Raw genomic sequence first — 115,343 nt, 5'->3', positions numbered from 1 at the left:
CCATGCCGGCCGCGTTCACCGCGAGCACCGTCGCGCTGCTCGCGGCGCCGTCGCTCGCCTGGGGCGCGATCCTCAAGCTGAGCGACAACGCGCTGCAGCTCACGATCTACGACGCGACGATGCAGCTCTTGTTCTTCCCGTTCCAGCCGGCGCTGCGGGAGCGGGTGCGGACGCTCGTCTCCACGATCGCCAAGCCCCTCGGCTACGGGCTCGGCGCGCTGATCCTGCTCGCCGTGGCGCCCACCGCCGCGACGGGCCCCGCGCTCGTCGAGGAGGCCGCGTGGATCGGCGTCTACTCCCTCCCGCTCTGCGTCGCGTCCATCGCCCTCCTCCCGCTCGTGCGGCGCGGCTACTTCGACGCCATGCGCCGGACCTTGATGCGCCGCCAGATCGAGCCGGACAGCGTCGCGTACGGCCCCCAGACGCGCGCGATCCTCAAGGAGGCGCTCTACAGCCGCGCCATGGTGCAGGTGCTCTTCGCGGTCGAACAGCTCCAGCAGCTCGACCCGACCCTCGTGCGCGAGGCCGTGCCCGCGCTCGCGCGCCACGGCTCGGCCAGGGTGCGCGCGCTCGCGGTGCGCCTCGCGGCCGAGCTCGAGCACGAGGAGGGGGCGAGCATCGCGCGCGCGGCGATCGACGACCGGAACACCGACGTCCGCGTCGCCGCCGTCGCCGCGCTCGCGGCGCTGCTGCGGGAGGACGCCCACGACGAGCTGCTCGCGCTCGCGCGGGAGGGCGCCGCGCCCCGCGCCGCCGCGGACGCGACCGGCGGCGAGGCGCTCCGGGCCGCCGCGATCGCCGCGCTCCTGCGCTACTGCGGCCTCGACGGCATGCTCGAGGGCGCGCCGCGGCTGCGCGCGCTGCTCGACAGCCCGTCGCCCCGCGATCGCGTCGCCGCCGCCAGGATCCTCGGCCTCGTCGGCCACGCGTCGCTCCAGCGCGCCCTCGCGCGGCTCATCGGCGATCCCGACCCCGCCGTGCGGCGCGCGGCCGTGCGCTCCTCGTCGAGCGTCGCCGACCCGCGCCTGCTCCCCCTGCTCGCGGACGCGCTCGCCGAGCGCGCCCTCGCGCCGGCCGCGGCCCGGGCCATCGAGGCGCTCGGCGACGACGCCATCCCGGAGCTCGCGGCGCGCCTCGGCGACGACAGCACCCCGCGGGCCGTGCGACTCGCGATCCCGCGGGTGCTCGCGCGGCTCTGCAGCCACGACGCGCTCGACGTGCTGCTCGCCCGGATCGACCACCCGAACGAGGCCCTCCGCCAGAAGGTGCTCGCGTCGGCGTCGCGCCTGCGCCTCGCGCTGCGCGCGCCGCCGGCGCCTCTCCGCGTGATCCGCGCCTGCATCGACGACGAGACGGTGGAGCACGTCCGCACGCGCGAGGCGTACATCGCCGTGCGCCCCCGCGTCGCCGGCGCGCTGCTCGATCAGCACCTGCTCCGCCGGCTGCGGAAGGGGCTCATCCGCGTGCTCCGGCTGTGCGAGCTCGCCTACCCGCGCGAGGTCGTCGCCCTCGTGCGCACCCACGTCTTCGGCCCGGATCCCGCGCTGCGGGCCAACGCGTTCGAGGTGCTGGAGTCGCTCCTCGACCGCCCGCTGCGCGAGCGCCTCGTCTCCCTCGTCGAGCGGCTGCTCGAGCTGTCCGCGGCGTTCCCCCGGAGGCCCCTGCCGCCGGAGACCGGGGTCATCTCCTGGATCCGCCACGAGATCGTGCGCGGCGACCCCTACAGCGCCGCGCTCGCGCTCGATGCCGTCGCCCGGAACTCCATCTCCGGCGCCGCCGGGGACGCGCTCGCCGCGACCTACGATCCGGACCCGCTGGTCCGCGAGGCGGCCGCCATCGCGGTCGCCGTCACGTCGCCGCCGGGCGCCCGCGAGCGGCTGGACGCGCTGCGGGCCGATGAGGATCCCGCGGTGGCCCGTTACGCACGATACTGGGCGGTCACCGGCGGCACCGGCATCGACCCCGAGGACGAGATGTACACGACGATCGAGAAGGTCCTGTTCCTCCAGCGTGTTCCGCTCTTCTCCCGCGTGGCCGGCGACGATCTGGTGGCGCTGGCGCGCGGCTCGCTCGTGGTGTCGCTGGCCCGGGGCGACGTGATCTTCCGCCAGGGCGAGCCTGGCGGCGCGCTCTACTCGATCATCTCGGGCGAGGTGAGCCTCACGCTGGACGGCCGCGAGATCGCGCGCCTCGGCGCGAACGACGTGTTCGGCGAGATGTCGCTCTTCGACAGCGAGCCGAGGGCCTCGACCGCGGTGGTGACCGAGGACGCGGAGCTGCTCCGGGTCTCCGCCGAGGATTTCCACGAGGCGGTGCGGGAGACGGCCGAGATCGCGGACGCCGTGATCCGGGTGCTGAACCGGCGCCTGCGCGAGGCCGACCGCAAGCTGGCCGACGCGCACGCGCGGCTGTCGCTCCTTCCGAGGCCGCCGGCGCTGCCCGGGAGAGCGCCGCCTCCGGGGGACGAGACGCCGGCGCTCGACGACAGCGACCTGGACTGAGGAGCGCCGCGCGCCACCTCGATCGAGCGAGCGCTGCCGGTGCACGCCGCGTGGAGCGCCGGCGCGGGCGATGCGGAGCGTAACTTGCAGTGCAGCTGCAATATTCGAGCACCCAGGGACGTCCAAGGGCGGCCGAAGAGGTCTCGGGACCCCGAGCCGAGGCCAGCCTGACCTCTCCCTGGCACCTCTCTCCAGAAGGACCCGCATGGCATTGCTGCATTTCCCGCTGTTCGCTTCCCTTTCGCGCCCTTCGGCCGCGGCGCCGCGCCTCCTCGGGGCGCGGCTCCGCCGGCTCGGGGGCGCGCTGCCGCTGGCCGCCGCGCTCATGGCCGCGCCCGCATGCGCCGCCGCCGAGGGGTATCCGCAGGGCGCGAGCTACGCCCCGTACGGCGCTGACGAGACCTTTCCTTCACAGCCCGCCGCGACCCAGCCGGTCCAGGTCGAGGTCCGCGTGAGCGCGCAGACGCAGCTGGAGGCGGACGAGTACGACGACACCGATCCGAGCGCCCTGATCGAGTTCTACCGGCCGCTCGCCCCCTACGGCACCTGGGTCGATGACCCGAGCTACGGCAGGGTCTGGGTGCCTTCCTGGTCCGAGGTTGGCCTCAATTTCGCGCCCTACCAGACCGACGGGCACTGGGCGCTGACCGACGACGGCGAGTGGCTCTGGGTCAGCGACTACGCGTGGGGTCACATCCCCTTCCACTATGGCCGCTGGATCCGGACGACCGGCCACGGCTGGGCGTGGATCCCGGGGCGCGCGTACGCCCCGGCGTGGGTCGTCTGGCGCGTCGGCGGTGACGGCTACGTCGGCTGGAGCGCGATGCCGCCCACCTACTCCTGGCGCAACGGCGTCGCGGTCTCGCTGAGGACCGTTCCCCCTGAGGCGTATGTCTTCTGCCCGACGACGCACGTATTCCACGATCACGTCGACATGCATGTCGTCCGCGATCGCGATGAGATCCGGCGCATCACCAGGCGCTCGCGCACCTACAGGCCGGCGCTGCCGACCGCGGGCAGGCCCGAGCGCAGCTGGGCCCGCCCGGATGGGGCGGAGCGATCGAGCTCGTCCGACGGGATCCGTGCTGGCGGCTATCGCCCGGCGTCGCCCTCGCTCGTCGAGATCGGCATTCCGTCTTCGGACGCGCCGAGGTTCCGCGGCAGGCCGGACCCGCGCGCTCTTGCCTATTCGCGCAAAGCGGCGACGCCGAGCGCGCACGTCGCGCCGGCGCCGGTGCCGCGTCTCTCGGCGCCCCCTGCTCCCTCGGGCGGCGACCGGCCCCAGGCGCGCACGCTGCACGCCCCGAGGACACCCGCGTTTCCGGCCCCGACCCCGGAGCCGCGCGTGGGCGCCACGCCGCACGTCATCGCCCCGCCGCGCGCCGCCGCGCCGCGGGTCGGTGCCACGCCGCCCGCCGCCGCGCCGCGGGTCGGCGCCCCGCCGCCCGCTGCCGCCGCGCCGCGGGTCGGTGCCACGCCGCGCGTCGGCGCCCCGCCGCCCGCTGCCGCCGCGCCGCGGGTCGGTGCCACGCCGCGCGTCGGCGCCCCGCCGCACGTCGGCGCCACGCCGACCACGTCACACGCGGTCCCGCACCATGCGCCGTCGGTCTCGGCGCCGCGACCGATGCGACCGGCGACACCGGCGCCGCACGCGAGCGCGACGGTCGCGAAGCCGCCTGCGATCCCGAGCGCGCCGTCGTCCCCGGCGCGCCCCAGGATTCGCATCCCGTCAAGCCCGGCTGCGGAGGAGGCGGCGCCGGCGCCTGCATCCGGTCGCCCGCAGTCGAGGTGACGCGTGGTCCACGTATTGCGACGTCCGCGCGCAGGAGAAGAACCGATGACTGCTCCCGCCGACTTCATGAAGCGTCGTTCCGTGGGGATATGGTCGTTCCTGCTCGTCGCTGCGCCCCTCGGCTTGGGCGGCTGCGTTCTCGCCGACGACGAGGATGCCCGCCGCGATGAACCCCAGGTGCACAACGGCGACGAGGACGAGGGGGACAGCCGCGTCCCTCCGCCACGTGCACGTGCGGGCGACCCCCGGCTCGTCGCCATCGATACGGGCGCGGTCCTGAGCAGCCCGCCGGGCGAGGGCATCGGCATCTTCCTCGAGTACGCGCCCGGCGGGACGTGGAAGCTCTGGACGACCTGCGACACCAACACCTCCAAGGTCATCTGCAGCTTCGATCTCTATGTCTCGGTGGACACGTCGTCCCAGCTGTTCGACATCGTGGGGATCGAGCTCGAGACGAAGGACTCGACGCGCCTCGTGAGCGATGGCGTCGCGCATCTCCACGCCGAGACCGGCTCGGACATCGACGCGATGGAGTTCACCACGACCCAGGGCGCCATCATCCGGCTGGAGGCCTACGTCGACGGGGTCCTGCAGCCTCGCTTCGTCTACTGGTTCGGCAATGGCGTCCTGCACCAGGGCGCGCCCACCAACCCGCTCGACTTCAAGCCGACCGCGCCCTGAGGGCGCGATCCCGCCGCTCCTCCCGCTGCCCGCGCTGCGGGAGGAGCCCCCGGCGAGGGCGCGCGCCGCTGCCTCAACCTCGGTCGGGCGCCGATACCTCAACCTCGGTCGGACGCCGCTGCCTCAACCTCGGTCGGGGGCCGATACCTCAACCTCGGTCGGACGCCGCTGCCTCAACCTCGGTCGGGGGCCGATACCTCAACCTCGGTCGGCGCCCATGCCTCAACCTCGGTCGGGGGCCGGTCGGGGGCCGACACCTCAACCTCGGTCGGGGGCCGACGCCTCAACCTCGGTCGGACGCCGCGGCGCATGGCACGCAAGCGCGGCGCTCCGGATGGTGGCCTGCAATGTGCAATGTCGGGCGCGCAGGGACGTCTGAAGAGATCTGAGGGCGCCCGAGGCCAGCCCGACCTCTCCCTGGCACCCCCCTCCAGAAGGACCCATCATGCTGCCGATGCCTTTCCCGCTGTCCGCTTCCCCCTTGCGCCCTGCACCCGCGGCGCCGGGCATCCCCGGGGCCCGGCTCCGCCGGCTCGGCGGCGCCCTGCCGCTGCTCGCCGCGCTCATCGCCGCGCCCACGAGCGCCGCCGCCCAGCCCGCCGAGCCCCCGTCGGTCCAGGTCGACGTCCGCGTGAACGCCGAGTTCGAGGCGGACGAGTACGAAGACACCGACCCGAGCGCCCTGGTCGAGTTCCAGCAGCCGCTCGCCGCGTACGGCACCTGGATCGACACCCCGGGCTACGGCACGGTCTGGGTGCCCTCCGCGGTCGTGGTCGGCCCGGATTTCGCGCCCTACCAGACCGCGGGCCACTGGGCGCTGACCGACGACGGCGAGTGGCTCTGGGTCAGCGACTACGCGTGGGGCCACATCCCCTTCCACTATGGCCGCTGGGTCTGGATCTCCTCCCACGGCTGGGCCTGGATCCCGGGGCGCACGTACGCCCCGGCGTGGGTCGTCTGGCGCGTCGGTGACGCCGGCTACGTCGGCTGGGCCCCGATGCCGCCCACCTACTATTGGAGCAGCGGCGTCGCGGTCTCGCTGTGGACCGTTCCCCCTGCGGCGTACGTCTTCTGCCCGACGACGCACGTGTTCCACCGCCACGTCCACACGCACGTCGTCCGCGATCGCGCGGTCGTCCGGCGCATCGCCGCGCACTCGCACACCTACAGGCCGGCGCGGCCGACCGCGGGCAGGCCCGGGCGCGCCGACGTCCGCCCGGGCGGCGATGGGGGCGCGGGCCGCTCGAGCTCGCCCCACGGCATCCGTCCTGGCGGCTACCGCCCGGCGTCGCCGTCGCTCGCGGAGGCCGGCGTTCCCTCCTCGGCCGCCCCGAGGCACCGCGACAGGCCGGATCCTCGCGCCCTCGCTTACGCGCGCAGGAGCACGACGCCGAACGCACGCCTCGCGCCCCAGCCGGCGCGCCGTCCGGCGTCGCCAGCAGGCGACGACCGTCGCGCGGCGCCTGCGCTGCGCACGCCGCTGCACCCGCGGGGGACGCCCGTCGGCGACGCTCCGGCCCCGATCGCCAGGCCCGGCCTCCCCGCGCGGGGCGTCTCCGACGCGGGTGCGCTGCCCCGCACCGGCGCGAGCCCATCGCACCGGCCCTCGCGGCCGACGGTCACGCCGCCGTCGCCCGTACCCGCCCCGGAGCCGCCGGCCGCCTCGGCGCCGCGCGCCGTCGGCACGCCGGCCGCCACGCGTGCCCTCCCGCACCGATCGCCGTCGGCCACGGCGCCGCGGCCGCTGCCGCAGGCGACGCCGGCGCCGCAGCCGATCGCGAAGCCGCGCGCGCTCCCGAGCGCTCCGTCGTCCCCGCCGCGCCCCAGGATCCACCTTCCGTCAGGCCCGGCTCCGGGGAAGACGGCGCCGACGTCCGGTCGCCCGCGGTCGAGGTAGCGCTTGGTCCACGTCTTGCGACGTCCACGAGCAGGAGCAGATCCGATGACTCTTTTCGCTGACTTTGTGAAGCGTCGTTCACTGGGGCTGTGGTCGTTCCTTCTCGTCGCTGCGCCCCTCGCCTCGGCCGGCTGCATCATCGTCGACGAGGACGGCGACCACGATGGCCATCACGTCCACGACGACTGGGACGACGGCGACGACGACACCGTTCCCCCGCCGCCCGCGGACGACGTGCGGCTCGTCGCCATCGACACGGACGCCACCCTGAGCACCGAGCCGGGCGAGGGCGTCGGCATCTTCGTCGAGTACACGGAGGGCGGGACGTGGACGCTCTGGACGACCTGCGACACCAACACCTCCAAGGTCGTCTGCAGCTTCGATCTCTATGCCTCGGTCGACACGGCGTCCGAGCTCATCGACCTCGCGGGGATCGAGATCGAAAAGACGGACGCGACGCGCCTCGTCGACATCGGCGTCGCGTATTTCCACGCCGAGACCGGCTCGGACATCGACGCGATGACGTTTGCCACCACCCCGGGCGCCATCGTCCGGCTGGAGGCCTACCTCGACGGGGCGGAGGAGCCCCGCTTCGTCTACTGGTTCGGCGACGGCGTCCTGCACGAGGGCGCGCCCAGCAGCCCGATCGACTTCGAGCCGACCGCGCCCTGAGGGCGCGATCGTGCCGCCCGCTCCCCCCGCTGCCCGCGCGGCGGGAGGAGCGCCCGGCCAGGGCGCGCGCCGCTCAGGGCTCTTTCTTCGGCTGGATCGGCTGCCCCTCGACGTCCCACGCCTCCGGCTCGCCGAGGCCGATCCCCTGGAGCTGCGGCAGGATCTCCTGCCGCGGTCCCACGACCACGACGGTCGCCGTCTTCGGATCCACGGCCATCGCGAGCTCCGCGAGGCTCGCCAGCGTCGCGCTCTGCCGCGCCTTGCTCGCGTCGCCGTCGAACGTCTCCGGCAGCTTCAGCCGCGCCAGCGTCCCGAGGCGCTGGGCGGTGCGGTTCACGGTCTCGTAGGCGGAGACGAGCTCCGCGCGGTCCTGCGCCTGCACCTTCGCCAGCTCGTCCCGGGTCAGCCCGGAGTCGGCCATCTTGGCGAGCTCGGCGAGCATCTCCTTCAGGGCGGGTCCTGTCGCCTCGGTGACGACGGAGGCCCGCGCCACGAACGCGCCCGGCAGCCTCGTCTCGGTGAACGCCGAGCCGGCGCCGTAGGACCAGCCGTGATCCTCGCGCAGGTTCTGGTTCAGGCGCGACGTGAACGAGCCGCCGAGCGCGGAGTTGATCAGCTGGAGCAGCGGCCGCCGAGGATCGCTCGCCGCGACCCCCTCCCGCACGGCCGCGATCACCGACTGCGGCGCCCCCGGGCGGTCGACGAGCACCAGCCGCGGCGGCTTCCACGCCGGCGCGGCGGCCGCGCCCTGCGCTGCGGGCGCGCCCTTCGTGCCCGGCGCGGCGCTCGCCGTGGCGCCCTTCGCCGACCACGTCCCGAGATCGCGCGAGAGCGCCTGCTGCAGCTCGTCCCGGGTGATGTCGCCGACCACGGTGATCACCGCGCGGTCCGGGCGCCACGCCGCCTTGTAGAACGCCTTCACGGCCGGGAGCCCGATCGACTTGGCGTCCGCGACCAGGCCGTCGACGGGGTGCCCGTACGGCGTGCCCGGCCCGTGGAGCGCGGCCATCGAGACCAGCCCCGAGACCCGCGTCGCGTCGTCTCCGCGCTTCCTGAGGTCGTTCTGCCAGAGCTCGCTGACGCGCTTCCACTCCTTCGCCTCGAACCGCGGGCGCGCGACCACGTCGGCGAGCAGCGAGAACGCCTTGTCGAAGTTCTTCTTCAGCACGGAGAGCGTCGCGACGCTGCCGTCGGCGCGCGCCCCGACCGAGAGCGTCGCGCCGAGGTCGTTGATCGCGCTGGACAGCTCCACCGCGCTCCGCGTCCCCGCGCCCTCGTCGAGCATGTCCGCGGTGATGTGCGCGAGCCCCGCCGCGCCCTTCGGATCGTCCGCCGCTCCCGACGCGACGCCGATGGATACGGACACGATCGGCAGCGTGTGGCGCTCGAGCAGCCACACCTTCGCGCCGTTCGGCCCGTCGAGCACCACCGGCGCCGGCGGCGTGAACGGCTGCGGCTTCGGCAGCTCCGGCTTGGGCCCGAGCGGGTCCGCGGGCTTCGCGGCCGCCGGCGGGGCGCTCGGTCGCGGCGCCTCCGCCCGGGCAGCGGACTGCGCCGGCGTCCTCGGCTCGCAGCCGAGGGCCGCGGCGACCAGCGCGATCATCGCGCCTGCGTGTGTCGCTCTCATTTCGTCACCGCCTTCTTCGCCTCTTCGCTGCCCTTCGGCACGACCCGCAGGATCACCCGGGCGTTGGGATCCAGGGTGCTCTTCGCGTACGCCTGCAGCGACTCCGCGGTCGCGTCGCGGTAGCGCTTCAGATCCTGCTCCACGAACCCGGGTTGGCCCTTCGACGTCTCGTACCGGTTGAGCATCGAGGCCCGGCCGGCGACCGACTCGAGCGCCATCACGAAGGCGGTCTCGTACTGGTTCTTGGCCCGATCGAGCTCCTCGCGGCTCAGCTTCGCGTCCCGCACCTTGGCGAGCTCGGCGTCGATGGCGGCCTCGACCTTCTCGAGCGGCACGCCTGGCCGCGCGATCGCCTCGACGGTGAACGTCGAGCCGAGATCGCCGGAGCGCTGCACGGCGCTCACCTCCTGGGCGAGCTGCTTGTCGTAGACGAGGGCCTTGTAGAGGCGGCTCGCCTTCCCCTGCTCGAGCGCCGTGGCGAGGAGGTCGAGCTCGGCGTCGCCCGGCGCGAAGTGCGCGGGGCTGTGCCAGGCCATGATCACCTTGGGGAGGTTCACGTTGTCCTCGATCGTCTTGCGCACGACGCCGCTCAGCTTCACGGGCGAGGGCGTGGTCGCCGCGGGGACGGGCCGCTCCGGGATGCCGCCGAAGAGCCGCTCGATGAGATCGCGCGTCTTCTGCGGATCGAAGTCGCCAGCCACGACGAGGGAGACGTTGTTCGGCACGTACCACCGCCGGAAGAACGTCGTGACGTCGTCGACGGTCGCGGCCTGGAGGTCCTCGTGCGAGCCGATCACGGGGTGGTGGTAGGGGTGTCCCTCCGGGTACATCAGCGAGGGCATGAGGAGGTCGACCTTGCCGTAGGGCTCGTTCTCGCTCGTCTGGCGGCGCTCGTTCCGCACGACGTCGCGCTGCGCGTTGAGCTTCGGGAGGTCCATGCTGTCCGCGAGCGACGAGAACCGATCGGCCTCGAGCCAGAGCAGGAGCGGCAGCGCGTGGGCCGGCGCCACCTCGTGGTAGGCGGTGCGGTCCTCGCTGGTCCACGCGTTGTTCCAGCCGCCCTCGGCCTCCATCCAGGCGTCGAACTGCTTCGTTGGGACGCGGCGCGTGCCCATGAACATGAGGTGCTCGAACAGGTGCGCGAAGCCGGTGCGCCCCGGCTCCTCGAACCGCGAGCCGACCTTGACCATGAGGTTCAGGGCGACCATCGGCAGCGCGCGGTCCTCGTGGAGGATCACGGTGAGGCCGTTCTTGAGGGAGTACTTGGTGAACGGGATGTCGAGCTTCGGCGGCTGGGAGGCCGCGGACTGAGCGGCGGCGGCCGCGAGCGCCGGGGCTGCGGCCGGCGCGGGCGCCGGGGCCGCAGCCGGCGCAGGCGCCGGGGCCGCGGCTGGCGCAGGCGCCGGGGCCGCGGCCGGCGCGGACTTCGGCGGCGAGGACGTGGCCTCGGGCGGCGCTGCTGGTGCGGGCTTCGGCCCGGACAGAGAGAGGGCCGCGGCCACGGCGACCAGGATCGGCCCGGTGGAGCGCGGGAGCGGCGGGTGACGCGCGCGGGTCTGCATGAGCCCGAGGGTTGCGCCGGTCGCGGGCGGGGCGCAAGCGGGCGGGAGCATGGATACGGAGACGCGCCCGGCCAACGGGTGCGGTTGTCAAGTTGTCACGGAGGAGGGACGCACCGCAGATGCGGAAAGAAAGCGCGGCGCGGACGGGGGATGGCGAAGCTTACGAGGGCTGAGCGCCAGCCGATGTCGCGGACGCCGCGGGTGGAGGCGGAGGCGCTGCCCCAGGCCGGTTGCCGACAACCTTGCCCTCTGCGGCCTTGCGGGCCTTTTCCCGCCGCGCTGCAGCGCGGCGGCGCCGCTCGTAGGCGCTCGTGGCCTCCCGGACGATCTCCGGATGGCGGCGGAAGACGTGCGCCGCCGTCTTCCGGATCGCGCCGACGCGCTCGACCATGAGGCGCAGGAGCTGATTGCGGATCGCGGCCGCGGCGGCCGAGGTGTCGCCGTCGGGGATCGTCTCCAGCGCTCGCCGTTGCAGGTCTTCCGCGAGCTTCCTGGCCTCGGCGATGAGGCGGACATCGAACTCCTCATCGGCCTCGACCAGGCGTTCCTCGAGCGACGCCGCGAGCCCCGCGTAGTCGCGGAGCGCCTGGGAGAGGGCGCTGGAGCGCTGGCCGTCCTGCGCGTGAAACTCCTTGATGCGCGCGAGCTGCGCGTCAGCGGGCTCGTCGACGTCGTCGTCGAGCAGGAACTCGAGGGCCGACTCGAGCTCATCGACAACGAACCTGGCGCGCTCGCCGACGTCGGCGACGGCGGGGTCGACGATGAGGAGCAGCCGAGTCTGCGCCTCCTGCACGGCGTGGACGATGGAGAGCAGATCGTCGCTGCTCGAAGCGGGCAGGCGATTCCTGACGCGCTTGAGGCCCGGGCGATCGCCGTCGGGCTCCCAGTACTTCTTCACGAACGCCGCGGCGGCGACCGCCTCGCGCACGGCGACGTCGTACGGCAGGCTCAGCGGGTTGTCGGTCCGCCCCTGCTCGGCGGCGGCCTTGACCCAGCGATCGTAGTCCTTCCCCAGTGCCGACGCGGCAACGCCTGCGCCAGCGTACAAGGCCGTAACGCTGCCGGACACGGCCACCTCACTCCTGCCGCATCGAACCACCGCCTCTACCGTTGTCCAGCCGTTCGGGTCGCCGGGCCACCGGTGTGCTTGACAGCTCGGAGGAGCTCGGGCCTGCTCCGAGCTCCTTACCAGAGGTTCTCCCTTGGCGCGAACCGCTCCCGTACCCAACATCCCCGCGATTCCCGGCATGAACCCCGGCATTTTCGTGATGGGCGGAGGGGGCAACGGAGACGGGAGCGGGTCGGGCGGCGGCAAGGGGTCAAAGAACGGCCAAGGCTCCGACGGCAGCGGCGGAGGCAGCGACGCTGGCGGTGGCGGCAAGAGCGCCTGCGGGTCGCCAGGGAAGGATGGTGGCGGATGCCCGCAGCACCACGGCGGCAAGAACAGCGGCGCGGCGTCGCACGGCGACCCATCGACGTGATCACCGGCCGCGTGTTCACTGCGCCCGTCGTGGACCTCGAACTGCGCGGGCCGCTGCCGCTCGAGATCGCGCGCTCCTACTCCACGACGAGCCGCGAACGGGACATCGGCCCAGGGCACGGCTGGACGCGCACGTTCGCGTGGGAGCTGGAGCTGAGCCGCGGCGGGAGCGCCGGCAGAGATAAACCGTCGATTCAAAGCCAAGTTCGACGACCCGAACATTTCCATCGAGACATTTCGCGAGAAGGAAGGCAAGCGCGCCGATCCTTGCCCAAGTTGCATCGAGATGTTCTCGAAGCTCGGGACAAGTCACGCGGTCGTTGGAAAGAAGGGCAAACGTGGCAAGTTTGGCGTCTTCGATCCAAAAGGATAACGCCTTTCGTCCCCTGGGAGCATCCCATGACTGAGCGCTTGTTCGGGAGGACCCATTCTTCCGCTCTCGATGCGATCCGGCAGTGGCACAAGGAGAACCGAAGCAAAGTATGCATTGTGCATGGGCCGGACGGCGCTGGCAAGAGCACGACCGTTCGTTGCTTCTTCGACTCACTCACCGAGCCCGGCGTACTGAAAGCGCTCATCCACATAGGCCGGACATTTGGAGTGGCCTTCGAGCACGAGATCCTCGCACGACTATCAGCCTCGCTGTGGCCTGATGAGACACCGAGTACGCAGGATGGTGCCGAGCTTCATGTTCAACTGCGCAATTGGATCGCCGACTGGAATACCGAGGACGATCAGCCGCCGCTTCTCGTCGGCTTGGTCGGACTCGACGCATGCGTCGACCGGCCCTACGGTCCTCGCGGCTCTGCGCTTCGCGAGCCCGGCCCCTCGGTGCGGGTGGTGGTCACGATCTCGGGCTCATCGCAGCTGGCCGAACAGTGGGCTGAACGGCTCGCGTTTCGCTCGGAGGATGTCACCTTCATCCCGGTAGGCGGCTTGAGACTCGACGAGATCGCCGCGCCGCTGCGCGATCGGCTCGCCTGGGCAGCGCTCGACGGCCCGGGACCGCGCGCGTATGTCGAGGAACTCCTCGCATCGCTGCGCGCGCGCGGCGCCTCCCACCTCGAAGCGCTGCTCTCGATCTTGGCTCACGCCTTCGCGCCGCTCGGCACCTCCGACGCAGCGCAGCTCCTCGATGTCGACGAGACCGAGGTCACGGCCTGGCTCGACGCCCACGGTGAGATCATCGATCCCCTGATTGAGCGCTGCGAAGGCGACACGCTTCGCTTTCGTCACGAGGCACTGCGCGCCGCATGGGAAGCCGCCGACGAGCAACGAACTGCCTCCTGCGAGCGACGGTTCGCAGCGGCGGCGCGACAGATCGTGCTCGCACGCGCCAGCGGCAGCGCTCAGGAGCTCCGCGCCGGCGCCTATCTCCGCCGTTACGCTGGAGCGCATCTGCTCGCGTCCAAAGCGTCTGATGCCGAGCTCCTCGCGCTCTGCGACCCGCGCTGGGCATGGCCATGCTCACGCGAGGACCTCGCCGCGCGCCGAGAGGACTTGCGATGGGTCCGGGAGAAGCTCGCCGCGCACGTCGAAGACCCGGGCGCGGGCAGCGCGTCGCCGGACGCGATATCTCGACTCGTCCGCGTGGCGAACTCTCAAGGTGCGTTGGCGACCCTGCACGACGCATGGAGAAAGAGAGACGACTGCTGGGACGGCCACCGGATCGAAGCCCCAGGGGAGGGCACGGCGCGGGCGCTCGCCGTCGCGTACTTCGGGCTCGCGGCGCATGCATCTCCTCTGCTGCATGAGCGCCTCGTGGCGTGCGCGCTCGACGTCGTACGGCGGACCGGGGCGACGTGGCGCGGCGATACATGGGAAGATACACAGGCGCTTCTCACAGCGGCGCACGCCGCGTCGGGCGACGATGCGGCGACCTTCGCGCGATGGGCGGTCGGGGCGACATGGCGCGCGGAGAAAGGGCCGGACCGGTACTTCGACGTGTGGCTCACCGCCGCCGCCTTCCTGCCCGCTTCCGAGGCCGATGTGCTCCTCCAGCAGGTCATCGAGCGCGCGAGGTCGAACCCGAACCCTGGATCCACGCTCGGCTGCGCGGGGAGGGCACGAGGGCTCCGCCGTGAGCACGCGCTCACCCTCTTTCATGCGGCCATGTCGCTGCCGCCGCGGTCGCGGGCGAATGCGCTGGCGCCCCTCCTGCCGCTCTTGCCCCCTGAAGAACGCACCCTCGCCGTCTCGGTATCGTTCGAGGCGGTCGTCGATCTTCTCGACGTGGAAGGCGAGAGGCTCGACTATGAAGGATACGCCGAGACGCTGGCGCCGTACCTCGACTTACCAGAGCTCGTGAGGTTGCTCGACGAGGCGTCGCTCCGCATGGGTCCGGCGCTCTCGGCGCGGTTCGCGGCGCTCGGTGAGCCTGCTCGTGCGCTCGAGACGATCGAGCGGCTCTGCTTCGAGGGCATCGACAGCGCTCGGGCGCTCCTGCGGGCCGCCGCGATCGCGGGGGGCGGTCTGCTCGTCGATGCCGCTCGCCGCATGGTGTCGACCGTCCACCCGGCGTGGGTTCCGGTGGTGCTCGTCCGCGAGCAGCCGTCGGCGGCGCTCGATGTGCTCGGCTTCGATGCGTCGCTCTCGATTGCGGAGAGCGGAGGAGGCGAGACGTCGCAGTACGCCCGCATCGCGGCGCTCTCGTCACTCTGCCGCGTCGCGCCAGAGGCGTCGCGGCCGTCCCTCGCCGCGCGCGCTGTTGCGGCGTATCGTGAGGACTCCGATCCGGACGCCCTGGGAGGCCTGGTCGACTGCGCTCCCTGGCTGTCGCTCGAAGACGCGGCCTGGCTGTTCGCCGTCAGCCTGGGAGAATCGGAAAGCGGGTCCACGCTCAAATGGACCCTGGGCCGCTGGGGCGGCGTGGAGCACCTCGCGCCCCTCATCGCGCGCATCGGCGGGGACGACGCGCTCGCCGCCGTCGCCGACGTCCTGCCCGAGGCGCTCCGGTGGATCTCGCGGGCCGAGGCCCGCTAGAACGTCGACTAGCACCCGCAACCCTCGCTTCGGGTCCGAGGTGGGCGATCCGCCGACGGAAGTGGAGTAACAACCTCGTCCACAACCGGGCGTTCCACTGCGGATACACCCCGGAGAATCAGAGGTTCCACTGGAACCTGCGCGACAACTACCACGTCGCCGGTCCCTCGACGCCGGTGGCTCGACCCGAACGACGCGAGCCGCGACCGCCGATGGCGAAGCGCCCGCAGCCTGCCGTGAAGAACCCTGCGCGCCTGGGTAATGGATTGCTCCCCATGCAGCGGTCGCCGCGCTGACCGCTTCGCACCTCGCCCCCGCCAAGAAGTCGGCGCATTCTGAATTCTCGGAATTCTCGGATGCGCGGCGCGCGCTCCGACACCGTGTCGCAGGGCACGACGCGTGCTTTATCGCCTCCGGCGCCCGCGAAGCGCCTGATGAATCGCTCGCGTACAGCGCGGGCGGCTTTGCCGCCGTGGAGCTCCTTTGCCTCGTGAGGGTGCTTTGAGACGACGTCTGCCTCGGATTCACGCGTTGCTCGCCCCCCTGTCGGCAGCGATGCTCTGGTCCGCGCCTGCTCGCCCCGCTGAGCCGCCGCAGCTCTCCTGGGACAAGCCGGTTCGCTGCATCCGGTCGCCGAACGGCGGCGCGGTGCGCGTTCAATGCGAGCCACGGCCGGAGGGCGAGCGCTGCCTCGTGGCGCCCGATCACCTGGCCCACGACGGCGGCGCGCTCGACAAGGTGCAGCCGTGCAACGTGGTTGAAGACACCGAGGCTTACCAGGCCCTGACCGCGCGCGGCGCCCGCCTCGTCGCCGCGATCCCCGAGGCGCCGCCGGGCTACGCGCGCTCGGCCGAGGGCAAGGCATTTCAGGTCAAGTTCGATCTCCTGAACCGGCTTTACCTGGGCGCGTCCTGGCTGCCCACGTTCCACGGCGAGAACGGGCTCCCCGTGCCCACGAGCTTCCCCCTGGGCCGCGGGAGGGCCGAGGCCGGTATCCATCTCAGCGTGCTCTCGACGCGCTCCCGCGCCCGCCATGACATGCGCGTCCTCGAGGGGGCGGCCACGTTCGACGATCTCGAGCTCTCCGGGGTGCTCTTCAGCTACGATTACCAGCACCTGCACCGGCGGCCGGCCCACTGGCTCAGCACCTTCGTGGGCAAGCCGCGGCTTCACGCGATCTCGCCGCGGATGGGCTGGGGCTTCCGGGTGGTGTCGGTGAACGACCGCCCTCCCGCGCGCCGCGATACGCTCGACGTGGAGTTCGGCGAGGTCCATCTCGCGTGGAATCCGTGGCAGTCGAGCGACATGTACAGCCACATCCGGCTCGAGGCGGGCGCCGATCTGGGGGAGTACTGGGAGCGCCGATCGGAGATCGACGACGGCCTGGACACCGGCGCTCTGTACATCGGCCCGACGAGCGCCATCAAATCGCGCTTCAGCCTCGGCGAGGGCGGCCTCCACGCGCTCTCGACCGCGTTCACCTACCGGCGCCCGAGCATCGCGGCCGGGAGCGGGACGGGAGAGGCGATGAACCGACTCGAGGCCACCATCGCCTACGAGGGGATCCTCCTCGCGATCAACGATCAGCCCATCTCGCTGCGGCTCGCCGCGATGGGGGTGAGCCGCAACGACCTCGACAGCGACGTTCGCGACGTGGAGGTCAAGGCCGCCGCGGGCCTGCGGGTGTCGTTCTGGGCTCCCCCACGGGTGTTCGAGCCGATGCCCGTCTTCGAGGACCCGTGACGGCTCGGCGCCTCGCCGCGCTGCTCGTCATGGCGGCGGCCGCGGCGCTCTCCCCGCGCGCCGGCCGCGCCGAGCCGGCGCGCGAGGAGAGCGAGCGCGCGGGCGGCGGCGATACCGCTGTTTCCGAGGAGGGCCGGCGCTTCCGCGTGCGCTTCGACCCGGCGAGCCGGGTGTGGCTCGGTGTCGCGTCCGCGCTGCACCGGGGCGCCGGCGGGACGATCGAGATCGAGCCCGAGATCGACGCGGGCCTGTCCTACCGCGCGCGCAGCGTGACGGGCTCCGGGCCTGGCCGCGTGATCTGGCAGGCGGATCACCGCGTCCTCGCCGGCCGGGTGTCTCCGGCGGGGCAGGCGCTCGACGGCGTGCCCGCGCTCGACGCGGCGCTGTACGGCGCGTCGTTCTTGCGGCACGACGAATCGCCGCGGGTGGTCTTGCCGATGTCGCCGCCGATCGCGGTCCCCTTCCCCTTCGACATCGGCGTGGAAGCCGAGGTGGGCCGGGTGAGCATCCCCTCGATTCCGCGGCGCCAGGGCGACGGATCGTCGGCGCCGCTGATCCGAGTCGGCGTGGCGCGCGCCACGGCGATCCTCGATCCGTGGCGCACGGGCGAGCCGGGCCGCAGCTTCGAGATCGGGCTCGGGGTCCGTTACGACATCGACGCTTACGCCGAGTCCCCCTCTCCCGAGGCCGCGCCCGCGCGCCGCACGCTCGGCGAGCCCAGGGTGGTCCACCGGATCGCGCCCATGACCGCGGGCTCGCTGCGGCTGCGGCTCCAGAGCGGCGACGGGCTGACTGTCTTCGATGGTCGAGGCGACGTCGTGCCGCACTGGACGAGCGAAGAGCGCTGGCGTGTCCTGGTGCGCTCGGCCGCGCACGTCGAGAGGATCCTGGCCGCGATCGACGATCAACCCATCGCTGCGGTGATCGAGGGCGAGTACCGGCTGCTGCCGCCCGCCCTGGATGTGCAGGCGGTCCATGATCTGCGCGTGAGCCTCGGGCTCGCGTTCACGCTGGCGCTGCGCTAGAGCGACGACGGGGTCTGGCGTCTACCCCCGGCGCCGATTCTGCTGCGCGCCGGCCCAGGCGCCGAACAGGGTGCCGCCGATCGTGAGGACAGTCGTGACGAGCGCCTGCGTCACGGAGGTCCCGTCTCCCACGAGCACCCATCCCAGCACGAGCGAGAGCGCGATGAGCACCCACGCCAGCCGGTACTCCATGTGCCGCGCGGTGCGGGCGCAGGTGTAGCCACCGATCGCGGAACCGAAGGTGCCGATCGCCGTGAGGGCGCTCGTGAAGCCCGCCGAGGGCGACGTGATTGCCTTCGCGAGACCGTCGTCGGTCGCGCCCATGGAGGCAAGGAACACCGCGTAGGCGATCAAGAACGCAATCCCGAGCACCATCGTGAGCCCGAGGTCTGCCAGCACGCCGAAGAGCAGCGCCTTGCCGGCAGATCCGTGCGCCCGCGCCGGCTCAAGGCTGAGGTTCGCCTGCGGGGGCTGGAAAGGATTGGGGGCCGGCCTCTCGCTCATGGCGGGGGCAGTCTCGCCGCTTGCGCCCCCCGCGGTCCACGGGCCGGGCCGCCCGCCTTCGCCTCCTCGCAGGCCGCCGCCATCCCCGGGCCCGCGACGTAGCGATCGAAGATGATCACCGACATTCAACTGGTCTCCTTGTCGTGTGAATGAACCTCGACCCAGCGCCGCCGGCCATACCCCTCCTGGCTGCGCCACTGGAGGCCAAATCGTCTCAGGGGCATGGATTCGCGCTCGGGTGAAAGCACGAAGTGCACGCTGATGAAGTGCACGCTGATAATGATGAACCATGGCGCTCGCGCTCGTCGTCGGGTTCCTGCTCGGTTATTTCGGCTCGATCCCGGCGGCGGGGCCGCTGGCCGTGCTGCTCGTGGCCGCCGCGCTCGCGGGGCAGCCCCGGCGCGTCTTGCTGCTCGCCATCGGAGGAGCCCTCGCGGAGGGGCTCTGGGCGCTCGCCGCGGCGCGCGGGCTCGGGTGGGTCCTCGAGGCGCACCCCGCCGTCGATCGCGCCCTGCGAACGGGCGGCGCCGCGCTCGTCGTGGCGATGGGCCTCGCCCTGGCGCTCGCGCCTCGACGCGCCTCGGAGGCGCCCTCGTCCGGGCGCGCGACGTCGGCGCTCCTGACCGGGTTCCTCCTCGTCGCCTTCAACCCGTCGTTCCTGGCGTCGTGGATCGCCTCGTGCGCCGTGCTCCGCGCGTACCCTGCCCTCGCGCCCGCCGTCGCGCCGGCCCACGCGGCCGCGCTCGCGGTGGGCGCAGCCGTGGGCGTGGTGAGCTGGTTCGCGACGCTCGGGCGCTTGCTGGCGCGCTACCGCGAGCGGCTCGGCGCATGGCACGGGCACCTGGTGCGCGGCCTCGGCTGCGCGCTGGTGGCGCTGGGGCTCGCGGGGCTCCTGCAGCGGCTCGCGTGAGATCCGTGCCCTGTGTGGACGCCGGTCGCGCGCCCGCATAACGTCGTTCGGATGCGGGTAGACGCCGGCAGCCTGCGTCGTCCGGTCGTATGAACGCCCTTCATACCGTCGCATCAGACCGCGCGGCGAGCCCTGGGTCGCGCGCCTCGGGCGCGTCGCCGCGCGCGATCTACCGCGGGCTGCGGGCCGGGGAGCCGGCCCCCGAGGATCTCGCGGACGAGCCCGCGCCGGAAGCCGCGGCCCCCTGCAGCCTCGACGCGTTCTTTACGGCCCTGACCGCGCTCCGCGACGAGGACGAGCGATGCAGCGCGCCCAGCTCCGAAGACGCCGATCCGGCGCGCATCCTGCTCGGCTACGCGCCGACCGCGCTGCTCGACGGGTGCTGGCTCGCCGCGGCGGTACGTGTGCGCCCCGCGGACGGCGCGCTCGGCGCGGCCTGCCTCGACGCGTTCTATCTCGAGTGCGGCGAAGGCGACCCCGCGCGGCACCACGGCGCCCTGTACGGCGCCGCGCTGGCCGCCGCGGGGCTCGCGCTGCCCGATCTCGGGAGCCCCGCATTCGAGCGCTCCATCTGCCTCGCCGACGCGGACTTCGCGCTCGCGATCCCGGGGCTCCGCGTCGCGCAGCGCGGGGCCGCGAGGCTGCCCGAGGCGCTGGGCCACCACGCGGCGGCCACGGTGCTGGGCCCGCCCGCGGCGGTGCGCCGGGCCGCTTCGCGCGCGCGCTGCGACGGCCTGTATTTCGCCGAGCACGCGGAGGGTGCGGAGACGGCCCGCCGGGCCCTTGATCTCGCGCGACGGTGCCTCGAGGCGTATGCCGCGGGCGGGGCGCCGGACTGGTCGCGCGTGTGGCGCGGCGCCTGGTCGCTCTGGGCCGCGCGGCGGGCGTGGCTCGCGTCGCTCCGGCCCGCTGCCCCGCCGTCCGCGTGGGAGGCGATGCTGGCGCTCGTCGAGGCGAAGGCCCGCCACGCGTTCGGATTTCACGGCCGCGTCCGGATCGACGGACAGGCGCTCGACGACGCGCTCGATCCGGCGCAGCTCGACGCGAGGCGCATCCTTCAGCGCCTCGCGCGCTCGCCATGGATCGTTCCGGGGAGGCCCGACGAGAGCCCGCTCGTCACCCGCTCCGTGCAGTTCGGAGGGCCGATGTTCGGCGTGTTCACCGACGCCGAGATCGACGTGATGCGCGCCTGGATCCGCGCGCTGATCGAGGCGCCGGAGCCTCCGGCCTCCGCCCGCGCAACGCACAGCTCGGAGGAGCGTGAGGGCTCGCCGCGCGTCGATCACGACGGGGCCTCGATCGATGGGAATCGTCGAGGAGGATCCACCCCTCGCGCGCAGGCGCGCGCAGAGCTCCCCTTGCCGGAGCTGTACCACCGGCTGCTCTGCGCCCGCGGGCCCGGAGGCGTGGACCGCGAAGCGGGCGAGCTCGCGCTGACGCACGTCGAAGGGGTGCTCCGTGAGGTGCACAGCGATGTGTCCCCCGCCCGGCTCGCCGCGGATGGGCGCTGGCCGTGGTCCGCCGCGGGACTCTCGCGCTGGGTCGACGCGCGGCTGCGCGAGCAGATCTTCGAGGAAGGGCACGCCCATGCGCACTCCACGGTGGGACCGCATGCGGCCCCACACCCCGCGCGCGACCCCACGCAGCCCACCGACGACGCGGGCATCGCGCGCGAGATCACGCGCGACGAGGCCGTCTGGCTGCTCACCCAGCTCGCGCCGGCGGCTGTGATCGACGGCGCCTGGCTCCAGGGCATGACGGCCCCCGGCGCGTTCCACACGCCGGTCGCGGCGCTCCTGCTCCGGATCTACCGCGACGAGCTCGGCGCGGGCGTGCCCGCCCAGCACCACGGCAACGTGCTGCGCAGGGCGCTCGCGGAGCAGGGCGTGACGCTGCCGCCGTGCGACGCGCGCGCGTTCGTGGAGCGGCGCGATCTCCTCCCGCAGGCGTTCTCGATGCCCGTGCTCTGGCTCGCGTTCGCGCAAGGGTCCACGGAGCTCTTGCCCGAGCTGCTCGGCCTCAACCTGGCGATCGAGATGGCCGGTATCGGCCGCGGGTACGCGATGGCCGCCGCGCTCCTGCGGCGCCACCGGATCGACCCGTACTTCTTCGACCTGCACAACACGATCGACAACGCCGCGTCGGGCCACACCGCGTGGTCGATCGAGGCCATCACCCGGTTCATGGACGCCTGCGCGGCGCCCGGCGACGCGCTCGCGATCGAGCGCGCAACGCTGCGGATCTGGCGCGGATACGCCGCGTACGCGCGCGCGAGCCGGCCGCTCGTGCGCGCCGTCGCGGTGCGCCTCGGCCCCCGCCTCGGCTGGCGCTGGCTCCGGCGGCATCTGCTCGGGGACACGGGGAGGTAGCGCTCGATCATGTGCGGCATCGTCGGAGCGCTGGATCTCGCCGGGCGACGCACGTTCGATCCGGCGCGCCTCGACCGCATGGCGGCGAGCGTGCGGCACCGCGGCCCGGACGACGGGGCCTCCTTTTCAGCGCCAGGGATCGCCATGGCCACGCGGCGCCTCGCCATCGTCGACGTCGCGGGCGGCCGCCAGCCGATGGCCGACGCGGGCGGCCGCGTGTGGGCCTCGTACAACGGCGAGCTGTTCAACCACGCCGAGCTGCGCCGCGAGCTCGCTGCGCGCGGGCACACGCTGCGCACGCGGTGCGACACCGAGCTATGGCCCGGGCTCTACCTCGACGCGGGCGAGGGCGCCTTCTCCCGCGCGCGCGGGCAGTTCGCCGTGGCGCTCTGGGATCGCGAGGCGCGCACGCTGCTGCTCGGCCGCGACCGGATCGGGATCTGCCCGCTCCACTACGCGGAGGCGGACGGCTGGCTCCTCTGGGCCTCGGAGATCAAGGCGATCCTGGCGAGCGGGCTCGTGCGCCCCGAGGTCGATCCGGCGGGCATCGACCACGTCTTCTCGCTGTTCGCCGCGGGCACGCGGCGGACGTGCTTCCGCGGCGTGCGCTCGATCTGGCCGGGGCACTACCTCCGCGCGCAGGGCGGCGCGGTGGAGGAACGGCGCTACTGGGACCTGGATTTCCCGGCCCAGGGCGAGGAGCGGCGCGTCGCCTCGCTCGACGCGCTGATCGAGGAGACGCGCGCCTGCCTGCGCGACGCCGTGCAGCGCCGCCTCGTCTCCGACGGCCCGGTGGCGACGTACCTGAGCGGCGGGCTCGACTCGACGCTGGTGCTCGGCCTCGCCCGGGAGGCCCGCGGCGACGCGCCCATCGCGTCGTTCACCGTCGGCTTCGACGGCGCCGGGCCCGACGAGCGCCGCCGCGCGACCCGCAGCGCGGCGCGCCTGGGCGCGCGGCTCGAGACCCTGGTGCCCTCGCCGACGGAGATCCTCGAGGCCCTCCCGCGCGTGGTGGAGGCCGCCGAGGGCCCCGTGATGGACACGGCCGACGGGTGCGTGCTCCTCCTGGCCGAGCGCGCCGCGCGCCGGGGATTCAAGGTCGTGCTCACGGGCGAGGGCGCGGACGAGGCGATGGGCGGCTACGTCTGGCACAAGACCCACCGCGCCATGGAGCGCCTCGCCCGCGTCCACCCCGCCCTGCCGCGCGCGATCCGCAACACGCTGGCCGAGCTCGCGGCGCCCGGCACACCCGCGCCCACGTTCCAGGACCACTTCGGCGACGTTCGCCCGAGCCTGCTCGACCTGTACGAGCCGCTCTCCCGCGCGCGCTGGCTGTTCTATTCGGATACGATGGCCGAGCGCGTCGCGGGCCACGACCCGTTCTCCGAGCTCGACATCGCGCCAGCGCGGATGCGCCGCTGGGATCCGCTGAATCGGTCGCTCTACGTGGAGTACAAGCTGATGCTGGCCGGACACCTCCTGGTGGGCAAGGGCGACCGCGCGGCGATGGGCTCGGGCGTGGAGCACCGCTACCCCTTCCTCGACGAGGCCTTCATCGACCTCTCCAGCGGCCTCTCGCCCCTGTACAAGCTCCGCGGGCTGCGGGAGAAGTGGCTCCTCCGCGAGGTGGCGCGGCGGGTGCTCCCGCGCGACGTCGCCGACCCGCCCAAGGGCATGTTCAAGGCCCACGCGCTCTGCGCGCTCGGGCCCCAGCCCCGCTGGATCGCGCAGCTCGTGAGCCCCGAGTCGCTGCGAAAGACGGGCTATTTCTCGCCCGCGAAGGTCGCGCGCGAGCAGCGCTTCCAGCGGATCCTGCCCGCGCTCGCCCCGCGGCGGATCGTCGCCGACGGGAGCTACACCGCCGTGGTCACCACGCAGCTGTGGCACCACCTCTTCCTCGGCGGCGGGCTGTGCGAGCTGCCCACGTGGTCGCCGCCAGCGCCCGCGGCCGCAGACGAGCGCGCGGCCGCAGACGAGCGCGCGGTCGCGTCGACCGAGAGGACGGCCCCATCGTGAGCCTCCAGATCTCCGCCGATCCCGCGCTCTCCGGCCACGAAGGCAGCCCTCGGACGCCGTCCCACGACGGAGAGGCCGCCGCGAGGGAGGACCGGCTCCACACCGCGGTGCGCCGGCGCTGGGACCGCATCGACTGGACGCGCCCGATCCCGCCCGAGGCGCTGGTGATCCCCGAGGCGCACTACATGGACGTCGCGGGCCTCGGGCTCACCGAGCGCCAGCGCGTCGCGATCAACCGGCTGTTCGCGTGCTTCACGTGCGAGCTGTTCATCCACTTCGAGGGCTACGTGATCCGGTACCTCGAGCGGTCGGCCCACCGCGCGCCGTACCTGTCCGCGCCCGTCGTCGCCCGCTTCGTCGCCGAGGAGCGCACGCACGCGGAGATGTTCCGCCGGCTCCTGCACAGGCTCCGGCCGGATCTCTACCCGACCGACGCGGCCCCGCCGCGCTTCCTGCGCTGGGGCCGGGGCGACGACGCGGCGCTGCGCCTCGCCCCGGCGGGCACGTTCTTCCTGCTCGCGTGGTATTTCGAGGAGATCACGCTCTTCGTGCCGCGGGCGATCGAGGCCCGGCCCGATCAGAGCGCGGCGCTCGTCGCCGAGATCATGGCCCTGCACGCGCGCGAGGAGGCGCCGCACGTCGCCATCGACGAGCGCGTGCTCCTGCACCTGAACGAGCGCTGTCCGCGCTGGCTCGCCGCCATCCAGACGGCCCTCGCGCTGCCCTTCCTGGTGTACGTCGACGGCGTGGTCGGCGACGCCTGGGGCCGCCTGGTGGCCTCGGCCGGCAGCGAGCTGGGCCTCGACGCCGCGCAGCGGCGGCGGCTCGGCGCGCGCGCCCCGACGCAGTCCGATCGCTGGGGCACCGAGAGCTTCACGCGCAAGCTGGAGGGCCGCGGGCTCGCCGGCGCGCCGGCCCTCTGCTGGGCGCTGCGGCGCGCGCTGCGCACGGATCCCGCGTGAGCTCCGGGCTCGCGTACATCGGCGACAGCCACGGCATCCTCTCCGCGTGCCGCGACCTCATCGAGGCCGCCGAGCGGAGCGTCGTCCTGCAGATGTACCTCTTCGCGGCGAACGGCGACCAGACCACGCTGCTGCCGCGCCCGGGCGCGTTCCCCTACGCCGACACCGTCGCCGACTGGCTCATCGCCAAGAAACGCGCGCGGCCCGATGTGACCGTCGTCGTGATCCTGGACAGCAACACGCCCGCGAACCCCGCCCTGACGCGCCGCCGCGGCGCGCTGGTGCGGAGGCGCCTCGCGGACGCGGGCGTCCTCGTGCTGAACGCCTGCCTGTTCGGCGCGCGTTTTGACCGGCGCCGCCGGCTCCTGCCCCGGATGAACTTCCACCTAGACCACGCGCGCGGGCGCGTGCCGATCGAGGACTGGGTCGAGCACCAGAACCGCTGGCAGGTGCTGCACAACGTCGAGGACCACCGGAAGAACCTGGTGATCGACGGCGGGCGCGCCGGCGCGATCACGTCGCACAACTTCATCGACGCGGCGTTCGACTGGCACGAGAACCTGTTCTGGCTCACCGGCGCCGTGGCCCGCCGGCTCTGGCGCGTCGCGATCGCGGCGATCGACGAGGCGCTTACCATTCCGCAGGCGATCGGCGACGAGGGCCGCGCCGCGCTTCACGCGCTCATGTCCGACGCCGCGCGCGCCGCGCGCGCGTCCGACGATCCCGGGACGGAGTGTGCCTCCCCGACGCCCACGCTCGCGCCTGTGCCGGGGTACGCCGGCGGCCTGCGCATCCCCCTCCCCCCGCCCGGCGCGCTCACCGCCGCGGGCGACGAGACGTGCGCGCTCGTCGAGCACGAGGCGATCCGCGCGCGCCTCGCGGACCTGTTCGACGGCGCGGAGGCGGGCGACGAGCTCCTCGTCGCGACCACGTACCTCTCGGACCTGCCGATGCTCGAGGCGCTCGAGCGCGCGGCGGCGCGCGGCGCCCGGGTGCGCGTGCTGATCGACTCCATCGACGCGCTCCCGCTGCCGCCCGCGGCGGCGTGGCTCATCCGCAGCCTGGTCAACCACCACGGGATCACCCGCGCGATCGAGGCCGAGGCGCGGTGGCCGGACCGCTTCGCGCTGCGCGTGCACGACTCGCGCGGCGGGGCGATGATGCACCTCAAGACCGCGGCGCGGCTGGGCGCTCGGCCGATGCTCGTGGGCGGCCAGGCCAACTTCACGCCCAACTCGTTCTCGCGCGCGTGGCTCGAGACGGACCTCGAGACCCGCGATCCGGCCTTCGTGGCCGCGTTCGCGGCGCACTTCGAGCGGCTCTGGGATCTGCCCGCCTCGCGGCGCACGTCGAGCGGCCGGGGGTCGTGGGCGCGCTCGGCGCTGCTGGGCGCGTTCGAGCTGCTCGGCCTCCGGCCCTGACGCGATCAGCGGAGCATGCCGATCACCAGGGCGGCGATCGTCGCGTCCGCGACGATGTGCGCGAGCACGGGCGCAAGGAGCCCGCGGGAGCGCTGCCGCAAGAGGCCCAGCATGACGGCCCAGCTGCCCGCCAGGAAGACGCCCAGGAGCCCCCGCGGGAACCCGTGCGCGTGCTGGGCCCCGAACGAGGCGGCCTGCAGCACCACCGCGAGGCGCGCGCCCCACGCCGCCGCGAGGCTGGGCTGGAGCACGCCGCGCCAGATCACCTCCTCCAGCGTGGCGTTCAGCACGGCGAAGACCGCGCCTCCCGCGATGAGCACCGGCGTCGACACCTGGAGCAGCTCCGAGCCGGTGATGTCGCGGAGGTCGGGCCGGGCGAGCGCGAGCCACCCGACGAGCGCGACCGGCGTGACGCCGCCGACGAGCGCCGTCCAGCGCTTCGGGAGCCCGCCGGCCGCGCGCCAGCCCTCGGGCGGACGCAGCGCGGGCGCGAGCCGCGCGAGACCGCCGTAGGCCGCGAGCGCCAGGATCATGGCGAGCTGCCAGACGACGCCGAGGCGCATCGCCACCACGATGCACGCCACGAGCGCCGCGACGGCGCGCGCCGGCCCCTGCGCCACGCGGGCCGCGAGCAGCGCCACCAGGGCCGCGGCCACGGCGACGGCGAGCGTCGCGCGCGGGAACGCGGGCGCGTCGAGCGCGGCCTGGAGCGCCAGGAGGCCGAGGGAGACCAGGCTCAGCGCGCGGTCGGCGCGCGCCTTCGGCTCGGAGAGGGCGGACGTGGGCTCTTGCATCGGGATCGCGCGGACGAGTCCAATCTACCTGGTTCCACCCGCCGGAGGTCCGGACAGAGAGTTCAACGCAAAGGCGCAAAGGCGCAAAGAAACCAGGGCACAGGGAAAAGAAGAGGGGGAAGCCGGGATGGCCCTCCCCCTCATCTCTTGGCGGCCTTGGCGCGCTTGGTGGTTCTTCTGCTGATTCGGGGCAACTTCCCGCAGTGATGCTACTCGCGCGGCACCAGGCGCGACAGGACGACCCCCGGGATCGACGCCGCGAACGCGATCGCGAAGAACGCCGTGAACCCCGCGCTGGCGGCCAGGTAGCCGCTCGCGCTGCCGGCGAATGTCGCAGAGACCGACATGAGCGCCGACCCGATCGCGAAGTGCGACGACTTGTACCCGTCCACGCAGCGCCGCATCAGGAACACCGCGAGCACCGCCGTCCCGACGCCGGCGGCGAGCTGCTCGAGCGTGACGAGCGCGACGACCCACGGGAGCGCCGGCCGCGCCCACGCGAGCGCCACGTACAGCAGGATCGCAAGGCTCTGCACGAGCGCGATCGGGAAGATGGTCCGCGCGAGGCCCCACCGCTTGATGATCACCCCGCCGAGGATCGAGCCGGCGATCGAGGCGACCGTCCCGACCCCGCCCACGTTGCCTCGCGCCGCCGTGTCGAGGCCGAGGCTCTTCAGCAGCGGCGACGACATCGCGAACATGAGCGCGTCCCCTGCCCGGTAGCAGAGGATGAACGCCAGGCTCGACGCGATCTGCGGCTGCCGCAGGTACACACGGAACGGCTCGATGTAACGCCGCAGCCCGGTCGCTCCGGGCGCGGCGCCGGCTCCGGGCGTCGCGGCCGGGCGCGGCAGCCCCGCGGCGTGCCCGATCGCGAGCAGCGCGAGCCCGCCTGCCGCGACGGCGAACGCCGCGCCAAAGGACGCCCAGCCCGCGAACGCGACAAGCAGCGCGCCCGCGAGCAGCGCGAGCCGATACGCGCCGACCCGCAGCCCGGAGAACGCCGCCTGCGCGTCCTTGTCGAGCGCCTGCAGGTAGAAGCCGTCGACCGCGATGTCGTGCGTCGCCGCGGCGACCGCGACCGCCCCGAACAGCGCCGCCACGAGCCAGATCGCGCCGCTGTCCGCCGCCGCAGCGAGCCCGAGGACGATCGCGGCGAGCGCGATCTCGACCGCCACGAGCCAGCGCCGCGGGCTGCCGTGGAGGTCGACCAGCGGGCTCCAGAGGAACTTGAGGTTCCACGGGAGCCCGTAGAGCGACGTCAGCCCGATGATCTCCAGGCTCGCCCCCGCCGCCGTGAAGAACTCCCCCGCCACCTTGTGCGCGATCGCGTAGGGCAGGCCCTCGGCAAAGTAGGTCGACGAGATCCACAGGCCCCGGCTCGCCCCTCCCGCCACCGCGTCGGGCGCCGCCGCCACGCCGGACGACGCCGCCTCACCGGGCGCCTCCTCGGAGGCGCCACGCCTCGGCGCCTCCGCTCCCGGCTCGGGCAGCGCGGCGCGCATCGGGGCCGCGGGCTCGACGGGCTTGTGGGATGTCACGGCAGCCTCCACGCCTTCTCCGCACCCTTACACGATGCGCCCCGGGACAGAGCAAGTTCCAGGACGCCCGACCGCCGCGCCCGACCGTGGAAGCAAACACGACGCCGTGAGGCCGCGACGCCGTGAGGCCGCGAGGACGCAGCGGACTCCATCGCGAGCGACGCTGTGGTATCGGTCCGGCATCTGGTTTAAACGGTGAACTGCATGCGACGGGCTCACGCTCCTTCGGTGTCCCCCTGCCGTCACGGCGGCGACGCCGATCGTGGCGCTTCGTGCCGCTCCGGCCGTGCGGCCGCGCTCGCGCGCGCCGACCTCGCGCCGACCCGGCCGGCGCCTTGCCCATCTCCGGTCTTTCCGAGGGAGCCAGCGTGAACGAGTACACCCGGCGCGAGGAGGTCCGCGCCACCTTCATCGCCTCGGCCATCCTCGTCCTGTGCATCGCCGTGGCGGTCCTCCGGCTCGTCACCGTGGAGGGCAGGCTCGTCTCCGACCCGGGCGCGCGGCGCCAGGCCGAGGAGTCCGAGGCCCGCGTCGCGCCCGCGCGGGCGTGCGCCCTCGCCGGCGAGAAGCTGATCGTCGAGATCGACCTGTTCAAGGCGGCCGCGAAATCGGCGCGCATGCCCGACCCGGGCGAGGCGCCCCCCGCGCCGCCGCCGCCGGCGACGACCACGAAGGGGCGCCCGCCGCGCAACGCGCCGCCGCCGCCGAAGCCCAAGGAGCCGGACAAGCAGGGCGCGTGGGCCTCCGCCCAGCCGCTCTACAAGCAGGTCAAGACCCTGTCGGGCTGCCGCGAGGCGACCGAGGCGCTCCTGGGGGCTCGGGTGAACGCCATCCCCGCCTGGGAGGCCATCGCCAAGGCGGCCGCGATCACGCCGCCAGGCGCCGCGGAGGCCGAGCAGTTCGAGGCGGCGAAGCAGCTGCTCTCGCTCGTCGCCGACATCCCGGCCGATAAGGTCGCGCAGGCCACGAAGGACGCCGAGGCGGCGTTCAAGGCGAACGCGGAGCGCGACCGGGAGCGCGCGCTCACCGCGATGGTCCGCGAGCCGCTGCCTCAGGGCGTCTTCTCGCGGCGCGTGGCCGTGAGCGTCGGCGTCGGGCTGACGGTCTGCGCCCTCTTCATCAGCTACCTGGGCGTGCGGGCCGCCTCGATGCGCCGCCTCGCGACGCTGCTCCCGCTGCGCGACGCGGTCCGCAGCGGGCGCCCGGGCATGCAAGCCGCGGAGATCTTGAAGACCGCCGCGGCCCACAACAGCGGCGAGCCCGGCCTCGTGATCGGCGCCGCCATCGGCGGGTTCTCCGCGGCCCTCCTCGCCCCGAGGGACGCCGACCTGTTCGTCGCGGGCGTCATGGCGGGCCTCCTCATCGGCCTCGGCGCGCAGTGGGCCTTCCGCCTCGCCCTCGGCGCGGGCCGCTGGCGCGCCCGCACCACGGAGCTCGCCGAGGTCGAGAAGCCGGCCATCCCCATCGTGCTCGTCCTGAGCGGCGTGAAGCCCGGCCTCGAGCTCGAGTTCATCCAGTTCCTCCGCTCGCTGCCCCCCGCCGACGCCGCCGCGGCGGTCGAGAAGCTCGCCTCCCAGGCCGAGGAGCGCATCCTCGCCGCCGCCGACGCGGGCGCCGCCCTCACCCACGGGAAGCCGCCGCCAGGGTGACGCCGCCAGGGTGACGCCGGCCGGCGCAGGGGGCGCGCCTGCCCCCTGCACGACCACAGAACTCCCGCGGGGTGTCCCCGCGAACACAGCGCGGCGACGGCCCTGCACCGAGCGCTCGATCCGCACGCCGTTCCATGGAATGGAGGCGCTCCCGACATGAGACACCCCCTGCAGGCCCGCCGGCCGTCCGGGCGATGGGCGCTCCTCTCGCTGCTCGCCGCCACCTGGTGGCTCGCCGCGCCCCCTGCAGCGGCGCAGGACACGACCGCTCCGAACGCCGCCGCACCGCAGGCCGACAACGTTCCGCCCGCGACGCACGTCGCCTCGCTGCAGGCCGACGGCCCTCCGGCCGCCGCCCAGGCCGCCGCGCCGCAGGCCGACAGCCCTCCGGCGGAGGGCGGCCCGCCCCCGACGGACGGAGCCGCCGGGGCCGGCGCCCCGTCGGGCGGCGCGGGCGGCGCCGGCGGCGCGGCCTCGGACGCGCGCGATCCGGCCGAGCGCAGCGCGGCGCGGCGCGACAGGCCCGGGGCGACGAGCAGCCGCGCCACCCCCTCGAAGAAGCGCCGCGGGGACATCAACCCGTGCATGACGCCCGATCCGGGCTGGGGCGTCTACGACCGGTGGTCCCGCGCGCCCTCGATCGGGCAGATGATCATGCCCCACCGGGGCGGGGTCACGAAGCGCGGCGGCTTCGACGTCATCATCCACTTCCACGGCCACGAGGCGCTCCGGAAGGAGTTCGTGAAGACCGCCGAGGGCGCCGTCCTCGTCGGCATCGATCTGGGCATCGGCTCGGGCGCGTACTCGAGCGCGTTCTCGGCGCCGTACGTCTTCGAGAACCTGCTCGACAGCATCGAGCGCGCCGTCGCGAAGAAGACCGGCAAGAAGAAGGCCTACATCCGCAAGCTCGGCCTCTCGTCGTGGAGCGCGGGCTACGGCGCCGTCGAGCAGATCCTGCGTCAGCCGGCCGGCAAGCGGGTCGACGCCCTCGTGCTGCTCGACTCGCTCCACGCCGGGTACGCCGACGAGCAGCAGCACAAGCTCAAGGTCGCGCAGATCGAGCCGTTCATCGCGTTCGCGAGGCGCGCCGCGGCGGGCGAGGCGTTCATGTTCATGAGCCACTCCTCCATCCTGCCGCCCGGCTACGCGTCGACGGCGGAGACGGCGGACTTCATCGTGCGGCAGCTGCGGGGCAAGCCGAGGGGCTCCTCCCGCGCCGACGTGCTCGGCCTCGACATGATCCGGCGCTTCGACCGCGGCGACTTCCACGTCCGCGGGTACACCGGCGACGACAAACCCGATCACTGCGCCCACATCGGCCTGATGGCGGACGTCGTGCGGGTCCACCTCAACCCGCGGTGGAAGTCGCCGCGAGGCCGGCGCTAGATGGGCGGCATCGGCGTCATCATCAACCCCCGCTCGCGGCAGAACCTGAGCGATCCCCGCGCGGCGGTCCGGCTCGCGCGCGCGCTCGGCGACCACGGCGTCGTCCGCGCCGCGCGCTCCCGCGAGGATCTCGCCCGGATCGCGGAGGACTTCCGGAAGCTCGACATCGACGTGCTCGGGATCTCCGGGGGCGACGGCACGAACCACGTCACCATCACCGGCTTCCTCGACGTCTACGAGGACGAGCCGCTGCCGCCGATCGCCTTCCTGCGCGGCGGGACGATGAACACCGTGGCCAACGCCGTGGGCGTCCCCCGCGGGCGCCCCGACGGCCTGCTCGCGGGGCTCATCGCCCGCTACACCGAACGCGGCCGGCACCCGCTGCGCTGGATCGAGCGCCACGTGATGCAGATCGGCGCCCACTACGGCTTCATCTTCGGCACCGGCTGCGTCCACGGCTTCATCGCCGAGTACAACCGCAGCGAGGAGCGGAGCGCGCTCTGGGCCGCCAAGGTCCTCGCCCGCGCGAGCGCCGCCGTGCTCCTCAACACGGGCACCCAGGTCGCCGCGCGCTGGCAGGGCCGCGTCCACTTCGAGGACGGCTCGGCGTTCCCGGACCGCGACTACCTCGCCGTCGCCGCCGGCACGGTGGACCAGATCGGCCTCGGGTTCCGCCCGTTCCACCGCCACGACGAGCGCCCGGAGAGCTTCCACATGCTGGGCATCCACACCTCCGCGCTCGGCTTCGTCAGGAAGCTGCCCGATATCTGGCGAGCGCGGCCGATGGGCGAGGCGCACACGTTCGAGAAGATCGCCCGGCGCGCGGTGCTCGAGGCCAGGTCGGGCGTGGTCCACTACGTCTGCGACGGCGACGTGCACGAGCACGCAGGCCCGCTCACCGTGCGCATCGGCCCGCGGGTGAAGATCCTCGTGGAGCACAAGTCCGGCCATCGCCCCGCCGGCGCCCGGCGCACGTCGCACGATGTGTGCGCCCGCGGCGAGCGCGCGCATCCCTGCGGAATCGTACGCTGATCATGCACGGATCACGCGCTGACCATGCACCGCCGGCGCGCCGGCGCGCGGGCAGGCAGCGGCGCGCGGGCAGGCAGCGACGTACGGGTGCGCGAGACCATGGCTGTGAGAGGCCAGCAAAGTTAGACTGCGTTCGCTCCATGCCGCCGCGCTCCTCCTCCGCGCCCGCCTCGTCGACGGACTCGACCCCGCGGCCCGAGAGCGCGAGCCGCTCGTTCGCATCGTCTGCGGCGTTCCCGCGCGCCAGCGCTCCGGACTCGCTCGACCCGGAGCTGATCGATCCGTCCCTCGTGACACCGCCTCCGGAGGCCAGCGCGCCGTCGCCCGCTCCGGGGAAGGCGGCGCGGCGCATCTACCGCGAGGGCGACGTGATCGGCGGCAAATACCGCCTGCGCTACGTCCTCGGCGAGGGCGGCATGGGGATGGTGTGGCTGGCCCACAACGACGTCCTCAACATCGACGTCGCCATCAAGTTCATCCGGCGCGAGGTCAACTCGACCGAGGCGACGGTGCGCCTCCACCAGGAGGCCCGCGCCGCCGCGCGGATCGATCACCCCTCGATCGTCCGCGTGATCGACTTCGGGGAGTCCGAGCACCGCGACCCGTACATCGTGATGGAGGTGCTCCGGGGAGAGCAGCTGGTCGAGGCGATCGAGCGCAGGAAGCGCTTCTCGCCCACGGCGGCGCTCCGCATCCTCCTGCCCATCGCGAGCGCCGTCGCCGCGGCGCACGACAGAAGGATCGTCCACCGCGATCTCAAGCCCGAGAACATCTTCCTCGTGAAGAACGATCGCGGCGACATCACCCCGAAGATCGTCGACTTCGGCATCGCCAAGGTGTGGAGCGAGACGGCGAGCGGCGAGATGACCAAGGCGGGCACGGTGCTCGGCAGCCCCGATTACATGTCGCCCGAGCAGGCGCGCGGCATCACCGACGTCGACGGGCAGACCGACGTCTGGGCGTTCGCCGTGGTGCTCTACGAGACGATCACCGGCCAGAAGCCGTTCCAGGGCGGCAACTACCACGACCTCGTGGCGGCGATCCTCGTCAAGGATCCGACGCCGATCACCGCGCTCGGCGTGGGCGACGAGGCGCTGTGGGCCATCATCGCGCGCGGCCTCGGGAAGGAGCGCTTCAACAGGTGGCGGACCATGCGCGAGATGGGCGTTGCGCTCGCGCGCTGGGCGACCGAGAACGGCGTCGTGGAGGACGTGACCGGGACCTCGCTCGCCGTGCACTGGCTGAGCGACGGCGAGCAGCGGCCCCTCTCCGAGCGGCCGGCGGTGCGGGCGCAGCAGCGGCGCATCTCCGAGCGGCCGGCGGTGCGGGCGCAGAGGAGCAGCGAGGACCACCAGGAGGTCGCTGTACACCCTGTCCACCAGGAGGCCGCTCGCCCGACCGGGGACCGGCGGCGCGTCGCCGTCGTCGCGGCGGCGGGGCTGGCGACGCTCGTGATCCTCGGCGCCGCGCTGTTCTCCCTGCGCGCCATGACCGCGCGGGACGGCAGCGCCGAGCCCGCGCCTTCGGCGCCGCTCGCTGCGTCGCAGGGCCAGCCGCAGGCCGCCGCCGCCGCACCATCGACCGCACAGGGCCTCGCGCCCGAGAGCCGCCCCGAGCCAGCCCGCACGGCCGAGCCGCAGCCCTCGGCCGGCGCGGCCCGCCTCGGACCGGCGGAGAGCCCCACCGCGAGCGCCCACGCGCGGGAGCCCGCGCCGGCGCCCCGGAGCGCCGGCTCGCGACGGACCGCGCCCTCGCGGGCGGGCGCGAAGACCTCTGGCGCTGCCTTGCCGGTCCCGGCCCGGCCGAACTTCTAGCGTCGCGATGTCTTCCCAGGAAAGCCCCGCTCGCGAGACGCGACATCGAAGGCCCACGACCGGCGCGCGCTGGCCGCTGCTGCTCGCGCTGGCCGTGCTCACCGGCGCCTGCTCGCTGCTCGCGGAGAGCGCCCTCTCCGACAAACCTTCCGAGGGCGGCCAGGACGCGACCTCGACGGGCGGCGGCTGCGCGCCCGACTGCCCGGACGGCGCCTGCTGCGGCGGTACGTGCGTCGCGCTGGACAAGGACCGGGAACACTGCGGCGCCTGCGGCAACGCGTGCGGTGACGGGGAGTCGTGCTGCGGCGGGTCGTGCACCAACGTGCTGAACGATCCGTCGCACTGCGGCGCGTGCGGCGTGCCGTGCCCGCACACCCTCTGCGTGGGCGGCCACTGTTCGTCCGAGTGCGTCTTCGGCTTCGACAACTGCGACGGGAACGTCGTCACCAACGGCTGCGAGGTCGATCTCAAGAGCGATCCCGAGCGCTGCGGCGGTTGCTCGCTCCGTTGCCCCTCGGGCGCGATCTGCGACGCGGGGCAGTGCGCGTGCGCGCCGCCGCTCCTCGACTGCGACAACCTCCACGACACGGGGTGCGAGATCGACGGCTCCTCGGATCCCGCGAACTGCGGCGCCTGCGGCGTCACCTGCGGGCCGAACATGGAGTGCCGGGCCGGCGTGTGCGGGTGCGCGCCGGGATACGCCGACTGCAACGGCTCACCCGACGACGGCTGCGAGGCCACGCTCGGGACAGAGGCGGACTGCCGGGCCTGCGGGGATGCCTGCGCGAGCGGCATGATCTGCGACGGCCGCAGCGGCTGCGCCTGCGCGAGCGGGCGCCTCGACTGCGACGGCGCGCCCGGCTGCGAGGCGATCACCATCGACCCGACGACCTGCGGCGCGTGCGACGTGCGGTGCGCGCCGGAGGCGGCCTACTGCGACGGCGCGGCGTGCGCCGCCGGCTGCGCCGCCGGCCTCGCCGCGTGCGACTCCTCGTGCATCGACACGCAGGTCAGCCCGTTCCACTGCGGCGCGTGCGGGGTCGCCGCGGGGCCGCACCAGCGTTGCGACCGAGGCGAGCTGGTGTGCGACGAGGGCTTCGCGGACTGCGACCCGGTCGCCCCGGGCTGCGAGTCCGATCTCACCAGGGATCCGCGGCACTGCGGCGCGTGCAGCACCGCCTGCAAGCCGGGCGCCGTGTGCGTGTCCGGCGCGTGCGCGTGCGGGGCGCTCACGCCGCACGACTGCGGCACGGCGTGCCGCGCCTGCTGCTCGGACGAGGACTGCTCGGACGGCGACGGCTGCACCGCCGACGTGTGCGAAGACGGCGGCGCGAGGTGCAAGAGCACGGGCTGCGCCGACGGAGAGCAGTGCTGCAGCCTCGTCGCGTGCCGCCAGTGCTGCACCAGCGCGGACTGCAGCGGGGGCGAGATCTGCTCCGGCGGCGCCTGCATCCCGCCCTGCGGGGGCGGCCTCGTGGCCTGCGAGGGCGAGTGCGTCAGCCTGGGCTCGGCCGATCACTGCGGCGCGTGCGGGAACGCCTGCCTGAGCGGGCGCGAGTGCCGCACCGGCCAGTGCACGCCCGCGTGGGCCCCGATGACGAGGACCGGCGCGCCCGCGCCGCGGCAGATGGCCGCGGCGACCTGGATCGGGAACGCGCTCTTCCTGTGGGGCGGCCGCACGTCGGTCGGGGACGTGGGCGACGGGGCGCTCTACGATCCGGCGCGCGACACGTGGTCGACGCTGGGCAACGAGGGCGCCCCCTCGCCGCGCGTGCTCGCGGCCGCGGCGTGGACGGGCTCCCGGGTGCTCGTCTGGGGCGGCGGCTCGTTCGGGAGCCCCCTCGGCCTGTCCACCGGCGGCGTGTACGACCCGGCGGCGCGGACCTGGCGCGCGATGAGCACCACCAGCGCCCCCGCGGCGCGGCGGATGCCGATCGGCGTGTGGACCGGCACGCGCCTCCTGATCTGGGGCGGCTCCGCGGGCGGCGCCCCGGTCGCCGGCGGCGGGCTCTACAACCCGGTCGCCGACGCATGGACGCCGGCCTCCAGCGCCGGCGCGGCCCCCGCGCGCGAAGGCGTCGCGTGGGCCTGGTCGGGCACGGAGCTCTACCTGTTCGGCGGGCGAGCCGGCGAGGCGACCACGAACGAGGGGTACGCCTACAACCCCACCACCGACGTCTGGCGGTCGCTGCCCAGCGCCGACGCGCCGAGCCCGAGGACCGAAGCGTTCGCGGTCTGGATGGGCGATCGGCTCCTCGTCTGGGGCGGGCAGGACCAGGAGGGCGTCGCCCGCAAGGGCGGCGCGATCTACGATCCGGCGGCCGACGCGTGGCGCGGGATCGACGACAAGGGGGCCCCCTCGGATCGCAGCCGCGTCGAGCGGCGCACCGGCTGGACCGGGTGGACCGGCGCGCACGCTCTCGTCGCCGGCGGGCGGAGCGGCGTGACGCTCAGGCGAGACGGGAAGCTGTACGATCCGATGACGATGGCGTGGGGAGCGAACATGTCGGCCGCGGGCAAGCAGCACACCTACGGCGTGGGCGTGTGGACGGGGACCGAGCTCATCTTGTGGTCCGGGCTCGAGGGGTTCTCGCTGGTGCCCGACGGGGAGCGGTTCAGGCCGTGACGCCGCGGCGGACGCGCGCGCTCTCGGGCGTCCTGGCGCTCCTCGTGGCGGGCGCGATGCTCGCCGCGCCCGCGCCCGCCGCGGCCCAGAGCGCGGCCGACGTCGCCGTCGCGCGCGAGATCTTCATCGAGGCCTCCGAGCTCGCCAGGCAGGGCCGCTGGGAGCAGGCGCGGGAGCGGTACGAGCGCTCGCTCGCGATCAAGCGCGCGCCGATCACCCTCTACAGCCTCGGGGTGGCCCAGCAGCAGACGGGGCAGCTCGTCGAGGCGCTCGAGAACTTCCGCGCGTTCCTGGTCGAGCCGTCCGCGCCTGCGACAAAAGGGTACGAGAAGCTCGCGCGGCAGGCGATCCAGGAGCTCGAGCACAAGGTCGCGGCGCTCGAGCTGCGGCTCTCCCCGGGCGACGCCGTCGGCCTCGAGGTGAAGATCGACGGCGTCGTGGTGCCCGCGGCGGCGCTCGATCGCCCGCGCCCGGTCAACCCTGGGGATCACACGGTGACCGCGAGCGCGCCGGGCTACCGCGAGGCCGAGCGGAGCGTCGCAGCGGCGCCGGGGAGCCGCGCCGTCGTCGTGCTGAGCCTCGAGCGCGAGGTCGTCGCGCCGGCAGCGCCCGCCGGGCCGAGGGTGTCCTCGACGAGCGCTCCAGCGAGCGTCGCTCCGGCCAGACCGGTCCTGCGCGGCGCCCCGCCGAGCTCCGCGCCCGACGCTGCGCCGAGCCGCGTGGTGCCGATCGTGCTGCTCGCCGGCGGTCTGACCACCGTGGCGGCCGGCGCGGCCATCGGGCTGCTCGGGGTCGCGAGCGCGTCGGACGCACCGACACGGGACGGGGACGCGGCCGACGGCGCGCGCGCCCAGGCGCTCGCGGGCGACATCGTCGCCGGCGCCGGCCTCCTCGCGGCGGGCGTCGGCGTGCTCGTGATGGTCTTCGACCGCGATCCCGCCGGCGCCCCGCGAAAGCAGCCCCCGCCGCGCGCCGCCCTCGATCCGTTCCGCCTCACCGTGCGCTTCTGACTTCTGACGCGGGAGCTAGGCCTTCGGCATCTCCCTGCGGTCGAGGTTCACCACCACGAACGCGCCGTAATTCAGGACCGTGAGCGAGTCCTCGTCCACGATGAGCACGCGGACGCACTGGGGCGGAGATGGCGCGAGCAGGTCGACGTACGGATCGAACGGCGCATCGTCCACGGGCGGCAGCACGGCGTGCAGGAACTCGTGGAGCCGCGCGCGGTGGTCGACGATGACGCTCGCGCCCGGCGCCTCCGCGCTGCCCCGCGCGTCGATCCGGAAAAACACCCGGCGCGCCGCCGGGGACACGACGAGGATCGCCGCGTCCGTCACCTCGATCTCGCTGGACGTGCACAGCCGCTCCACGCGACGGCTCACGGCCTCCTCCACCGTCTGGAACAGCCGCAGCCGCCGGCGCTGCCCTTCCGTGAGGCCCGGCTCCTCGATGTACGCCTCGAGGCTGCACCCGCGCATGTTCCGCTCGCACCCGTACGTCATGCGTCTGCACCGTGGCTCGGTCTGCTCACCCGCCTCTGGCAGCCGGGTCGGACAGCCGTCACGCCTCCCCGCACGGGCGCTCATGCACGGGATTAGCCAACACCCCCAGCACCGCGGCGCCGCTCCAGGGTTGGTCGCGGCCTCCATGGTTTCCACGGCTCGTGGGCAGCGACCGGGACGCACGCCTGCGTCCTGGAAGGCAGCACGGCCGCGCGGCGGGAGATGCAGGCGCGAACGCTCGCACGGAAGTGCACAGCCACCAGGGCGATGCGCTCACACCGCCCGATGCGCGAGAGCCGCTCCGTGTGCCCCGGGCGGCAGGGCGTGGCCCTGGCGAGAGCTGCCGCGCCCGCCCAGCGGACCGGCGCTACGGCGCTGCCGGCGACGCGAACTTCGCGGTGAGCTCCACCTGGGCCACGCTGCGCTGAGCGGCCTGCTGGGCGGTGGCGCCGGGCGGCACCAGCAATGCCTGGAGCCGCTGCGAGGCGTCGGCCACGCCGGGCGCGAAGCTCGACGGCGACCAGGTGAGCGTGCCCTTGCCCGAGGAGTCGAGCCGGTCGATGGTCATCGTGATCTCCCCGTTCGGGCTCGGCAGCTTGAGGTCGGCCCCTTCCGCGTACTGGCGCGTGTCCACGCTGAGCGAGACGACGCCTCCCTCCACCTTCTCGATCTTGAAGACCCGGTACCGCAGCACCGGCAGCTGCGCGCCCGACGCCACCACGCGATCGGTGACCATCCAGTAGGCGCCTGCACCGACGGGCTTGTCCGGGAGCGGCGGCGTGAGGAGCGTGATGGCCTCCCCGAGCGCGCCGATCAGCGGCTGGAGCCCTGGATCGGCGTCCTTGGAGAGCTCGAATTGGAGGTTGCCGACCGCGTTCGCCGGCGAGAGCTCGTACCGCAGCGCGCTCCCCTTCAGCTTCGCGAGCGCGTCCGCGAGCTGCTTCGGCGGGCCGCCGATCGACATCGAGGCGAGCGTCGCCGACGTGATCTTCGCGATCACCCTCGTCGGAGCCGCGCTCGCCGCGGGCGCGGCCGCGCCCTCCTTGGGTGCGTCCGCCGGCTTCTCCGCCTTGAAGCTCACGCCGAGCTCCAGGTTCGGCAGCCCCTGCGGCCCGCCCATGCGCAGCCCGAGCGTGATGTCGAGCTTCTGCTCGGATTTCGGGTCGATCTTCGGGGCGAGCCTGGCCCGCGGCTCGCTGCCGTCGCCGATGACCTCGATCTTGTAGGGAACGTCCTTCGGCAGCGCAGCGGCCGCTTCGGACGCCGAGAACACGCCGCTCTCCGGCGGCCCGCCCGCCGCGCCGCCCGCCGCTGGCGCCTTCTTGTCGGTGCCGCCCGCCGCCGCCTCCGCGAGCGCCGCGCCGAGCTTGCCGCCGACGACCGGCAGCGGCGGGCCGGCGTCGAGCGCGCCGGCGTCGGCGGCGACCTGCGCCTTGCTCTTTTCCCCCTCGCAGCCCGCGAGCCCCGCGAGGGCGACCGCCGCGAGCGTCGAAGCCATGACCCAGCGCCACCGAGTGTGCATGACGGCCGGGTGTAGCCAAATCGGGCGCCATCTTCCAGCGCTCCGTTGCGTTGCGCCGACGGACGGCTCCCGTCGGGGCGGGGCCCCGCGTCAGGCCCGCCGCGCAGCCTTGAGCCCGCCGATGTGCTCCAAGAGCTCGAGGGGCCGGAACGGCTTGGCGTAGTAGGCGGTCGCGCCGAGCTTCAAGGCGCGGGCGCGCGCCTCGTGATCGTCGAGGGCGCTGATCACGATGATCGGCAGGCTGGAGGTGCCCGGGTGCGCGCGGAGGCGCTCGCAGACCTCGAAGCCATCCATGCTCCCGGGCAGCATCAGGTCGAGCAGCAGCACGTCGAAGGGCTCGGTCAGGGCGCGCTCCACCGCCTCGCGGCCGGTGCCCACGCCGATCACCTCGTGACCACTCGCTCCGACCAGCGCCTCGATCATGCGCCGGATCGCGTCCTGATCTTCGCAGAGGAGGATTCGCATGGTCGCGAGCACGGGGAGCGTCGCACCCGCCCCATCGCGCGGTCAAGCGGGAACGCTACGCGCGGCGAGGGCGGGCCGCTCTGTCTGCTCTGTTGCCTCCGCCTGCTCCGCCTGCTCTGTCTGCTCTGTCTTCGCTGTTTGCTTCCCTGTCGCGTCGCTGTGGGCGCGTGGCGCTGGTTGGCGGACGCAGCGCGAGCTCGATGCCGACGCGCGCCCCGCCGCCCTCGCGGCGCTCGGCGAACGCGCGGCCCCCGTGCGCCTCGGCGATGCGCTTGCACAGCGCCAGGCCGAGGCCGAGCGAGCCGCGCTCGGCGCCGCTCTCGCCGCCCTGCCCCCGCTCGCGCCGGAAGAACGGCTCGAAGATGCGCGTCTCCTCCCCGTCCACGAACCCGGGCCCGCGATCCTCGACCTCGAAGACGACGCCGCGCTGGCCGCCGGGACGGACCCGCAGCCGCTCGGCCCCGCCAGCGTGCGCGCGCGCGTTCTCCAGCAAGTTGGCGAGGGCGCGCGCCAGCAGCGTCGCGTCCGCCTGGAGCGCCGGCGTCCCCTCGACGACCTCCAGCAGCGTCGGATCCAGCCCTGCGCGCTCCAGGGCGCGGATCCCGGCCTCGGCCGGGTCGAGGCGGGCCACGGTGAGGGCCGCGAAGTCGAGGCGCGAGCTGGCTAGGAGGTCGCCGACGAGCGCGTCGATCTCCATGACCTCGCGGTCGAGGTCGTCGAGCACGCAGGCGCTCGGTCCGCCGCCCTCGCGGGCCATCTCCGTCAGCAGGCGGATGCGGGCGAGCGGCGTGCGGAGCTCGTGCGACACGGCGGCGAGGAGCTCTCTCTGGTCGGCGATCTGGCGCTCGATGCGCGCGGCCATGTCGTTGACCGCCTCGGCGACGATGCCGACCTCGCCCTGCTGCCCGTGGCAGTCGAGCCGGACGCGGCTCGACAGCTTGCCGGCGCCGATCTCGTGCGCGACGTGGGCCAGATCGACGAGCGGGCGGGCGAGACGGCGCGCGATGAGGCCCGAGGCCCCCCACATGACGATGGCCACGGCGAGCAGCGGCAGGGCGAACCGGAGCGATCCGCCGGAGCGGCCGCGCGCGGGGCAGAGGAGCACGGAGCCGAGCGGCCCCCCTTCGTCGCGGACCGGGGCGACCAGGGTCTGCGCCCGGCAGGGCTGGCCGTACCTGGCGAGCCGCCGCCCGGTCGCGTCGACGAGCTCCAGATCGATCTCGAGATCCTCGGCGAACGCGCGGGCGAGCACGTCGCGGGCCGCGGGATCGGCCCATACCCGCTCGAACTCGTGGGCCACGAACGACTGGGCGCGGGCGTGCTCGCGCCGCCAGCCGGAGTTGCCGACGCGATCGATGGCCCCGATCGTGGCGACCGCGGCGAGCGCGGTGATCAGGATGGTCGCGCCGAACCACATGAAGATCCGGCGGTGCAGCCGCGCGCTCAGGAAGCGGCCGATCGAGACCTTGCGCCCGTTCTCGTAGAGCCAGGACCGGTACCTCCTCCTCACACGCGGTCCTTGGCGAGCACGTAGCCGACGCCGCGCACCGTCTTGATGAGCCTCGGCGATCTCGGGTCGTCGGACAGCTTCTGCCGCAGGTGCGAGATGTGCACGTCGACCGTCCGCCCGCCGACGTTGACGTCGCCGCGGCCGGCCTCCTCCAGGAGCGCCTCCCGGGCGACGACGCGGCCGGCGCGCCGCGCGAGGGCGACGAGGATGTCGAACTCGATGCCGGTGAGATCGGCGGGCTTGCCCGAGACGGTGACGACGCGGCCGGGCACGTCGATGGCGATGTCGCCGGCCACGATCCGCTCGCCGGCGGCGTCGGGCGTGGCCCGCCGGAGCACCGCGCGGAGGCGCGCGAGCAGCTCGCGCGGGCTGAAGGGCTTCGCGATGTAGTCGTCGGCGCCGATCTCGAGGCCGACCACGCGATCGGCCTCGTCGCCGCGGGCGGTGAGCATGAGGATCGGCATGGAGCTCTTCTGCCGGATGCGGCGGACGACCTCGATGCCGTCCATGCCCGGCATCATCACGTCGAGCAGGACGGCGTCGAAGGTGCCCGCGGCGAGCGCCAAAAGGCCGCGCGCGCCGTCGCACGCGACGGTCACCGCGAACCCGTTCTGCTCGAGGTAGCTCGCGAGCAAGGCGTGGAGCCGTGTGTCGTCGTCGATGAGCAGGAGCCGCAGCGCCATGGAAGGACCCGGGGGGCAGGAGCGGCGGCGACCGGCCGCCGCTCACCCCTTGTATAGCTCAGGGGCCCGCGCCGGTGTCGGCGTCGGCCGCCGCGGGCGCGTGGACCGCGCGCGCGGCGCCCCGCGGCCAGGAGCGCTCGGCCTCCCGCGCGGCGTCCACGCAGATGGACGCGACGTGGCGCTGGAAGGCGTCGCGGCGGGCCTCCGCCCGGCAGCGCAGCGAGGAGAAGCCGGAGGCGTAACCGGCGACGGTGCCGAGCGCGAGCAGCGCGATGGTGATCTGGCGTCGCATCATGGTCTCATCCCCTTCCTTCACGCCCACCGGCCGTGGGTCCTGTAGGGATCGTCGCCGCGCCACCCGGCCCTGCCGGACCACATGTCGCGGAACGCGGCCGGCCCGATCTCGATGAGATCGGCGAGCTGCTCGCGCTGGCGGTCTTCGAGCACGGCGTGGACCTTCCCGAGCGCGCCGACCGCGGCCCTGCGCAGCGACTCGATGGCCGTGTCGTGGCGCGCGAAGAGCTCGCCGAGGCGCGTCTCGTCGAAGCTCGGGCTCCGCATCGCCGCGGCGACGTCCGCGCGCGTGCTGCGGATCTCGCTCCGCTGCGCCTCTGCGGCGGAGCGGAGCTCGTCGATGGCCGCGACGATGACCTTCTCCTGCGTCGGCGTGGTGCCGAGCCGATCGAAGAGGAAGGACAGGAAGAAGCGACGGCGGAAGCCGTGCCCCCCGAAGCCGCGCCGCCCGAAGAAGCGCGGCCCAGCGCCCCAGGGCGCACCGCAGTCGTACCTGCAGCCGCGCTTCAGCGTCATGACGAGGCCTATCAGACAGGCCGTTCCAACCACGAATCCCAACATGATGCGTACCCTCCGTGAGCGTCTCCGCCGTCGATCCGTGCACGGGGCATGTGCGCGCGGCTTCGGTTCGTCCGAACGCGGGCGCCGCCCCGGGCAGCAACGACCGGAGCCGCAGACGCGCGGCTCCGGGACACCTCGAAGCTGCGCAGCGCGTGTGAAGGATGTTCAGGAGCGTGTGTGAAGAAACATGAAGACCGCCGCGGGCAGCGCGGCGCGGCGCGCCCAGCTGGCGCGGAGCGGCGCGCCATCCGCTCGCGGACGGCGCTCCGCGCTCCGGCGGCGCTACTTCACCGACTCGACGTCGCCGATGTCGTCGAGGTCGTCCTTGGGTTTCCCGTCGCCCGAGGTCGCCCACGGATTCGTGCGCTCGCTCTCGGGCGCGCCGCGGTCTCCGTCGGCATCGTCCTCCTCCTCTTCGAGGTCGTCGAGCGACTCGACCTTGGCCCCGTCCGGCGAGGCGCTCGGCGCAGGCGGCGTCGACGCGCGCGTCGCCGGGGGCGCGGGCGGCGTCGATGCGCGCGGCGCCAGAGGCGCGGGCGGCGTCGACGGGCGCACCGCCGGAGGGGGCGGCGTCGATGCGCGCGCCGACGAGGTGCCAGGGTCGCTCGGGAGCCTGTTGCGCGACGGCTCACCCCCCTGCGGTGAGACCGCCGCCGCGGCGCCCGCCGCTGCGAGCGGCCTCGCGGCGATCGCGCTCGGCGGCGTGATGCTGCCGGCGGCCTTCGTCCCCGCGGGGGAGCCGGCCGGCGGGCTGCTCACCGACGCCACGAGGCCTCCCGGCGGCGAGCCGGCCGCCCCGGAGGGCGCGGCGCTCGCGGCGGCCTTGCCGGCCTGGCCCGCGTCCGGCGCGCCGCCGGACGAGCCGGAGGCAGGCGCCGACACGGGCCCGCCGCCGGACGACACGGGGGCCGACGCCGACGGCGCCGACACGGGCCCGCCCGACGCCGACGCCGCCGGCTTCGACACGGGAGCGGAGACCCCCGGCGCCGATGCCGGCGCAGCCCCGGCCGGCGGAGCGGCAGCGGGCGCGCCGCCGCGGCCGGACGACAGCTCCACCGGCGCCGCCGCCTTCGGCGCGGCGGCCCGCGGCCCGTCGAAGCGCATCGCCTTCTGCGCAAGCTGCACCACGGGGAGGATGTCGCGCGGCGGGATGTTCGCGGCGATGACGTCCGGCCCGGCGATCGCGAGCTCACCGTCGGCGTGGAACGGCACGCCCGGGCGCTCGCGCTCCTGCTTGAGCCGCGCGTTGTCGATGGCGACGCGGATCTCGAGCGGAATGCGGGTCTGCCACAGCCGACCGTCGATCGCCGTGCGCACGTCCCACGGCGTCAGGATCGGCGTCCTGCCGATGCCCTCGAACGGGCTACGATCCGCGAGCAGCGCCTTGAGCAGCCAGGCGACGATCTCCTGGAGCTGCGGCGTGTCCTGATCCCACGGCATCGAGTCCCGGAAGAACTGCCAGTAGCCTCCGGCCGGGCCGTACACCGCGAGATCGCGCGGGTCGAACGCGTCCTCGAACGCGCGCGGGGTGATGTCGCCCTCGTCGATGACGGAGTCGATGAGCGCGCCCTGGAAGTCGGGCGTCTTGCGGCGGGCGGCCTTGGGCGAGAGGCCGGTGAGGGACGTCGTGATCTGCTGGCGCACGTCGCTGCGCTCGCGGAACCACCCCATCCGCTCGACCGCGCCGAACTGCTCGCGCAGCTTGACCGGCGTCCACCACGGCAGATCGAGCTCGCGCAGCCGCGCGACCAGCTCGGCCACGAGCTGCAGCGCCGGCTCGCTCGCGAGGTGCACGCGCGCCTCTCTCCTCAGCGTCTCGTCGTCCTTGCTATCGGGATCCCGGTGCTGCAGCGATCGCTCCGCCATCGTTCCTCCGTGCTCCCCCGGCCGCACTGCTCAATACCAGAACCGGATCCGCGGCGGACAGCCAGCCCACACGCGGCCGCGAGGAGCGATCTGCGCGCCGCGGCGCAGCACTCGACGCGGCACGGCGCGCGCCTTCAGCGGACCGTCGGGATGTCGTTCTGCAATGGCACGCGAACAGCCCGTCCGCGTGGCCGCGCCAAGCGCCCGGGATCACCCGACCACGTCGCGCGCCGCCTTCGACCTCGGCGCTGCGTCGATCCGGGCTAGGCTCTCGCGGCCATGCAAGAGGACGGGGGAGGGAGCGCGCCCGAGCGCGCCGCGCGAGGGCTCGAGCGGTGGGAGCGCGCCGGGCGCGGGCTCTCGCCGTGGGCGCGACGCGTCGCGTGGGCCGCCGCCGAGGCGATGCTCTGCGACGAGGACGAGCGCGGGGAGCTCGCCCCGCCGGGCGCCGAGGTGTGCGAGCGCGCGGTCGCGGCGCTGGATCTCGCGCTCGGGCAGGGCAGCCCCGAGACCCGGCGCAGCTTCGCGCTGCTGGCCGCTTGCCTCGATCTGTTGCCGCCCTTCGTGATCGGCGCCTTCGGCCGGATGAGCCGGCTCTCGCTCGGCCGGCGGCTCGCGTACCTGGAGGCGCTCGAGTCGAGCCGCTCCGGGCTCCTCGCGATGCTGCTCCTCGCCTTCAAGGTGCCGATGTGCATCGCCGCCTTCGAGGAGGGCGCGGAGCTCGCGCTGACGGGCTTCGACCGCGAGAGCACCGCGGCGCGGCGCAGGCTGCCCGGGCTGGGCGCCGGGGGCGGCGCGTGAACGGCGGCATCGCGTCGAGCGAGCCGATCGTCAGCGGACGCGACCTGCCTGCGGGGTTCGACGAGCCGTGCGACGTCGTCGTGGTCGGCTCCGGCGCCGGCGGCGCGGTCGTCGCCGCGCTGCTCGCCGAGGCGGGGCGGCGCGTGATCGTGCTGGAGGAGGGCCCCTACGTTCGCCCTGACGACTACCAGCGCTGGAAGCCCAGCGAGTCGGTGCGGCGGCTGTTCCGCGAGGCCGGCCTGTTCACGGCGTTCGGCGTGGGCCAGACGCCGATGATCTCGCTCACCCTGGGGCGCGCCGTCGGCGGATCGTCGGTGGTGACCGGCGGGGTGTGCTTCCGCATCCCGGGCAGCGTCCACGCGCGGTGGACCCGCGACCTCGGCCTCGACGAGCTGTCGGAGCGCGCCCTCGAGGCGGCGTACGACAGCGTCGAGCATCGGCTGCAGGTCCGCGAGGTCCCCGAGGCGCTGCGCTCCGCCTCGACGGCGCGGCTCGTCGAGGGGGCGAGGCGGCTCGGCATCCCGATGCGCCCGCTCCGCCGCAACACCGGCGACGCGTGCGAGGGCAACGGCCGGTGCAACTTCACCTGCCCCGCCGGGGCGAAGCGCTCGGTCGACGTCGCCTACCTGCCGTCGGCGACCGCGCATGGCGCGCGCGTGGTCGCCGACGCGCTGGTCGAGCGGATCACCGTGGAGCGCGGGCGCGCCGTCGGCGTCGAGGGGAGGCTGCTCGGCGGCGAGCCGGGGGCCCCGCCGCGCCGGTTCCGGGTGCGCGCGAAGGCGGTCGTCGCCGCGTGCGGCACGCTGCACACGCCGCTGCTCCTCCGCACGGCGGGCGCGTTCGAGGCGAGCTCCGGCCTCGGCGACGGCGTGACGCTGCACCCCGCCGTGCGCGTGGTCGCCAGGTTCGACGACGCGCTGAACGGCTGGGACGGCGCGCTCCAGAGCGTCTACTCCGACCACTTCGAGGCCGAGGGGATCAAGCTCGTCGGCGTCTACTCGGCGGTGAACGTGCTTGCGGCGGGCCTCCCTGGCGTCGGGCCCGCGCTGCGGCGTCGGGCCGCCGCGCTGTCGCGCTGCGCCGTCTTCGGCGCCATGATCCACGACGAGGGCGGCGGCCGCGTCCGCCCCGGCCCCGGCCGGGAGCCGCTCGTCTCCTACGCGATGGCGCCGCGCGACCTCGCGCGGCTCCGCCGGTCCATCACGATCCTCAGCGAGATGGCGCTCGCCGCCGGCGCGCGCGAGGTCTACACCGCGCTGCTCGGCGCGCCGCCGGTCACGTCGATGGACGCCGCGCGCGCGGCCGAGCGCGCGGCCATCGACGCGCGCCGCATCGAGTGCATGGCGTTCCACCCGCTCGGGAGCGCGCGGGTGGCGAACGATCCGCGGCGCGGCATCGTCGATCAGAGCGGCGAGTGCTTCGCGCTGCCGGGGCTCTTCGTCGCCGACGGCTCGATCCTCCCCACGAGCATCGGCGTGAACTCGCAGGTGCCGATCATGGCGATGGCGACGCGCATCGGCTGGCGGATGGCCGAGCGGTTCCCGCGGCTCGCGGCGGCGAGCCCCGCGTAACGGGCGCGGCGCGGCGCGGTGCTACAACGTCGGCCGACGCCGACAGCCGAGGTTCCAGGATGCAAGCGACGATCGATCTCCGCTCCGACACCGTCACCCGACCGACCGCGGCCATGCGCGCCGCCATGGCCGCGGCCGAGGTCGGCGACGACGTGTACCGGGAGGACCCTACCGTGCGGGCGCTCGAGGAGCGCGTCGCGGAGCTCACGGGCAAGGAGGCGGCGCTCTTCGTGCCGAGCGGGACGATGGGCAACCAGATCGCGCTCCTCTGCCACACGCAGCGCGGCGACGAGGTGATCGCGGGCGAGGGCGCGCACTGCGCGTTCTACGAGAGCGGCGCCGCGCCCGCCTGGAGCGGCGTGCAGTTCGTCTTCGCCGGGCGCGGCGGCCTGTTCAAGGCGGCCGACGTCGAGGACGCGATCAAGCCGCCGCAGTACTACCTCCCGCGCACGCGCCTCGTCGCGATCGAGAACACCCACAACCGCGCGGGCGGCCGGGTCTTCCCGCAGGAGGACGTGCTCGCCATCGCGTCGGTCGCGCGCGCGCACGGGCTCGCGCTGCACCTCGACGGGGCGCGCCTCTGGAACGCGGCGGTCGCCACCGGTCGAACGCCCGCCGAGCTCGCCGCGCCGTTCGACACGGTGAGCGTCTGCTTCTCGAAGGGCCTCGGCGCGCCCGTCGGCTCCGCGCTGTGCGGCAGCGCCGACGTGGTCCGCGCCGCGCTGCGCTTCCGGAAGATGCTCGGCGGCGGCATGCGGCAGGCCGGCGTGCTCGCGGCCGCCGCCCTGTACGCGCTCGCGCACCACCAGGGCCGCATCGCCGAGGACCACGAGGCCGCGCGCGCCATCGCGCGGGCGATGCGCGCGGCGGCCCTTCGCGCGATGGCGCCGTCCGCACCGGGCGCGCCGCCCGCGACGATCGAGGAGCCCGAGACGAACATCCTCTACATCGAGACGCCCGGCATCCCGGCCGAGCGGCTCGTCGAGGCCGCGCGACGGCGCGGCGTGCTCGTGGGGGCGACGGGCCGGAGCGCCGTCCGCGCCGTGACCCACCTCGATCTCGCGCCGGAGCAGGTCGCGCCCGCGGCGAGCGCCCTCGCCGAGGCGCTCGCCGAGGTGCTGGCGCTGCCGCGCGATCGCGGCGCCGAGGGCGCGCGCGCATGAGCCGCCGCCCCACGAACGCCCCCGCGCCGGCGCTCGCCGTCGCGATCGCGATCGCCGCGCTGCTCGGCCCCGCGTGCGCGCCGGTGCGCGGCGACGCCTACCTCACCGCGATGACCGCCGGCGAGCGCGCCTACCACGCGGGGCGCTACCGCGAGGCGGCCCGCTCGTTCGACGACGCCGCGTCGCAGGCGCTGCGCGTGAAGGACCGCGACGAGGCGCGCCTCATGCAGGCGCGCTCGTTCGAGCGCGCGGAGTCCTGGGGCGAGGCGCGCGCGTCGTACGAGCGGCTGCTCGCCGACTCGCCGCGCGGGCCGCGCTCGGAGCGCGCGGAGTTCGAGCTCGCCGATCTCGCGATCGAACACGGCGACGCGGACGCGGGCTACGCGATGCTGCTGGCGGCGACGCTGCGCCGCCCGTCGCACGGGCTCGCGCGCAACGCGCTGAAGCGGCTCATCCAGCGCGAAGAAGACCGCGCCGGCGCGGCGGGCGCGCTCGCGTGGCTGCGGCAGCACGGCCCCGCGCTCCGCGGGACGGAGCTCGATCAGGACGTCGCCTACAACACCGCGCTCCTCCTGGAGCGGAGCGGCGATCGCGAAGCTGCGCTGCGCGCGCTCGTCGCCGCCGCGCGCGCGCACCCGTACCCCGTCGGCAGCTTGACGGACGACGCCCTGTTCCACGCGGCGGAGCTCGCCGCGTCCCTCGGGCGCCCCGAGGAGGCCATCGGCTACCTGAGGGAGATGCTCTCCGCGCGCGAGCCGGCCGTCACCGGCAGCTACGACCGCGAGAAGTTCGACGACGCGCAGCTCGAGATCGCGCGCCTCTACCGCGACGCGCTCGGCGATCGCGCCGCCGCGCGCCGCGAGCTGCGCAAGCTCTATACGGACCACCCCGCGTCCATCCTGCGCGACGACGCGCTCTGGGCCGAGGCGAAGCTGTGGCGCGAGGAGGGCCGGAGCAAGGAGGCGTGCGCCACCGCAGCCCGGATCGTCCGGGAGCTCCCCGAGTCGCGCTACGCGCGCTGCGCGCACGCGATATGTCCGTCGCTCCCGGCGGCGCCTCGCCCGTGCGCGGACTACATCCTCCGCGAGCTCGACGAACGGAAGGACCCCTGACGCGGGGACGCCGCGCGGCGCGTCGCCGCGGCGGCGGGCCGACCGCGCTCAGTCGTCCTCGTCGTCCTCGGACTCCAGCTCGGCGTCATCGTCGTCGCCGTCCTCGTCCTCGTCGTCGGCAAGGTCGTCGTCGTCGGCCTCGTCGAGGTCGTCGTCGTCCTCGCGCGGCTCGTACTTCAAATCGATGCCGATGTCGCCGAGCTGGGTCTCGAGGAGCTCGAAGAGCTCGTCCACGTCGTCGCCCCCCCACTCGTCGAGCACGTCGGTCAAGAACTCAAAAAAATCACCGCTGTCCAGACGACGCTCGATCTCTTCGACCTGCTCCTCCGAGAACGCCTCGAGGACGTCCTCGCGCAGCGCTTCGGTGTCGCCTTCCTCAACGGCATCCGCCGCAGAGAGGCGGATCTGCTTTACGGCACGCTTGTCGAGGTGAATCTCCATGAAGGTGGCTTCGTTTAGGCGACCCTCGCAGCCGCCGTCAAGCGGCGTATGGTGTCGAGCTTCAAGAGACCGCTCGCCTCCCCCTTCCGTCGCGTCTTTTCCTGGGGGCGCGGCGAGGCGCGGACCTTCCCCAGGCGGCCGCGCGCGCGCCCACGTCGGAGGTCGGCGCGGGCGCGCCCCAGCGCCCGCGCCGCGGAGGAGCGTTGCCGGCGGCAGATCTCTCGCGTATCTCAAACAACTCGTGCGTTTGCGATCTCCGCCCGGCGCGCTCTGGGCCGCGACCATCGCGGTCAGCGCCCTGCTGTCCTTGACAGCGCGGGCCGCGCCTCCGCACCCCCAGGCCGAGGGCGCCCTCCCCGGCGCCGCGCCAGGCGCTCCCGCCGGCGGCCGGACGGGCGAAGGGGCCGAGGACGGGCGCGCCACGTCCGCCGGGAGCGCTCGGCTCGACGCGGCGGGGGACGAGGCCGCCGCCGAGCAGGAGCCATCGCCTGCCGTCAAGCCGCGCGTCGAGCTCGCCTCCCGGCCGCCGCCGCTGCACGTCGAGTACGTGCAGTACGGCGTCGCCCTCGTGGCCGAGATGAGCCTCGATCCTGGCGCTGCCTGCCCGCGCTCCGGACCCCTCTACGCGTGCATCCTGGGCAGCGGAGGCGGGCTCGCGATCCGCGGCGGATACCGCTCGCCAGGCCCCTGGTACTTCGGCGGCGCGTACCAGTTCACCAAGATGGACTCGAGCAACCTCTACCGGCTTGGAATCTTCCAGCAGCTCCGGGCCGAGATGAGGTACCTGCCGGACATCGGCTACCGGGCGGCTCCCTACTTTTTCGCCGGGATCGGCGGCGTCGCCTACGGGAACGAGTGGGGCGTCGAGACGGGCGGCGCGCTCATCTTCGGCGGCGTCGGGGTCGAGCTGGAGGTCTCGCGCCGCGCGGTGCTCGGCGTCAGCTGCGTGTACCGGCCGGTGCTGCTCGCTGGCTGGAGGGACACGGCCAACTACGAGCGGGCCACCGCCATCGCGCAATTCGTTGGCTTCGAGCTCCTTCTCGAGGTGCGGACCGAGGTAGGCCGGCGCTGAGCGGTTCCCCTGTCCGCTCGAGAGAACGCACCGGCTACTTGACTCGACCGTCGCTCCGCGGTCCCCTCGGCAGCGTGATCTGCGATGTGTGCGGCCGCGACAACGCTGGCGATCTGACGTTCTGTCAGGATTGCGGTCGACGGCTGAAGGCTCGAGAGGCGCGGGTCGTTCCGCCGACGCCGCCGAGCGGCTTGCCGCAGGTGTCGCTCCCGGCCCTGCCGGCGCCCGCGCAGGCCGAGACGCCCCCGGCGAACGACGCCCGCGCGGCCGCCAGGGCGCCGGGGCCTCGCGGCGCGCCGGGGCGCCTTCGCCCGGAGGCGCCCGTGTTCTCCTTCAGCCCTCTCAGCTCGGCGAGGACGGAACCAGCGATGCCGGCGGTGCACGGCCGCGCCGAGGGCGCCTCGCGCCCGGCGCGCGAGGGCGCCGCGACGCCGGCTGCTGGCGCGCTGGACAGCGCGATCCAGATGGTGCCAGCCCTGCAAGGGCCGAGGGTCACCGAGCGGGGTGACGCGCCCGCGCCGCCCGCGACGCCCTCGATCACCGACGCGATCCTGGGGCTCTCCTGCGCGAACTGCAACGGAGAGAACCCTCCGGGCTACCGCTTCTGCGTGACGTGCGGCGCGGCGCTGAACAGGAGAGATGGCGGAGCGCCGGCGGGCGCCCCGCAGCCGGTGAGCCAGGTGTCGAAGCGCGCCAGGGGAGAGCGCGGCGATCCAGGCACCGCGCTCTCCCCTGGCGCGCCGTACATGGCGTCCCCGCCCCACGAGGAGATCGGGACGACCGCGCGAGGTCTCCACGACGCCACGCCCGCCGCGCTCCGGCACGCGCCGCCCACGGAGGCCGCGCCGCCGCCAGCGGCGCGCGACGAGCGCTCCGACGCCGGAGACGTGCATCAACGGGTCGGCGCGCCGGCCAGGCCGGCTCCGCCCCCGCTGCCCCCGGTCGCCCTGCCCCCAGCGCGGCTGCCCGCGGCCAGCGGGAGCAACGCGGACAAGATCGTCGGCTCGCCGGTGGTCGACATCGCGTCGTCGCAGCGAGCTCCCGTCCGGCCGGTCGAGTGCGCGCGCTGTCGCGGTCAGTGCCTGGCGGGCACGCGGTTCTGCAAATATTGCGGTGCGCCCCTCGAGGGCGAGCGGCCCGCCTCCGAGCGCCCATCCAGGGCCGCCTCCGAACGCCCGCAGCCCGCGCCAGCGCTCGCCCCGGACGCCCGGCGCGACCCGCAGCGGCCCCCGCAGACTGCCGAGCCCGCCGGGCCGATCTCGAACGAGGCGAGCAGCGCGCCGCCAGCCTCCCAGCGGCCGCTCGCGCCGCTGCGCGCGTCCCTCTCGGTTCGCCCGCCGGCGTGGGTTCCGGCTGACACCCAGCCGACCCGAGCGCTCGAGGGCAAGCTCATCGTGATCGTCGAAGACGGGACCGAGGGAAAGAGCTTCCCCCTCGCGGGCCCGCAGATCGACATCGGCCGAACCGAGGGGGATATCGTCCTCGAGGACGACCAGTACGTCTCGCCGCGGCACGCGCGGCTCATCCCGCAGGAAGGGTCCTGGGTTCTCCGTGACCTGGGCAGCGTCAACCGCATCTACCTCCGCATCCGGAAGACGCACCCCCTCCGAGATGGCGACTTGCTCCTCCTGGGCCTCGAGGTGTTACAGTTTCAGACCGTGAACGACGGCGAGCGAGGCCTCGGCCATGCCATCCAGCATGGAACGTTGCTGTTTGGCTCGCCCGCCATCCACCGCCGGGCGAGACTCTGCCAGCGGACGGTGGAAGGCGTGACGCGGGACGTGTACCACCTCTACCGGGATGAGACGGTGATCGGACGGGAGACGGGAGACATCGTATTCACGGCCGATCCGTTCCTCTCGCGACGCCACGCCGCCATCCGGAGGAACCCGGCCACGGGGGAGTTCACGCTCAGCGACCTGGACTCGTCGAACGGGACCTACGTCGCCATCCGCGAGGACGTCAGCCTCCTCGATCGCGATTTCGTGCGCATCGGGCAGCACCTGTTCCGCGTGGATCTCCCCCGATGAGCGATCAGACCGTCCGCGAAACGCCGACCGAGGCGCTGGAAGTCGAGGGGCTCCCCGGCGCGACGTCCGCAGGAACCGACTCGAGCAGCCACGCCGGCAAGGCGCTTCATGACTCCCCGCACGGCGCCGCGTCGCTCGAGTCCGGCAAGGCGGGGTCTGTGGAAGCAGGCAAGCCCGTGAACTGGAAGCCCCCGCCGCCCAAGACGCGTCCGGCCGCAAACGCCGCGCACAAGGCTGGCATCGCCATGAAGCCCGTGAAGGCGCCCAGCACATCGAGCCCGGAGAAGGTCGGGCGGAAGCTCCCTCCGCCGCCGCGGGTGCGGCTCACCGCCGGCGGGTCGCGCGAGGAGGACACGGATGGAAGCGCCGCACGGTCGGACAACCTGGGAGACGCTGTGACCCCCGATGCTCCGCCGGCCGCCGCTCAGGCGCACGCCTCCCTCGCGGCCGCGTCGTACGACGGCGCGCTCGACGAGACCCCCGCCGCGGAGGCCGCCCACGGCGGCGCTGCCGGGCGCTTCGCGGGCGAGGCGCCGGGGGGTGGCGAGCCGGACGAGGGCGGGCAGCGCCCCGACGGCATGGACGGCGCGGCGACACCGCCCGACGAGCCGCGTCGCCCCGAGGTCGTGCTCCGGCTGTTCGGCCGGACCGACGTGGGCCAGGTCCGCGAGCACAACGAGGACAACTTCATCGTCGCGGATCTCACGAAGGCGAGCCGCGGCCTGATGGAGATGGATCGCTACCAGGTCGTCGGCGAGCGGGGCGCCCTGCTCGGCGTGTGCGACGGCATGGGCGGCGCCGCGGCCGGCGAGGTCGCGAGCCAGCTCGCGGTCGACATCATCTACCAGCGGATGAGCGCCGCCGGTCCCCCGGAGAACCACGACGAGCTCGCGGCGCGGCTGGTGCAGGCGATCGAGGCGGCAGGCCTCCGGATCTTCAGCGAGGCGAAGCTCGATCGGACCCGGCGGGGGATGGGGACCACCTCGACCATCGCCGCGCTCATGGACGATCACCTGTTCCTCGGCCAGGTGGGCGACAGCCGCGCGTACGTCCTCCGCGGCGATCGGCTCGTGCAGGTGACGCGCGACCAGTCGCTCGTGAACCAGCTCATCGAGGCGGGCCAGCTCACCGAGGAGGAGGCCGAGACCTTCGAGCACAACAACATCATCCTCCAGGCGCTCGGCACCGCGGACTCGGTGCAGGTCGACCTCACCTTCGTGGAGCTCAAGCGGGGCGACACGCTGATGCTCTGTTCCGACGGGCTCTCGGGCATGGTGCGGAACGAGGAGATCCGCGAGGTGCTGCGGAGCGTCGACGATCCGATCGAGGCCTGCAAGGTGCTGACGGATCGGGCCAACCAGGCGGGCGGGCACGACAACATCACGGTGGTGGTCGCCAAGTTCGACGGCGACGGGCTCGCCCTGCCGGAGCTCGAGGACATCGAGGACCTCCGCTACCAGAAGTACGCGCTGCCCGAGCACCTCCTGGCCCAGAACGCCGCCGCGTCCGAGCCGGCGCGCAAGGTGAAGGAGCTCGACGAGAAGAAGATCTCGCAGCGGCCCCCCTCGCCGAAATCGTGGCTGAGCAGCGCGGACAGCGACATGGACGACGACGGGGACGACTACGACCACGTCGCCTCGCCCCTGCCGGCCGACGACGCGCTGGACGAGCGCAACGCCCGCGCGCCCGTCCAGGGCGACGAGCCGATCATGATCCCGACCGACGGCGCGCCGCAGTGGCTGGTGATCTTGATGATCGTGAGCGCCGTCGCGTGCGTTACCATCGCCGGCTACTACCTGCTTCGTTAGGGTACGCGTAGCGCACGTGCGCGCGCCCCCCACCGCGATGCTGCGCAGCAACGACAAGCGTGGCCGGCAGACTCCGGCCGCCCCGCAGGAAGAGTGGCCCCCCGGGCGCCCGGACGCGGACGGCCGCGTCGACGTCGAGACCGCGCAGCGCATCGTCAAGGATGCCGTCGTGCAGGCGATGCGGCGCGAGGAGAAGGCGCTCGCGCTCGTGCGCGCCAAGGCGGACGAGGCGAGGCGCAAGGTGTCGCGCCACAACCTGATCCTCGGGCTAGGCGTCGCCGCGGCGCTCGTCGCCGTGGCCGTGGCCTTCGTGGTCACGTACCGGTCGCGCCAGGCGGCCGACGCGCTGGCGCGCGAGGTCGGCCTCGGGATCGCGCCCGCGGCGCGCCCGTCGGGCGCGATCCCGGAGCAGGTGCTCTCGGGGCGCGCCATCTTCGAGCAGAACAGGCTGGCGCTCTACGTGATGGGCTACAAGGTGGACAACCGCATCGGCGGTTGCTGCTCGGCGTTCGCCATCGCGCCCGATCTGCTCGCGACGAACGCTCACTGCGTCCGCGACTGCCGCGCCCGCGGCGGCACCTCGATCGTCACGCAGAACGACTCGATGGGGAAGATCCGCTTCCCCATCGTCGCGATGTCGGCCCACCCGGCGTACAAGCCAGGGCAGGCGGGCGCCGGCTCGCCGGACGTCGCCCTGCTCCGGATCGCCGGCAAGGCGACGCGCACGGTGAAGCTCGCGAACGACGCCGAGCTGCGGGCCATCGGGCCGGGCGACGACGCCTATGTCATCGGCTTCCCTGGTCGCTTGATGGACCCGCTGAGCCCCTCGGCGACGTTCCTGGAGGGCCGCATCGGGCGCGTGACCGGCATCGACGAGGAGGCGACGACGCCGGACCGAGCCGTCCTGATCCAGCACGACGCCGTCACGCGCGGGGGCAACAGCGGGAGCCCCATCTTCAACCAGTACGGGCACGTCATCGGCGTCCACGCGGCGCACATCGACGACGAGGACAACGTCACGATCGACGGCCGGAAGGCGACGGTGACGCAGAGCTCGCCGTTCCGCATCGGGATGCGGATCGATCTGCTGCAGGGGGTCCCGGCGCCGTGATGTTACGCGTCGTACATACCTTCGGGCGCAACGCCGGTTCTGTGGAGATCCATGACCGGCGCGCGGTGCGCTTCGGTCGAGCGCCGGACAACGACGTCGTCTTCGACCCGAACCACGATCGCGACGCGAGCAGCCACCACGCCGAGGCGCGCCTCGAGGCGGCGGGCTGGGTGCTCTACGACCTCGACAGCCGCAACGGGACCTACGCGGGCGGGCAGCGGATCAAGCGGCACCCGATCGCGTCGGGCGACGAGATCACGTTCGGCGCCAAGGGCCCGCGGGTGCGGCTGGAGCTCGTCGAGCGCCGCACGTCGGGTCCACCGCAGGCGCACGCTGTGGCGCATCACCCCTCTCCTGCCGCGGCTTACCCTGCGCCAGCGACGGGCCATCCCGCGCCCGCCGCGTACCCCGTGCCTACTGCGGGCTACTCCGCGCCCGCCGCGTACCCCGCGCCCGCCGCGTACCCCGCGCCCGCCGCGTACCCAGCGCCCGCCGCGTACCCAGCGCCCGCCGCGTACCCGGCGCCCGCCGCGTACCCGGCGCCCGCTGCCGCCCCCCCCGGACACGTCCCGGCCGCGCCGCCGGCCGGAGCTCGGCGGGTCGGCGAGCGGACGATCGCCATGATGATCTCCTCCGCCGTCGCGGCCGCCACGGGGCGCGCGAAGCCCCGAGGCACCGTCGAGATCAACGCCATGCTCCACAAGGAGGTGCACGCCGCGACGGCAGGCCAGCGCCGCACGACCTACATCCTCGCCGCGCTCCTCGTGATCGCGCTCGCCAGCCTCGCCGCGCTCATCGTCTACAACCGCTCCTCCCACGACGAGATCAGCCAGCTGCGGGAGGAGCTCGCGGGCCTCTCGCCGGAGGACCCCCGGCGCAAGGAGATCGAGCGCCGCCTCGGGACGCTCCACCCCTCGAACGCCAACTTCGGGCGCAACCTCCACGACCGCTCCAGGAAGGGGATCTTCATGCTCGCCGCCGGGCGCGAGGGGTTCTGCACGGCGTTCGCGGTGCGGCCCTCCGTCCTCGTGACGAACGCCCACTGCATCACCGCGGCCAAGCGCCGCGGCGGCGCGATCGCGGCGCTCGAGAACGAGGGCCGGGGCCAGATAAGCTTCGCCGTGACCGGCATGCGGACGCATCCGCAGTACCGCGACAGCGCGGATCAGCTCACCCCGGACATCGGCACCGTGACGATCGCGGGGCGCGCGGCCGCCGTGCTCGAGCTCGCGACCCGGGAAGAGCTCGCCGCGGCCGGCGCCGGCGACGACGTGTACCTGATCGGCTTCCCGGAGCGGCTCACGGACACCGCGAACCCCGTCGCCACGTTCCTCGCCGCCAACATCGGCCGGATCACGGGCGCGAACGGCCGGCCCGCGCCCGCGGCGGAGGCCTGGCTGATCCAGCACGACGCCCGCAGCACGAGCGGCATGAGCGGGAGCCCCATCTTCAACGGCCAGGGCAGGGTCATCGGCATCAACGCCGGCGGGTACCTCGAGGGCAACGACGAGACGATCTCTGGCCAGAAGATGGAGGTGGTAAAGGCCTCCCCCTACAAGTTCGGGATGCGCATCGACCTGCTCGACGCCATCCTGCGCTGACTCCCGGCCGAGAGAGATGCTCCGCCACGCGCTCCGCAGGCTCCTCTGGACGCTGCCGACCCTCGTCGGCGTCTCGCTGCTGACCTTCTTCGTGCTCTCCTTCGTCCCGGATCCAACGGACGACCCGCTCCTCGCCAGCTCGCTCTCCAGCGCGGAGCTCGCTCGGCTCCGCCGGGAGCGCTTCCTCGACCTGCCGCGCTTCATCAACCTGGAGCCGCGCGACGTGCGCCTGCGCGCCCTCGCGGCGGCGCAGGCCATCGCGGCCGGCGGCGACGACGCGGCGGCCGCCGCCGACGAGCTGCGTCGCCTCGGCGGCGCCGCGCTGCCGCACATCCTGCCGCTCGACGCGCTCGCGCCCGAGCCGCGCACCCGCGTCGCGCTCGCGCTCGCGCCCGTCGCGGCGCGGATGGGCCTGCCGCGGGCCGACGACGCCGCGGACCCGGCGCACGCGGTCGCGTTCTGGACGCGCTTCTGGGACGACCGCGGCATCGAGTTCCGGAGCGCGTCGGTCCGGAGCGCCGTGCGGCGCCTGGTCCGCTACGGCTCCGCGTCGCGCGCCGCCGAGCTGCTGGAGCTCGACACGTTCGCCCTGCAGGCGGTGATCGCCGCGCTGCAGCCGCCGCGCGACGCCGCGACGCTCGAGCAGGCGCGCGCCCTCGTCGACGTCGCGGCCCACATCGCGGAGATCGACGACCGGATCGCCCCGGGCGACGACCTCGCGGAGGCCCGCGCGTGCGTCACGCGGTGGAGGTCGTTCTGGAACGTGTACCGCAGCGACTTCGAGGTGTTCACCGGCCCGGCGCAGCTCGCGGCGACCGTGCTCGAGACCCGCTACGGCAAGTGGGCGCTCGGCGCGGTCACCCACCGGCTCGGCGTCGCGGCGACCGGAGAGCCGGTGCTCGACGAGCTCGCGCGGCGCGCGCCCGTCACCCTCGCGCTCGTCTTCGGGGCGATCGCGCTGGCCTACGCCGTGGCGATCCCGCTCGGCGCGCTCAGCGCGGCCTCGCAGGGCCGGCGGAGCGACTCCGCGATCGCGGCCGCCGTGCTCACCGCCGCCGTCCTCCCGACCGCCGTCGTGGCCGTGGCCGCCGCGCTCCTCTCGGGCGGCGCGCGGTCCCTGCTCCTGCCGACGTGCATCATCGCGCTCTCGCTCGTCGCCGCGCCGACGCGGCAGCAGCGCGCCGCGCTCGTCGCGGTCCTGACGCAGGACTTCGTCCGGGCCGCGCGGGCGCGCGGCGCCGGCGCCGCGCGCGCCATCGCCGTCCACGGGCTCCGCAACGCCGTGCTCCCGGTCGTGACGCTCGCCATGCTCGAGCCGCCGATGGCGCTCGGCGGCGCCTTCGTCGTCGAGCGCGTCTTCGAGCTCCACGGGCTCGGCGAGCTCACGCTCCTCGCCGTGCAGGCGCGCGACGTGAGCTGGCTCATGGCCATCTCGATCGGCGCCGCGGCCATCGCCGCGCTCGGCGTGATCGCGACCGATCTCGCCTATGTGCTCGTCGATCCGCGGCTCGGCCCGGCGGTGCTCTCGCGGAGGAGCGAGGCGTGACCCACGCGACCGCGTTCCTCCGCCGGATGGTGGGCAGCAAGCGCGTCGCCATCGGCGCCGTGCTGCTCGGCGTCCTCGCCCTGCTCGCCATCTTCGCCGAGCTCCTCGCCGCCCCCGCGCCCATCGCCTGCTTCAGGCCGGGCCGCGCGGAGATCCTGCCCGCGGTCACCGAGGGCGCCGCGCTCGAGTCGCTCACCGAGGCCGAGCTCAGGGTGCGCTTCGAGGGCTTCGCGATCTGGCCGCCCATCCGTTACGGCCCGGAGCAGCGCACCGACGCCGGCCCGAACGCGTCGCCGTCCCTCGACCACCCGCTCGGCACGGACTTCGAGAGCCGCGATCTCGCCGCGCGGCTGATCTACGGCGCGCGCACGGCGCTCGGCCTGTCGCTCAGCGCGGTGCTCGTGGGCATGTTCCTCGGCGTCGTGCTCGGCGGGCTCGCGGGCACGCTGCGCGGCTTCTGGAACGACGGCCTCGTCCGCCTCGTCGAGACGGTCGACACCTTCCCGGCGATCCTCGTCGTGGCCATCGTGCGGGCGATCGAGCGCGAGCCCTCCGCGCTGTCGCTGGTGCTCGCGGTCGCCTTCGTCCGCTGGGCGGAGATCGCGCGCCTCGTGCGCGCCGAGGTGCTGCGCGCGTCGAGCGAGGAGTACGTGGCGGCCGCGCACGCGCTCGGCAGCACCCGGCTGCGCGTCTTCTACCGCCACATCCTCCCGAACGCGCTCGGCCCCGTGATCGTGAGCTCGGTGCTCGGCGTGGCGTCCGTCGTCCTGCTCGAGGCGGCGATCTCGTTCCTCGGGATGGGCGCGCCCGCGCGCGTGGCCTCGTGGGGGGAGACGCTGGGCCAGGCGGCGCGGCACCCGAGCGAGATCCGGCTGCTCGTCTCCCCTTTCGTGCTGCTCCTGGCGACGGTCGGCGGCTCTTACCTCATCGCCGACGCCCTGCGCGACTCCATCGATACACGCACCGTGCGCGCGCGCGTCCCGCGCTGACGGGGCGCGACGCGGGGGCCGCACGTCCGCGGACAGCCGCCGGCCGTGCAGCGCTCTCGCGCGCCGAAATTGCGCTGAAATCGCGTTCATCTCCGCGATCTCGGCGGCGGAGCCCTCGCGCCGCTCGATCTCGCAGGAAAGGCCCGCTATGAATTCGCCCGCCATGGCCGTTCCCGAGATCAACGAGCAGGAGTTCGAGCGCGAGGTGCTCCGCAGCGAGTTGCCCGTGCTCATCGATTTCACCGCCACCTGGTGCGGACCGTGCAAGACGGTCGCGCCGGAGGTCGACGCCATCGCGCGCGAGCTCGAAGGCAAGGCCAAGGTGGTCAAGGTCGACATCGACCGGTCGAAGCGCATCGCCACCACGCTGCGCATCCAGGCTGTCCCGACGTTCATGGTCTTTCATCGAGGCCGCCCGGTGGCCGCCGAGCAGGGCGTCCTCAACCGAAAGCAGCTCCGCGAGCTGCTCGATCCGTTCCTCCCGCGCGCCGAGGGCGCCATCCGGGCGGCCGAGCTGGCGCAGCTGATCCGGGAGGGCCAGGTGGTCCCCGTGGACACGCGCGAGAGCCCCGCCTACGGCCGCGCCCACATCCCGGGCGCGGTGCACATCCCGATCGAGGAGATCGAGGGCCGGCTCGCCGAGCTCCACATGCTGGCCGGCGCGCCCGTCCTCTATTGCCGCTCCGGCGACAAGTCGAAGGACGTCGCCGCGAAGCTCGCCGAGGAGGGCGTGCCCGTCGCGTTCCTCGAGGGCGGCTTTCTCTCGTGGGAGGCCGAGGCGCTCCCGATCCAGCGCCCCGACTGACCGCTGCCGCAGGGTGACGCTGCGCCGCTCGGCGAGCTCGGCGCCGCGCGGCAGCACCCTGCGCGGCGTCACCCCTTGGCGGCCGACAGCGCCGCCGAGACGACCTCGCGCACCGGCACGCCGTGCGTCCTCGCCGCCGCGGCGCAATCGTCGAACTCCGGCTTGATCTGCGGCGGCCCGAACGGCCCCTCGCTGATCTTCACCCGGATGGCTCCGTACGCCGTCTGCACCGTGGTGATCCGCCGCGGCCGCTCGGTGCGCGCGACAGGGATCTTCCGTAGCCCGATGCTGGTCGTCTCGCGGAGCAGCGCCGTCGCGACGGCGTCGGCCTGGGGGGCGGCCGCGAGCGCCGCGATCGTCAGGGCGGGGCGCCCTTTCTTCATGGTGATCGGCGCCGCCCAGGCGTCGAGCGCGCCCGCCGCGAACAGCGCCTCGATCGCGTGCCCTGCCACCTCGCCCGTCAGATCGTCGACGTTCGCCTCGACGATCACGTGCGACGCGCTGCCGAGGCTCTCGTCTCCACCCGTGCGCGTCCCGAGCACGACCCGCAGCAGGTTGGGGCGGTCCGGCAGCTCGCGCTGACCCGCGCCGAAGCCGATCCGATCGGGGGCGAACGTCGGCCAGCGCTCGAACCGGGTCGCCAGCGTGGCGATGATGGCCGCGCCCGTGGGCGTGACCAGCTCGGCGTCGAGCTCGACGCCGTAGGTCGGGACGCCGCGGAGGCACGCGACCGCCGCGGGCGGCGGCAGCGGGAGGATCCCGTGCCGCGCCTTCACGAACCCGCGCCCCATGGGCAGCGGCGATCCGACGACCTCCGCCCCGATGTGCACGATCGCGGCGGCGGAGCCCACGATGTCGACGATCGCGTCGACGGCGCCAACCTCGTGGAAGTGCACGTCTTCCAGGCGGATCCGGTGCACGGCGGCCTCCGCCTCGCCGAGGCGCCGGAAGATCCGGCGCGCCAGCGCGGCGACGGGCGGATCGAGCGGCGCGGCGGCGAGCATGGCGTCGATGGATCCGTAGGTGCGCTCCGGCTGCGGCGCCTCGACGTGCACGTCGAACGAGGTCGCCACGATGCCGCTCCGATGGGCGTGCCCGCGGTGCAGGTGGAACCCATCGAGCGGCAGCGCGGCGACGGCGCGCTCGATGACGAGGAGGGGCACCCCGAGATCGAGCAGCGCGGCGATGGTCATGTCGCCCGCGATCCCGCTGAAGGCGTCGAAGAACAGGACCTTGCCCGTGCCCGCGCCCTCCTCGAGGAGCGGCGCGCGCGGATGGTCGTGCGCGTGCCCGTGATCGTGATGGTCCCCGTGCGCGTGCCCGTGATCGTGATGGCCCTCGTGCGCGTGCCCGTGATCGTGATGGCCCTCGTGCGCGTGCCCGTGATCGTGATGGCCCTCGTGCGCGTGCCCGTGATCGTGATGGCCCCCGTGCGCGTGCCCGTGGTGGTGCTCGTCTCCGTGCGCGTGGTCGTGATCGTGCCCGTGTCCCATCTCTCGCCTTCTCCGTTCCCCGGGCGCCTTCGCGGCGCGGCGCTCCCGCGGTCGCGCTCGTTCCGAGCTACTCCTTCGGCAACATGCGATGCACCACCATCGCCGCGCCGAAGCCGCTATCGATGTTGACCACGGCGACTCCGGAGGCGCACGACGTGAGCATGGCGAAGAGCGCGGTGAAGCCGCCCAGGGCAGTGCCGTAGCCGACCGACGTCGGCACCGCGATCACCGGCGCCGCCACGAGCCCGCCGACCACGCTGGGCAGCGCGCCTTCCATGCCCGCGACCACGATCACGGCCGACGCCTTGCGCAGCTCCTCGACGCGATGGAGGAAGCGGTGCAGCCCCGCGACCCCCACGTCGTACAGCCGCTTCGCCTCGAGGCCCACGGCGCGCAGCGTCTCGATGGCCTCCTCGGCGACCGGCAGATCGCTCGTGCCCGCGGTCACGACGGCGACCGCCCCGGCGGCGCGCTTCGGCGGCGGCGCGACCTCGATGCTGCCGGTCCGCGCGAGGGGCACATAACGGAACGCGGGCAAGAGGGCCGAGACCGCCGCGCCCTTCGCGGCGTCGACCCGGGTCACGAGCACGTTCTGCCCCGCCCCCGAGATCTCCCCGGCGATCAGGGCGATCTGCTCGGGTGTCTTCCCTTCGCCGAAGATCACCTCGGGGACGCCCTGCCTGAGCGCGCGGTGGTGATCGACGGTCGCGACGCCCAGGTCCCGGAAAGGCAGCCCTCGGAGGGCATCGAGCGCCTCCTCGACGGCAAGCTCGCCGCTCCGAACGCGCTCAAGCATCTCCCGGACGAGGCGCGGCTCCATGTGCGCAGCCGCTTAGCGCGGCGGCGTTCCCAGAGCAAACGTTCCGCCCAGCCTGCCCAACCGCGCCCGGAAGAGCCCTGGTGTGGGCCGCTCGAGCCGTCCTGGTCAGGAAAAGGTCCAGGCACTTTGCTCAGGAGGGGGCGACAGGACTACTTTCGGCGCCGCGTGCCCGCCTTCGTCGCTCCCCTCGTCGGCTTTGCTCTCGGTGCGCTGCTCGCCTGGTTCAGCGCTGCAGCCCCTCACCGCCTGGGCGCGCTGCGCGCGTCGGAGCCTCGGCTTGCGCCGGGCGCGCGCGCTCGGCCGCTCGCGCTCGTCTCCCTGTTCGCCTGCCTCGTCTTCGCGCCGGTCTGCGCGTACTTCCTCGTGTTCGCCCCTGACTGGAGCTTCGCGTACCTCGTCGACACGCGCCGCATCCCGTCCGCCGTCGACCTCGTGCTCGTCCTCGTCAATGCCGCCTCGGTGCCCGCCGGGTTCGCGGCCGCGAATCGCTTCGCCGGGAGCGCTGGCGGCAGGTGGACCGCGCAGCGCGCGGTCCGCGCGCTCGCCGTCCTCGCCGGCGCGCCGCTGTCGATCGCCCTGGTCGCCGTCCTGGCCCTGTCCCGGCGGCTCGCGCTCGACGGCACCTACCGGCAGGTCGAGGGCGACTTCGGCGTCCACCCGGTCGCCGGCGGTCCGCTCGGTTATGCGCTCCTCTGGATGTACACCATGCTGGCCGCCGGCTTCGCGGTCACCGTGAGCGCCCTGCTCCGGCGCGAGCCCGCGGGCGGCGCGCCGAAGGCCGAGCCCTCCCCCGGCGCGCGCCCCCGCGTCGTCCCGAGTGAGCCAGCGGCCGAGGTCGTTCCGCCCCGGCCCGCCTCGACACGCCCTCAGCGGCGGCTCGGCGTCGGCAGCGGCGGGCGCTCCAACCGGCCGGGCTGAGACGCCCCTCGTGCGGGGCTGATGACGCCCCTGGTGCGCGCGGGGAGGCGACCGCGCCACCGCGTTGACGGAGCCAGCCCGCTCCACCACCCTGTCGCCCCATGTCCGAACGAGCCCGCGTGGAGCAGCAGGTCGAGGAACTCATGGAGCTCGCCGAGCAGGTGGTGACGCGCGCCAGGAAGGGCGGCGCCGACGTCGCGGAGGCGATCGCCCGCTCCGGCTCCGAGCTCACCACCAAGGTGCGCCTCGGCGAGCCCGAGCTCGTCGAGGAGGCCGTCCACAAGGGCCTCGGCATGCGGATCATCAAGAAGCAGCGCGTCGCGCTGACCTCGACGTCCGACCTCACGCCCCGCGGCATCGATCGCTTCGTGGCGGACGCGCTCGAGCTCGCCGACATCTCCCAGGAGGACGCGTTCGCCGGCCCCGCCGATCCGGAGCTCATCGCCAAGGGGCCGTTCCCCGCGCTCGATCTCTACGATCCCTCGGGCGGCGAGGTCACGGCCGCGCAGGCGATCGACATCGCGCGCCGAGGCGAGCAGGCCGCGCGCGACGCCGACCCGCGGATCACGAACAGCGAGGGCGCGACGTTCTCGCGGAGCGCGGGCGCCTTCGCCCTCGTCCTGTCCGGCGGCTTCCGCGGCGGCTTCGCCGGCTCGTACGCGCAGCTCGTGGTCTCCCCGATCGCCGACGACAGCGGCGACAAGAAGCGCCGCGGCTTCTACTTCACCGGCCGGCGCCACCTCGCCGACCTGGACGCCCCGGACGCCGTGGGCCGCGAGGCGGCGCGCCGGACGCTGCGCAAGCTCGGCGCCCGCAAGGTGGCGACCTGCGAGGCGCCCGTCGTCTTCGACCCGGACGTCGCCCGGTCGATGCTCGGGTTGCTCGGCTCCTGCATCATGGGCAGCTCGATCTGGCGCAAGTCGAGCTACCTCGTCGGCCGCGAGGGGACACGCATCGCCAGCGATCTCATCACGGTCGTCGACGACCCGCTGATCCCGCGCGCGCCCGGCTCGCGCCCGTTCGACGGCGAGGGCCTCCTCGCCCGGCGCAACGTCGTTGTCGAGCAAGGCATCCTGAAGACCTACCTCTGCGACAGCTACAGCGGCCGGAAGCTCAAGCGCCCGCCGACCGCCAGCGCCTCGCGCGGCGCCGGCGGCGGCGTCGGGCCGTCCACGTCGAACTTCCTCCTCCAGCCCACCTCCACGCCGGCGGCGGAGATCGTGCGTTCCACGCCGCGCGGGCTGTACGTCACCGAGATGATGGGCTTCGGCTTCAACGCCGTGACCGGCGACTTTTCCCGGGGTGCGTCCGGCTTCTGGATCGAGAATGGAGAGCTCGCCTATCCGGTGAGCGAGGTAACCATCTCGCTGAACCTGGACGAGCTCTTGCAGCGGATTGACGCCGTCGGGGACGATCTGGATCTCCGGACGTCGACGTGCTCACCGACGTTCCGGGTCTCCTCCATGACCATCGCTGGAAGCTGAAGCGCCTCCGTCCGAGGAGCCATGCTCCTCGGGCACGTCTTCCTCCAGGAGACTCCGAAGCGGACTCGACAGCGGGGTTGCGAGCGACCCATCAACCGGCCCCGGGTTGTGCTGCAGGAGGGGGTTCTGACCTCAGCGGCTCGCTCTGCAGTGCTGCGGCTCCTGGCGGAGCCTCCTCGGGCGCGACCGGCCGTCCCAGCCCAGCCTCTTCTGCTGGGCGTAGGACGGCCGGGGCCCTGGCTCAGCGCGAGGACCCGCCTGCGGCGAGGCTCCGCGGCGGCTCTTCCGACGCCGGACCGCTCGCCGCCTGGAGGGGCGTCGCCGTCTGCGCGGCCGCTTCGGGCACGAGGAAGCCCTTCAGCTGCTGCGCGTCGCTCCGGCCGATCCGGCCGACGAACGACGGCAGGCTGATCGGCTCATCCGACAAGGCGACGAAGGTCCCCTGCGAGTTCGCTCGGTGGAGCGCCTCGAAGAGGGAGGGGACGTCCACGTCGCTGGACACCGCCCGCACGTCGACGATGTACACGTCCGCGGGGTCCGCCCCCGCGAAGATCAGCGCGTCATACGGGTGGCTCGCGTGCCGAATGGGCACGCCTTCCCCGAGGGCTCGCGCCACGTGGGCCATCGTATCCTTGGTGCCGATGGCCATCATCGACTTGGAGGTCGCCTTGGCGAGCTCCCTGGGCACCGAATAGCCCCATGCACGGAGGAACTCGGCCACGTCCGCAGCCTTGAAGCGCAAGTGTCTCCCCGGCGTACGGAAATGGGCAATCCTCCCCCGATCTACCCAGTTATGGATTGTCTTCAAGTCGACCTCGCACAAGGCTGCGAGGTCCGATGCCGTCAACAGCTTTTCACGAACACCAGCCATCGCCGAACTCCACGCGAAAGGCACCTGCCGCACAGCTCGCGTTCACAGCGCGGCAGCGTCTCCTCAGGTGGCGGCCCCCCCACCCGTCTGTCTACTCGATTGAAACCTAGCTCTCATAGACGGGTCCGTCACCCGCTTTGCTCGAATTTTCTCAGCCCCATGGCGAGTTCGCCCCGCGCGGAGGCAAACTCCCCATCCTTCAGGGGATCTCCTGGTTCATTATGTTCACGCGACCGGGCGTCGGCCAGCTGGTCGTGAAGGAGCCAGCCGAGCCGTCTGGAGCGCGCGGAGCGACGCGGGCCAGGCTCATTCCCGGCTTTGGCACGGGCGCGGCGGGCGACCTGGACAAGACAGCACCTCCTCGATCCTTCAATTTGAGCGGTTCTCCCGAGTTCGACAGCCCGTGGCTGCCAAGTTTGGGGACGCGGAGAAGAAGCGTCTCGGGAGGAGGCGGAGGGTCGAGCTCATCATCAGAAACGTAGTCCTCGTTGACGACCAGAGCGTACGCGCCGGGCATGAACGAAATAGGGGGCAATTCGGTCTCACCACCCACATCGGCGAGTACAACCCCTGTGAGCTCAGCCGGGACGTCACCGTCATTGTAGAGCTCGACCCACTCCTGCCCTGGCTCTGGCCCGACGGGGTTCGCCAGCACCTCGTTGATGATCACATGGGGCATGGGCGCGAGCGTCATGGCCGAGAACGTCCGGCGCTCCACGACCCCGGCGTTGTCGACGGTCGCAATGGCGAGCTCCACGGGGCTCAAGGGCGGCAGTGGAGCGAGGACGAACGGCTCGCCCGGCGGTAGCGCGAGGACTTCGTCGAACCCCGCGCCCGCGATCGCCCAGAGCAGCGGAGCATCCGCCGAACGAACGAGGATTCGATCGTCGGCGACCCGAGCACAGCCCGGCCCGAGCGCGAGCTCGTCCGGCGCACACGCCACCGCGATGGCGGGAAGCGGATTCGATTCCAGCATGAACGGACGCGGATCGAGGCTCACTGCTGTCGGCTCGCCTGGGAGCGCGACGGGCGGCCCCACGAGGCGCACGCCGTCGGCCTCGGGCGGCGCCGTGGCGGTTGGCTCCCCTTCGAAGCGCAGGCAGCGCGCGCCGATGTCGTCGACGGCGCCGCGGCGCAGCTCGCCCGCCGGTCCGCCAGGCGCGAGCGTCGCCGCGGCGATCACCTCCGGGAGGGGCGCGTCACCGCACCACACCCCCAGGCCGAGGGTCGCGCCGGCGTCGGGCGGCGGCCAGAGCCGTGAGAGCACGGGCGGCGAGCCTTCCGTGGCGATCTGGATGTGGTGCGAGAACACAGGGCTGCCACTCGCGATGGCGTAGGTCTCCCCGGGGGCGAGCGGGGCGAGCGGCGCCACGGTCAGCGAGAGGTCGCCAGGGGGAGTCCCGTTCAGCCAGGCGATCGAGGGGACGACGCGCTCCGACAGCGCCGTCGACAGCTCGCCTCGCTCTATCTGCCGGAGGTGCGCCGCGCTGAGCTTGCCGCGGACGACCAGCGCACGGGCGGGGTCGACGCTCCCGAGAGCGGCGCCGGGGAGGAGCACGCGCGCCCGCAGCACCGGAGGCGCGGCGTCCAGCGGCGCGGCGGGCTCGATCTGGAGCTCGGGGCCCGGATCTGCGGGGCCGGCGACCTCGGCGTCCTCTTCGTCACCGCCTTCATCGAGTTGCGGGGGAACGACGAGCTCCGGCGCGCAGGACAGGGGTGAGGCCACGAGCGGCGTGAGCGCGAGCGGTAGCGCGCGGAGCGCGCGGGGAGTCCACGAGGGGCGAATCGGGCAACGATGGGTCATGACGCGGAGTTCGGCGGGAGCTCGCTGCCGGTTGCTCGACGTCGCTTTCTTTTTTCGAGGCCGCTACCCTCGCCCCGCATGGCCCCCGAGGACATCAAGAAGCTCCGGCAGGAGCTCGGCTGCACGGCCCGCGAGCTCGCCGGAGCGCTGGGCATCGAGCAGGAGACCGTGCTCGCGTGGGAGCACGGAGATCTCTTTCCCACGAAGCGCTTCGTGGGAATGATGGAGGAGCTGCGACGAAAAGGTCCGGAGGCGATCCCCCGCAAGAAGAGGAGGCAGGTCGCCACCTCGCCGCTCCAGGTGCTCGCCGATCCCGAGCTCTGGCGGCTCTTCCGCAAGCTCCTCGCCCACCCCGAGCTGAGGAGCGCCGCAACGAAGCTGGCCGAGGCCTATCCGGATCCGACGGATGCTCCACCGCCGTGAGCGACGGGGCGACGCGCTGGACGTTCAGACAAGGGTGAACGTTCAGTCCTCGTCCTCTTCGTCGTCCTCGTCCTCATCATCTTCGTCGTCCTCGTCGTCCTCGTCGTCCTCGTCGTCCTCCTCGTCCTCGTCCTCGTCCTCGTCGTCTTCGTCCTCGTCCTCGTCGTCTTCGTCCTCGTCGTCTTCGTCCTCGTCCCCGTCTTCTTCTTCTTCGTCGTCCTCGTCCCCGTCCTCGTCGTCCTCGGCGTCTTCGTCCTCGGCGTCTTCGTCATCCTCGTCGCGCCGTTCCTCCGCGACGTCGTTGGCGTGCTGGAAAGCGTCCTTTTCAGCAGGCTCACCAAGCGCTGCGTCCGCTCCCACGACAGAGATCTCGTCAAACACTTCGTCTTCCCTTGCTTCCATCGCGACCTCTCCCTCCCGCGGCGCAGCAGACGACGCGCCGACGTCTTCCGATAGGTTCTCGCCCGCACTGGCGACGCTCGTCCGGAGCGATCCCTCCGCGCCGGCGAAGCTCTCCTGTCCCGATGTCACCCCCCCCGTCTCGGGCGGCTCTTCGCCGAGCTCACGCTCATAGGCACGGCGCGACTCCTCGGTCAGCTCGGTGAACTCGCGCAGGGTGGGCAGCTCGCCGAGCGCCTTCAGGCCGAAGAACTCGAGGAACTGCGCCGTCGTGCCGTACAGCATCGGACGCCCAGGCTCGTCCTTCTTGCCCAGGATCCTCACGAGGTCACGCTCCAGGAGCGACTTGAGCGCCGCGCCGGAATCCACACCGCGGATCTCGTCGATCTCGGGCCTCGTGATCGGTTGCCGGTACGCGACGATCGCGAGCGTCTCCGTCTGGGCGCGAGACATCTTGACCGGCTTCTGCTCTGTCACCTCGCGAACGAAGGGCGCAAATGCAGGGCTCGTTCGAAAGACGTACCCTCCGGCGACCTCGTCCAGACGAAATCCTCGTCCGTCGTACTCCGCGACGAGCTCGGCCAGCAACTCTCGCACGACGCGGTGCTCTGCGTTCGCCGAACGCGCGAGATCACGGGCCGGCACCGGTCGCTCCGCCACGAAGATGAGCGCTTCCAACACTCCCTTCAGGTGCTTGCGCGCGACGGCAGAGAGCCCGGGCGCCGTGGTTGCGCTCCGGACAGGAACGTCGGCGCGGCGCGCCGGATGACCGAGCTGGTCCCATGCGCCAGCGCGGAAGCGAGCGACCGGATCTTGCCGTGTCCCTTTCGGCGCGCGCGGCTCCTTCTTCGCGCCTCTCGGCTTCTTCGTTCCGCCGAGCCACGCGTGCGCCGCTGCCCTCAGCCGCGCGGGCGTGGTCTGCGCGCTCGCCTTGGCCGGCGTGCCCTGCCCTGCCGTCTTCGGCGCACGCGACTCCTTCTTTGCGCCCCTCGGCTTCTTCGTTCCGCCGAGCCATGCGTGCGCCGCCGCCCTCAGCCGCGCCGGCGTGGTCTGTGCGCCTGCCTTGGCCGGCGTGCCCTGCCCTGCCGTCTTCGGTGCACGCGGCTCCTTCTTCGCGCCCCTCGGCTTCTTCGTTTCGCCGAGCCATGCGTGCGCCGCCGCCCTCAGCCGCGCCGGCGTGGCCTGTGCGCCTGCCTTGGCCGACGTGCCCTGCCCTGCCGTCTTCGGTGCACGCGGCTCCTTCTTCGCGCCTCTCGGCTTCTTCGTTTCGCCGAGCCATGCGTGCGCCGCTGCCCTCAGCCGCGCCGAGGCGCCCTGTCCTGTCGTTGTCTTCGCTATGCGCCGCCGCTTCGCCGCGGCATCAGCCACCGTCACGGCCACTCCCTGCGTCTACTTCATCCACCTCTGTCGGCGGCGCTGCGAAGTCCTCTGCGGTCGAGTGCGCGTTCGGGCCCACAACCGCATCGCGCTCCGCCTCTTCCGGAGCCGGACCGGCATCGGCTTCCATCGCGTCCACCAAAGGCTCGCCCCCTGCGACGTCGTGCGTACGGCTCGTCTCCTCCGCCGTCCCAGGAAGCTCCGTCCCCGATGCTTCGCCGCTCGATTCCTCAGCTGGCTCGGCCAGCTCCGGGCCCGTCGGTTCGCCGGTCGGTGGCTCCACGGGCTCCGCCAGGTCCGCGTCACCCGCCTCGACGCTCCTCTCTTCCACGGGCTCGACCAGCTCCGACCACGCCGGTTCGCGGCTCGACGCCTCCGCTGCTTCCGCGGGCTCCGGTTCTGCCTCCGCGACGCTGACGTCCTCCACCTGCTCCACAGGCTCGATCGGCTCCGACCACGCCAGTTCGCTGCTCGACGCCTCCGCTGCTTCCGCGGGCTCCGGTTCTGCCTCCGCGACGCTGACGTCCTCCACCTGCTCCACAGGCTCGATCGGCTCCGACCACGCCAGTTCGCTGCTCGACGCCTCCGCGGACGCCGATTCTGCCGCCTCGACGCTGACGTCCTCCACCTGCTCCAGGAGCTCGACCGGCTCCAGGCGCTCCGGTGCGCCGCTCGGCGCCCCCGCGAGCTCCGCTTCCGACAGTTCTCCGCGCGCCTGCTCGGCCGGCTCGACGAGCTCCGGCCCAGCCGGCTCGCTTCGCCCCACCTCGACGGCCTCCGCGACCTCGCCCTCGGCGGCAGCAGGCGGTACTCCTGCCTCCTCGCTCCCCGCCGTCTCGATCCGCTCCGCCACCGGCGCGCCGTCCTCGAATCCGTCATCCGCCACCGGCGCGCCATCGGCTACCGCGAGCTGGATGTGAATGGGCGCCAGCGAGTCCGTCTGATGGACCCGGATGAGCCTCAGCTTGCACATCTCGAGCACGGCCAGGAACGTGATGACGACCTCGAAGCGAGGGATCACTCCCCCCTTCGAGACGCTGTCGAGCAGCAGATCCTCGAACCGCATGGCGCGCCGCGCGGAGAGCTTCTCCGTGAGCTCGACGATGCGATCCGTGATGCTGATGCGATCGAAGACGACCTCATGATCAATCTGGACGTTCGTCCGCTTCAGCACGCGCTCGAACGCGTCCAGCAGGCTGAAGATGGCCGTCTGCGCGAATGGAGCCGGGCCCTTCGGCACCTCGCTCTCGCTCATGCCGCGCGTGAACACGTCGCGCCCGAGCGTCCCGCGCTCGGCCAGGTCGGCCGCGGCGACCTTGTATTTCTGGTACTCCAAGAGCCGCCGGACGAGCTCCTCCCGCGGATCCTCCTCCTCACCCGGCATCCCGTCGTCGTCCTGCCCCGCAGGCACGCTCGGCAGGAGCATCTTCGACTTGATGTGCGTCAGCGTCGCCGCCATCACGAGGTACTCGCTCGCGAGGTCGATCGAGAGCGAGCGCATGATCTTCAGGTACTCGAGGTATTTTTCCGTGACGAAGCTCACGGGGATATCGAGGATGTCGAGCTCGTGCTGCTGGATGAGGTGCAGCAGCAGGTCGAGCGGCCCCTCGAACGTGGGAAGCGTGACGACGTACTCGCCCTCGCGCGGCCCTGCATCGGCCGCCGGCGAGGCGACCTCCCGGGGCGGCGAGGCGGCCTCCCGGGCCAGCGAGGCGGCGGCCTGGCGCGCGGCGGGCGCAGGGGTGGCGCCCGCGTTGCCGCGCCCTTTCCCGCTGCGCGCCCGTGCTGCACCCGCCTTGGAGCCGCTCACGCCGCGACCGTAGTCGCAAGGCGCCGGTCGGTCCACGTCCGAGCGTCCTCGGGCGCCGCGGCGCGCCGAAACGCCGCTCCGTCCGAGAATTTATGGCGGGAGCGGTGCTAGGATCAGCGCCGTCGATGGAGCCGTCCCCCGCGAAGAGCTGCCCCTCGTGCGGCGAGCGCTACGACGCGGGCGTTCTCTACTGCCCGCGCGACGGCACCCCGCTCGCGAGCTCGCGCAAGAGCCCCACGTTCGGCGCCGCGGAGCGCGACCCGTACGTGGGCATCACGCTCGGGGGGCAGATCCAGACCCGCCACCTCATCGGCATCGGCTCGATGGGCCGCGTCTACCGCGCTTTCCAGGCCGGGATCGAGCGCGACGTGGCCGTGAAGATCCTCCACCGCGAGCTCAGCAGCAACGCCGAGCTCGTGAGCCGCTTCCACCGCGAGGCCAAGATCTCGAGCCGGCTCGTCCACCCGAACGTCGTCCAGGTCCTCATGACCGGGAGCGTGCCCCCCACGGCCGACCCCCGGATCGGCGGGGAGCTCTACCTCGTCATGGAGCACCTCGACGGCATCTCGCTGCTCTCCGCGCTCGCCGCGGCAGGGGCAGGCGGCGAGAGCGAGGCGCTGCCGCTCCCGAGGGCGCTCCACATCGCCCTCCAGGTGTGCGACGCGGTCGGCGAGGCGCACGCGCAGGGGATCGTCCACCGGGATCTCAAGCCCGAGAACATCATGCTCGTCCGCCGCGGCGAGGACCCGGATTACGTGAAGGTGCTCGACTTCGGCATCGCCCGCCTCGACTGGGCCGACAAAGCGATGACCACCCAGGCGGGGCTCATCTTCGGCACCGCCAAGTACATCTCGCCCGAAGGCGCCGAAGGGCAGCGGGTCGGTCCGCCGGCGGACGTCTACTCCATCGCGACGATGCTGTACCAGTGCCTCGCGGGGCGCGCCCCGTTCGAGGGCGACTCGCCCGTCGCGCTCCTGGTCCAGCACACGCACGCCCCGCCGGCGGACCTGCGCAGCATCGCGCGCTCCAGCTACGTGCCCGAGCCCATCGCGCGGATCGTGATGCAGAACCTCGCCAAGAAGCCGTCGGACCGGGCCCCCGACGCGCGCGCCCTCGGCCGCGACCTCGCCCTCGCCGTCCGGGCGAGCGGCCTCGACCCCGATGAGATCGCCGCCCAGCCCGGGCTCCTGCGCGCCAGCGCGGTCATGAAGCTGGCCTCGAAGTCGCGCACCAAATCGCTCGATCTCTCCCCCGCGCTCGCCGCCCAGATCGGCGGTATCGCCGCGCCGACGCTCGAGAGCGCCCACATCGGCGACCTCGATCCCCGCCTCCCGGGGGGCGAGGCAGCGCGCTACAGCGACCCCGCGTCGCACCGCCGCGAGAGCGACCCCGCGTCGCACCGCCGCGAGGAGGAGCGCTCCTCCTCCAGCGGCGTCGAGCGCGCTTCGTCCAGCTCGATGAGCTCGGCGCCCTCCTGGACCACGCCGCTCGCAGCGCCGTCCCAGGCCGAGCGGCCTTCGAGCGGCGCGCGGTTCGGCGGCGCGTTCGCCGAACCGGTGGAGCGGCTCGACGCCGGAGCGCGCGCATCGTGGAGCGCCGCTCGCCACGGCGGCGCGGCGGACGAGCCCGCGCGCACGGCGATCGGCCTCGGCATCGATCCCATGCGCGACGCTGCGCCCGTCCCGTCGACCATGCAAGGCGTCGAGTCCGCGGCGCGGCCGCTCCCCCGCCGGGCGATGATCGCGCGCGCGACCGCCCTGCTCGCGTGCGCCAGCGCGGTGGGGTTCGTCGTGTTCCTCGGCGGGCGGCACCTCGGCGCCTTCGGGGGGCCGGCCGCGCGCGACACCCTCGAAGCACACATCGAGCGCGCGCGCGACTGCATGGGCAGGCACGCCTGGGACACGCCGCCCCGCGAGAACGTCAAGGAGATCGTCTCGCAGGCGCTCGCGCGGTGGCCAGGAGACGCGCGCCTCGCCGAGCTCCGCCGCGAGTCGTCCGAGCGCATCGTCGCCGACGCCCTCGGGCGGAAATATGCCGGCGACAGGGCCGGCGCCATCCGGCTGGCGAAGCTCGCGCTCGAGCTGCAGCCAGCGCTCACCACCGCCCAGCACCTCGTCGCCGAGCTCTCCGGCGGCCCGCCGGGCGCCGCCCCGGCGCCGCCCCCTCAGGTCGCCCCGCAGAGCGCGGGGCCGCAGGCCACAGGCGCCGACCGCAGGCCTGCGCCGCGCCGCCCCGCGCCGGCCGAGGTCCGCGGCGCTCCCCAGGGCCAGCCGCCGGCGCCCGCCTCCCGGGGCGCGCCGGCCCCGTCCCCGACGCCGGGCGGCGCGGGTTCGCCCGACAGCACAGGCGCCGCCTCGCCGCCGGCCAGCGCCGCACCTGCGCCGGTCCTCCCGCCCTCGCCGCCGCCGCTGCCCACGGACGCCACCTCGCCGCTCCCCTCGTCGACAGGTCCTTGGTTATAATCCAGAGAAGGTGAGTCCAGCCGGCCGGTACCCGATGTCGCAAGCGCCCGCCAACGCCCGCGCCGGGCAGGGCGGCCGGGCAGCGCTGGCGGGGCGTGGCAGCGCGCGATCGCCGAGCGCGCGCGCGCTCGGCGCCGCGTGCGCCGCCGCGCTCGCCGCGCTCCTGATCTCCGCCCCCGGCCGGGCCGACGAGAGCAGGGCCGCCCGCCGCGCCGTCGCCGCGCGCGAGCGCGGTTTCCCCTACACCATGGTGGAGGTGAGCAGCGGCGTGATGACGCTCCCGGGCGCCGACGTCTGCCCCGTCTCGCTGTCTCCGGGCGCCTGCGAGCAGGGCGAGACGAGCGTCTCCCTCGGCATCCACAACCTCTACCGCTGGCGCGACATCGGCTTCGGCGCAGGCATCTTCTGGGCGGCGACGCTGACCTCCGACGCCGCGCGCGGCGCGCGCGGCCTCGAGCGCGATCACGCGCGCAGCTACTTCATGCTCGACGGGCTGTTTCGCTACTACGCCCTCCGCATCCGCAGCTCGGAGTGGTGGGCCGGCGTGACGGTCGGCGGCGTCGTCGTCAACGACTCGTGGTCGGTCGAGGCCGATCGCAACCCGTACTCGGACACGGCGTATGTCGGGCCCAGGGCGGCGACGATCGGCACCGAAGGTGTCGCCGCGGGGCTCGCGATCGGCGGCGACTGGGCCTTCGCCGACAACTGGAGCGTCGGGAGCCACATCCGCTACTCGAGCTGGTTCCTCCCCGAGCAGCGCAAGGTCTCCCCGACCGGCGATCTCGCCTCGCTCTCCGAGCGCGTCGACATGTTCAACATCGGCGTCCTGATCGCGTACCGCCTGGCGCTCTGACGCCGCGCCAGGCGCCGCCTGCGGCGCCTCACGCCCTGACGCCGCGCTCCGCTCGGCGGGCGGCAGTTGACGCGACATCGCCAGGTCGGTACGCCTGCCCGGCCGTTTCCATCCTGCGAGGAGCCCCCGATGCCGCTGAATCTCTCGAAGGTCGGCTACACGACCCAGCCCAGCGCGTTCACCTTCAACTGGAAGACCCTGGCCACCTATGCGCTCGGGATCGGCGCCAAGCGCGAGGAGCTCGAGTACCTGTACGAGGGCACGCCGGGAGGCATGAAGGTCTACCCCACGTTCGGCGTGATCCCCTCCCAGGGGACCGTGTTCGAGGCGCTCGAGGTGGCCGGGGCCGAGCTGGCGCTCATCGTCCACGGAGGGCAGACGCTCCGGGTGCACCGCCCGCTCCCGACGAGCGGGACGCTGTTCACGACCGCCACGCTGGCGACCATCTACGACCTCAAGAAGTTCGCGCAGGTGATCGTCGAGACGAAGACCACGCTCAACGACGAGCCGCTCTTCGACACGGTGTGGTCGATCATCGTGCGCGGCGTCGGTGGCTTCGGCGGGCCGCGCCCGCCGCACGCCGAGTCGGAGGCCCCCGTGCCGAAGGACCGCGAGCCCGACTGGGTCGTCGAGCAGGCGACGGCGCCCGAGCAGGCGCTGCTTTACCGGCTCTCGGGCGACGAGAACCCGCTGCACGCCGATCCGGAGGTCGCTGCGAAGGCGAGCTTCACGCAGGGCCCCATCCTGCACGGCCTCTGCACGTACGGCTTCGCGGCGCGCGCGATCATCCAGAAGGCGGCGGGCGGCGACGCGAGCCGGCTGCGGGCGTACGGCGCGCAGTTCCGCAAGCCGGTGTGGCCGGGCGACACCCTCATCACGCGGGGCTGGGCGCTGGCCGGCGGCAAGGTCGCGGTGGTCACCTCTGTCAAGGATCGCCCCGATCCGGTGCTCACGAGCGCGTGGGCGGAGATCGGCTGACGGCCGGCGTGGTCGCGTGCTAATGGCCGAGGCCCGGATCAGGGAAGCGTTATGAGCAAGACGAGCGAGAAGGATAGGGCCAAGGACGACGAGGACCTCGACGAGGCCGGGTCGACCGACGAAGGCAACGACGACGGCGAGGAGGAAGAGGCGAAGGCCACCGCGGTCCGCGGCCGTGGCCACGGCCACGGCCACGCGCACGACGACGACGACGCAGAGGACGACGGCGCCGAGCCGGAAGATCCGTACTGGTGGGCGCCGCACGCCGTGCTCAGCGCGCTCGTGCTGATCGGGCTCCTCGGCTTCTTCGGCATGTTCAACAAGACGCCGCTCGCCCGCCTCGCGGCCCCCGTCGCCCCGGAGCCCGACGAGCACGAGCACGCGACCGCCGCCGCTCCGCCGCCCGCTCCCACGCCCCGCCCGGCGCAGTCGGCGCAGGCGCCGAGGGAGATGTTCGGCGCGAAGCACCTGCTCGTCATGTACAAGGGGAGCCGCCGAGCGCCCCCGACCATCGAGCGCACGAAGGACGAAGCCAAGGCCCGCGCGACCGAGGCCATGACGAAGGCCAAGGCCGATCCGAGCAAGTTCGCGGACGTCGTGAAGGAGTACTCGGACGAGCCGGGGGCGGACAAGCGCGGCGGGGACCTCGGCAAGTTCCCGAAGGGCGCGATGGTTCCGGAGTTCCAGGCGGGCCTCGAGAAGATCAAGGTCGGCCAGGTGAGCGACCTCGTCGAGACGGCGTTCGGCTACCACGTCATCCTCCGCACGCAGTGAGCGCGCGGCGCCGCCGGGGCCGCGGCGCCGCAGCGTCGCGAGCCCCGGGCGGCTCGACCCCTCCCGCTGCGGTCAGCGCGCCGGCGCGCTGACGAGCTTCTTCAGCCTCGCCGTCTTCTCTTCCTTGGTCAGCGTCAGCTTGGCGTGCTCGTCGGCCGTCATGCCGTTGCGGAGCACGCGGGCCTCGTCGCCGATGCCGTAGACGGTCTTGTCGGCGCGCGCGAACACCCACTCGGTCGCGGAGCCCTCGCCGTCCTTGTTCATGAGGCGGACGGAGCCGTCGCCGATGCCCTTCTCCCTGGCCGCGCCCGGCAGCTTCGCCAGCGTCGACACCACGTCCTTGGCCTGGTCGACGTCGTCGCGCACGATCGCGACCACCCGGTAGCGCTTGTCGACCTCCTTGTAGTAACCGAACGCGCCGGGCCCAGCGCCATCCACCCCGAGCACGTCCTTGGTCTCGTAGCGGATCCCGAGCTGGATCATGTTGTCCCTGGGCAGCGCCGCCGCGGCAGGCGGCAGCGACGGCTCGCCGGGCAGCTTCGCGCCCATCTCCTTCACGAGCCCAGGCAGGACCTTCTCGCTCGACGACTTGAGCGCCGCCTCGGCCAGCGCCTCGTCGTTGTAGGTGATCTCGGCGAGGTACTGTCCGCGCCAGAGGTACGCGTTCCCGACCCCCATCGCGGCCGCGCCGCCCCCCTCGATCGCGCGGGGCGTCGCCTCGTCGGCGGGGTCACCGTCGCCCACGGTGCGCTTCGTGAACATCCCGTAAGCGCCCTCCGTGGATCCGAATTTCGAGAGGTGGACGTCGACGGTCGCGGAGCCGCCCTCGCCGCTCACGTACCGCGCCTCGACCACCCGCCGCACGCCGAATCCCTTGTAGATCTCGCACTCCCCGTCAAACATGTCGCAGATGCTGTCGAGCGGCAGGGGCGCCGATTCTCCGAACGTCTTCTCCCCGCCGTTCGGGTCGAGGCAGAACCCGCCCGTCGTGCGCGGGAAGAACGGCGCGCTCGCCGCGTCGCTGATCGTCCCCCCGCCGCCGGCGCAGGCGGCCGGCTTCGCGGCCGGCGGAGGCGGCGGCGGCGCGCCGAGTGGCTCTTCCTTCTTGCTGCAGCCCGAAGACAGCGCGGCCACGAGCGCGCCGGCGAGCAGCGCGGAGCGCCACGCACGGGAGCGCAACGGCCTCCCGGGGCACGCGCGCGTCGCGCGGGTCGCGCGAGTCGCAGCTGACACGCTGTGGTCCAATGGGCCTCTCGGTGAACACCTTTCGGGCGGGAATCGCATGGCCTGTTCGCCTTGCACCTTTTTTCATAGCGCCGCAATCGTTAGCGCCCGCGGCGAATCGCTTTGAGAGATTCACCTTGAAGTTCCATCACTTAGCGCCACCTGTCGAGGGCATGCAGCTTGCCTTTGCCGATCCTTTGGTGCGCCCTCCCTCCTGTTCGCGACCTCCTCCTCGTGATTCCGATCGACCGCGGGCTTGCGCTCCGGGGCAGCGCGCGCTGCGCCGCCGTGGCGCGCGCGGCTTCACCCTGCCGGAGCTGCTCGCGGTGGTGGTCCTCATCGGCATCCTGGCCGCCGCGGCGTCGCCGAGCTTCGTGAGCGGCATGCGCGATCGCCGCGTGAACCGCACCGCGATGGAGATCAGCGGCATCTACCGGCTCGCGCGCTACCAGGCGATCGGGCGCGGGGCGGCGGTCCTCGTGCGGTGGACCGCCTCGACAGGCGCGTTCCAGGTGCGGCAGGCGCAGGTCGATGACATCGCCGCCGGCTCTCTGATCGCGACGAGCTGCCTCAGCGTCGCCAACTGGATGGACCCGGCCCAGACCCAGCCGGTCACGACGTTCCACACCGAGGGCATCGAGCTGGCGGCGATGCAGCTGCTCGATCCCACCGGCGTGGCGCACGACAACGCCGACGTCTGCTTCACGCCGCGGGGGCGTACGTTCGTCCGCTACGACGCCGCCGGGGCGTTCGCGCCGCTGCTCGGCGCGCTCCGGGTGGATGTGACCAACACCAGGACCGGCCTCCTGCGCTCGGTCTTCGTCCCGCCGAACGGCGTCGCGAGGCTCGGGCTGTGAGCGCGGCGCGTGCGAGGAGGGCGGCGAGCCGCGGCTACACGCTCATCGAGGTCATGGCGGCGCTCGGCGTGCTCGCGATCGGCGCCACCGGGGTGCTCGCGCTGCAGAAGGCGACGCTCATCAGCAACACGAACGCGCGCAACCTCGCGATCGCCAACAGCGTCGCCATGACCTGGGCAGAGCGGCTGCGGGTGGACGCGCTCCAGTGGAACGATCCCATGCGGGTGCCCGACATCAACAGCGACACGGACTGGCTCGCGCTCAGCACCACCGCCCCGTTCACGAAGGTGACCCCCACGGAGATCACCGCGCTCGGGTCGCCGAGCGCCGACGTGCTCGGGGCCGACATCTACGCGGGCGACACGTCGGCGTCCGCGTTCTGCACGCACGTGCGCTTCCGCGAGTTCACCGATCCCGTGTCGGGCACGCGGATCTGGGACAGCCTCCTCCGCGCCGAGATCCGCGTCGTCTGGGAGCGCAACGGGGACCCGATCAACTGCGGGATCCTCCCGCTCGACGTCGACGCGGCCCCGGGGCGCTTCGGCGCCGTCTACCTGACGACGGGCGTGCTCCGGAACACGAGCGAGGACAGGCGATGACGACGAGCCGACGCACCACCCGCCCGCGCGCGCGCGCCTCAGGACAGCGAGGCTTCACGCTCGTGGAGCTGCTCGTGGCGATGGCGGCCGGCCTCATCGTGTCGCTGGCGGCCTTCCTGCTCTCGAAGAACGCGACGCGCTTCTTTCAGAACGAGGCGAGGGCCTCCGCCTCGCACCTCGCGGCGACGCTCGGGATGAACCGGCTCACCGCGGACCTGCAGCGCGCGGCCTACCTCTCGTCGCCCAACATCCTCAATGACCCGGAGGTCTGCCAGGTCCCGGCCTCGCCCGTCGGCCTGCGGCGCCTCGCCGGGATTTCGATCCTGCGCCAAGGGTCGGAGTTCCTCCATGCGACGGAGCTCAACCAGAGCATCGCCAACGGGCTGCACCCTGACTCCATCATCATCGGCGGCAGCTTGAACAGCACCGAGCTGTTCGAGTTCAGGAAGATCAGCGATGAGTCGGGCGACTGGGTCGTCGAGCTCAACCCGAACAGCTCCGCCGTGCAGCGCACGCTCGCGCGCGCGCAGGGCGGCGGGCAGAGCCTGACCCAGATCTTCGCGCCTCACCGCTTCCTGCGCATCATGGTGCGCGGTCAGGAGAAGTTCCTGTATGGCGTCATCGACCAGGTCAACGTGATCGGCAACCCGCCCACCCAGATCGACATCACGCTGAGGGCGGATCCCGGCCTGCCGACGCTTGTCGGGCTCGCCGATTGCGGCGTGACCCCCGGCGGCTCCACCGGCGACGGAGGATGGGTGAACGTCGTCTCCCGCGTCCGCTACGACATCCGGAGCCTCGTCGGCAAGGGGACGGCCTACGACCCTCTCGTGGCGCCCGTCACGCCGGCGCTCACCGGCGACAACGGCCGCACCGAGCTCGTGCGGGTCGAGCTCGACGAAGAGGATCAGGAGATCCCGGGCACGCTCGAGCTCATCGCGGAGTACGCCGTCGATCTGAAGTTCGGGATCTCCACCGCAACGGAGGGCACCGTGCCCGGGGTGACCAATCCGCAGATCACGCGGTTTCCGATCACCGCGATCGACAACGCGTCCGTGTACACCAACGCCGCCGCGAACGACCAGCCAGGGGCCATGCCGCAGCGCGTGCGGGCAGTCCAGGTCCGGCTCTCGACCCGCACCCGGGCGCCCGATCGCGACGTCGGCCTCCCCGTCCCCGTGGGCCCGGATGGCCGCAGGCTCAGGTTCCTGATCCCCGGCATCGCCGCGGGCGCCAACACCTATGGGAACACGGCGCCCTCCGGATCGCCGCCAGTCTACGCCCGGATGCGCACGCTCTACGCCGACATCGCGCTCCCCAACCAGGCCTACGTCCCATGGTGAACACAAGCATCGCCCGGTCCCGCCGGCGCTCCCGCGAGCGGGGCGCCGCCGTCTTCATCGTCGTGCTGGTCATCACGATGCTCACCGCCATCGGCCTGTTCGCGGCCCACGCGGCCACGCTGTCGACCATCGCCAGCGGCCACGAGCGCCGGATGACGCAGACCCACTATCTCACCGAGTACGCGATGCAGCTCGCGATCGCCGAGATCGAGCAGAAGGGAGGCCTGGAGATGATCCCCAGGTCGACGAGCTGCTCGGTCATCACCGACGCGTGCTGGCCGCTCTTGCCGCACACGTTCGACGCGGCAGAAGAGCTCCTGGAGCCGCCCACGGCCGGCCCGCCGGAGACGCCCGGGAGCCTTGGTCGCGCCGACGTCCAGTGGATCGCCAAGGTGGAGATCACTGATAAGATAAGGCCTGCGATAGGGAACCGCGCCGGCAGCGACATGGGCGGCCCGAACCCGGTGAGCGTCGATTACTGCACGGTCACCATGAGCGCGCGTCTCATCGCCTGGCCCGGCGGCTCCGCCATCGCGACGGCGGGCAGCCAGGAATCCATGTCCGTCGTTGCCGATATCCTCTGCTCGAAGTGACGAACCGGAGCGCACGATGCGAAACCTGACGAAGGTCCTTGTCACCATGAGCTCCGCGGCGACGCTCGGCCTCGTCGCGGGGCGCGCACGCGCGCAGGCCATGGATGTGGAGCCGCCGCTGCCCAACGTGCTCTTGCTGGTCGACACGTCGGGCTCGATGGAGAAGACGGTGGCGGGCGGGGAGCCGGACTGCAACCCAGGCACTCCCCCCGCCTCCGAGGCCCTGAAGAGCCGCTGGACGAAGCTCGTCGAGTCGCTCACGGGCCCGATCCAGGACTTCAGCTGCGTCGCGCAGCCCCGCACGGGCACCGCGTTCGTCAACGAGTTCAGCCTCGGGGGAGAGCCGCCCTACGACAGGAACTACTACATCCCGTTCCATCGCATGATCTCGGGCCACTGCACGAAGGGCCCAGGGGCGACCTATGATCTGGTGGGAGAGCATCGCTGGGACAACGCGGCCACTCCTTGTACGACGCCGTTCACGCAGCTCAACTCCGGCCTGCTCGACGTCTATCAGGACCGGATCCGGTTCTCGCTCATGACGTTCGACACGCTCCCCGACGCGAGCACCGGGCTCCTCTCCGGCGTTCCCGATCCCGTGGGCGGCATCGAGGGGATGTGGAGCTACTTCCTCGGGTTCGAGACCGGCGCAGGATACCCGGCGCGAGGCAACCCGCCCGCCTGCGCTCCCGCGGACATGGAGGTCGGCGCCAGGAACCCGGCCGCGCCGCTCTGGGAAGGGCCGCTCATCCCCTTCCCGACCTACACGGCGGACACCACCGAGATCCGCAGCGTGAACGAGAGCATCCAGAACGCGCTCATCGCGATGCGCCCCTACGGCGCGACGCCGCTCGCCGGGATGCTGTCCGACGCGCGCGACTACATCCTGAACGAGGCCTCGACATGGGAGAGTCGGCCGCTCGGGCCGCGCGACGATCCGTTCATCAGCGGCGGCTGCCGCAAGACCTCGATCGTGCTCATCTCCGACGGCGAGCCGAACCTCGACCTGCGCCCGACCTGCACACAGGGCGCCGGCCCCGGCCCCGATGGGACGGGCTGTCCTTACGACGAGCCGCAGGTCATCGCCCAGTCGCTCAACTCCCACGTCAACCCGAACCGGCGCGTGCCGACCTATACCGTCGGGTTCGGCCTTACCACCCTGGCGCGGCAGGAGCTCGGCGATCCGACGTTCAATTGCGCGACGATCTCCAGCGCTGATTTCCTGCCCGCCGGGCGCTGCGACAACGCCGCTGGCGCGGTCAAGGCGTGCTGCACGCTCTCGCGCATCGCCATCGAGGGCGGGACCGATCGCGGCTATTTCCCGGACGACGCCAACGAGCTCTCCGCGGTGATGTCGCGGATCTTCGCGCAGATCGCCGCGAACTCGACGAGCCGCACCCTCCCCGTCTTCGCCAATGCGACCACGACCGCGAACAACGGCAGCACCGACGAGGGGGTCGCCTACCAGTTCGCCTCCTCGTTCAGCCCGCCGCCGGACGGCTCGCTCTGGAGCGGCAACCTCGAGCGCAAGCGCTTCGTCTGCGAGACCGTGAGCGGCGTCATGACGACGCAGCTGAAGGACATCGACCCCGGCAAGGGCGATGACTTCGCGGCCAACGTCAACTCGAATACCGGGCAGCCGCGGCAGTTCTTCACCGTGATCGGCGAGCTGGACACCACCGCGCAGCGCATCTGGTCGAGCCGGAGCATCCGCCCCGCCACCGTCGCCACGGACGGGCTGGGCAGCTACACGGGCACGGTGACCGGCAGCGGCGCGCCCGCGCAGGCGACGGCGTTCGCGACCGATCTCTCCAGCGCGTCCCGCGCGCTCGATCTCGATCCCAGCGCGCCCGTCCCGCCGCAGTGCTCGGGCGGGCTGCAGGCGACCAACGCCGCGGACTGCGCCCGGCGCATCATCGAGTGGGAGGTCGGCCAGCCGATGCCCTCGGGCGTCGCCTCCCGCGACGGCAACGAGCTCGGCAGCATCTATCACTCCACGCCGGTCGTCGTGGGGCCGCCGAACGACTACATCCCCGACGAGTCCTACCGGGCCTTCGCGGAGCACCCCGATCAGGCGACCCGGCCGCTCGTGCTCTACACGGCGACGACCGACGGGCAGCTGCACGCCTTCCAGGTGACCGCAGCGACCGCGTCGGACACGCTCAAGGTGGACAAGGTCGAGAACAACGAGCTCTGGTCGTTCCTGCCGCCCCACGTGCTCCCCCGGCTGCTCGCGACGTTCAACCAGCAATCGCTGCTGCTCGACGGCGCGCCCGTCGTGAAGAACGTCGTCTTCGAGCGCACGTCGGCGCAGGTGAGCAGCGCCAACGCGACGTGGAACACCGTGCTCCTCGCCAGCGGCGGCGCGGGCGGCAGCTTCTACTACGCGCTCGACGTGACGAACCCGAAGGCGCCGCGGTTCCTCTGGCAGCTGTCCACCGACGACGCCGGCACCCCGCTGTTCGGCGAGGCGACGCCGACGCCGGCGATCGGCATGGTGGAGATGGAGTCCGGCGGCCAGATCAAGGAGATCGCGGTCGCCATCCTGCCCGGCGGCTCCGCCCCGCTCGATACGAGCCAGCCCGCGTGCAACCGGAAGAACACGGCGCACCCGCTCTTCTATCCGACGGGCACCCTGGCGGTCCGCGACTCAGTCCGGTGCTGGGGCAGCGCGGGCACCGGCGGCCCCGTCGGGCCGTCGCGCTCGCTCACGATCGTCCGGCTGGACACGGGCGAGATCCTCCGCACGTTCCGCGGCCTCCCCTCCGAGGCCCCGGCCGGGATCGCCTCGCGGACCACGGAGGTCGACTTCGACTCGCCGATCACCGGCATCCCCGTGCCGTTCCCGGCGGGCGTCGGTGAGGTCGCCGAGCGCATCTACGTCGGCGACGCCGACGGGACGCTCTGGCGCGTCAGCCTGACGAGCACCAACCCGGACAACTGGACCGTGGACCTCGCCTGGGACGCGTACTCGTTCCCGACCGACAGCGCGGCGAGCAGCCAGCCGATCCAGACGACGCCGATCGTGAGCACCGATCCGCTCGGCAACAAGGTCATCCTGTTCTCCACCGGCGATCAGGAGGCGTTCACGGCGAGCGGCGCCATCGAGACGCGGGTCTGGTCGATCACCGAGCGACCGCACAACACAAGCCTCCGCTTCAGCGAGAACTGGGTCGTCCCCTTCACGGGCGGCCAGCGCGTGACCGGGCCCATCTCCCTCTTCAACGGCTGCGCGTACTTCGCGACGTTCACGCCCGTCGCGCCCGGGACCTACGCGTGCGCGGACGGGCGCGGCGCCATCTGGGGCGTCGACTACCTGCTCGGCAACACGGACTCGCCCGCGCTCCCGAACGGCTGCCTCGTCGTCGATCCGCTCGCGCCTCCGGAGCGCTTCGAGCTGCAGTCGCCGGGCACCATCGTCTTCGGCGTGGCCGTGACCCAGAAGCCGACCTGCGTGGATACGGAGAACTACACCGATCCGTACTTCGGCCCGCAGACGATCGTCCGGCACTCCACCCCGCCCGAGTACCAGCTCGTGTTCCACACCGGCGCCGCCGGCGACGCGGACGCCCAGGGGGGCGAGACGCGAACGAGCACGAGGACGCTGCAGCGGCCGCGCAAGGTCGTTAAGATCGACTCGTGGGCCACCCTCATCGAATGACGCGAGCCAGCCTGTCGCGCGCCGCCGGCGCGCTCGCCGCGCTCGTCGCGTGCGCTTCGGCAGCGCCCGCCTGCCGTAGCGACGCCAGCGCGCCGGCGCCGGCGCCGCAGGCGAGCGAAACCACGGCCCCGAAGCCGCCGGTCGACCAGGCGCTGCCGGGCGAGCTCGCCGAGGGGGCCGAGCAGGCGTTCGGCCTGCCCATTCCGCGCCGCATGAAGGTGCGCGCGCGCTTCGCCGATGCCGTCTTCGCCGTCGGGGAAATCCCTGCCGAGCGGGTGGCGAACTACGTGCGCACGCGCGTCCTCGCCGGAAATGTCGAGACCGGGCCTGCGAAGACGATCTTCTCGCGCGCCACCGTGAAGAGCGCGCCGCAGCGGATGATCCGGATCGAGGTGGTCTCGCGCGCGCACATCTCGGAGCTCGTCATCCGCGACGAGACCCGGGCGCCCGCGGAGCAGGGCCTGTCGGTCGAGGAGCGCTGGCGCCGCAGCGGGCTCACGCCGGACGGCAAGGTGATCGATCCCACCCGCCTCGAGTGAGCGCGGCGGCGGCGGCCTCGACCTCCAGCGCCGCGGGGCCGCTGCGCCAGTCGGCGCCAGTCGACATCTCCGACCTTTCGAAGTAGATCGCGGCCGTGTCGACCAAGCCGCTCCCCACCGCTCCGCTCCGAAGGACGCCGCTCTACGACGAGCACATCAAGCTCGGCGGCCGCATGGTCCCGTTCGCCGGCTGGGAGATGCCAGTCCAGTACAAAGGCGTCACCGAAGAGCACAAGGCGGTGCGCACCGCCGCCGGGCTGTTCGACGTCTCGCACATGGGCGAGATCATCCTGAGCGGCGAGCACTCCGGACAGGTGGTCGACTACCTCGTCACGAACGACGTGAAGAAGCTGGAGGATGGCCACGCGCTCTACACGTGCGCGTGCAACGAGGCCGGAACGATCCTCGACGACCTCATCGTGTACCGGATCGACGCGCGGCAGTGGCTCATCGTCTGCAACGCCTCGAACCGCGACAAGATCGCCGCCCACATCCGGGGCGCGGCGCAGGGCCACTGCAGCTTCGAGGACGCGTCGGATCGCACGGCGATGATGGCGCTCCAGGGGCCGAAGGCGCTCGACATCGTCGCGCTCGCGGGCGGCGACGGACCTTCGCTGCGCGAGCTCGCGCCGTTCCACTTCCGCGACGCGACGCTCGCCAACGTGCGCTGCACCGTGGCCCGCACCGGCTACACCGGCGAGGACGGCATCGAGATCTTCTGCTCGCCGTCCGACGCGCAGCGGCTCTGGCGTGCGCTCGTCGAGCTCGGCGGTCCGCTCGGCCTCGAGGCGACGGGCCTCGGCGCGCGCGACACGCTCCGCCTGGAGGCGCGCCTGTCGCTGTACGGCAACGACATCGACGAGACGACGAACCCCATCGAGGCGGGCCTCGGCTGGGTGGTGAAGCTCGACAAGGGCGATTTCGTGGGGCGCGCCGCGCTCCAGCGCATCAAGGACGAGGGCCCCGCGCGCAAGCTGGTCGGCTTCGAGATGACGGGGCGCGGCATCGCGCGCCACGGCTACCCGCTGCTCGACGTGAGCGGCGCGAAGGTCGGCGTCTGCACGAGCGGCAGCCCGGGGCCGACCGTCGGCAAGAACATCGGGCTCGGCTACCTGCCGGCGCCGATGGCGGCGGTAGGGACCGCCTTCCAGGTGGACTGCCGCGGGCGCTCGGTCGAGGCGGTCGTGGTCAAGACCCCGTTCTACAAGCGGGCCTGACCCGCGCCGAGGCGCGCCGCGGCGGGCCGATCCGAGCGACCGCGCGCGGCGACCAGAGATCCAGGTTGGCAAAGGGAGAAGAAGTCACATGGCGAGCGACAATGTCCGAACGGACCGGCGGTACACGAAGGACCACGAGTGGGCCAAGCAGGAGAACGATCTCGTCGTGATCGGGATCACCGCCTTCGCGGTCGAGCAGCTCGGCGACATCACGCTGGTCAACCTCGACGTGAAGCCGGGCGACACGATCACCGCGGGCACGGCGTTCGGCACGATCGAGAGCGTCAAGACGCTGAGCGATCTGTTCGCGCCGGTGAGCGGCAAGATCCAGCGCGTGAACGCGGATCTCGAGAGCCGCCCCGAGCTCGTCAACGACGACTGCTACGGCAAGGCGTGGATGATCGAGGTCGTCCCCTCGGACCAGGGCGAGCTCGGCACGCTCATGGATCCCGACGCGTACAGCGAGCTCCTGAAGACCGCGGCGCACTGAGCGCCGCGCCCCTCCGCGTTCCGCATCACCCTTCCCGCTTCCCGCTGCACAAGACCATGCGCTACCTGCCCCACACGCCCGAGGAAATCAGCGAGATGCTGCAGGCCGTCGGCCTGTCGTCGCTCGAGGAGCTCTACAGCGCGATCCCGAAGGAGGCGCGCCTCACGCGCCCGCTCTCGATGGAGCCTTCGCTCGACGAGGCGTCGCTCATGCGGCACCTCGAGGAGCTCGCCCAGAAGAACCGCGCAGGGCGCATGCTCTCGTTCCTGGGGGCCGGCGCCTACGAGCACCATTTCCCGCCGGCCGCCGATCAGCTGCTGCTCCGCAGCGAGTTCTACACCGCGTACACGCCGTACCAGCCCGAGGTCTCCCAGGGCACGCTCCAGGTGATCTTCGAGTTCCAGACGATCGTGAGCGAGATCCTCGGGCTGCCGATCGCCAACGCGTCGATGTACGATGGCGCGAGCGCGCTCGCGGAGGCCGTGCTGATGGCCCGCCGGCTGACGGGGCGCGAGCGCACGGTCCTGTCCGGGGGCGTGCACCCCGACTATGTCGGCACGGTCGAGACGTACGTGCACGGCATCGGGGCCGGCAAGGCGTCGCTGGTCGGGGTCGACGTCGGCCGCGACGGCACGGCGGACGTCGAGGCGCTGACGCGGGCGATCGACGAGACGACCGCCTGCGTGGTGGTCGGCTATCCGAATTTCTTCGGCGTCGTGGGCGACATCCGGAAGGTGGCCGAGGTGTGCCACCAGAAGGGCGCGCTGCTGATCACGGTCACCCTGGACCCGTACGCGCTCGCGCTGCTCGAGTCGCCGGGCGCGCTCGGCGCCGACATTGCGGTGGCGGAGGGCCAGCCGCTCGGGCTGCCGCCGCAGTACGGCGGCCCCAACGTCGGGCTGTTCGCGTGCCGGAACGACCGCAAGTACCTCCAGCAGGTGCCCGGCCGGCTGGTCGGCGAGACGGTCGACAAACATGGGGCCCGCGGGTACGTGCTGACGCTCGCGACGCGCGAGCAGCACATCCGCCGCGAGCGGGCGACGAGCAACATCTGCACGAACAGCGGCCTCTGCGCGACGGCGGTCACGATGCGGATGTGCATGCTCGGCAAGCGCGGGTTCGTGGAGGCGGCGAAGCAGTGCCTCGCGAAGGCCGAGCACCTGAAGCGGGAGATCGCGCGGCTCGACGGGTACTCGCTGCCGATGTCGGCGCCGACGTTCCACGAGTTCGTCGTGAAGGTCCGCGGCGGGGACGCGGGGAGGCTCACGCGGGCGCTGGCCGAGCAGGGGATCATCGCGGGGCTCGATCTCGGGCGGATCGACGCGCGGCGGCGGGACGAGCTGCTGGTCGCCGTGACCGAGCGGCACAGCCGCGCGGATCTCGATCGGCTCGTGGAGGGGCTCGCGGGGTTCACGGGCTGAAGCGGAGGAGCGATCCCCCGCCTTCGTCAGCGCGAGGCGACGTCCTGCCCGCGCTGCTGCGCGGGGAACGGGTTCGGCCACAGCGGCAGGAGCGACTGCCGGTAGACGGTGAGACGCAGCAGGTCGATGCCCGCGATGGCGGCGAACGCCATCGCATTGTCGGTCCCGTAGCTCCCCTGGAGCGAGAGGCTGATGCCGAGCGGCGCGCCCAGCGTGAGCGCGCCGGCCACGCCCGTGGAACCTGCGCCCCAGAAGCGGCGGTAGCCGCCCGCGTCGAGGGCAAGGCCCAGCTGGCCAGCCTGGAAGCCGCGCGTCGCGACCCGGGCGAGCAGCGCGAGATCGATGCCGCTGTCGAGGATCGGCGTCGCGCGCATCAGGCCGCCGACGATGACGGGCGCGTCGGGCGTGGTCCCGACGCCGACGTCGCACGACAGCGCGCCGTCGAAGATGAAGTCGCTTTCGCCCTGCTTCCAGCCGACCGCGCCGGCGCCCACGAAGGTCCACGCGGAGGCGTCCGCGCGCGACGGTGATGACCAGGCGAGCGGGGCGAGCAAGGCCCCGAGGGCGGCGAGGCAGGCGATGGGCGAGCGCACGCGAGCGAGCTACCACGAAGCGCCGAGCGGCGATAGGTCAGCGCGCGGGGCCGCGCCGCTCGACGATGTGCCGCGCCACGAGCGCGGCCACCTCGGGATCGAAGAGGAGCGTGTTGTGCCCCCGCCCCTCCATCACCCGCACCTCGCCGCCCGGCAGCGCGTGCGCGATGGGCGAGCGGACCAGCGTGTCGGCCCCTGCGACGATCGACAGGTGCGGGATGCTCGACCGCGCCGTCCCGAGGAGGACGCGCCGGAGGACCGGGCTCGACGCGTCGAGATCGCGCGCGCCGCCGAAGCCGAGCAGCGCTGCGCGCGGGATGCCGCCGAACGGGCTCGCCATGGAGATGGTCTGCACGACGCGCGGATCGCCGACCTCCTGCGCGAAGAAGCGGCACACGATGCCGCCCATGCTGTGGCCGACGAGGTGCAAGCGCGCCCCGTCCGGCAGCGACGCGACGAGCGCCGCGAGGCGCGCCGACAGCGCCTCGACGCCGGGCCCCGGCGCGTAGGACATCGTCGCCGTGTGGACCGACCACGGCGGCTCGGCGCGCGCCGGGTCCGTCCGACCGCGCGCCCGCGAGGCGCGAGACATCGCGGCGTGGCGCTCGATCGCCGTGCGCAACGGCCGGAGGACGCCGGCGGAGGCGAAGAGCCCGTGAAGGATGACCACCACCTCGTCGCCGTCGCGCGCCCCGTCAGGGATCACCGGCGCGAGGGTGTCGTACGGCAGGAGGACCGCCTGCCTCGCGAACGAGGCCACCTCCCTGCCAGCGGTCGCCGCGAAGGCCGACGCACGGAACCACCTCGCCACGTGGTGGCTCTTACCATGGATCCGTCGCGCGACGTCCTCGCGGCTCGCGACGCGCTGTGTCGAGGGCGCGCGCCACGAGGACGCCGCGCGGGCGGCAAGGAGGCCGATCACGGCCGCAGCAGCCAGACATGGAAGCTGCGGAACGTCCCCCGGAGCGCGCGGATCCGGACAAGGTCCCCCGGCGCGACGTCGCGCAGCGGCACCCGGATCTCGGACCAGCGGTCCAGAGGGCGCTCTGGCACCTCGACGCGCGCCTCGTCCGCGGCGCGCTCGATCGCCACGCCGATCGCGATCGGGCCGCCCCCGTCGGTGCGCAGCGCGAGCACCGCGGGCCCGCGGGCGCTCGCGGCGGCCGCGGCGGCCGCGGCGGCCGCTCCGATTACGAACGACTGCTCGCGCCCCTCGGGGATGATCCTGCCGGCGTCGAACCGCGGCGCACCGCCGCCGTCGCTCCCGTCCCGCAGCACGGCGCCGACGACCCAGCCGCCGCGCGGCGACGGGAACGCGTAGCCGTGCGCCCGCTCGTCGACCAGGTCGGCGATGTCCACCTCGTCGATGGCCTCGTCGCGGCGCTCCCCCGGCGGCGCGAGCGCCGACCAGTCCGCCTCGTAGATCACCTTCTCGTCCGCGGCGCACATCACGTTGTCCTCGATCTTCACCGCGTCGACGCGCCGGCCGAAGACGTCCGCGAGCCCGCCCCACCACGAGGGGTACAGGGCGAAGACGTCGGGCCGCTCGGCGGCGTCGAGCCGCTCGATGAGCTCGACAACGGCCGGGACCCCGTGCACCGAGGCCCGCGCGAACGGCATCCCCCGGTACCCGCCGAGCCCGAGCCCGTCGATGGCGGGGATCCCCGACAGGTACGGGATCGCGCCCGCGTCGCCGAGCAGCACCCGCCGCGGCCGCGGCTCGCGCGCGGCGAGGCGCCGCGCGACCTCGACCTGCTGCCCGGCGATGTTGGCCGAGGAGCGGGCGAAGTGGTCGATCTGCCGCGCGAACCACGCGGAGGGCGCCGCGAGGGCCGCGAGCGCGAGCGCGGCGGCGACGCCGGCCGCGAGCCGCCCCCGCCGCGCGAGCGCCTCGGTCCCGAGGGCCGCCGCGACGAGCAACATCGCGAGCGCCGGGGCGGCGTAGCGGAGGTTCTGGTAGCGCGCCGTCGCGTTGAGCGCGACGAGGAGCAGCGAGCCGTAGGCGCCGATCAGGAGCGGCACGGCGAGGCGCCGCGTCCGCCGGTCGAGCGCCGCGAGCGCGCCGAGCAGCGGCAAGAGGAAGGCGTAGGACGGGCCGCCGAGCGCGCTCTCCAGCGCCTGCACCCGCAGCGCGGCGAGGTTCTTGATCACCTCCAGCGCCTTCTCGAGCGGCGCCGGGTACGGGTTCGAGAGGATGAGCTTGCGCACCGCCCCCGCCGCGCTCCACTCCCCCGTGAGCGCGCGGTTCGCGGCGGCCTGCGCGGCGAGGAGCAGCGCGGTCGGCAGGGACGCGCGCGCGAGCGACGCCGCCGCGCCCAGCGAGCCCGCCGCGTGGGCCACGGCGACCGCGAGCGGCGCCGCGAGCGCGACGGCCTCGGGCCGCGTCGCGACGAGCAGCGCGGCGAGGAGCCCTGCCCGGAGCTGCTCGGCCGGGCGCTGCGCCGGCGGGGCGAGCTCGGCGCGCCGCACCGCGACGAGCGCCCGGCCCATCACCGCGCCGAGCAGCGCGAGCTCCATCCCGGAGAACCAGCTCCAGTCGAGCAGCGGCACGGCCACGACGAAGAGCGGCGCGGCCCAGGCGACCCAGCGGGAGTAAGGGGCGCCGGGCCCGCCGCGCGGATCGAGCAGCCACCGGAGCGAGCGGCAGAGGTCGAGCAGCGCGGCGCACGCGAGGAGCGCGGCGAAGAGGCCGAGCCACGCGCCGCGAAACCCGAGCAGGTACCCGGGCGCCAGGGCGAGGGGGTACGCCAGGCTGGTCCCGCCCGAGGAGTAGCCGTTGCCCGGGATCCACGAGAACGGGTGGCCCAGGGCCGCGGCGCGGGCGAACCCGAAGTGGATGTAGACGTCGTCGAGGGGCGCCGGCCAGACGCCGCCCGTCCTGGCGAGCGCGGGCCCGTAGAACGCCGCGGCGGCGCCGAGCACCGGGATCGCGGCGCTCGCGTGCCACAAGAGCGGCCGGATCCACGGCGGGCGCCTCACCGCCCGGCCGGTACCACGAAGGAGCCCAGGACGGCGCGCCGAATCTGGCTAGACTGCGGGCCATGGTGCTCAGAGCCGTGGTGGACGAATCGGTCGACGCCGCCCACTGGGAGGCCGTCGAGGAGGCGGCCGAGCTCCTGCAAGAGGAGCAAGTCCAGGAGGCGCTCGTCGCGCTGCGCGACGTGATCAAGGCCTCCCCGTCGAACCCGTACGCGTACAACCTGCTCGGGCACGCGCTCTACGAGCTCGGCCAGCTCGAGCCGGCGCGCGACGCTTACCGCGCCGCCGTGCGGCTCGCGCCGAGCTTCCTCGGGGCGCGGGTGGCCCTGTCGCACGCGCTCCGTCGCCTCGGCGACACCGACGGCGCGACCGCGCAGGCGAAGGAGGCGCTCCGCCGGTTCCCGAAGGACGGCGAGGCGATGCACGCGATGGGGCTGGCGTACGCGGCCCGCGGCAACCGCGCGCTCGCGCGGAAGCACCTCCAGGGCTTCCTGGACGCGGGCCCGGAGGTCGAGGCCGCGATGGAGGTGCGGCAGATCCTCGAGATGCTCGGCGTCGGGGGCGACGACGAGCCGCTCCAGTTCGAGTAGCCTTCTCCCGGCGCACGCGCGCGCTCGGCGCGCCGGAGGCAAGGAACTCGATGGTGACCACCCCGCACTTCGATCTCATCATCCTCGGCACGGGGCCGGGCGGCGAAGGCGCCGCCATGACGGCCGCGAAGCACGGCAAATCGGTCGCGGCGATCGAGCGCTACGCGCGGGTCGGCGGGGGCTGCACCCACTGGGGGACGATCCCCAGCAAGGCGCTGCGCCGCGCGATTTACCACATGAACCTGATCAACCAGAGCCCCATCTACAAGCGGATGGATGTGGTTCCGGAGTACCCGTTCGCCGAGCTCCTCGCGACCGCGAACCGCGTCATCGACGAGCAGGTCGATCTGCGCGAGAGCTTCTACGACCGGAACCGCGTCCAGCTCGTTCCGGGGCAGGCCAGGTTCGTCGATCCGCGCACGATCGAGGTGGAGAGCGACGGCGGCCAGCGCCGGCGGTACACGGCCGACAGCTTCGTCATCGCGACCGGCTCGCGCCCGTACCGGCCGGCCGACATCGACTTCAGCCACCCGCGCGTCTTCGACAGCGACACGCTGCTGCGCATGGATCACACCCCCCGGAGCATCACCATCTTCGGGGCGGGCGTCATCGGCTGCGAGTACGCGTCGATGCTGCGCAACATGCAGGTCGCCGTGAACCTCGTGAACACGCGCTCCCATCTCCTGGAGTTCCTCGACGACGAGATCACCGACGCGCTCGGGTACCACTTCTGCGACAAGGGGATCCGCGTCCTGAACGGCGAGGAGCACGAGGCGGTCGAGGCCACGAAGGAGGGCGTCGTGCTCTCCCTGAAGAGCGGGAAGAAGCTCCGGAGCGAGGTCTTCCTCTGGGCCAACGGGAGGTCGGGCAACACGGCCGAGCTCGGCCTGGAGAGCGTCGGCATCACGCCGAACAAGCGCGGTCAGCTCGAGGTGAGCGAGACCTTCCAGACGAGCCAGCCGCACATCTACGCGGTCGGCGACGTGGTCGGCTTCCCGGCGCTCGCGAGCGCGAGCTACGACCAGGGCCGGTACGCGGCCAGCCACATCTGCGGCCACGCCGACGACAAGCTGGTCCGGGACATCCCCACGGGCATCTACACGACGCCCGAGATCTCGTCGCTGGGCAAGAGCGAGCGGGAGCTCACGGCGGAGAAGGTGCCGTACGAGGTGGGGAAGTCGACGTTCAAGACGCTCGCGCGCGCGCAGATCACGGGCCAGCAGGTCGGGATGCTGAAGCTGATCTTCCACCGCGAGACGCTCGCGCTGCTCGGCATCCACTGCTTCGGCGAGAACGCCGCGGAGATCATCCACATCGGGCAGGCGATCATGTCGCAACCTGCGCCGCACAACACGATCCGGTACTTCGTGAACACGACGTTCAACTACCCCACCATGGCCGAGGCCTACCGCGTCGCGGCGCTCGACGGGCTGGGGCGCGTGTTCTGAGGGCGCGGCCCCCGGGCGCGCCCGGGCCCGCCCCTGGCAGCGTCCGGCGAGTCCGTGGCGCGCGTCAGGACGGTCCAGCGGGGCAGCGGCGCGCGGGCGCTCGGATCGGCGGTTGCCAGCGCGCGGCGCGGCGGTGATACTCCCCGGAGGAGCACGCTGTCATGGCCGCCGCTGCACCCCTCCTCGCCCCCCCTGCCGAACGCGCCGACGCTGTCGCGGCGGACGGCTCGGAAGACCAGCTCTTCGTCGTTCATGACGTCTCGTGGGAGGAGTACGAGGCCATCCTGGCCGCCCTCGGCGACCGGGCTGGCGTGCGGGTGACGTACTGCGAGGGAGTGCTGGAGCTGATGAGCCCGGGCGGACCGCACGAGGGGCGGAAGACGATCCTGGCCCGCCTCGTCGAGGCCTACGCGGAGGAGGCGGAGCTGCCGCTCAGCGGGTACGGCAGCATGACCGTCCGCAAGAGGCTCGCGCAGCGGGGGGTGGAGCCGGATGAGTGCTATGTGCTCGGGACGGTCGAGGACGGGGAGATCCCGGAGCTCGCGATCGAGATCATCGAGAAGAGCGGGACGATCAACAAGCTCTCCGTCTATGCGGGTCTCGGCGTGCCCGAAGTCTGGTTTTTGAAGAAGGGAAAGCTCTCCATCCACCTCCTCGGCCCGGACGGCTACGCGGAGGCGGGGCAGAGCCGGCTCCTGCCGGGGCTCGACGTCGCGGGGCTGACGGAGTTCATGCTGCGCAAGGGGGATCAGACGACCGTGGTGCGCGCGTGGCGCGCGAGGCTCCGGGAGCGGGGCGCCAGGTGAGCTCGGTCCGCTGAGCGATGAAGCGCCGTCCACCGAGGCGCTTCGCGACCAGCCCCCCTACCCCTCGCCGCTCGCCCGCGCCACGCACGCCGCGGCGATCGCCTCCGACCCCGCCTCTCGCGCCACGATCTCGCACGCGCGCCACGCAGCGAGCCGCTCCGGCCCCGCGGCGCCCCGCGGCGCCGCCGCGACCCGCGCCTCGACCGAGCGCGCGAAGGCGTCCAGCGCCGCCTCGTCCCCGCGCTCCGACAGGAGCGCGCCCAGCGTGAGCGCCGCGTGCGCGACCTGCCGCTCCGCGCCCGGGTACATCTCCTCCGCGAGCGCCTCGACGAGCGCCGGGAGGTCGCGGCGCGCCGCGGCCTCGCGCGCCCGCACCTCGGGTGCCGCGGCCTCGGCCCCTGCGACGCCGAGGCGCCGCTCCAGGTAGCCGACCACCGAGCGGGCGACGCGCTGGAACGAGGCGAGCCCGTCGGTCGGCGCCTCGAGCACGCCGCCCCCGGCGCGCGCGCCCGCGACGTCGAGGTCGAGCACGATGACGAGATCCTCCCGCTCCCCGATGACCAGGAGGTCGCGCGCCCAGTCGAGCGAGCGCTCCTCCGCGAGCCACGCCGTCGCCCGCGCGACGTCGCCGCGCGGCAGGATGAGCGTGCCGTCCGGGAGCGCGATGCCGTCCGCCGCCGCGTAGAGCGCCGCGAGCTCCGGCGGCTCGGCCAGCGCGAGGGACCACGCGCCCGCCTCCGCCGCCGGGGGCCGCGCCTCCACGCCAGCGCATGCGAGCAGCGCGGCGACGCGCGACGCGAGCGCGCCGGCCGCGCTCACGGCGCCCGCCGGCAGCTGCAGCGGCAAGCCCATCGCCACGGCGTGCATCTCGATGCCGCGAGGCTGCGCGAACGTGTCGCCGGTGCCATCCGGTTGATGCTCTCGGTCATGTAGATGCTCTTCGGCGCGAAGCCGTCGCGGGGCGCGACGAACAGGCGCGCAGCGTAGTAGATCGGATCGACCACGTCGACGATCGACTGCGCAAGCGAGATCGCGGGGTGGAGCTCGTGCTCCGCGCTCCGGCGAGCCCGGAAGAAGCCGTCGAGGACCGAGTCCATCTCGTGGATGTACTCGTCCAGGATCCTGAGGCGCCGCGGGTTGTGGTAGCCGTCGAGCCGGACCATGTCGCCCTCGCGGCGCAGATCGTTCGGCCACGCCCGCTCTGGTCTTCGTCCATGCTCTCCACCCACTACGTTCCAGACGAGCGAGGAGAGAGCGAGGAAAACGAGGCCGAGCCGCGCGTTCCGTCGCGAGGTGGCCGACCCCGACCTCAGCGAGCGGGCGCCGCAGCGCGCGCCGACGAGGGTGACTTCGGCTTGTGCTTCATATATATATGATTTAGGTGCTCCGGATGTCCCTGGAAGGCAGGATCGCGCTCGTCACGGGTGGGGGTCGCGGCATCGGCCGGGCGATCGCCGAGCGGCTCGCGCAGGGCGGCGCGCGCGTCGCCGTCGCAGGCCGCACGCAGGCCGAGATCGAGGAGACGGCGGCGGCCATCGGGGGCGTCGCCGTCCAGCTCGACGTCGGCGATCGCGAGGGCGCGCCGCCGACGATCGCCGCGCTCGAAGCCCAGCTCGGGCGCATCGACGTGCTCGTCAACAACGCGGGCGTCGCCGAGAGCGCGCCGTTCGACAGGACCAGCGACGCGCTCTGGGACCGCATGCTCGCGGTCAACGTGACCGGCGCCTTCGCGCTCTGCCGCGCCCTGATCCCGAAGATGATCGCGCGCGGGTTCGGGCGCGTCGTCAACGTCGCCTCGACCGCCGGGCTCGTCGGGTGCGCCTACTCGACCGCGTACTGCGCGTCGAAGCACGCCATGGTCGGAATGACCCGCGCCATCGCGCTGGAGATCGCCCGGACGCCGGTGACCATCAACTGCGTCTGCCCCGGGTGGGTGAACACGAGGATGGCGGACGAGGCGATCTCCCGCATCGCCGAGAAGACCGGGCGGGGCGAGGACGCGGCGCGGCGGTCGCTCGAGTCGATGTCGCCTCAGGGCCGGATGGTCGAGCCCGGCGAGGTCGCGCTCGTCGTGGCGATGCTCTGCAGCGACGAGGCGCGCAGCATCCATGGCCAGGCGATCCCGGTCGACGGGGGGCAGGTGATGCGGTGAACGGCGATCTCGAGATCGTGCAGCCGGCCGGGTGGCCTGCGCCGCGAGGCTACGCCAACGGCGTCGTGACGAGCGGCAGGACGCTGCACATCGCGGGGCAGATCGGGTGGGACCCCGCGTCCGGGCGGTTCCGGAGCGACGATCTGGCCGAGCAGTTCGCCCAGGCGCTCGACAACGTGCTCGCGGTCGTCGCGGCCGCCGGCGGGGAGCCGGGCGACGTCGCGCGCATGACCGTCTACGTGACCGATCTCGAGGCGTACAGGGGCTCGCTCCGCGCGATCGGCGCCGCGTGGCGGGCGCGGTTCGGCAAGCATTTCCCGGCGATGGCCCTCCTCGGCGTCGCGGGGCTCGTCGAGCGGCGCGCGCTCGTGGAGATCGAGGCCGTCGTGGCGCTCGACGCGCGCGGCGGGGGCGGCCCGTGAGGCGCGGGGCGCCGGCGAGGCGGCCGCTCGCCGTGGTACCCCCGCCGGAGAGCGCGCGCGGCGACCAGGCCGCCGTGCGCGCCTGGGTGCGCATCCTCGCGGTCCACAAGCGCGCGCTCGCGGCCATCCGGGAGGACCTGGAGCACGAGATGACCCTCCCGCGCTTCGACCTCCTGGCGAACCTCGTGCGCAGCGACGGGCAGACGCTCGCGTCGCTCTCCCGCAGCATGCTCGTCACGGCGGGCAACCTCACCGGGCTCGTCGATCGCGCGGCGCGCGACGGCATGGTCGAGCGGCGGGCCGACCCGAGCGACCGCCGCGCGTGGCGGGTGCACCTGACCGCCAAGGGGCAGCGCGCGTTCCGCGACGCCGAGCGGCGGCACGCCGCGCGCGTGGCGAAGGTGTTCTCCGGGCTGAGCCCGGCCGAGCTCTCCACGCTGACGCGGCTGCTCGACAAGCTGCGCACCACGCTCCGCGAGCCGGACATGCCCGTCCCGTCGCGCCCCGGCAGCGCCCGCGCGCACGCCGAGCGAAGCGCGCGGAGCCCCCCGCGGCGCACGCGGACGAAGCCCTGATCGCGCGAGGCTCGCGTCCGGCGCGCGCCGGACCCAGGAGATGCCCATGACCCTCACACCCCGCTCCTTCCAGCTCGAGCTCAGCCGCGGCGTCGCGGAGATCACGCTGAGCCGCCCCGACCGCCTGAACGCCCTCACCTTCGAGGTCTACGGCGAGCTCACGGCCACGTTCCGCTCGCTCGAGCGCTCGGCCGCGCGCGCGGTCGTGCTCACCGGAGCGGGGCGCGGCTTCTGCTCGGGCGGCGACGTGGAGGGGATCATCGCCGAGCTGTTCGCGCGCGACGCGCGGGGGCTGCTCGAGTTCACCCGCGCGACCGGCGCGCTGATCCAGAGCATCTGCGAGCTCCGGCGCCCGGTCATCGCCGCCGTCAACGGGGTCGCCGTCGGCGCGGGCGCGGTGATCGCCGCCGCCTGCGACCTGCGCATCGCCGCGGCGAGCGCCCGCTTCGGGTTCATCTTCCCCAAGGTCGGCCTGTCCGGCGCCGACATGGGCGCCTCGTACCTCCTGCCGCGCATCGTCGGCCAGGGGCGCGCCGCCGAGCTGCTCTTCTTCGGCGATCTCATCGGCGCCGACGAGGCGCTCCGCATCGGCCTCGTGAACCGCGTCGTCGCCGACAGCGACGCGCTGGGCGTGGCGCGCGGCTGGGCCGAGCGCCTCGCGCGCGGGCCGGCGTTCGCGCACGCGATCACCAAGCAGATGCTCGAGAGCGAGCGCACGATGCCCCTCGCCGCCGCGATCGAGGCCGAGGCGCAGGCGCAGGCCATCTGCATGGCCCACCCCGACTTCCGCGAGGCCCACGAGGCGAACAGGGCGAAGCGCCCGCCGCGCTTCGAGGGCGCCGACCGGGGCGACGCGCCGGCCGCGCCCGGCGACGCCGACGCGCCCCCCACCCCGCGGTCCACCGGCCAGGAGACGCCCCGCGTATGAGCGGGCTCGCGCTCTCCTCCGCCGAGCTCCCCGTCTTCTTCGAGGAGCGCCACGCCGCGCTCGCCGCGCGGCTGACGCCCGAGGCGCTCGCGCCGCTCGCGCGGCTCGCCAAGACGCACGACGCCGCCGCCGTGGCGCGCAGCATGGGCGAGCCGCTCGGGCTCTACGCGCACCTCGTCCCCGAGGCGCTCGGCGGCGCGCCGAGCCCCAGCGGCCTCCCCGGGGACGCGACCGCCATCGACGTGCGCTCGCTGGTCCTCATCCGCGAGGCGCTCGGCCAGGTCGCCCCGCTCGCCGACGCGATCTTCGCGGTGCAAGGGCTCGGCTCGTACCCGATCGTGCTGGCCGGCAGCGACGCGCAGCGCCGCGCGATCTTGCCCGACGTGCTCTCGGGGCGGCGCATCGGGGCCTTCGCGCTGACCGAGCCCGAGGCGGGCAGCGACGTCGCCTCGCTGAGGACCGAGGCCCGCCGCGAGGGCGACGGGTGGGTCCTCGACGGCGAAAAGGTGCTGATCTCGAACGTGCCGCTCGCGCACCACCTCGTGGTCTTCGCCCGCACGGGCGCGCCGCCGCGCGAGGGCGGCGGCGCCGCGGGCGAGCGCGGCGGCGGGCGCGCCGCGATCACGGCGTTCCTCGTCGACAGCGGCGCGCAGGGCGTCGCCTCGGAGCCGCTCCCGATGTCGGTCCCGCACCCGATCGGCCGGCTCCGCTTCGAGGGCTGCCGCGTGCCGGACAGCGCGCGGCTCGGCGAGGTGGGCGGCGGCTTCAAGCTCGCGATGCAGACGCTCGACGCCTTCCGGATCTCGGTCGGCGCGGCGGCGAACGGGATGGCGGCGCGCGCGCTCCGCGAGGCGATCGCGCACGTCACGCGGCGGAGGCAGTTCGGGGCGCCCCTGTCCGAGCAGCAGATGGTGCGCGCCTACCTCGCCGACATGGCGACCGAGCTCGACGCCGCCCGCCTGCTCGTCGCCCGCGCGGCCCACAAGCGCGACACGGCTGCGGCCGGCGCGGCGGCGCGCGTCTCGACCGAGGCGGCCATGGCGAAGATGTTCGCCACCGAGGCGGCGCAGCGGATCATCGACCGCGCGGTACAGCTCCACGGCGGCATGGGGGTCATCGAGGGGACCGAGGTCGAGCGGCTGTACCGCGAGATCCGGCCGCTGCGCATCTACGAGGGGACGACGGAGATCCAGAAGCTCATCATCGCGAAGGGCATCCTCGAGCGCGCCGCCGCGGAGCCCCCTGCCGACGAGCGCGCTCGCGACGGGGCGCGGTAGCCATGTGGAGGCCGCCGGAGAGGATCCGCCACGCGCTGCCCCGCGAGGAGCCTAAGGCCGCGGGCGAGGCGGCGCGCGCGCGCCTCTTCTCGCCGCTCCGCCTCGCCTCGGGCCTCGAGCTCGCCGAGCGCTCGTGGGTGCCCGCGATGGTCCCGTGGCGCGCGACGGAGGAGGGCGTCGTCACGCAGGACGTGCTCGACTGGTACGGCCGCTTCGCCGAAGGCCAGCCCGGCGCCCTCGTGGTCGAGGCGACCGGGATCCGCGATGTGCCGAGCGGCCCGCTGCTCCGCGTCGGGCACGATCGGTTCGTCCCGGGGCTCCGGGAGCTCGTCCGGACGGTCCGCGCGCGGAGCGCCGGCAGGACGCGCGTGTTCCTGCAGCTCATCGACTTCCTCCGCATCCGCAGGCGCCCGGCGAAGGACAGGTTCCTGCGGGAGTTCCTCGAGATCACCGGCGCGCACCGGCGCGCCCTGTCCGAGGCGCTCGGGGAGCCGCCGCTCCGGGACGCGCCGGAGCTCGAGGTGCGCGAGCGGCTGCTCGCGCTCGACGACGCGCGGCTCGAGGCCGTGCTCGCGCCCCGCGAGCTCGAGGCGCTGCGCTTCGGCGAGCGCGAGCGCGTCACCGACGTCGCGCTCCCTCACATCCGCGATCTGCCGCGGACGCTGCCGGGCCTCTTCGCCGCGGCCGCCGTGAGGGCGCGCGAGGCGGGCTTCGACGGGGTCGAGCTCCACTACGCGCACGCCTACACCATGGCCTCGTTCCTGTCCGCGCTGAACACCCGCCCGGACGGCTACGGCGGCGATCGCGAGCGCCGCGCGCGCCTCCCGCTCGAGGTCTACGCGGCGGTGCGCGCCGCCGTCTCCGCTCGCTTCACGGTGGGCTGCCGCTTCCTCTGCGACGATGTCATCGCGGGGGGCAGCCGGGTCGACGACGCGGCGTTCTTCGCGCTCGCGTTCGCGCGCGCCGGCATGGACTTCCTTTCGCTGTCGACCGGCGGCAAGTTCGAGGACGCGAAGCAGCCCAAGGTCGGCGAGGCCGCGTACCCCTACACCGGCCCGAGCGGGTACGAGTGCATGCCGACCGCGCTCTCGGACGCGGCGGGGCCGTTCGGGCGGCAGGTGCCGAAGCAGGCGCAGATCCGGCGCGCCCTGCGCGAGGCCGGCCTCGGCACGCCGGTCGTCGTGGCGGGGGGGATCTGCACGTTCGCCCAGGCCGAGGCGATCCTCGCGCGCGGCGAGGCCGATCTCATCGGGGCTGCACGGCAGACGCTCGCGGATCCCGACTGGTTCCTGAAGGTGCGGCTCGGGCGCAGCGGTGAGGTCCGACGCTGCATCTATTCCAATTACTGCGAGGCGCTCGATCAGCGCCACCGACCCGTGACGTGCCAGCTCTGGGATCGCGAGGGGCTCGACGAGCCGGGGATCGCGACCACGGAGGGCGGAGGGCGGCGGCTCACGGCGCCGCGATGGAGGCGAGAGGAGGCGTGACGATGACCGCACCGACGTTCCCTGACGAGCTCAACCTCGCCGACTACTTCCTGTTCGATCGGCTGCGCGAGGGGCTCGGCGACAAGGTCGCGCTGCTCTTCGGCGATCAGCGGCACACCTACGCCGACGTCGCCGAGAAGGTCCGGATGCTCCAGGGGCACCTCGCCGTCGAGGGCGTCGCGCTCGAGCAGCGGGTGCTCATCGTCCTGCACGACTCGCCCGCGTTCGTCTGGGCCTTCTTCGCGGCGCTGAGCCACGGCGCCGTCGTGGCGATGGGCAACCCCGAGGCGCCCGCGCCCGACCTCGCGCACCTCGTCGAGTACACGCGGGCCGCCGCGGTCGTCACGATCCCGCGCGTGGCCGAGGCGCTCCAGGGCGCGCTCGCGGCCACGGACGTCCGCACCGTCGTGCTCGTGCCCGAGGTCCCGACCGGCGGCGATCTCGAGGCCGATCTCCCGGTCTCGCCGGCCCTCGCGGCGCTGCGGGGCACCTCGCTCCGCGGCGCCCTCGAGCAGGGGCGCGCGGCGCTCGCGGCGAAGCGCGCCCCGGCAGGCCCCCGGCCCACCCGGCGCGACGACATCGCCATCTGGCTCTTCACGTCCGGCTCCACCGGCAGGAGCAAGGCGGCCATGCACACGCACCGCGACTTCGCCTTCAACACCGAGCGCTACGCCAAGGCGACCGTGGGCTACCGCAAGGACGACATCACCGTCTCGGTGCCGCGCCTCTTCTTCGGCTACGCCACGGGCACCAACCTGATGTTCCCCTTCGCCGTCGGCGCGACGTCGGGCCTCTTCGTCGAGCGGCCGACGCCGGAGTCGCTCGCGCGGTACATCGAGCGCTATCGCCCGACGGTCGTCACCAACGTCCCGACGATGATGGGCAAGCTGCTCGATGACGACGACGCCCGCGCGGCGCGCCGCGCGCCGCGCCTCGACCTCTCCAGCGTCCGCTTCCACCTGTCCGCGGGCGAGGCGCTGCCGCCGGCGCTCCTCGAGCGCTTCCGCGCGCGGTTCCACGCCGACGTCTATGACGGCATCGGCTCCGCGGAGATGTTCCACATCTACTGCACGAACCGCCCTGGCGACGTGCGCCCGGGGTCGCTCGGCCGCGTCGTGGAGGGGTACACGATCAAGATCCTCCCCTCGGACGCGGTCGGGCCGGGCGCGCCCGAGCTCCCGCCCGGCGAGACCGGCGTCATGTGGGTGAAGGGCGACTCGGTCGCGCTCGGCTACTTCCAGGATCGCGAGAAGAGCTGGGGCACCTTCCACGGCCACTGGTGCCGCACCGGAGATCTCTTCCGCATGGATGCCGAGGGCTACCTCTGGTTCAGCGGGCGCGCCGACGAGCTGCTCAAGGTGGGCGGCGTCTGGGTCGCGCCGGTCGAGGTGGAGGAGTGCCTGACCGAGCACCCGGCCGTCAGCCTCGCCGCCGTGATCGGCGCCGAGGAGGCGGGCCTCGTGAAGCCGAAGGCGTTCATCGTGGTCCGCGACGACGCGCGCGGCCGCGTCGCCACCGACGAGGGGAGGGCCGAGCTCGCCCAGGAGCTCAAGGCCTTCGTGAAGGACCGGCTGAGCAAGCACAAGTACCCGCGCTGGGTCGCCTTCGTCGATGACATCCCCAGGAACGATCGCGGCAAGGTCGATCGCAAGGCGCTCCGGCAGCGCGAGGTCGCCGGCGAGAACCCGGCGGGCCTTTAGCCCATGCAGGCCGCGCCGCGCCTCGCGGAGCTCACGACGGAGGAGCTCGCCGCGCTCCTGTCGGGCGGCGCGCCGTGCGTCGCGCTCGTGCCGGTCGGGTCGGTCGAGCCGCACGGCCCGCACCTGCCGCTCGGTACGGACACGCTCATCGGCGAAGCCGCGGCCGAGCAGGCCGGCCGCCGGCTGTGGGCGCGCGGCGTCGCCGCGCTCCTCGCCCCGCCCGTCGGTTATGGCGTGACCGACTTCGCGGCGGGCTTCGCCGGCGCGATCTCGATCCCGGCGCCCGCGCTCACCGCCTTTCTGCGCGCCGTCGCCGAGGCCTACCTGTCGGCCGGCCTGTCGCATGTCTGCTTCATCAACAACCACCTCGAGCCGGAGCACGACCGCGCCGTGCGCGCCGCCACCAGCGACCTGCCCCTGGGCCGCGCCTCGGTCGCGTGCCCGCTCGCGCGCCGCTGGGCGCGGACGCTCTCCGCGGAGTTCCGGAGCGGCGCCTGCCACGCGGGCCGTTACGAGACATCGCTCGTCCTCGCCGCGGCCTCCGCGCTCGTCCGGAAAGACATCGCCCAGGACCTGCCGGACCTCGACCTGAGCCTGTCGGAGGGCATCAAGGCAGGAGCGAAGAGCTTCCGCGCGCTGGGCATGGACGCCGCCTACACTGGATCTCCGCGCGAGGCGTCCGAGGACGAAGGCCGCGCGCTGCTCGATCTGCTCGCGACGATGATTGTCACCGAGGTCGAAGAAGGCCTCTCCAGCGCTTCCGCCCACGAACCCGCGCGGGGAAAAAGCACCAGGTAAGCCGACGAGCGCTCAGGTAGACAAAAGCAGGCATCTCTGCCCCAGCACCACCACCCCTCACGCTCGCCTGAACGGCAGAATCCGCCATCGACTCACGCGCCCCGGCAAGCTGATCACCGGCGGTTCAGGCGGATGTAGCTGCTCATGTCGCGCGGCACGCGCAGAACGCGAGCGAAACGCGAGCGAAATGTGAGCGGCATCGCAAATGTGCCTCGCGGCGCTCGACACTTACCAAGGATTCGAGCAATAATGCTTAGTTTTACTCCGACATCACAAGCAACATCAACAGATTTTTGACAGCAAACCTCTATTCCCAATTGACGCATTCAAATCAAAGCCGTAAAACGGTATCGTTTTCCTCGCGCGCTGTTTGACGCCAGAACGATCCGACGGCTGACCTGATGAAGGTGATGCTTTACGGCGCGCAGGCAGATGGTGGTTTTGGCGGGGGCGCTCTCTGGCGTTCCTGCGCGACGGCATCACACGAAGCCTCGCGGGCGGAGCTGGCCCGACGACGCGGATCGGAGAGCATCATGAGGAATCGAACGATCATGAGAGGGTCTCGGCATCTGCTCCTGGCCTCTTTCGCCGCCGCCTCCGGCGCGGCGCTCGCCGGGTGCGTCGGCGCACAAGACGAAGGTGGCGAGCTGCTCGGTGAGGCGCAGCAGGCCGCGACCGTCTGTGTGACTCTCCAGCGCACCGGGACGACGGGCGTGGTCAAGGATGCCCTCATCAATTCGACCTATCCCACCTACACTCCCACCGGAGCCGACATGTACGCTGGCGAGAGCTCCGGCTCCCAGCTGCGTGGGCTGATCGCGTTCGATCTCTCGTCGATCCCTGCCGGCGCCTCCATCGTCTCGGCGTATCTCTACCTCAACATCGGCGCCTTGACCCCCGACGTGATGCGCGTGCACCGGATCACGACGCCCTGGGACGAGAACACCGTGACGTGGAACTCGCACTCGGGCGCCTGGGATCCCACGGTCCTGGGAACCCTCACGGCGAGCTCGGGATACACGTACGCTTACCACACGGTCAGCCTCACCAGCACCGTGCAGAGCTGGGTGAACGACCCCACCACGAACAACGGTGTGTTCTTCGAGCAAACCATGAATCGCACCCACATCCGAACGAGCGAGAGCTCGGCGGATCGGCGGCCGTATCTCCGCGTCTGCTACGACAGCGAGACGGGGGGCTCGACGGCGACGTCGAGCAGCTCCAGCTCCTCGACGAGCTCCGCCACGACGTCGAGCTCCAGCTCCTCGACGAGCTCCGCCACGACGTCGAGCTCCAGCTCCTCGACGACCTCCACCACGACGTCGAGCTCCAGCTCCTCGACGACCTCCACCACGACGTCGAGCTCCAGCAGCGCGGGCGGCGCCGGGGGCGCGGGTGGTGCCGGCGGCGCGGGCGGTGCGGGGGGCGCGGGTGGTGCCGGCGGCGGAGGCGGGGGCGGCGTGCCTGGCCTGCCGATCAGCTGCAACAGCGGCACTCCTGGCGCAGGTGCCAATTGCGGCGTCGAGGGGGGCGATAACTGCTGCTCGACCCTTCCGGTCCCGGGCGGCACGTTCAACCGGCTCAACAACGCGGGTCTGCCGGCGACGGTCAGCAGCTTCTACCTCGACAAGTACACGGTCACGGTGGGGCGCTTCCGGCAGTACCTCGAGCAGACCGGCGGCCCGACCCAGGCCAACCCGCCGGCCGCCGGCGCGGGTGCACACCCGAAGATCCCGAACAGCGGCTGGGACCCGTCGTGGAACACGTATCTCGCGGCCAACACGAGCGCGCTCAAGACGGCGCTCATCTGCGATCCCTACGGATGGCCGTCCTGGAGCGACATCCCGGGAGCCAAGGAGAAGAAGCCGATCGTCTGCGCGACGTGGTACGAGCTGTTCGGATTCTGCGCGTGGGACGGCGGCCGGCTGCCGACCCAGGCGGAGATCAACTACGCCTCTGCCGGCGGCAACGAGCAGCGCATCTTCCCGTGGGGCGGCTCGAGCGTCGAGAGCATCATCGGCGTCAACCCGAACGGCTCCACGGATGTCACACGGTATGCCTCCTGGTGCTGCCAGGGTGACGGCACGGTCGCGGGTGATGGCACGAACCGCTGCCTGGGTGAGCCGTACCCGAGCAACTATCCCTGCGCGCACACGGATCTCACGGACGTCGGCAAGTTCCCCCAGGGCGCCGGGCGGTGGGGGCAGCTCGACCTGGCCGGCAACGCGTACAAGGCCACCCGTGACGGTTCGGATAACTATCAGCTGCTGATGCCCTGCAACGACTGCTCGCGGCTCGACAACACCTCGAGCGGACGCTTCATGCACGGCGGCAGCTTCCTGGCCGCCGGGTACAAGCAGACGACGGACTTTCGGGCTTCCTACGCGGGCACCTCGCGGCGCTACTACGTCACGGCGACGTGCGCGCGCGATCTCCCCACGCCGTGACGCCGCTCCAGCCGGCGGCCCGGCGAGGCGACCGCGCGCCGCCCTGGTGAAGCCGGCGGGCGAGGATCCGCCGCACACCGCGCCAAGGCGCCCGCCGGCCCTGCTGGGCCTCCAGGCGGGCGCCTCCTGCCGGCGAGCCGCTCGCTCCTGTGCCCTCCCGCTCTCCTGAACCCCCCTTGAACTTGGCCCTCGCCGGCGCCTCCTGATACGCGCGCTCCATGCGCGTGAGAGGTGCTTTCCTCCTGCCGGCGATAGCGCTCGCGACGCTGAGCGTGAGCTGCCCGCGCCCTGCCTCCGAGCCCGCCGCGACCTCCCCGGCCCCGGCGCCCGCCTCCGCCGTCACCGCGCCGCTCGCCGCAGCCGCGCCCGCCGTCGCTGCCCCGGCGCCCGCCGCCGCCCGCGCGGAGGACGCCGCGCCGCCCAGCGCGGAGGCCGCGAGGACGCCGGGCGCTGTCGCCGCGGGGCCGGGCGGCGACCCGCTCGCGTTGCCGGCGCTGCCGCCGGAGCTCGTCGATGACGGATCCGACAAGCTGCCCGAGATCGATCCTCCCCCGGCCACCTCGCCGACGGCGGCCGAGGAGGAGGTCCACGAGCTCGCGAGCATCGCCAGGGAGACGTGGATCTTCGCCGAACCGCGCTGGACCAGCCGGCGCATCGGGTACCTGCGCGCCGGCGCCGTGGTCGCGCGCAGGCCGGAGCCCTCCGGCAGGACGTCGTGCGCCGAGGGCTGGTACCGCATCGAGCCGAACGGCTACGTCTGCATCGGCGCCAGTGCGACGCTCAACATTCACGACCTGGCGGTCGAGGCATCGTCTCGCCGCCCCGTCCGTCGGTTCGCTTCACCCACCTCGCCGGTCGTTCGTGGCGAGGCCGCGCCTGCCGCGACGCAGGCGGGCGAGACCACACTTGCCGCGGCGCAGGCGGGCGAGGCCACACTTGCTGCAACGCAGCCGGGCGAGACCGCACTTGCTGCAACGCAGGCAGGCGCAAACGCACTTGCTGCAGCGCAGGCAGGCGCAAACACACTTGCCGCAACGCAGCCGGGCGCAAACGCATTTGCCGCGACGCAGGCAGGCGACGCGACAACCCTGCTCGGCGGTCTGCCCTACACGTACGCGATGTCTCGCTCCCCGACCCCGCCGCTCTATGCGCGCCTTCCGGACGAGGACGAGCAGCGCGGCGCCGAGCCCGACCTCGCCGGGCACCTGCTCCGCGCCGCGACCGCCGCGCGCGCGCCCGACTTCGTCGCGCCGCCGCCTCCGGACGCGACGCCCTCGGTCCTGCTCTACGGGCGGCCGGCGCCCGGGCTCGCCGGCGATCGCCGCTCTCCCGACGCGCTCGTCCTGGGCCGCGCCCGGACGCGCTCCGGCTTTGCCCTGCTCTCGACGTTCGATCACGACGGGCGCCGCTTCGGCCTGACGACCGACCTCGCCGTCCTGCCGCTCGACCGCACCCGCGTCATCCGGCCGAGCGCCTTCGCCGGGCTGGCGCTCCCTGAGGACGTCACCTTGCCCGTGGCCTTCGCCAGGCGCCGCCACGCCGCGCGCCTCGTCCCGGGCGAGCGCGGGGGCGTCACCCGCGCCCCGCTCCGCTTCCGCGAGGCGATCCCGCTGTCCGGCGCCTCGCGGCGCCTCGGCGGCATCGACTACCTCGAGGCGCGGGACGGCTCGCTCGTCCGCACCGACGAGGTCGTGCGCGTCGACCCGCTCCCCCGGACCCCTGCGTGGGCGGTGCGCGGGCGGAAGTGGATCGACGTCTCGATCGACAAGCAGAGCCTCGTCGCCTACGAGGGCGCCCGCCCCGTCTACGTGACGCTCGTCTCGACGGGGGCGGACGGCCTCGGCGATCCCAAGACGACACGCTCTACCATCCAGGGGCTGTTCCGCATCCACACGAAGCACGTCACGGTCACGATGGACGGCGACGAGGAGGACGAGGATCCGTTCGACTTCCGCGACGTGCCTTTCGTCCAGTACTTCACGGAGGGCTTCGCGTTCCACGCGGCCTACTGGCACGACGATTTCGGCACCCCGCGCAGCCACGGTTGTGTGAACCTCTCTCCGCTCGACGCCGCCTGGCTGTTCGAGTGGACGACGCCCGAGGTCCCGGCCGAATGGCACGGCGCGCTCTCGCTACGGAAGGGCACGCTCGTCTCCATCCGCCCCTGAGCCGGCGGCCCGCCGGCGCTGCCCCTTCCGCGCCGCGCGAAGGCACGCTACACGCTCGCTCCATGGCCATCCAGGAGCCCCTCTCGCTCGATCAGCTCATGGCGATCGATCCGCTGCTCTCCGAGGAAGAGCGCATGATCCGCGACGCCGTCCGTCGCTTCGTGCGCGAGCGGTACCTGCCGCGCGCCGCGGACCTGTTCGCGCGCGAGGAGTTCGCGACCGACCTGATCCCCGAGATCGCCGCGCTCGGCCTGCTCGGGGGCTCGCTGACCGGCTACGGCTGCGCCGGCATGAACTCGGTCGCTTACGGCCTCGCGCTGCAGGAGCTCGAATATGGTGACAGCGGCCTGCGCAGCTTCGTGAGCGTCCAGGGCTCGCTGGCGATGTATCCGATCTGGAAGTACGGCTCCGAGGCGCAGAAGCAGCGGTGGCTTCCGAAGATGGCCGCCGCCGAGCTGATCGGGTGTTTCGGCCTGACGGAGCCCGACAGCGGGTCGGATCCGAGCTCGATGAAGACCCGCGCCCGGAAGGACGGGAGCGCGTACGTGCTGACGGGCACGAAGATGTGGATCACGAGCGCGCCGATCGCGGACCTCTGCGTTGTGTGGGCCAAGGTCGATGACGGAGGGGCCGAGTCCATCCGCGGCTTCGTGGTGGAGCGCGGGATGAAGGGGCTGGAGACGCCGCTCATCCACGGCAAGATGAGCCTGCGCGCGAGCCCGACCGGCGAGATCGTGCTGAACGAGGTGCGCGTGCCGGAGGAGAACGTGCTCCCGGGCGTGGTCGGCCTGAAGGGCCCGCTCGGCTGCCTGACCCAGGCGCGCTTCGGCATCGCGTGGGGCGCGCTGGGCGCCGCGCGCGCCTGCTACGAGACGGCGGTCTCCTATGCGCGCGAGCGCGTCCAGTTCGGCCAGCCGATCGCGTCGCGGCAGCTCATCCAGTCGGAGCTCGTCGAGATGGCGACGGAGATCGCGAAGGGGCAGCTCATGGCGCTGCACTTCGGGCGGCTGAAGGATGCGGGCGGCATCAGCCCGGTGCAGGTCTCGCTCTGCAAGCGGAACAACGTGGGCTGGGCGCTCAAGATCGCGCGGACCGCGCGGAGCGTGCTCGGCGCGAACGGGATCCTGCTCGATTACCCGGTCATCCGGCACATGCTCAACCTGGAGAGCGTGTACACGTACGAGGGCACCGACGAGGTGCATTGCCTGATCCTCGGCAACGCGATCACGGGACACAGCGCGTTCTGAGGGGATGCCGGCGGGTATTCAGCGCGGATTGACGGCCAAGGACGCCAAGAGAAGAGAGGAAGCTCAGGATACCTCTCTTATCGGCTTTTCCTGAACAGTGACAGGCGTCTACCCCGTCTTCCCCGCCGCCTTCCGCTTCAGCCCGACCAGGAAGATCTCCACGCTGCTCGCCCGCGTCCCCTCGGGCCGGATGCTCCGGACCTCCTCGCAGAGGTTCCTCAGCGCGTCCCGGGCCTTCACGAAGTCCTCGCTCATGAAGATCTTGCCGACGAACGCCCCGCCCGGCGCGAGCAGCGCCTCGGCCACGGCCACGGCGCGCATGAACAGCTCGTAGCTCCGGGCCTGGTCGGCGATCTTGCTGCCGCTCGTCGCGGGCGCCATGTCCGACAGCACCACGTCGTACGGCGCGAACTGCGCGAGCGCCTCGTTCGTGAGCGACAGCGCGTCCCCCTGCACCACCGTCGCCTGCGGGCCGAACGCCGCCGTGATCGGCGACAGATCCACCGCGAGCAGCTTGCCCCCCGCGCCGATCCGCTGCGCCGCGTACATCGACCACGACCCCGGCGCGGCGCCCAGGTCGAGCACCCGCTGGCCAGGGCGGAGCAGCCGCACCCGGCGATCGATCTCCTCGAGCTTGAAGACGCTGCGCGCAGGATAGCCCTGCGCCTTCGCCGCCTTCGTGAAGGCGTCAGGCCGCTTGTACGGGTTCTTCGGCTTCTGCGACACGGAGGGACACTCGGCGGGCACGACCGGCGGGGCGCTCGCTCATGGGAGCTGCCCCGCCGGCGGCCGGGATCAGCCGCCCTTCTTCTTGGTCGGCTGCTGCACCGGCACGATCCCCTTGCCGCCGCGCTTCTTCACGGCGCCGCGGATCGTCACCACCTGGTTCTTCGGGCCGGGGACCGGACCCTCGATGAGGATCAGGTTGTCCTCGGGGAGGAGCTTCACGATCTTGAGGTTGAGCGCGCTCACCGTCTCGTCGCCGTAGTGGCCGGGCATCTTCAGGCCGGGCAGCGTGCGGCCGGGGGTCATGTTCGTACCGATCGAGCCGCCGTGTCGGAAGTACTCGTGCGTACCGTGCGAGCTGACCGCGCCGGCGAAGCTCCACCGGCGGATGACGCCGCTGAAGCCGCGGCCGCGCGAGCGGCCCTGCGCGTCCACCCGCTGGCCCACCTCGAAGATCTCGTCGACCTTGAGCGCGGTCCCGATCTCGTACTTCGCCGCGTGCTCCGGGCTGCAGCGCAGCTCGCGCACGATCCGCTTCGGCGTCTGCCCCGACTTCTTGTACGCGCCGGCGACCGGCTTCGTCGTGTGCTTCTCCGCCCGCTCGCCGAGGCCGAGGATGAGGGCGCTGTAGCCGTCCTTCTCGAGCGTGCGCTTGCCGATGACGACGCAGCCCGCCTGCACGACCGTGCAGCGCAGGACCTCGCCCGTCTCGTTGAAGATCTGCGTCATGCCGATCTTCTTGCCGATGATGCCGGGATGCTGATTCATGATGGGATCGCCTTGCTCGCTCCGTCTGGGGTGGCAGAAACAGGCTCCGCGCGGCGCGCCGCGAGAGCGATCCCCTCGGCGCGCCTCGTCACGAGCCGGTTCGGAGCGAAGAACCGGGGCGGCTTCCCGCCGGGCACGTTGGGGGGCGCAGAGCTTACTCACGGGGCCCCCAAAGGGAAGCGAAAACCACCGCCACAACGGTAATACAGACCACATCCAACCGAGACGCGTCGCGTCGCGTCGCGTCACGTCCGCTCGGACATTGTCCTTCCGAGCAGACATTTCCTGTCTCTCCCTGCCATCGAAGTTCGAAGGAGCGGGCCTCACATTGGGTCGTCGGAGGTCAGGGATGACAGACATCATCGCTCACGGTGAGCCGCGCGACGTCGAGCGCCTCATGGATCGTTACTGGTTCCTGCTGAGAGGCGAGGCGCACGGCGCCGGCGAGGACAGCGCGAGCGCGGCCCGGACCCGGGTGGTCCGCGACGGCGAGTTCGTCGTGGTGAGCATCGAGGCGTCGGCGCTCGGGTGGCCCGAGGGGACGCTGCTCTTCAGGTTCCGATCGGAGGTGGCCCCCTGCGCCGAGTGCGTCGAGCGCGCGGCCGCGATCGCGCGCCACCGGACGCGCGGCATGCTCCGCTCGGGCGACGTGCGCGAGATGCTCCGCTTCGCCGTCGCCCGCTGCGCCGCCTCCGGCATCGACCTGGCCCACGCCGGCGCGCGCGCTCGAGGCGACGGGGCGCGCCGGGACGACGCGCCGGGCAGCGCGGGGGAGCCCGCCTCGGGGAGGCGCCGCGCGGCGCAGGACGCGGGCGGCGGCGCGAAGCGCTACGACGCCGAGCTCTGGCTCATGCTCTGACAGCGCGCGCGTCTCGCAACGGGCGCGGCCGCGTCACGAGCCGACCACGTTGATGGTCGCCTTGACCATCGCCATCCAGCACTGAAGCACCATCTTCCCCTCCTTCTGCGGGGTGATGGCCACCTCGACCTGCGTGTTCAGCGGCAGGTCCTTCTCGATCTTCAGATCGGGAATCGCGATCGCCTTCAGACACTCGCTCTTCGTCGTCCGCGTGAAGCGCAGCACCACGGGCTCTCCCTTCTTCAGCTCGATCGTCGACGGGGAGAACCCGCTGTCGTTCACCGCGATGTCGACGCGCTTGACGTTCGCCGGCGCGGCGAGCTCGGCGGCCGCCACCACCGGCGCCTCCTCGGCGGGCTTGTTGCAACCGAGCAAGGAGAGCGATGAGAGCGATGAGAGGGAGAGGGCAAGCGTGGCGACGAGGAGCTGCAGGCTCATGGTCAGCGCGTTCTTACCCGGCCCAAATGGCGCGTCAAGCCGCCCTCCAGCCGTCCGCCCCGGGCGAGAGACCCAAGGGAGGTCGGGCGCAGACGGGCGCGCGCCGCGACGTGAACGCGACGCGGCCGGCTCAAACGTGGCGGCCCGAGAGGATCTGCAGAATCGACGAGAAGAGGTTGATGAAGTTGAGGTAGAGGTCGAGCGCGCCGCCGACCGGGTCCTCTTCGCTCGAGTGGAGCAGGCGCGACGTGTTGTAGAGGACGTATCCCCCGAACACGAGGACGGACACGCTGGCGATCGCGAGGCCGAGGAGCGTGCTCCCGAGCAGGGCGTTCAGCAGCATCGCGCCGAGGACGACCATGGCGCCCATCACCAGCCCGCTGGCCATGAACGACAGGTCCTCCCTCGAGAGGAAGACCCCCAGCGTGAGGCTCCCGAACGTGAGGACCGTCAGGATGAAGGTGTCCCGCACCGGGGCCGACGACAGGGTGCCGCCGAGGCCCGCCGCCGCCTGGGCCATGTAGAGCGCAGGCGCTGCGGTGACGCCCAGGACGGCCGCCATCCCGAAGAGCGCGAGGACGTTGACCCCGGGGATCTTGCGCACCGCCCGCGCGCCGAACATCACGCCGAACACGACGCCCATCGAGAGGATCGGGTGCTGCGCGAAGAGCTCGACAAGCGGCGGCATCTCGCGCCCCAGTGTCCCCTCCTCCACGTCCGGCGCCCCGATGTACAGCGCGCACATGGCGCCCAGGGAGGAGACGACCAGGCTCGCCGTGAAGAGCCCGTACACCTTCTTGAGAAAGTCGATCCGCAGCGCCAGCTTCGGGCTGGCCGATACGCTCGCCCCGAGGGGACTCGCCTGGCGTGAGTTCATCTGCTGCGCTCCTCCTTCAGGGCGTTTCGCCGCGGCTGCACGAGCGCCTAGTCGTGCACCATTCACCACGGACATGCAACACCGCCATGGCGAAGCCCTCGGGCATCTGCCGCCCGCAAAAAAATCACGTTCCAGCGGCATCGCGCGCGCACGGAGGGGCCGGCGCGGCGTGAACCGGCGTGAACGACGCGCCGACATCGTGTAGCTTC

Annotated in this window: 95 protein-coding genes and 1 pseudogene (1 of these 96 running past the window's edge); 64 read left to right on the top strand and 32 right to left on the bottom strand. The window is 73.1% G+C overall.

Features of this window, described 5'->3' with window-relative positions; all coding sequences use genetic code 11:
• The 5 genes from WMF12_RS10950 to WMF12_RS10930 all read left to right on the top strand — a co-directional run.
• A protein-coding gene (locus WMF12_RS10950) for a HEAT repeat domain-containing protein (protein WP_437870578.1) crosses the window boundary here: on the top strand, positions 1–2,501 show its 3' portion. Its footprint begins 1,111 nt before the window's first position; the window shows 2,501 of its 3,612 coding nt (coding positions 1,112–3,612); the start codon falls outside the window, past its left edge; the stop codon is at positions 2,499–2,501.
• 205 nt (positions 2,502–2,706) lie between these two features.
• Positions 2,707–4,293 (top strand): DUF6600 domain-containing protein, encoded by a 1,587-nt coding sequence (locus WMF12_RS10945; RefSeq protein ID WP_437870577.1) that lies wholly within the window; start codon positions 2,707–2,709, stop codon positions 4,291–4,293.
• Between the two features lie 45 nt (positions 4,294–4,338).
• The gene (locus WMF12_RS10940) at positions 4,339–4,974 is read left to right on the top strand and encodes a hypothetical protein (protein ID WP_437745526.1); all 636 of its coding nucleotides are present in this window, start codon (positions 4,339–4,341) and stop codon (positions 4,972–4,974) included.
• Positions 4,975–5,419: 445 nt separating this feature from the next.
• Positions 5,420–6,871 carry a DUF6600 domain-containing protein gene (locus WMF12_RS10935; protein WP_437870574.1) on the top strand — a complete coding sequence of 484 codons (1,452 nt, stop codon included), beginning with the start codon at positions 5,420–5,422 and terminating at the stop codon, positions 6,869–6,871.
• A gap of 45 nt (positions 6,872–6,916) precedes the next feature.
• Positions 6,917–7,543, top strand: a complete 627-nt coding sequence (locus WMF12_RS10930) for a hypothetical protein (RefSeq protein ID WP_437870572.1) — start codon at positions 6,917–6,919, stop codon at positions 7,541–7,543.
• Between the two features lie 73 nt (positions 7,544–7,616).
• On the opposite strand, the gene WMF12_RS10925 is transcribed toward WMF12_RS10930, so the two are convergent.
• From WMF12_RS10925 to WMF12_RS10915, 3 genes are all read right to left on the bottom strand, one after another.
• Positions 7,617–9,170: a M16 family metallopeptidase gene (locus WMF12_RS10925; RefSeq protein ID WP_437870568.1), complete on the bottom strand. Its 1,554-nt coding sequence runs from the start codon at positions 9,168–9,170 to the stop codon at positions 7,617–7,619.
• On the bottom strand, positions 9,167–10,783 hold the full coding sequence (locus WMF12_RS10920) for a M16 family metallopeptidase (RefSeq protein WP_437870564.1): 1,617 nt from the start codon (positions 10,781–10,783) through the stop codon (positions 9,167–9,169). The genes WMF12_RS10925 and WMF12_RS10920 overlap by 4 nt, the downstream gene beginning before the upstream one ends.
• Positions 10,784–10,892: 109 nt before the next feature.
• Entirely contained in the window at positions 10,893–11,801 is a 909-nt protein-coding gene (locus tag WMF12_RS10915) for a hypothetical protein (RefSeq protein WP_437870563.1), read from the bottom strand.
• A gap of 178 nt (positions 11,802–11,979) precedes the next feature.
• Between WMF12_RS10915 and WMF12_RS10910 the strand changes: the two genes are divergently transcribed.
• From WMF12_RS10910 to WMF12_RS10890, 5 genes and pseudogenes are all read left to right on the top strand, one after another.
• Positions 11,980–12,213, top strand: coding sequence for a hypothetical protein (locus tag WMF12_RS10910; RefSeq protein ID WP_437870562.1), 234 nt, complete (start codon positions 11,980–11,982; stop codon positions 12,211–12,213).
• Positions 12,150–12,317, top strand: a pseudogene (locus WMF12_RS10905) (DUF6531 domain-containing protein); the annotation flags it as partial. The gene WMF12_RS10910 and the pseudogene WMF12_RS10905, both read left to right, overlap by 64 nt.
• Before the next feature lie 294 nt (positions 12,318–12,611).
• Positions 12,612–15,194 (top strand): hypothetical protein, encoded by a 2,583-nt coding sequence (locus tag WMF12_RS10900; protein ID WP_437873988.1) that lies wholly within the window; start codon positions 12,612–12,614, stop codon positions 15,192–15,194.
• Between the two features lie 555 nt (positions 15,195–15,749).
• Positions 15,750–16,937, top strand: coding sequence for a hypothetical protein (locus WMF12_RS10895; protein WP_437870561.1), 1,188 nt, complete (start codon positions 15,750–15,752; stop codon positions 16,935–16,937).
• Positions 16,934–17,962, top strand: coding sequence for a hypothetical protein (locus WMF12_RS10890; protein WP_437870559.1), 1,029 nt, complete (start codon positions 16,934–16,936; stop codon positions 17,960–17,962). Before WMF12_RS10895 ends, WMF12_RS10890 begins: the two co-directional genes overlap by 4 nt.
• A gap of 21 nt (positions 17,963–17,983) precedes the next feature.
• Here the strand turns inward: WMF12_RS10890 and WMF12_RS10885 are convergent, their stop codons facing one another.
• Both WMF12_RS10885 and WMF12_RS10880 read right to left on the bottom strand, forming a co-directional pair.
• On the bottom strand, positions 17,984–18,466 hold the full coding sequence (locus tag WMF12_RS10885; protein ID WP_437870557.1) for a hypothetical protein: 483 nt from the start codon (positions 18,464–18,466) through the stop codon (positions 17,984–17,986).
• The gene (locus tag WMF12_RS10880; RefSeq protein ID WP_437870556.1) at positions 18,463–18,591 is read right to left on the bottom strand and encodes a hypothetical protein; all 129 of its coding nucleotides are present in this window, start codon (positions 18,589–18,591) and stop codon (positions 18,463–18,465) included. The genes WMF12_RS10885 and WMF12_RS10880 overlap by 4 nt, the downstream gene beginning before the upstream one ends.
• A 164-nt stretch (positions 18,592–18,755) precedes the next feature.
• On the opposite strand from WMF12_RS10880, the gene WMF12_RS10875 reads away from it, so the two are divergent.
• From WMF12_RS10875 to WMF12_RS10855, 5 genes are all read left to right on the top strand, one after another.
• Positions 18,756–19,376: a LysE family transporter gene (locus tag WMF12_RS10875; protein ID WP_437870554.1), complete on the top strand. Its 621-nt coding sequence runs from the start codon at positions 18,756–18,758 to the stop codon at positions 19,374–19,376.
• Positions 19,377–19,465: 89 nt separating this feature from the next.
• Positions 19,466–21,745 (top strand): iron-containing redox enzyme family protein, encoded by a 2,280-nt coding sequence (locus WMF12_RS10870; RefSeq protein ID WP_437870553.1) that lies wholly within the window; start codon positions 19,466–19,468, stop codon positions 21,743–21,745.
• Between the two features lie 9 nt (positions 21,746–21,754).
• Complete coding sequence (asnB, locus tag WMF12_RS10865) at positions 21,755–23,761, top strand: asparagine synthase (glutamine-hydrolyzing) (RefSeq protein WP_437870550.1); 2,007 nt, start codon at positions 21,755–21,757, stop codon at positions 23,759–23,761.
• Positions 23,758–24,723: a diiron oxygenase gene (locus WMF12_RS10860; RefSeq protein WP_437870548.1), complete on the top strand. Its 966-nt coding sequence runs from the start codon at positions 23,758–23,760 to the stop codon at positions 24,721–24,723. The genes asnB and WMF12_RS10860 overlap by 4 nt, the downstream gene beginning before the upstream one ends.
• Positions 24,720–26,144: a phospholipase D-like domain-containing protein gene (locus WMF12_RS10855; protein ID WP_437870547.1), complete on the top strand. Its 1,425-nt coding sequence runs from the start codon at positions 24,720–24,722 to the stop codon at positions 26,142–26,144. The genes WMF12_RS10860 and WMF12_RS10855 overlap by 4 nt, the downstream gene beginning before the upstream one ends.
• 5 nt (positions 26,145–26,149) lie before the next feature.
• On the opposite strand, the gene WMF12_RS10850 is transcribed toward WMF12_RS10855, so the two are convergent.
• Both WMF12_RS10850 and WMF12_RS10845 read right to left on the bottom strand, forming a co-directional pair.
• Positions 26,150–26,938: a CPBP family intramembrane glutamic endopeptidase gene (locus WMF12_RS10850; RefSeq protein WP_437870544.1), complete on the bottom strand. Its 789-nt coding sequence runs from the start codon at positions 26,936–26,938 to the stop codon at positions 26,150–26,152.
• Positions 26,939–27,147: 209 nt separating this feature from the next.
• Complete coding sequence (locus WMF12_RS10845; protein ID WP_437870542.1) at positions 27,148–28,479, bottom strand: MFS transporter; 1,332 nt, start codon at positions 28,477–28,479, stop codon at positions 27,148–27,150.
• A gap of 368 nt (positions 28,480–28,847) precedes the next feature.
• On the opposite strand from WMF12_RS10845, the gene WMF12_RS10840 reads away from it, so the two are divergent.
• The 6 genes from WMF12_RS10840 (at position 28,848) to WMF12_RS10815 (ending at position 37,996) form a co-directional block, all read left to right on the top strand.
• Entirely contained in the window at positions 28,848–30,128 is a 1,281-nt protein-coding gene (locus WMF12_RS10840; RefSeq protein WP_437870541.1) for a hypothetical protein, read from the top strand.
• Between the two features lie 156 nt (positions 30,129–30,284).
• Complete coding sequence (locus tag WMF12_RS10835) at positions 30,285–31,514, top strand: hypothetical protein (protein ID WP_437870540.1); 1,230 nt, start codon at positions 30,285–30,287, stop codon at positions 31,512–31,514.
• Positions 31,515–32,546 carry a diacylglycerol/lipid kinase family protein gene (locus WMF12_RS10830; RefSeq protein WP_437870539.1) on the top strand — a complete coding sequence of 344 codons (1,032 nt, stop codon included), beginning with the start codon at positions 31,515–31,517 and terminating at the stop codon, positions 32,544–32,546. It abuts the gene before it with no gap.
• 140 nt (positions 32,547–32,686) lie between these two features.
• A complete protein-coding gene (locus WMF12_RS10825) occupies positions 32,687–34,360 on the top strand; it encodes a protein kinase domain-containing protein (protein WP_437870535.1) in 1,674 nt (557 codons plus the stop codon).
• A gap of 7 nt (positions 34,361–34,367) precedes the next feature.
• Positions 34,368–36,986, top strand: coding sequence for a Kelch repeat-containing protein (locus tag WMF12_RS10820; protein ID WP_437870532.1), 2,619 nt, complete (start codon positions 34,368–34,370; stop codon positions 36,984–36,986).
• A complete protein-coding gene (locus tag WMF12_RS10815) occupies positions 36,983–37,996 on the top strand; it encodes a hypothetical protein (RefSeq protein ID WP_437870527.1) in 1,014 nt (337 codons plus the stop codon). The genes WMF12_RS10820 and WMF12_RS10815 overlap by 4 nt, the downstream gene beginning before the upstream one ends.
• Positions 37,997–38,011: 15 nt before the next feature.
• Here WMF12_RS10815 and WMF12_RS10810 read toward each other — a convergent pair whose 3' ends face one another.
• The 8 genes from WMF12_RS10810 to WMF12_RS10775 form a co-directional block, all read right to left on the bottom strand.
• Positions 38,012–38,488, bottom strand: a complete 477-nt coding sequence (locus tag WMF12_RS10810) for a hypothetical protein (protein ID WP_437870525.1) — start codon at positions 38,486–38,488, stop codon at positions 38,012–38,014.
• A gap of 367 nt (positions 38,489–38,855) precedes the next feature.
• On the bottom strand, positions 38,856–39,986 hold the full coding sequence (locus tag WMF12_RS10805; protein ID WP_437870524.1) for a hypothetical protein: 1,131 nt from the start codon (positions 39,984–39,986) through the stop codon (positions 38,856–38,858).
• Between the two features lie 114 nt (positions 39,987–40,100).
• Positions 40,101–40,475, bottom strand: a complete 375-nt coding sequence (locus WMF12_RS10800; RefSeq protein ID WP_012234686.1) for a response regulator — start codon at positions 40,473–40,475, stop codon at positions 40,101–40,103.
• A gap of 55 nt (positions 40,476–40,530) precedes the next feature.
• The gene (locus WMF12_RS10795; protein ID WP_437870523.1) at positions 40,531–41,985 is read right to left on the bottom strand and encodes an ATP-binding protein; all 1,455 of its coding nucleotides are present in this window, start codon (positions 41,983–41,985) and stop codon (positions 40,531–40,533) included.
• Positions 41,982–42,668 carry a response regulator gene (locus WMF12_RS10790; protein WP_437299102.1) on the bottom strand — a complete coding sequence of 229 codons (687 nt, stop codon included), beginning with the start codon at positions 42,666–42,668 and terminating at the stop codon, positions 41,982–41,984. The genes WMF12_RS10795 and WMF12_RS10790 overlap by 4 nt, the downstream gene beginning before the upstream one ends.
• Before the next feature lie 58 nt (positions 42,669–42,726).
• Positions 42,727–42,963, bottom strand: a complete 237-nt coding sequence (locus tag WMF12_RS10785) for a hypothetical protein (protein WP_437299101.1) — start codon at positions 42,961–42,963, stop codon at positions 42,727–42,729.
• A gap of 17 nt (positions 42,964–42,980) precedes the next feature.
• Positions 42,981–43,523 carry a Spy/CpxP family protein refolding chaperone gene (locus tag WMF12_RS10780; RefSeq protein ID WP_437745498.1) on the bottom strand — a complete coding sequence of 181 codons (543 nt, stop codon included), beginning with the start codon at positions 43,521–43,523 and terminating at the stop codon, positions 42,981–42,983.
• A 282-nt stretch (positions 43,524–43,805) separates the two neighbouring features.
• Positions 43,806–45,389, bottom strand: coding sequence for a hypothetical protein (locus WMF12_RS10775; protein ID WP_437870522.1), 1,584 nt, complete (start codon positions 45,387–45,389; stop codon positions 43,806–43,808).
• Positions 45,390–45,668: 279 nt separating this feature from the next.
• Between WMF12_RS10775 and WMF12_RS10770 the strand changes: the two genes are divergently transcribed.
• Genes WMF12_RS10770 through WMF12_RS10755 form a run of 4 tightly spaced genes read left to right on the top strand, consistent with a single transcriptional unit; the run spans position 45,669 to position 50,036 of the window.
• Entirely contained in the window at positions 45,669–46,190 is a 522-nt protein-coding gene (locus WMF12_RS10770; protein WP_437870521.1) for a hypothetical protein, read from the top strand.
• Positions 46,187–47,761 (top strand): GMC family oxidoreductase N-terminal domain-containing protein, encoded by a 1,575-nt coding sequence (locus WMF12_RS10765; protein ID WP_437870520.1) that lies wholly within the window; start codon positions 46,187–46,189, stop codon positions 47,759–47,761. Before WMF12_RS10770 ends, WMF12_RS10765 begins: the two co-directional genes overlap by 4 nt.
• A 59-nt stretch (positions 47,762–47,820) precedes the next feature.
• Positions 47,821–48,924, top strand: a complete 1,104-nt coding sequence (ltaE, locus tag WMF12_RS10760; protein WP_437870519.1) for a low-specificity L-threonine aldolase — start codon at positions 47,821–47,823, stop codon at positions 48,922–48,924.
• On the top strand, positions 48,921–50,036 hold the full coding sequence (locus tag WMF12_RS10755) for a tetratricopeptide repeat protein (protein ID WP_437870518.1): 1,116 nt from the start codon (positions 48,921–48,923) through the stop codon (positions 50,034–50,036). The genes ltaE and WMF12_RS10755 overlap by 4 nt, the downstream gene beginning before the upstream one ends.
• A gap of 48 nt (positions 50,037–50,084) precedes the next feature.
• Here WMF12_RS10755 and WMF12_RS10750 read toward each other — a convergent pair whose 3' ends face one another.
• Positions 50,085–50,477, bottom strand: a complete 393-nt coding sequence (locus tag WMF12_RS10750) for a hypothetical protein (protein ID WP_437745492.1) — start codon at positions 50,475–50,477, stop codon at positions 50,085–50,087.
• Positions 50,478–50,718: 241 nt separating this feature from the next.
• On the opposite strand from WMF12_RS10750, the gene WMF12_RS10745 reads away from it, so the two are divergent.
• From WMF12_RS10745 to trxA, 8 genes are all read left to right on the top strand, one after another.
• On the top strand, positions 50,719–51,549 hold the full coding sequence (locus WMF12_RS10745) for a hypothetical protein (protein ID WP_437870517.1): 831 nt from the start codon (positions 50,719–50,721) through the stop codon (positions 51,547–51,549).
• Positions 51,550–51,623: 74 nt separating this feature from the next.
• Complete coding sequence (locus tag WMF12_RS10740; protein WP_437870516.1) at positions 51,624–53,579, top strand: FHA domain-containing protein; 1,956 nt, start codon at positions 51,624–51,626, stop codon at positions 53,577–53,579.
• Complete coding sequence (locus tag WMF12_RS10735) at positions 53,576–55,387, top strand: Stp1/IreP family PP2C-type Ser/Thr phosphatase (protein WP_437870515.1); 1,812 nt, start codon at positions 53,576–53,578, stop codon at positions 55,385–55,387. Before WMF12_RS10740 ends, WMF12_RS10735 begins: the two co-directional genes overlap by 4 nt.
• Before the next feature lie 16 nt (positions 55,388–55,403).
• Complete coding sequence (locus tag WMF12_RS10730) at positions 55,404–56,498, top strand: S1 family peptidase (RefSeq protein ID WP_437870514.1); 1,095 nt, start codon at positions 55,404–55,406, stop codon at positions 56,496–56,498.
• Positions 56,498–58,099: a trypsin-like peptidase domain-containing protein gene (locus tag WMF12_RS10725; RefSeq protein WP_437870513.1), complete on the top strand. Its 1,602-nt coding sequence runs from the start codon at positions 56,498–56,500 to the stop codon at positions 58,097–58,099. Before WMF12_RS10730 ends, WMF12_RS10725 begins: the two co-directional genes overlap by 1 nt.
• A 16-nt stretch (positions 58,100–58,115) precedes the next feature.
• A complete protein-coding gene (locus WMF12_RS10720; RefSeq protein ID WP_437870512.1) occupies positions 58,116–59,645 on the top strand; it encodes an ABC transporter permease subunit in 1,530 nt (509 codons plus the stop codon).
• Positions 59,642–60,634 carry an ABC transporter permease gene (locus WMF12_RS10715; protein WP_437870511.1) on the top strand — a complete coding sequence of 331 codons (993 nt, stop codon included), beginning with the start codon at positions 59,642–59,644 and terminating at the stop codon, positions 60,632–60,634. The genes WMF12_RS10720 and WMF12_RS10715 overlap by 4 nt, the downstream gene beginning before the upstream one ends.
• A 163-nt stretch (positions 60,635–60,797) precedes the next feature.
• Entirely contained in the window at positions 60,798–61,439 is a 642-nt protein-coding gene (gene trxA / locus WMF12_RS10710; RefSeq protein ID WP_437870510.1) for a thioredoxin, read from the top strand.
• 68 nt (positions 61,440–61,507) lie between these two features.
• Here the strand turns inward: trxA and larC are convergent, their stop codons facing one another.
• Positions 61,508–62,932 (bottom strand): nickel pincer cofactor biosynthesis protein LarC, encoded by a 1,425-nt coding sequence (gene larC, locus WMF12_RS10705; RefSeq protein ID WP_437870509.1) that lies wholly within the window; start codon positions 62,930–62,932, stop codon positions 61,508–61,510.
• Between the two features lie 67 nt (positions 62,933–62,999).
• The gene (gene larB, locus WMF12_RS10700; protein ID WP_437745482.1) at positions 63,000–63,752 is read right to left on the bottom strand and encodes a nickel pincer cofactor biosynthesis protein LarB; all 753 of its coding nucleotides are present in this window, start codon (positions 63,750–63,752) and stop codon (positions 63,000–63,002) included.
• A 165-nt stretch (positions 63,753–63,917) separates the two neighbouring features.
• Between larB and WMF12_RS10695 the strand changes: the two genes are divergently transcribed.
• A complete protein-coding gene (locus WMF12_RS10695) occupies positions 63,918–64,670 on the top strand; it encodes a hypothetical protein (protein WP_437870508.1) in 753 nt (250 codons plus the stop codon).
• 101 nt (positions 64,671–64,771) lie between these two features.
• Complete coding sequence (locus tag WMF12_RS10690) at positions 64,772–66,154, top strand: TldD/PmbA family protein (protein WP_437745480.1); 1,383 nt, start codon at positions 64,772–64,774, stop codon at positions 66,152–66,154.
• 241 nt (positions 66,155–66,395) lie between these two features.
• Here the strand turns inward: WMF12_RS10690 and WMF12_RS10685 are convergent, their stop codons facing one another.
• Both WMF12_RS10685 and WMF12_RS10680 read right to left on the bottom strand, forming a co-directional pair.
• Positions 66,396–67,025, bottom strand: coding sequence for a helix-turn-helix domain-containing protein (locus tag WMF12_RS10685; RefSeq protein ID WP_437534721.1), 630 nt, complete (start codon positions 67,023–67,025; stop codon positions 66,396–66,398).
• Between the two features lie 199 nt (positions 67,026–67,224).
• Positions 67,225–68,829 carry a lamin tail domain-containing protein gene (locus WMF12_RS10680; protein WP_437870507.1) on the bottom strand — a complete coding sequence of 535 codons (1,605 nt, stop codon included), beginning with the start codon at positions 68,827–68,829 and terminating at the stop codon, positions 67,225–67,227.
• Positions 68,830–68,907: 78 nt separating this feature from the next.
• On the opposite strand from WMF12_RS10680, the gene WMF12_RS10675 reads away from it, so the two are divergent.
• Positions 68,908–69,252: a helix-turn-helix domain-containing protein gene (locus tag WMF12_RS10675; RefSeq protein WP_437745478.1), complete on the top strand. Its 345-nt coding sequence runs from the start codon at positions 68,908–68,910 to the stop codon at positions 69,250–69,252.
• Between the two features lie 42 nt (positions 69,253–69,294).
• Here WMF12_RS10675 and scpB read toward each other — a convergent pair whose 3' ends face one another.
• On the bottom strand, positions 69,295–71,025 hold the full coding sequence (gene scpB, locus WMF12_RS10670; RefSeq protein ID WP_437870506.1) for an SMC-Scp complex subunit ScpB: 1,731 nt from the start codon (positions 71,023–71,025) through the stop codon (positions 69,295–69,297).
• Entirely contained in the window at positions 71,012–72,838 is a 1,827-nt protein-coding gene (locus WMF12_RS10665; protein WP_437870505.1) for a segregation/condensation protein A, read from the bottom strand. Before WMF12_RS10665 ends, scpB begins: the two co-directional genes overlap by 14 nt.
• Before the next feature lie 125 nt (positions 72,839–72,963).
• On the opposite strand from WMF12_RS10665, the gene WMF12_RS10660 reads away from it, so the two are divergent.
• The 4 genes from WMF12_RS10660 to WMF12_RS10645 all read left to right on the top strand — a co-directional run bounded on the left by WMF12_RS10660 (position 72,964) and on the right by WMF12_RS10645 (position 77,905).
• Positions 72,964–75,300 carry a serine/threonine-protein kinase gene (locus WMF12_RS10660; RefSeq protein ID WP_437870504.1) on the top strand — a complete coding sequence of 779 codons (2,337 nt, stop codon included), beginning with the start codon at positions 72,964–72,966 and terminating at the stop codon, positions 75,298–75,300.
• A 34-nt stretch (positions 75,301–75,334) separates the two neighbouring features.
• On the top strand, positions 75,335–76,153 hold the full coding sequence (locus WMF12_RS10655; protein WP_437870503.1) for a hypothetical protein: 819 nt from the start codon (positions 75,335–75,337) through the stop codon (positions 76,151–76,153).
• A 129-nt stretch (positions 76,154–76,282) separates the two neighbouring features.
• Positions 76,283–77,131: a MaoC/PaaZ C-terminal domain-containing protein gene (locus WMF12_RS10650; RefSeq protein ID WP_437870502.1), complete on the top strand. Its 849-nt coding sequence runs from the start codon at positions 76,283–76,285 to the stop codon at positions 77,129–77,131.
• A 51-nt stretch (positions 77,132–77,182) separates the two neighbouring features.
• Positions 77,183–77,905, top strand: a complete 723-nt coding sequence (locus tag WMF12_RS10645; protein ID WP_437870501.1) for a peptidylprolyl isomerase — start codon at positions 77,183–77,185, stop codon at positions 77,903–77,905.
• A gap of 72 nt (positions 77,906–77,977) precedes the next feature.
• Here WMF12_RS10645 and WMF12_RS10640 read toward each other — a convergent pair whose 3' ends face one another.
• Entirely contained in the window at positions 77,978–79,084 is a 1,107-nt protein-coding gene (locus tag WMF12_RS10640; protein ID WP_437870500.1) for a DUF6599 family protein, read from the bottom strand.
• Positions 79,085–79,149: 65 nt separating this feature from the next.
• On the opposite strand from WMF12_RS10640, the gene WMF12_RS10635 reads away from it, so the two are divergent.
• The 9 genes from WMF12_RS10635 to gcvPA all read left to right on the top strand — a co-directional run bounded on the left by WMF12_RS10635 (position 79,150) and on the right by gcvPA (position 89,849).
• Positions 79,150–79,986 (top strand): pilus assembly FimT family protein, encoded by an 837-nt coding sequence (locus WMF12_RS10635; RefSeq protein ID WP_437870499.1) that lies wholly within the window; start codon positions 79,150–79,152, stop codon positions 79,984–79,986.
• Complete coding sequence (locus tag WMF12_RS10630) at positions 79,983–80,585, top strand: type IV pilus modification PilV family protein (protein WP_437870498.1); 603 nt, start codon at positions 79,983–79,985, stop codon at positions 80,583–80,585. The genes WMF12_RS10635 and WMF12_RS10630 overlap by 4 nt, the downstream gene beginning before the upstream one ends.
• Positions 80,582–81,928 (top strand): PilW family protein, encoded by a 1,347-nt coding sequence (locus tag WMF12_RS10625; protein ID WP_437870497.1) that lies wholly within the window; start codon positions 80,582–80,584, stop codon positions 81,926–81,928. The genes WMF12_RS10630 and WMF12_RS10625 overlap by 4 nt, the downstream gene beginning before the upstream one ends.
• On the top strand, positions 81,922–82,521 hold the full coding sequence (locus WMF12_RS10620) for a hypothetical protein (protein ID WP_437870496.1): 600 nt from the start codon (positions 81,922–81,924) through the stop codon (positions 82,519–82,521). Before WMF12_RS10625 ends, WMF12_RS10620 begins: the two co-directional genes overlap by 7 nt.
• 16 nt (positions 82,522–82,537) lie before the next feature.
• Positions 82,538–86,182, top strand: coding sequence for a hypothetical protein (locus WMF12_RS10615; RefSeq protein ID WP_437870495.1), 3,645 nt, complete (start codon positions 82,538–82,540; stop codon positions 86,180–86,182).
• Positions 86,179–86,721: a hypothetical protein gene (locus tag WMF12_RS10610; protein WP_437870494.1), complete on the top strand. Its 543-nt coding sequence runs from the start codon at positions 86,179–86,181 to the stop codon at positions 86,719–86,721. The genes WMF12_RS10615 and WMF12_RS10610 overlap by 4 nt, the downstream gene beginning before the upstream one ends.
• A 95-nt stretch (positions 86,722–86,816) precedes the next feature.
• Positions 86,817–87,938, top strand: a complete 1,122-nt coding sequence (gene gcvT, locus WMF12_RS10605) for a glycine cleavage system aminomethyltransferase GcvT (protein WP_437870493.1) — start codon at positions 86,817–86,819, stop codon at positions 87,936–87,938.
• Positions 87,939–88,026: 88 nt separating this feature from the next.
• Positions 88,027–88,428: a glycine cleavage system protein GcvH gene (gcvH, locus tag WMF12_RS10600; protein WP_437551815.1), complete on the top strand. Its 402-nt coding sequence runs from the start codon at positions 88,027–88,029 to the stop codon at positions 88,426–88,428.
• Positions 88,429–88,484: 56 nt separating this feature from the next.
• Positions 88,485–89,849, top strand: a complete 1,365-nt coding sequence (gene gcvPA, locus WMF12_RS10595) for an aminomethyl-transferring glycine dehydrogenase subunit GcvPA (RefSeq protein WP_437870492.1) — start codon at positions 88,485–88,487, stop codon at positions 89,847–89,849.
• A gap of 26 nt (positions 89,850–89,875) precedes the next feature.
• Here the strand turns inward: gcvPA and WMF12_RS10590 are convergent, their stop codons facing one another.
• From WMF12_RS10590 to WMF12_RS10580, 3 genes are all read right to left on the bottom strand, one after another.
• Positions 89,876–90,442 carry a hypothetical protein gene (locus WMF12_RS10590; protein ID WP_437870491.1) on the bottom strand — a complete coding sequence of 189 codons (567 nt, stop codon included), beginning with the start codon at positions 90,440–90,442 and terminating at the stop codon, positions 89,876–89,878.
• 37 nt (positions 90,443–90,479) lie between these two features.
• Entirely contained in the window at positions 90,480–91,253 is a 774-nt protein-coding gene (locus tag WMF12_RS10585; protein WP_437870490.1) for an esterase/lipase family protein, read from the bottom strand.
• Positions 91,254–91,360: 107 nt separating this feature from the next.
• A complete protein-coding gene (locus WMF12_RS10580) occupies positions 91,361–93,421 on the bottom strand; it encodes a hypothetical protein (protein ID WP_437870489.1) in 2,061 nt (686 codons plus the stop codon).
• Between the two features lie 62 nt (positions 93,422–93,483).
• On the opposite strand from WMF12_RS10580, the gene WMF12_RS10575 reads away from it, so the two are divergent.
• From WMF12_RS10575 to WMF12_RS10565, 3 genes are all read left to right on the top strand, one after another.
• Complete coding sequence (locus WMF12_RS10575) at positions 93,484–94,011, top strand: tetratricopeptide repeat protein (protein ID WP_437870488.1); 528 nt, start codon at positions 93,484–93,486, stop codon at positions 94,009–94,011.
• A 50-nt stretch (positions 94,012–94,061) separates the two neighbouring features.
• Positions 94,062–95,459, top strand: a complete 1,398-nt coding sequence (gene sthA / locus WMF12_RS10570) for a Si-specific NAD(P)(+) transhydrogenase (protein ID WP_437870487.1) — start codon at positions 94,062–94,064, stop codon at positions 95,457–95,459.
• A 161-nt stretch (positions 95,460–95,620) separates the two neighbouring features.
• Entirely contained in the window at positions 95,621–96,265 is a 645-nt protein-coding gene (locus WMF12_RS10565) for a Uma2 family endonuclease (protein WP_437870486.1), read from the top strand.
• A gap of 57 nt (positions 96,266–96,322) precedes the next feature.
• Here WMF12_RS10565 and WMF12_RS10560 read toward each other — a convergent pair whose 3' ends face one another.
• Both WMF12_RS10560 and WMF12_RS10555 read right to left on the bottom strand, forming a co-directional pair.
• Positions 96,323–97,117: a hypothetical protein gene (locus WMF12_RS10560; protein WP_437873848.1), complete on the bottom strand. Its 795-nt coding sequence runs from the start codon at positions 97,115–97,117 to the stop codon at positions 96,323–96,325.
• Positions 97,081–97,428: a hypothetical protein gene (locus tag WMF12_RS10555; protein WP_437870485.1), complete on the bottom strand. Its 348-nt coding sequence runs from the start codon at positions 97,426–97,428 to the stop codon at positions 97,081–97,083. The genes WMF12_RS10560 and WMF12_RS10555 overlap by 37 nt, the downstream gene beginning before the upstream one ends.
• A gap of 227 nt (positions 97,429–97,655) precedes the next feature.
• On the opposite strand from WMF12_RS10555, the gene WMF12_RS10550 reads away from it, so the two are divergent.
• The 11 genes from WMF12_RS10550 (at position 97,656) to WMF12_RS10500 (ending at position 111,466) form a co-directional block, all read left to right on the top strand.
• Positions 97,656–98,417 carry an SDR family NAD(P)-dependent oxidoreductase gene (locus WMF12_RS10550; protein WP_437873847.1) on the top strand — a complete coding sequence of 254 codons (762 nt, stop codon included), beginning with the start codon at positions 97,656–97,658 and terminating at the stop codon, positions 98,415–98,417.
• The gene (locus tag WMF12_RS10545) at positions 98,414–98,839 is read left to right on the top strand and encodes a RidA family protein (RefSeq protein ID WP_437870484.1); all 426 of its coding nucleotides are present in this window, start codon (positions 98,414–98,416) and stop codon (positions 98,837–98,839) included. Before WMF12_RS10550 ends, WMF12_RS10545 begins: the two co-directional genes overlap by 4 nt.
• Before the next feature lie 32 nt (positions 98,840–98,871).
• Positions 98,872–99,414: a MarR family winged helix-turn-helix transcriptional regulator gene (locus WMF12_RS10540; protein ID WP_012234634.1), complete on the top strand. Its 543-nt coding sequence runs from the start codon at positions 98,872–98,874 to the stop codon at positions 99,412–99,414.
• Between the two features lie 40 nt (positions 99,415–99,454).
• Complete coding sequence (locus WMF12_RS10535; protein WP_437870483.1) at positions 99,455–100,342, top strand: enoyl-CoA hydratase family protein; 888 nt, start codon at positions 99,455–99,457, stop codon at positions 100,340–100,342.
• Complete coding sequence (locus WMF12_RS10530; protein ID WP_437870482.1) at positions 100,339–101,619, top strand: acyl-CoA dehydrogenase family protein; 1,281 nt, start codon at positions 100,339–100,341, stop codon at positions 101,617–101,619. The genes WMF12_RS10535 and WMF12_RS10530 overlap by 4 nt, the downstream gene beginning before the upstream one ends.
• A 2-nt stretch (positions 101,620–101,621) precedes the next feature.
• Positions 101,622–103,106: an NADH:flavin oxidoreductase gene (locus tag WMF12_RS10525; protein ID WP_437870481.1), complete on the top strand. Its 1,485-nt coding sequence runs from the start codon at positions 101,622–101,624 to the stop codon at positions 103,104–103,106.
• A gap of 2 nt (positions 103,107–103,108) precedes the next feature.
• The gene (locus WMF12_RS10520; protein ID WP_437870480.1) at positions 103,109–104,806 is read left to right on the top strand and encodes a benzoate-CoA ligase family protein; all 1,698 of its coding nucleotides are present in this window, start codon (positions 103,109–103,111) and stop codon (positions 104,804–104,806) included.
• Between the two features lie 3 nt (positions 104,807–104,809).
• The gene (locus WMF12_RS10515) at positions 104,810–105,604 is read left to right on the top strand and encodes a creatininase family protein (protein ID WP_437870479.1); all 795 of its coding nucleotides are present in this window, start codon (positions 104,810–104,812) and stop codon (positions 105,602–105,604) included.
• A 551-nt stretch (positions 105,605–106,155) separates the two neighbouring features.
• A complete protein-coding gene (locus WMF12_RS10510) occupies positions 106,156–108,051 on the top strand; it encodes a DNRLRE domain-containing protein (protein WP_437870478.1) in 1,896 nt (631 codons plus the stop codon).
• Between the two features lie 218 nt (positions 108,052–108,269).
• Positions 108,270–110,219 (top strand): L,D-transpeptidase family protein, encoded by a 1,950-nt coding sequence (locus WMF12_RS10505; protein WP_437870477.1) that lies wholly within the window; start codon positions 108,270–108,272, stop codon positions 110,217–110,219.
• A gap of 62 nt (positions 110,220–110,281) precedes the next feature.
• Positions 110,282–111,466: an acyl-CoA dehydrogenase family protein gene (locus WMF12_RS10500; RefSeq protein ID WP_437870476.1), complete on the top strand. Its 1,185-nt coding sequence runs from the start codon at positions 110,282–110,284 to the stop codon at positions 111,464–111,466.
• A gap of 108 nt (positions 111,467–111,574) precedes the next feature.
• Here WMF12_RS10500 and WMF12_RS10495 read toward each other — a convergent pair whose 3' ends face one another.
• Positions 111,575–112,192, bottom strand: a complete 618-nt coding sequence (locus WMF12_RS10495) for an SAM-dependent methyltransferase (protein ID WP_044968202.1) — start codon at positions 112,190–112,192, stop codon at positions 111,575–111,577.
• A gap of 69 nt (positions 112,193–112,261) precedes the next feature.
• Positions 112,262–112,960, bottom strand: a complete 699-nt coding sequence (gene rplC / locus WMF12_RS10490; RefSeq protein WP_437870475.1) for a 50S ribosomal protein L3 — start codon at positions 112,958–112,960, stop codon at positions 112,262–112,264.
• 349 nt (positions 112,961–113,309) lie between these two features.
• Here rplC and WMF12_RS10485 point away from each other — a divergent pair, with 349 nt between their 5' ends.
• Positions 113,310–113,819 carry a hypothetical protein gene (locus tag WMF12_RS10485; protein ID WP_437870474.1) on the top strand — a complete coding sequence of 170 codons (510 nt, stop codon included), beginning with the start codon at positions 113,310–113,312 and terminating at the stop codon, positions 113,817–113,819.
• Between the two features lie 33 nt (positions 113,820–113,852).
• Here the strand turns inward: WMF12_RS10485 and WMF12_RS10480 are convergent, their stop codons facing one another.
• Positions 113,853–114,257, bottom strand: coding sequence for a cupredoxin domain-containing protein (locus tag WMF12_RS10480; RefSeq protein WP_437870473.1), 405 nt, complete (start codon positions 114,255–114,257; stop codon positions 113,853–113,855).
• Positions 114,258–114,387: 130 nt separating this feature from the next.
• Positions 114,388–115,134, bottom strand: coding sequence for a Bax inhibitor-1/YccA family protein (locus WMF12_RS10475; RefSeq protein ID WP_437745438.1), 747 nt, complete (start codon positions 115,132–115,134; stop codon positions 114,388–114,390).
• Between the last annotated feature and the right edge of the window lie 209 nt (positions 115,135–115,343).

Origin of the sequence: Sorangium sp. So ce363, assembly GCF_051520435.1 — a bacterium.
GTDB classification, from domain to species: domain Bacteria; phylum Myxococcota_A; class Polyangia; order Polyangiales; family Polyangiaceae; genus Sorangium; species Sorangium cellulosum_B.
Note: the sequence above shows the minus strand (reverse complement) of the source record. Positions and strands in the feature narration are given on the sequence as shown.

What these genes read in the sequence shown, in the direction of transcription:
- WMF12_RS10680 (WP_437870507.1), bottom strand. Translation starts at nt 68,829, where the DNA reads ATGACCCATCGTTGCCCGATTCGCCCCTCGTGGACTCCCCGCGCGCTC.
- WMF12_RS10720 (WP_437870512.1), top strand. Translation starts at nt 58,116, where the DNA reads ATGCTCCGCCACGCGCTCCGCAGGCTCCTCTGGACGCTGCCGACCCTC.
- WMF12_RS10685 (WP_437534721.1), bottom strand. Translation starts at nt 67,025, where the DNA reads ATGGCTGGTGTTCGTGAAAAGCTGTTGACGGCATCGGACCTCGCAGCC.
- trxA (WP_437870510.1), top strand. Translation starts at nt 60,798, where the DNA reads ATGGCCGTTCCCGAGATCAACGAGCAGGAGTTCGAGCGCGAGGTGCTC.
- WMF12_RS10940 (WP_437745526.1), top strand. Translation starts at nt 4,339, where the DNA reads ATGACTGCTCCCGCCGACTTCATGAAGCGTCGTTCCGTGGGGATATGG.
- WMF12_RS10655 (WP_437870503.1), top strand. Translation starts at nt 75,335, where the DNA reads ATGTCGCAAGCGCCCGCCAACGCCCGCGCCGGGCAGGGCGGCCGGGCA.
- WMF12_RS10560 (WP_437873848.1), bottom strand. Translation starts at nt 97,117, where the DNA reads ATGGGCTTGCCGCTGCAGCTGCCGGCGGGCGCCGTGAGCGCGGCCGGC.
- WMF12_RS10825 (WP_437870535.1), top strand. Translation starts at nt 32,687, where the DNA reads ATGCCGCCGCGCTCCTCCTCCGCGCCCGCCTCGTCGACGGACTCGACC.
- larC (WP_437870509.1), bottom strand. Translation starts at nt 62,932, where the DNA reads ATGGGACACGGGCACGATCACGACCACGCGCACGGAGACGAGCACCAC.
- WMF12_RS10505 (WP_437870477.1), top strand. Translation starts at nt 108,270, where the DNA reads ATGCGCGTGAGAGGTGCTTTCCTCCTGCCGGCGATAGCGCTCGCGACG.
- WMF12_RS10835 (WP_437870540.1), top strand. Translation starts at nt 30,285, where the DNA reads ATGAGACACCCCCTGCAGGCCCGCCGGCCGTCCGGGCGATGGGCGCTC.
- WMF12_RS10820 (WP_437870532.1), top strand. Translation starts at nt 34,368, where the DNA reads ATGTCTTCCCAGGAAAGCCCCGCTCGCGAGACGCGACATCGAAGGCCC.
- WMF12_RS10800 (WP_012234686.1), bottom strand. Translation starts at nt 40,475, where the DNA reads ATGCGAATCCTCCTCTGCGAAGATCAGGACGCGATCCGGCGCATGATC.
- WMF12_RS10930 (WP_437870572.1), top strand. Translation starts at nt 6,917, where the DNA reads ATGACTCTTTTCGCTGACTTTGTGAAGCGTCGTTCACTGGGGCTGTGG.
- WMF12_RS10650 (WP_437870502.1), top strand. Translation starts at nt 76,283, where the DNA reads ATGCCGCTGAATCTCTCGAAGGTCGGCTACACGACCCAGCCCAGCGCG.
- WMF12_RS10675 (WP_437745478.1), top strand. Translation starts at nt 68,908, where the DNA reads ATGGCCCCCGAGGACATCAAGAAGCTCCGGCAGGAGCTCGGCTGCACG.
- WMF12_RS10790 (WP_437299102.1), bottom strand. Translation starts at nt 42,668, where the DNA reads ATGGCGCTGCGGCTCCTGCTCATCGACGACGACACACGGCTCCACGCC.
- WMF12_RS10550 (WP_437873847.1), top strand. Translation starts at nt 97,656, where the DNA reads ATGTCCCTGGAAGGCAGGATCGCGCTCGTCACGGGTGGGGGTCGCGGC.
- ltaE (WP_437870519.1), top strand. Translation starts at nt 47,821, where the DNA reads ATGCAAGCGACGATCGATCTCCGCTCCGACACCGTCACCCGACCGACC.
- WMF12_RS10575 (WP_437870488.1), top strand. Translation starts at nt 93,484, where the DNA reads ATGGTGCTCAGAGCCGTGGTGGACGAATCGGTCGACGCCGCCCACTGG.
- WMF12_RS10805 (WP_437870524.1), bottom strand. Translation starts at nt 39,986, where the DNA reads ATGGCTTCGACGCTCGCGGCGGTCGCCCTCGCGGGGCTCGCGGGCTGC.
- WMF12_RS10725 (WP_437870513.1), top strand. Translation starts at nt 56,498, where the DNA reads ATGTTACGCGTCGTACATACCTTCGGGCGCAACGCCGGTTCTGTGGAG.
- sthA (WP_437870487.1), top strand. Translation starts at nt 94,062, where the DNA reads ATGGTGACCACCCCGCACTTCGATCTCATCATCCTCGGCACGGGGCCG.
- WMF12_RS10785 (WP_437299101.1), bottom strand. Translation starts at nt 42,963, where the DNA reads ATGATGCGACGCCAGATCACCATCGCGCTGCTCGCGCTCGGCACCGTC.
- WMF12_RS10510 (WP_437870478.1), top strand. Translation starts at nt 106,156, where the DNA reads ATGAGAGGGTCTCGGCATCTGCTCCTGGCCTCTTTCGCCGCCGCCTCC.
- WMF12_RS10515 (WP_437870479.1), top strand. Translation starts at nt 104,810, where the DNA reads ATGCAGGCCGCGCCGCGCCTCGCGGAGCTCACGACGGAGGAGCTCGCC.
- WMF12_RS10935 (WP_437870574.1), top strand. Translation starts at nt 5,420, where the DNA reads ATGCTGCCGATGCCTTTCCCGCTGTCCGCTTCCCCCTTGCGCCCTGCA.
- WMF12_RS10660 (WP_437870504.1), top strand. Translation starts at nt 72,964, where the DNA reads ATGGAGCCGTCCCCCGCGAAGAGCTGCCCCTCGTGCGGCGAGCGCTAC.
- WMF12_RS10895 (WP_437870561.1), top strand. Translation starts at nt 15,750, where the DNA reads ATGCTCTGGTCCGCGCCTGCTCGCCCCGCTGAGCCGCCGCAGCTCTCC.
- WMF12_RS10620 (WP_437870496.1), top strand. Translation starts at nt 81,922, where the DNA reads ATGGTGAACACAAGCATCGCCCGGTCCCGCCGGCGCTCCCGCGAGCGG.
- WMF12_RS10870 (WP_437870553.1), top strand. Translation starts at nt 19,466, where the DNA reads ATGAACGCCCTTCATACCGTCGCATCAGACCGCGCGGCGAGCCCTGGG.
- gcvPA (WP_437870492.1), top strand. Translation starts at nt 88,485, where the DNA reads ATGCGCTACCTGCCCCACACGCCCGAGGAAATCAGCGAGATGCTGCAG.
- WMF12_RS10775 (WP_437870522.1), bottom strand. Translation starts at nt 45,389, where the DNA reads ATGGCGGAGCGATCGCTGCAGCACCGGGATCCCGATAGCAAGGACGAC.
- WMF12_RS10780 (WP_437745498.1), bottom strand. Translation starts at nt 43,523, where the DNA reads ATGTTGGGATTCGTGGTTGGAACGGCCTGTCTGATAGGCCTCGTCATG.
- WMF12_RS10535 (WP_437870483.1), top strand. Translation starts at nt 99,455, where the DNA reads ATGCCCATGACCCTCACACCCCGCTCCTTCCAGCTCGAGCTCAGCCGC.
- WMF12_RS10750 (WP_437745492.1), bottom strand. Translation starts at nt 50,477, where the DNA reads ATGGAGATTCACCTCGACAAGCGTGCCGTAAAGCAGATCCGCCTCTCT.
- WMF12_RS10625 (WP_437870497.1), top strand. Translation starts at nt 80,582, where the DNA reads ATGACGACGAGCCGACGCACCACCCGCCCGCGCGCGCGCGCCTCAGGA.
- WMF12_RS10645 (WP_437870501.1), top strand. Translation starts at nt 77,183, where the DNA reads ATGAGCAAGACGAGCGAGAAGGATAGGGCCAAGGACGACGAGGACCTC.
- WMF12_RS10500 (WP_437870476.1), top strand. Translation starts at nt 110,282, where the DNA reads ATGGCCATCCAGGAGCCCCTCTCGCTCGATCAGCTCATGGCGATCGAT.
- WMF12_RS10755 (WP_437870518.1), top strand. Translation starts at nt 48,921, where the DNA reads ATGAGCCGCCGCCCCACGAACGCCCCCGCGCCGGCGCTCGCCGTCGCG.
- WMF12_RS10810 (WP_437870525.1), bottom strand. Translation starts at nt 38,488, where the DNA reads ATGACGTACGGGTGCGAGCGGAACATGCGCGGGTGCAGCCTCGAGGCG.
- WMF12_RS10635 (WP_437870499.1), top strand. Translation starts at nt 79,150, where the DNA reads ATGGGCCTCTCGGTGAACACCTTTCGGGCGGGAATCGCATGGCCTGTT.
- WMF12_RS10485 (WP_437870474.1), top strand. Translation starts at nt 113,310, where the DNA reads ATGACAGACATCATCGCTCACGGTGAGCCGCGCGACGTCGAGCGCCTC.
- WMF12_RS10475 (WP_437745438.1), bottom strand. Translation starts at nt 115,134, where the DNA reads ATGAACTCACGCCAGGCGAGTCCCCTCGGGGCGAGCGTATCGGCCAGC.
- WMF12_RS10875 (WP_437870554.1), top strand. Translation starts at nt 18,756, where the DNA reads ATGGCGCTCGCGCTCGTCGTCGGGTTCCTGCTCGGTTATTTCGGCTCG.
- WMF12_RS10565 (WP_437870486.1), top strand. Translation starts at nt 95,621, where the DNA reads ATGGCCGCCGCTGCACCCCTCCTCGCCCCCCCTGCCGAACGCGCCGAC.
- WMF12_RS10885 (WP_437870557.1), bottom strand. Translation starts at nt 18,466, where the DNA reads ATGAGCGAGAGGCCGGCCCCCAATCCTTTCCAGCCCCCGCAGGCGAAC.
- WMF12_RS10520 (WP_437870480.1), top strand. Translation starts at nt 103,109, where the DNA reads ATGACCGCACCGACGTTCCCTGACGAGCTCAACCTCGCCGACTACTTC.
- gcvH (WP_437551815.1), top strand. Translation starts at nt 88,027, where the DNA reads ATGGCGAGCGACAATGTCCGAACGGACCGGCGGTACACGAAGGACCAC.
- WMF12_RS10920 (WP_437870564.1), bottom strand. Translation starts at nt 10,783, where the DNA reads ATGCTCCCGCCCGCTTGCGCCCCGCCCGCGACCGGCGCAACCCTCGGG.
- WMF12_RS10830 (WP_437870539.1), top strand. Translation starts at nt 31,515, where the DNA reads ATGGGCGGCATCGGCGTCATCATCAACCCCCGCTCGCGGCAGAACCTG.
- WMF12_RS10530 (WP_437870482.1), top strand. Translation starts at nt 100,339, where the DNA reads ATGAGCGGGCTCGCGCTCTCCTCCGCCGAGCTCCCCGTCTTCTTCGAG.
- WMF12_RS10615 (WP_437870495.1), top strand. Translation starts at nt 82,538, where the DNA reads ATGCGAAACCTGACGAAGGTCCTTGTCACCATGAGCTCCGCGGCGACG.
- WMF12_RS10770 (WP_437870521.1), top strand. Translation starts at nt 45,669, where the DNA reads ATGCAAGAGGACGGGGGAGGGAGCGCGCCCGAGCGCGCCGCGCGAGGG.
- WMF12_RS10945 (WP_437870577.1), top strand. Translation starts at nt 2,707, where the DNA reads ATGGCATTGCTGCATTTCCCGCTGTTCGCTTCCCTTTCGCGCCCTTCG.
- WMF12_RS10735 (WP_437870515.1), top strand. Translation starts at nt 53,576, where the DNA reads ATGAGCGATCAGACCGTCCGCGAAACGCCGACCGAGGCGCTGGAAGTC.
- asnB (WP_437870550.1), top strand. Translation starts at nt 21,755, where the DNA reads ATGTGCGGCATCGTCGGAGCGCTGGATCTCGCCGGGCGACGCACGTTC.
- rplC (WP_437870475.1), bottom strand. Translation starts at nt 112,960, where the DNA reads ATGAATCAGCATCCCGGCATCATCGGCAAGAAGATCGGCATGACGCAG.
- larB (WP_437745482.1), bottom strand. Translation starts at nt 63,752, where the DNA reads ATGGAGCCGCGCCTCGTCCGGGAGATGCTTGAGCGCGTTCGGAGCGGC.
- WMF12_RS10880 (WP_437870556.1), bottom strand. Translation starts at nt 18,591, where the DNA reads ATGTCGGTGATCATCTTCGATCGCTACGTCGCGGGCCCGGGGATGGCG.
- WMF12_RS10925 (WP_437870568.1), bottom strand. Translation starts at nt 9,170, where the DNA reads ATGAGAGCGACACACGCAGGCGCGATGATCGCGCTGGTCGCCGCGGCC.
- WMF12_RS10850 (WP_437870544.1), bottom strand. Translation starts at nt 26,938, where the DNA reads ATGCAAGAGCCCACGTCCGCCCTCTCCGAGCCGAAGGCGCGCGCCGAC.
- WMF12_RS10555 (WP_437870485.1), bottom strand. Translation starts at nt 97,428, where the DNA reads ATGGTCCGGCTCGACGGCTACCACAACCCGCGGCGCCTCAGGATCCTG.
- WMF12_RS10690 (WP_437745480.1), top strand. Translation starts at nt 64,772, where the DNA reads ATGTCCGAACGAGCCCGCGTGGAGCAGCAGGTCGAGGAACTCATGGAG.
- WMF12_RS10525 (WP_437870481.1), top strand. Translation starts at nt 101,622, where the DNA reads ATGTGGAGGCCGCCGGAGAGGATCCGCCACGCGCTGCCCCGCGAGGAG.
- WMF12_RS10480 (WP_437870473.1), bottom strand. Translation starts at nt 114,257, where the DNA reads ATGAGCCTGCAGCTCCTCGTCGCCACGCTTGCCCTCTCCCTCTCATCG.
- WMF12_RS10610 (WP_437870494.1), top strand. Translation starts at nt 86,179, where the DNA reads ATGACGCGAGCCAGCCTGTCGCGCGCCGCCGGCGCGCTCGCCGCGCTC.
- WMF12_RS10900 (WP_437873988.1), top strand. Translation starts at nt 12,612, where the DNA reads ATGACTGAGCGCTTGTTCGGGAGGACCCATTCTTCCGCTCTCGATGCG.
- WMF12_RS10910 (WP_437870562.1), top strand. Translation starts at nt 11,980, where the DNA reads ATGAACCCCGGCATTTTCGTGATGGGCGGAGGGGGCAACGGAGACGGG.